The organism is Pseudomonas sp. CFII64 (genome assembly GCF_000416235.1).
Classification (GTDB): Bacteria; Pseudomonadota; Gammaproteobacteria; order Pseudomonadales; family Pseudomonadaceae; genus Aquipseudomonas.
Genome location: NZ_ATLO01000007.1, coordinates 1 through 113,580, shown reverse-complemented (window position 1 = coordinate 113,580; position 113,580 = coordinate 1). Strand labels below are relative to the sequence as shown.

Annotated in this window: 111 protein-coding genes, 4 tRNA genes and 2 pseudogenes (1 of these 117 only partly in view); 83 read left to right on the top strand and 34 right to left on the bottom strand. The window is 58.4% G+C overall.

Features of this window, described 5'->3' with window-relative positions; all coding sequences use genetic code 11:
• From pyrH to ispD, 21 genes are all read left to right on the top strand, one after another.
• Positions 1–727 carry the 3' portion of a UMP kinase gene (gene pyrH / locus CFII64_RS04005; protein ID WP_003172271.1) on the top strand. It extends 17 nt beyond the left edge of the window, so the window shows 727 of its 744 coding nt (coding positions 18–744); its start codon lies off the left edge, out of view; it ends in the stop codon at positions 725–727.
• Entirely contained in the window at positions 724–1,281 is a 558-nt protein-coding gene (gene frr / locus CFII64_RS04000; protein ID WP_020289480.1) for a ribosome recycling factor, read from the top strand. Before pyrH ends, frr begins: the two co-directional genes overlap by 4 nt.
• Positions 1,282–1,295: 14 nt before the next feature.
• A complete protein-coding gene (uppS, locus tag CFII64_RS03995) occupies positions 1,296–2,051 on the top strand; it encodes a polyprenyl diphosphate synthase (RefSeq protein ID WP_020289479.1) in 756 nt (251 codons plus the stop codon).
• Positions 2,051–2,866 (top strand): phosphatidate cytidylyltransferase, encoded by an 816-nt coding sequence (locus tag CFII64_RS03990; RefSeq protein WP_020289478.1) that lies wholly within the window; start codon positions 2,051–2,053, stop codon positions 2,864–2,866. Before uppS ends, CFII64_RS03990 begins: the two co-directional genes overlap by 1 nt.
• Positions 2,863–4,053, top strand: coding sequence for a 1-deoxy-D-xylulose-5-phosphate reductoisomerase (ispC, locus tag CFII64_RS03985; protein WP_020289477.1), 1,191 nt, complete (start codon positions 2,863–2,865; stop codon positions 4,051–4,053). Before CFII64_RS03990 ends, ispC begins: the two co-directional genes overlap by 4 nt.
• 76 nt (positions 4,054–4,129) lie before the next feature.
• The gene (gene rseP, locus CFII64_RS03980; RefSeq protein WP_020289476.1) at positions 4,130–5,482 is read left to right on the top strand and encodes a sigma E protease regulator RseP; all 1,353 of its coding nucleotides are present in this window, start codon (positions 4,130–4,132) and stop codon (positions 5,480–5,482) included.
• Between the two features lie 74 nt (positions 5,483–5,556).
• Entirely contained in the window at positions 5,557–7,935 is a 2,379-nt protein-coding gene (gene bamA / locus CFII64_RS03975) for an outer membrane protein assembly factor BamA (RefSeq protein WP_020289475.1), read from the top strand.
• Between the two features lie 45 nt (positions 7,936–7,980).
• Complete coding sequence (locus tag CFII64_RS03970; RefSeq protein ID WP_020289474.1) at positions 7,981–8,484, top strand: OmpH family outer membrane protein; 504 nt, start codon at positions 7,981–7,983, stop codon at positions 8,482–8,484.
• Between the two features lie 3 nt (positions 8,485–8,487).
• Complete coding sequence (gene lpxD / locus CFII64_RS03965) at positions 8,488–9,543, top strand: UDP-3-O-(3-hydroxymyristoyl)glucosamine N-acyltransferase (RefSeq protein WP_020289473.1); 1,056 nt, start codon at positions 8,488–8,490, stop codon at positions 9,541–9,543.
• A gap of 111 nt (positions 9,544–9,654) precedes the next feature.
• Positions 9,655–10,095, top strand: coding sequence for a 3-hydroxyacyl-ACP dehydratase FabZ (gene fabZ / locus CFII64_RS03960; protein WP_020289472.1), 441 nt, complete (start codon positions 9,655–9,657; stop codon positions 10,093–10,095).
• A complete protein-coding gene (gene lpxA / locus CFII64_RS03955; RefSeq protein WP_020289471.1) occupies positions 10,092–10,868 on the top strand; it encodes an acyl-ACP--UDP-N-acetylglucosamine O-acyltransferase in 777 nt (258 codons plus the stop codon). Before fabZ ends, lpxA begins: the two co-directional genes overlap by 4 nt.
• Before the next feature lie 2 nt (positions 10,869–10,870).
• Positions 10,871–12,010, top strand: coding sequence for a lipid-A-disaccharide synthase (gene lpxB / locus CFII64_RS03950; RefSeq protein WP_020289470.1), 1,140 nt, complete (start codon positions 10,871–10,873; stop codon positions 12,008–12,010).
• A gap of 11 nt (positions 12,011–12,021) precedes the next feature.
• Complete coding sequence (rnhB, locus tag CFII64_RS03945; RefSeq protein ID WP_044901147.1) at positions 12,022–12,672, top strand: ribonuclease HII; 651 nt, start codon at positions 12,022–12,024, stop codon at positions 12,670–12,672.
• A 75-nt stretch (positions 12,673–12,747) separates the two neighbouring features.
• On the top strand, positions 12,748–16,269 hold the full coding sequence (gene dnaE, locus CFII64_RS03940) for a DNA polymerase III subunit alpha (protein WP_020289468.1): 3,522 nt from the start codon (positions 12,748–12,750) through the stop codon (positions 16,267–16,269).
• Positions 16,270–16,378: 109 nt separating this feature from the next.
• Positions 16,379–17,326: an acetyl-CoA carboxylase carboxyltransferase subunit alpha gene (locus CFII64_RS03935; protein ID WP_020289467.1), complete on the top strand. Its 948-nt coding sequence runs from the start codon at positions 16,379–16,381 to the stop codon at positions 17,324–17,326.
• A 201-nt stretch (positions 17,327–17,527) separates the two neighbouring features.
• Positions 17,528–18,862 (top strand): tRNA lysidine(34) synthetase TilS, encoded by a 1,335-nt coding sequence (tilS, locus tag CFII64_RS03930; protein WP_020289466.1) that lies wholly within the window; start codon positions 17,528–17,530, stop codon positions 18,860–18,862.
• A 263-nt stretch (positions 18,863–19,125) separates the two neighbouring features.
• On the top strand, positions 19,126–20,757 hold the full coding sequence (locus tag CFII64_RS03925) for a CTP synthase (RefSeq protein ID WP_020289465.1): 1,632 nt from the start codon (positions 19,126–19,128) through the stop codon (positions 20,755–20,757).
• 17 nt (positions 20,758–20,774) lie between these two features.
• A complete protein-coding gene (gene kdsA / locus CFII64_RS03920; protein WP_020289464.1) occupies positions 20,775–21,620 on the top strand; it encodes a 3-deoxy-8-phosphooctulonate synthase in 846 nt (281 codons plus the stop codon).
• A 167-nt stretch (positions 21,621–21,787) separates the two neighbouring features.
• Positions 21,788–23,074: a phosphopyruvate hydratase gene (gene eno, locus CFII64_RS03915; RefSeq protein ID WP_020289463.1), complete on the top strand. Its 1,287-nt coding sequence runs from the start codon at positions 21,788–21,790 to the stop codon at positions 23,072–23,074.
• A gap of 190 nt (positions 23,075–23,264) precedes the next feature.
• Positions 23,265–23,543, top strand: a complete 279-nt coding sequence (ftsB, locus tag CFII64_RS03910; protein ID WP_020289462.1) for a cell division protein FtsB — start codon at positions 23,265–23,267, stop codon at positions 23,541–23,543.
• Positions 23,540–24,250 (top strand): 2-C-methyl-D-erythritol 4-phosphate cytidylyltransferase, encoded by a 711-nt coding sequence (ispD, locus tag CFII64_RS03905; protein ID WP_044901146.1) that lies wholly within the window; start codon positions 23,540–23,542, stop codon positions 24,248–24,250. Before ftsB ends, ispD begins: the two co-directional genes overlap by 4 nt.
• A 274-nt stretch (positions 24,251–24,524) precedes the next feature.
• Here the strand turns inward: ispD and CFII64_RS03900 are convergent, their stop codons facing one another.
• Positions 24,525–25,421, bottom strand: a complete 897-nt coding sequence (locus CFII64_RS03900) for a LysR substrate-binding domain-containing protein (protein ID WP_020289460.1) — start codon at positions 25,419–25,421, stop codon at positions 24,525–24,527.
• Positions 25,422–25,526: 105 nt separating this feature from the next.
• On the opposite strand from CFII64_RS03900, the gene CFII64_RS03895 reads away from it, so the two are divergent.
• The 8 genes from CFII64_RS03895 to rpoS all read left to right on the top strand — a co-directional run bounded on the left by CFII64_RS03895 (position 25,527) and on the right by rpoS (position 32,763).
• Positions 25,527–26,639 (top strand): S-(hydroxymethyl)glutathione dehydrogenase/class III alcohol dehydrogenase, encoded by a 1,113-nt coding sequence (locus CFII64_RS03895; protein ID WP_020289459.1) that lies wholly within the window; start codon positions 25,527–25,529, stop codon positions 26,637–26,639.
• A gap of 100 nt (positions 26,640–26,739) precedes the next feature.
• The gene (fghA, locus tag CFII64_RS03890; protein WP_044901158.1) at positions 26,740–27,585 is read left to right on the top strand and encodes an S-formylglutathione hydrolase; all 846 of its coding nucleotides are present in this window, start codon (positions 26,740–26,742) and stop codon (positions 27,583–27,585) included.
• 53 nt (positions 27,586–27,638) lie between these two features.
• Positions 27,639–28,112: a 2-C-methyl-D-erythritol 2,4-cyclodiphosphate synthase gene (gene ispF / locus CFII64_RS03885; RefSeq protein ID WP_020289457.1), complete on the top strand. Its 474-nt coding sequence runs from the start codon at positions 27,639–27,641 to the stop codon at positions 28,110–28,112.
• Positions 28,109–29,167: a tRNA pseudouridine(13) synthase TruD gene (gene truD / locus CFII64_RS03880; protein ID WP_020289456.1), complete on the top strand. Its 1,059-nt coding sequence runs from the start codon at positions 28,109–28,111 to the stop codon at positions 29,165–29,167. The genes ispF and truD overlap by 4 nt, the downstream gene beginning before the upstream one ends.
• The gene (gene surE / locus CFII64_RS03875; RefSeq protein WP_020289455.1) at positions 29,155–29,904 is read left to right on the top strand and encodes a 5'/3'-nucleotidase SurE; all 750 of its coding nucleotides are present in this window, start codon (positions 29,155–29,157) and stop codon (positions 29,902–29,904) included. Before truD ends, surE begins: the two co-directional genes overlap by 13 nt.
• 41 nt (positions 29,905–29,945) lie before the next feature.
• Positions 29,946–30,581, top strand: a complete 636-nt coding sequence (locus CFII64_RS03870) for a protein-L-isoaspartate(D-aspartate) O-methyltransferase (protein ID WP_170826365.1) — start codon at positions 29,946–29,948, stop codon at positions 30,579–30,581.
• Positions 30,582–30,777: 196 nt separating this feature from the next.
• Positions 30,778–31,647, top strand: coding sequence for a peptidoglycan DD-metalloendopeptidase family protein (locus CFII64_RS03865; protein WP_044901145.1), 870 nt, complete (start codon positions 30,778–30,780; stop codon positions 31,645–31,647).
• A gap of 102 nt (positions 31,648–31,749) precedes the next feature.
• Positions 31,750–32,763: an RNA polymerase sigma factor RpoS gene (rpoS, locus tag CFII64_RS03860; protein WP_020289451.1), complete on the top strand. Its 1,014-nt coding sequence runs from the start codon at positions 31,750–31,752 to the stop codon at positions 32,761–32,763.
• A gap of 565 nt (positions 32,764–33,328) precedes the next feature.
• Here rpoS and fdxA read toward each other — a convergent pair.
• Positions 33,329–33,652 carry a ferredoxin FdxA gene (fdxA, locus tag CFII64_RS03855; RefSeq protein ID WP_020289450.1) on the bottom strand — a complete coding sequence of 108 codons (324 nt, stop codon included), beginning with the start codon at positions 33,650–33,652 and terminating at the stop codon, positions 33,329–33,331.
• A 247-nt stretch (positions 33,653–33,899) separates the two neighbouring features.
• Complete coding sequence (gene mutS, locus CFII64_RS03850) at positions 33,900–36,467, bottom strand: DNA mismatch repair protein MutS (protein ID WP_177325394.1); 2,568 nt, start codon at positions 36,465–36,467, stop codon at positions 33,900–33,902.
• 476 nt (positions 36,468–36,943) lie between these two features.
• Between mutS and CFII64_RS03845 the strand changes: the two genes are divergently transcribed.
• The 3 genes and pseudogenes from CFII64_RS03845 to recX all read left to right on the top strand — a co-directional run bounded on the left by CFII64_RS03845 (position 36,944) and on the right by recX (position 39,059).
• Positions 36,944–37,468 (top strand): CinA family protein, encoded by a 525-nt coding sequence (locus tag CFII64_RS03845; protein ID WP_020289448.1) that lies wholly within the window; start codon positions 36,944–36,946, stop codon positions 37,466–37,468.
• Positions 37,469–37,536: 68 nt separating this feature from the next.
• Positions 37,537–38,604: a recombinase RecA gene (gene recA / locus CFII64_RS03840; RefSeq protein ID WP_020289447.1), complete on the top strand. Its 1,068-nt coding sequence runs from the start codon at positions 37,537–37,539 to the stop codon at positions 38,602–38,604.
• Between the two features lie 6 nt (positions 38,605–38,610).
• Positions 38,611–39,059 (top strand): annotated as a pseudogene (recX, locus tag CFII64_RS03835) (recombination regulator RecX).
• Here recX and CFII64_RS03830 read toward each other — a convergent pair.
• Both CFII64_RS03830 and CFII64_RS03825 read right to left on the bottom strand, forming a co-directional pair.
• Positions 39,060–40,175 (bottom strand): TIGR00730 family Rossman fold protein, encoded by a 1,116-nt coding sequence (locus CFII64_RS03830; RefSeq protein ID WP_020289445.1) that lies wholly within the window; start codon positions 40,173–40,175, stop codon positions 39,060–39,062.
• A gap of 240 nt (positions 40,176–40,415) precedes the next feature.
• Positions 40,416–40,826 (bottom strand): quorum-sensing-regulated virulence factor family protein, encoded by a 411-nt coding sequence (locus CFII64_RS03825; protein ID WP_020289444.1) that lies wholly within the window; start codon positions 40,824–40,826, stop codon positions 40,416–40,418.
• A 253-nt stretch (positions 40,827–41,079) separates the two neighbouring features.
• Between CFII64_RS03825 and CFII64_RS03820 the strand changes: the two genes are divergently transcribed.
• The 3 genes from CFII64_RS03820 to CFII64_RS03810 all read left to right on the top strand — a co-directional run bounded on the left by CFII64_RS03820 (position 41,080) and on the right by CFII64_RS03810 (position 43,131).
• A complete protein-coding gene (locus CFII64_RS03820) occupies positions 41,080–41,790 on the top strand; it encodes a tRNA-uridine aminocarboxypropyltransferase (RefSeq protein WP_020289443.1) in 711 nt (236 codons plus the stop codon).
• Positions 41,791–42,034: 244 nt separating this feature from the next.
• A complete protein-coding gene (gene erdR, locus CFII64_RS03815) occupies positions 42,035–42,682 on the top strand; it encodes a response regulator transcription factor ErdR (protein WP_020289442.1) in 648 nt (215 codons plus the stop codon).
• Between the two features lie 83 nt (positions 42,683–42,765).
• Positions 42,766–43,131, top strand: a complete 366-nt coding sequence (locus CFII64_RS03810) for a diacylglycerol kinase (protein WP_020289441.1) — start codon at positions 42,766–42,768, stop codon at positions 43,129–43,131.
• 27 nt (positions 43,132–43,158) lie between these two features.
• Here the strand turns inward: CFII64_RS03810 and CFII64_RS03805 are convergent, their stop codons facing one another.
• Positions 43,159–44,097, bottom strand: coding sequence for a LysR family transcriptional regulator (locus tag CFII64_RS03805; protein ID WP_020289440.1), 939 nt, complete (start codon positions 44,095–44,097; stop codon positions 43,159–43,161).
• Positions 44,098–44,219: 122 nt separating this feature from the next.
• On the opposite strand from CFII64_RS03805, the gene fpr reads away from it, so the two are divergent.
• Positions 44,220–44,999: a ferredoxin-NADP reductase gene (fpr, locus tag CFII64_RS03800; protein ID WP_002554680.1), complete on the top strand. Its 780-nt coding sequence runs from the start codon at positions 44,220–44,222 to the stop codon at positions 44,997–44,999.
• A gap of 130 nt (positions 45,000–45,129) precedes the next feature.
• Here fpr and tsaA read toward each other — a convergent pair whose 3' ends face one another.
• From tsaA to rimO, 5 genes are all read right to left on the bottom strand, one after another.
• Positions 45,130–45,834: a tRNA (N6-threonylcarbamoyladenosine(37)-N6)-methyltransferase TrmO gene (gene tsaA / locus CFII64_RS03795; protein WP_020289439.1), complete on the bottom strand. Its 705-nt coding sequence runs from the start codon at positions 45,832–45,834 to the stop codon at positions 45,130–45,132.
• A gap of 118 nt (positions 45,835–45,952) precedes the next feature.
• Positions 45,953–46,414 (bottom strand): DUF1456 family protein, encoded by a 462-nt coding sequence (locus CFII64_RS03790; protein WP_020289438.1) that lies wholly within the window; start codon positions 46,412–46,414, stop codon positions 45,953–45,955.
• Between the two features lie 78 nt (positions 46,415–46,492).
• Complete coding sequence (locus CFII64_RS03785) at positions 46,493–47,203, bottom strand: rRNA pseudouridine synthase (protein WP_020289437.1); 711 nt, start codon at positions 47,201–47,203, stop codon at positions 46,493–46,495.
• A gap of 239 nt (positions 47,204–47,442) precedes the next feature.
• Positions 47,443–47,907, bottom strand: a complete 465-nt coding sequence (locus CFII64_RS03780) for a GNAT family N-acetyltransferase (protein ID WP_020289436.1) — start codon at positions 47,905–47,907, stop codon at positions 47,443–47,445.
• A gap of 115 nt (positions 47,908–48,022) precedes the next feature.
• Positions 48,023–49,366, bottom strand: coding sequence for a 30S ribosomal protein S12 methylthiotransferase RimO (gene rimO / locus CFII64_RS03775; protein WP_020289435.1), 1,344 nt, complete (start codon positions 49,364–49,366; stop codon positions 48,023–48,025).
• Between the two features lie 335 nt (positions 49,367–49,701).
• On the opposite strand from rimO, the gene CFII64_RS03765 reads away from it, so the two are divergent.
• Positions 49,702–51,537: a potassium transporter Kup gene (locus tag CFII64_RS03765; protein WP_371106419.1), complete on the top strand. Its 1,836-nt coding sequence runs from the start codon at positions 49,702–49,704 to the stop codon at positions 51,535–51,537.
• 621 nt (positions 51,538–52,158) lie between these two features.
• Here the strand turns inward: CFII64_RS03765 and CFII64_RS03760 are convergent.
• The 4 genes from CFII64_RS03760 to CFII64_RS03745 all read right to left on the bottom strand — a co-directional run bounded on the left by CFII64_RS03760 (position 52,159) and on the right by CFII64_RS03745 (position 57,238).
• Entirely contained in the window at positions 52,159–53,490 is a 1,332-nt protein-coding gene (locus CFII64_RS03760) for a virulence factor family protein (RefSeq protein WP_020289433.1), read from the bottom strand.
• A complete protein-coding gene (gene mprF, locus CFII64_RS03755) occupies positions 53,490–56,132 on the bottom strand; it encodes a bifunctional lysylphosphatidylglycerol flippase/synthetase MprF (RefSeq protein ID WP_020289432.1) in 2,643 nt (880 codons plus the stop codon). The genes CFII64_RS03760 and mprF overlap by 1 nt, the downstream gene beginning before the upstream one ends.
• A gap of 337 nt (positions 56,133–56,469) precedes the next feature.
• Positions 56,470–56,546: transfer RNA gene (locus CFII64_RS03750), tRNA-Met, on the bottom strand.
• Positions 56,547–57,161: 615 nt separating this feature from the next.
• Positions 57,162–57,238: transfer RNA gene (locus tag CFII64_RS03745), tRNA-Met, on the bottom strand.
• 249 nt (positions 57,239–57,487) lie between these two features.
• Here CFII64_RS03745 and dinB point away from each other — a divergent pair.
• Positions 57,488–58,549 carry a DNA polymerase IV gene (dinB, locus tag CFII64_RS03740; protein ID WP_020289431.1) on the top strand — a complete coding sequence of 354 codons (1,062 nt, stop codon included), beginning with the start codon at positions 57,488–57,490 and terminating at the stop codon, positions 58,547–58,549.
• 15 nt (positions 58,550–58,564) lie between these two features.
• Here the strand turns inward: dinB and CFII64_RS03735 are convergent, their stop codons facing one another.
• The 3 genes from CFII64_RS03735 to CFII64_RS03725 all read right to left on the bottom strand — a co-directional run bounded on the left by CFII64_RS03735 (position 58,565) and on the right by CFII64_RS03725 (position 62,816).
• A complete protein-coding gene (locus tag CFII64_RS03735) occupies positions 58,565–59,521 on the bottom strand; it encodes a hypothetical protein (RefSeq protein ID WP_020289430.1) in 957 nt (318 codons plus the stop codon).
• A gap of 85 nt (positions 59,522–59,606) precedes the next feature.
• Positions 59,607–61,322 (bottom strand): proline--tRNA ligase, encoded by a 1,716-nt coding sequence (locus tag CFII64_RS03730; RefSeq protein ID WP_020289429.1) that lies wholly within the window; start codon positions 61,320–61,322, stop codon positions 59,607–59,609.
• Positions 61,323–61,493: 171 nt separating this feature from the next.
• Positions 61,494–62,816 (bottom strand): OprD family porin, encoded by a 1,323-nt coding sequence (locus tag CFII64_RS03725; protein ID WP_020289428.1) that lies wholly within the window; start codon positions 62,814–62,816, stop codon positions 61,494–61,496.
• Positions 62,817–63,830: 1,014 nt separating this feature from the next.
• Between CFII64_RS03725 and CFII64_RS03720 the strand changes: the two genes are divergently transcribed.
• A complete protein-coding gene (locus CFII64_RS03720) occupies positions 63,831–64,262 on the top strand; it encodes an HIT domain-containing protein (protein WP_020289427.1) in 432 nt (143 codons plus the stop codon).
• Positions 64,259–64,465 carry a SlyX family protein gene (locus CFII64_RS03715; protein ID WP_020289426.1) on the top strand — a complete coding sequence of 69 codons (207 nt, stop codon included), beginning with the start codon at positions 64,259–64,261 and terminating at the stop codon, positions 64,463–64,465. The genes CFII64_RS03720 and CFII64_RS03715 overlap by 4 nt, the downstream gene beginning before the upstream one ends.
• Before the next feature lie 66 nt (positions 64,466–64,531).
• Here the strand turns inward: CFII64_RS03715 and CFII64_RS30435 are convergent, their stop codons facing one another.
• Positions 64,532–65,137: a cold-shock protein gene (locus tag CFII64_RS30435; RefSeq protein WP_020289425.1), complete on the bottom strand. Its 606-nt coding sequence runs from the start codon at positions 65,135–65,137 to the stop codon at positions 64,532–64,534.
• 367 nt (positions 65,138–65,504) lie between these two features.
• Between CFII64_RS30435 and CFII64_RS03705 the strand changes: the two genes are divergently transcribed.
• The 17 genes from CFII64_RS03705 (at position 65,505) to CFII64_RS03625 (ending at position 79,268) form a co-directional block, all read left to right on the top strand.
• A complete protein-coding gene (locus tag CFII64_RS03705) occupies positions 65,505–65,978 on the top strand; it encodes a Dps family protein (RefSeq protein WP_020289424.1) in 474 nt (157 codons plus the stop codon).
• A 326-nt stretch (positions 65,979–66,304) separates the two neighbouring features.
• On the top strand, positions 66,305–66,652 hold the full coding sequence (locus tag CFII64_RS03700; RefSeq protein WP_044901144.1) for a ribbon-helix-helix domain-containing protein: 348 nt from the start codon (positions 66,305–66,307) through the stop codon (positions 66,650–66,652).
• Between the two features lie 315 nt (positions 66,653–66,967).
• Complete coding sequence (gene aspS / locus CFII64_RS03695; RefSeq protein WP_020289422.1) at positions 66,968–68,743, top strand: aspartate--tRNA ligase; 1,776 nt, start codon at positions 66,968–66,970, stop codon at positions 68,741–68,743.
• 126 nt (positions 68,744–68,869) lie between these two features.
• Entirely contained in the window at positions 68,870–69,616 is a 747-nt protein-coding gene (locus tag CFII64_RS03690; protein WP_020289421.1) for a YebC/PmpR family DNA-binding transcriptional regulator, read from the top strand.
• 128 nt (positions 69,617–69,744) lie between these two features.
• The gene (gene ruvC / locus CFII64_RS03685) at positions 69,745–70,269 is read left to right on the top strand and encodes a crossover junction endodeoxyribonuclease RuvC (RefSeq protein ID WP_020289420.1); all 525 of its coding nucleotides are present in this window, start codon (positions 69,745–69,747) and stop codon (positions 70,267–70,269) included.
• 119 nt (positions 70,270–70,388) lie between these two features.
• Positions 70,389–70,997 carry a Holliday junction branch migration protein RuvA gene (gene ruvA, locus CFII64_RS03680; RefSeq protein WP_020289419.1) on the top strand — a complete coding sequence of 203 codons (609 nt, stop codon included), beginning with the start codon at positions 70,389–70,391 and terminating at the stop codon, positions 70,995–70,997.
• The gene (gene ruvB, locus CFII64_RS03675) at positions 70,998–72,056 is read left to right on the top strand and encodes a Holliday junction branch migration DNA helicase RuvB (protein ID WP_020289418.1); all 1,059 of its coding nucleotides are present in this window, start codon (positions 70,998–71,000) and stop codon (positions 72,054–72,056) included.
• Between the two features lie 137 nt (positions 72,057–72,193).
• Positions 72,194–72,661 (top strand): tol-pal system-associated acyl-CoA thioesterase, encoded by a 468-nt coding sequence (gene ybgC, locus CFII64_RS03670; protein ID WP_020289417.1) that lies wholly within the window; start codon positions 72,194–72,196, stop codon positions 72,659–72,661.
• Positions 72,651–73,346 (top strand): protein TolQ, encoded by a 696-nt coding sequence (gene tolQ, locus CFII64_RS03665; protein WP_020289416.1) that lies wholly within the window; start codon positions 72,651–72,653, stop codon positions 73,344–73,346. Before ybgC ends, tolQ begins: the two co-directional genes overlap by 11 nt.
• Positions 73,347–73,360: 14 nt before the next feature.
• Positions 73,361–73,825 (top strand): protein TolR, encoded by a 465-nt coding sequence (gene tolR / locus CFII64_RS03660; protein ID WP_020289415.1) that lies wholly within the window; start codon positions 73,361–73,363, stop codon positions 73,823–73,825.
• A complete protein-coding gene (tolA, locus tag CFII64_RS03655) occupies positions 73,825–74,937 on the top strand; it encodes a cell envelope integrity protein TolA (protein ID WP_020289414.1) in 1,113 nt (370 codons plus the stop codon). Before tolR ends, tolA begins: the two co-directional genes overlap by 1 nt.
• A 50-nt stretch (positions 74,938–74,987) precedes the next feature.
• Positions 74,988–76,238: a Tol-Pal system beta propeller repeat protein TolB gene (gene tolB, locus CFII64_RS03650; protein ID WP_020289413.1), complete on the top strand. Its 1,251-nt coding sequence runs from the start codon at positions 74,988–74,990 to the stop codon at positions 76,236–76,238.
• Between the two features lie 52 nt (positions 76,239–76,290).
• Positions 76,291–76,791, top strand: a complete 501-nt coding sequence (gene pal / locus CFII64_RS03645) for a peptidoglycan-associated lipoprotein Pal (protein ID WP_020289412.1) — start codon at positions 76,291–76,293, stop codon at positions 76,789–76,791.
• Positions 76,792–76,797: 6 nt separating this feature from the next.
• The gene (ybgF, locus tag CFII64_RS03640; RefSeq protein ID WP_080290868.1) at positions 76,798–77,619 is read left to right on the top strand and encodes a tol-pal system protein YbgF; all 822 of its coding nucleotides are present in this window, start codon (positions 76,798–76,800) and stop codon (positions 77,617–77,619) included.
• 171 nt (positions 77,620–77,790) lie between these two features.
• A complete protein-coding gene (gene queE / locus CFII64_RS03635) occupies positions 77,791–78,438 on the top strand; it encodes a 7-carboxy-7-deazaguanine synthase QueE (RefSeq protein WP_020289410.1) in 648 nt (215 codons plus the stop codon).
• 16 nt (positions 78,439–78,454) lie between these two features.
• The gene (gene queC, locus CFII64_RS03630; protein WP_020289409.1) at positions 78,455–79,129 is read left to right on the top strand and encodes a 7-cyano-7-deazaguanine synthase QueC; all 675 of its coding nucleotides are present in this window, start codon (positions 78,455–78,457) and stop codon (positions 79,127–79,129) included.
• A 63-nt stretch (positions 79,130–79,192) separates the two neighbouring features.
• A tRNA-Lys gene (locus CFII64_RS03625) sits at positions 79,193–79,268 on the top strand.
• Between the two features lie 243 nt (positions 79,269–79,511).
• On the opposite strand, the gene mqo is transcribed toward CFII64_RS03625, so the two are convergent.
• Positions 79,512–81,161, bottom strand: coding sequence for a malate dehydrogenase (quinone) (gene mqo / locus CFII64_RS03620; RefSeq protein ID WP_020289408.1), 1,650 nt, complete (start codon positions 81,159–81,161; stop codon positions 79,512–79,514).
• Between the two features lie 716 nt (positions 81,162–81,877).
• Between mqo and nadA the strand changes: the two genes are divergently transcribed.
• Positions 81,878–82,936, top strand: coding sequence for a quinolinate synthase NadA (gene nadA / locus CFII64_RS03615; protein WP_020289407.1), 1,059 nt, complete (start codon positions 81,878–81,880; stop codon positions 82,934–82,936).
• Between the two features lie 101 nt (positions 82,937–83,037).
• Here nadA and CFII64_RS03610 read toward each other — a convergent pair whose 3' ends face one another.
• Complete coding sequence (locus tag CFII64_RS03610) at positions 83,038–84,471, bottom strand: M48 family metalloprotease (protein ID WP_020289406.1); 1,434 nt, start codon at positions 84,469–84,471, stop codon at positions 83,038–83,040.
• A gap of 148 nt (positions 84,472–84,619) precedes the next feature.
• Between CFII64_RS03610 and CFII64_RS03605 the strand changes: the two genes are divergently transcribed.
• Both CFII64_RS03605 and CFII64_RS03600 read left to right on the top strand, forming a co-directional pair.
• On the top strand, positions 84,620–84,871 hold the full coding sequence (locus CFII64_RS03605; RefSeq protein ID WP_020289405.1) for a sulfurtransferase TusA family protein: 252 nt from the start codon (positions 84,620–84,622) through the stop codon (positions 84,869–84,871).
• A gap of 35 nt (positions 84,872–84,906) precedes the next feature.
• Positions 84,907–85,977, top strand: coding sequence for an AI-2E family transporter (locus CFII64_RS03600; RefSeq protein ID WP_020289404.1), 1,071 nt, complete (start codon positions 84,907–84,909; stop codon positions 85,975–85,977).
• Between the two features lie 60 nt (positions 85,978–86,037).
• Here the strand turns inward: CFII64_RS03600 and CFII64_RS03595 are convergent, their stop codons facing one another.
• Positions 86,038–86,511 (bottom strand): peroxiredoxin, encoded by a 474-nt coding sequence (locus tag CFII64_RS03595; RefSeq protein ID WP_020289403.1) that lies wholly within the window; start codon positions 86,509–86,511, stop codon positions 86,038–86,040.
• Positions 86,512–86,520: 9 nt separating this feature from the next.
• A complete protein-coding gene (locus CFII64_RS03590) occupies positions 86,521–87,084 on the bottom strand; it encodes a glycine cleavage system protein R (RefSeq protein WP_020289402.1) in 564 nt (187 codons plus the stop codon).
• 324 nt (positions 87,085–87,408) lie between these two features.
• Here CFII64_RS03590 and dapA point away from each other — a divergent pair, with 324 nt between their 5' ends.
• The 5 genes from dapA to CFII64_RS03565 all read left to right on the top strand — a co-directional run bounded on the left by dapA (position 87,409) and on the right by CFII64_RS03565 (position 91,098).
• Entirely contained in the window at positions 87,409–88,287 is an 879-nt protein-coding gene (gene dapA / locus CFII64_RS03585; RefSeq protein ID WP_020289401.1) for a 4-hydroxy-tetrahydrodipicolinate synthase, read from the top strand.
• Positions 88,288–88,304: 17 nt separating this feature from the next.
• A complete protein-coding gene (bamC, locus tag CFII64_RS03580; RefSeq protein ID WP_020289400.1) occupies positions 88,305–89,420 on the top strand; it encodes an outer membrane protein assembly factor BamC in 1,116 nt (371 codons plus the stop codon).
• Entirely contained in the window at positions 89,421–90,179 is a 759-nt protein-coding gene (locus tag CFII64_RS03575) for an MBL fold metallo-hydrolase (protein WP_020289399.1), read from the top strand.
• A 28-nt stretch (positions 90,180–90,207) separates the two neighbouring features.
• Entirely contained in the window at positions 90,208–90,918 is a 711-nt protein-coding gene (purC, locus tag CFII64_RS03570; protein WP_020289398.1) for a phosphoribosylaminoimidazolesuccinocarboxamide synthase, read from the top strand.
• Between the two features lie 90 nt (positions 90,919–91,008).
• Positions 91,009–91,098 (top strand) — tRNA-Ser (locus CFII64_RS03565).
• 68 nt (positions 91,099–91,166) lie between these two features.
• Here the strand turns inward: CFII64_RS03565 and CFII64_RS03560 are convergent.
• The gene (locus CFII64_RS03560; protein ID WP_020289397.1) at positions 91,167–91,412 is read right to left on the bottom strand and encodes a helix-turn-helix domain-containing protein; all 246 of its coding nucleotides are present in this window, start codon (positions 91,410–91,412) and stop codon (positions 91,167–91,169) included.
• Positions 91,413–91,533: 121 nt separating this feature from the next.
• Between CFII64_RS03560 and CFII64_RS30195 the strand changes: the two genes are divergently transcribed.
• The 3 genes from CFII64_RS30195 (at position 91,534) to CFII64_RS03545 (ending at position 92,707) form a co-directional block, all read left to right on the top strand.
• Positions 91,534–91,872, top strand: a complete 339-nt coding sequence (locus CFII64_RS30195) for a hypothetical protein (protein WP_020289396.1) — start codon at positions 91,534–91,536, stop codon at positions 91,870–91,872.
• A 24-nt stretch (positions 91,873–91,896) separates the two neighbouring features.
• Entirely contained in the window at positions 91,897–92,316 is a 420-nt protein-coding gene (locus CFII64_RS03550) for a DUF86 domain-containing protein (protein WP_020289395.1), read from the top strand.
• A gap of 205 nt (positions 92,317–92,521) precedes the next feature.
• Positions 92,522–92,707: a hypothetical protein gene (locus CFII64_RS03545; RefSeq protein WP_020289394.1), complete on the top strand. Its 186-nt coding sequence runs from the start codon at positions 92,522–92,524 to the stop codon at positions 92,705–92,707.
• Between the two features lie 28 nt (positions 92,708–92,735).
• Here the strand turns inward: CFII64_RS03545 and CFII64_RS03540 are convergent, their stop codons facing one another.
• Genes CFII64_RS03540 through CFII64_RS03530 form a run of 3 tightly spaced genes read right to left on the bottom strand, consistent with a single transcriptional unit; the run spans position 92,736 to position 94,040 of the window.
• The gene (locus tag CFII64_RS03540; protein ID WP_020289393.1) at positions 92,736–93,386 is read right to left on the bottom strand and encodes an HAD-IA family hydrolase; all 651 of its coding nucleotides are present in this window, start codon (positions 93,384–93,386) and stop codon (positions 92,736–92,738) included.
• 37 nt (positions 93,387–93,423) lie between these two features.
• Complete coding sequence (locus CFII64_RS03535; RefSeq protein ID WP_020289392.1) at positions 93,424–93,705, bottom strand: addiction module antidote protein; 282 nt, start codon at positions 93,703–93,705, stop codon at positions 93,424–93,426.
• A 2-nt stretch (positions 93,706–93,707) separates the two neighbouring features.
• Positions 93,708–94,040, bottom strand: a complete 333-nt coding sequence (locus CFII64_RS03530) for a type II toxin-antitoxin system RelE/ParE family toxin (protein ID WP_020289391.1) — start codon at positions 94,038–94,040, stop codon at positions 93,708–93,710.
• Positions 94,041–94,372: 332 nt separating this feature from the next.
• On the opposite strand from CFII64_RS03530, the gene CFII64_RS03525 reads away from it, so the two are divergent.
• The 7 genes and pseudogenes from CFII64_RS03525 to CFII64_RS03495 all read left to right on the top strand — a co-directional run bounded on the left by CFII64_RS03525 (position 94,373) and on the right by CFII64_RS03495 (position 101,943).
• Positions 94,373–96,061, top strand: coding sequence for an NAD-dependent malic enzyme (locus CFII64_RS03525; protein WP_020289390.1), 1,689 nt, complete (start codon positions 94,373–94,375; stop codon positions 96,059–96,061).
• 252 nt (positions 96,062–96,313) lie between these two features.
• A pseudogene (locus CFII64_RS03520) lies at positions 96,314–96,865 on the top strand (methylated-DNA--[protein]-cysteine S-methyltransferase); the annotation flags it as partial.
• A gap of 187 nt (positions 96,866–97,052) precedes the next feature.
• Entirely contained in the window at positions 97,053–98,702 is a 1,650-nt protein-coding gene (locus tag CFII64_RS03515) for a phosphoethanolamine transferase (protein WP_020289388.1), read from the top strand.
• Positions 98,695–99,330 carry a class I SAM-dependent methyltransferase gene (locus tag CFII64_RS03510; RefSeq protein ID WP_020289387.1) on the top strand — a complete coding sequence of 212 codons (636 nt, stop codon included), beginning with the start codon at positions 98,695–98,697 and terminating at the stop codon, positions 99,328–99,330. The genes CFII64_RS03515 and CFII64_RS03510 overlap by 8 nt, the downstream gene beginning before the upstream one ends.
• A gap of 133 nt (positions 99,331–99,463) precedes the next feature.
• Positions 99,464–100,597, top strand: a complete 1,134-nt coding sequence (rnd, locus tag CFII64_RS03505) for a ribonuclease D (RefSeq protein ID WP_020289386.1) — start codon at positions 99,464–99,466, stop codon at positions 100,595–100,597.
• On the top strand, positions 100,594–100,887 hold the full coding sequence (locus CFII64_RS03500; RefSeq protein ID WP_020289385.1) for a YcgL domain-containing protein: 294 nt from the start codon (positions 100,594–100,596) through the stop codon (positions 100,885–100,887). Before rnd ends, CFII64_RS03500 begins: the two co-directional genes overlap by 4 nt.
• Positions 100,888–101,010: 123 nt before the next feature.
• Positions 101,011–101,943 carry a D-2-hydroxyacid dehydrogenase gene (locus CFII64_RS03495; protein ID WP_020289384.1) on the top strand — a complete coding sequence of 311 codons (933 nt, stop codon included), beginning with the start codon at positions 101,011–101,013 and terminating at the stop codon, positions 101,941–101,943.
• 81 nt (positions 101,944–102,024) lie between these two features.
• On the opposite strand, the gene CFII64_RS03490 is transcribed toward CFII64_RS03495, so the two are convergent.
• The gene (locus CFII64_RS03490; protein ID WP_020289383.1) at positions 102,025–102,618 is read right to left on the bottom strand and encodes a nitroreductase family protein; all 594 of its coding nucleotides are present in this window, start codon (positions 102,616–102,618) and stop codon (positions 102,025–102,027) included.
• A 210-nt stretch (positions 102,619–102,828) separates the two neighbouring features.
• On the opposite strand from CFII64_RS03490, the gene CFII64_RS03485 reads away from it, so the two are divergent.
• The gene (locus tag CFII64_RS03485; protein WP_020289382.1) at positions 102,829–103,278 is read left to right on the top strand and encodes a YcgN family cysteine cluster protein; all 450 of its coding nucleotides are present in this window, start codon (positions 102,829–102,831) and stop codon (positions 103,276–103,278) included.
• A gap of 350 nt (positions 103,279–103,628) precedes the next feature.
• Here CFII64_RS03485 and CFII64_RS03480 read toward each other — a convergent pair whose 3' ends face one another.
• The 4 genes from CFII64_RS03480 to CFII64_RS03465 all read right to left on the bottom strand — a co-directional run bounded on the left by CFII64_RS03480 (position 103,629) and on the right by CFII64_RS03465 (position 105,838).
• Positions 103,629–104,006, bottom strand: a complete 378-nt coding sequence (locus CFII64_RS03480; protein ID WP_020289381.1) for a DUF2892 domain-containing protein — start codon at positions 104,004–104,006, stop codon at positions 103,629–103,631.
• A 90-nt stretch (positions 104,007–104,096) separates the two neighbouring features.
• Positions 104,097–104,582, bottom strand: a complete 486-nt coding sequence (locus CFII64_RS03475; protein WP_020289380.1) for an RNA methyltransferase — start codon at positions 104,580–104,582, stop codon at positions 104,097–104,099.
• A gap of 123 nt (positions 104,583–104,705) precedes the next feature.
• Positions 104,706–105,083: a YajD family HNH nuclease gene (locus CFII64_RS03470; protein ID WP_020289379.1), complete on the bottom strand. Its 378-nt coding sequence runs from the start codon at positions 105,081–105,083 to the stop codon at positions 104,706–104,708.
• Positions 105,084–105,151: 68 nt separating this feature from the next.
• The gene (locus CFII64_RS03465) at positions 105,152–105,838 is read right to left on the bottom strand and encodes a spermidine synthase (RefSeq protein ID WP_020289378.1); all 687 of its coding nucleotides are present in this window, start codon (positions 105,836–105,838) and stop codon (positions 105,152–105,154) included.
• Between the two features lie 104 nt (positions 105,839–105,942).
• Here CFII64_RS03465 and CFII64_RS29190 point away from each other — a divergent pair, with 104 nt between their 5' ends.
• A complete protein-coding gene (locus CFII64_RS29190) occupies positions 105,943–106,227 on the top strand; it encodes a hypothetical protein (protein ID WP_047579329.1) in 285 nt (94 codons plus the stop codon).
• 14 nt (positions 106,228–106,241) lie between these two features.
• Here the strand turns inward: CFII64_RS29190 and CFII64_RS03460 are convergent, their stop codons facing one another.
• Entirely contained in the window at positions 106,242–106,709 is a 468-nt protein-coding gene (locus CFII64_RS03460; protein ID WP_020289377.1) for a cyclic nucleotide-binding domain-containing protein, read from the bottom strand.
• 86 nt (positions 106,710–106,795) lie between these two features.
• Positions 106,796–108,856 (bottom strand): S9 family peptidase, encoded by a 2,061-nt coding sequence (locus CFII64_RS03455; protein WP_020289376.1) that lies wholly within the window; start codon positions 108,854–108,856, stop codon positions 106,796–106,798.
• A gap of 144 nt (positions 108,857–109,000) precedes the next feature.
• On the opposite strand from CFII64_RS03455, the gene CFII64_RS03450 reads away from it, so the two are divergent.
• The 6 genes from CFII64_RS03450 to CFII64_RS03425 all read left to right on the top strand — a co-directional run bounded on the left by CFII64_RS03450 (position 109,001) and on the right by CFII64_RS03425 (position 113,524).
• Positions 109,001–109,480 carry a hypothetical protein gene (locus tag CFII64_RS03450; RefSeq protein ID WP_044901152.1) on the top strand — a complete coding sequence of 160 codons (480 nt, stop codon included), beginning with the start codon at positions 109,001–109,003 and terminating at the stop codon, positions 109,478–109,480.
• 50 nt (positions 109,481–109,530) lie between these two features.
• On the top strand, positions 109,531–110,304 hold the full coding sequence (locus CFII64_RS03445) for a class II glutamine amidotransferase (protein WP_020289374.1): 774 nt from the start codon (positions 109,531–109,533) through the stop codon (positions 110,302–110,304).
• 29 nt (positions 110,305–110,333) lie between these two features.
• Positions 110,334–110,855: a DUF2937 family protein gene (locus tag CFII64_RS03440; RefSeq protein WP_020289373.1), complete on the top strand. Its 522-nt coding sequence runs from the start codon at positions 110,334–110,336 to the stop codon at positions 110,853–110,855.
• A 298-nt stretch (positions 110,856–111,153) separates the two neighbouring features.
• Complete coding sequence (locus CFII64_RS03435; RefSeq protein WP_020289372.1) at positions 111,154–111,906, top strand: 5-oxoprolinase subunit PxpA; 753 nt, start codon at positions 111,154–111,156, stop codon at positions 111,904–111,906.
• A complete protein-coding gene (locus CFII64_RS03430) occupies positions 111,903–112,607 on the top strand; it encodes an allophanate hydrolase subunit 1 (protein WP_020289371.1) in 705 nt (234 codons plus the stop codon). Before CFII64_RS03435 ends, CFII64_RS03430 begins: the two co-directional genes overlap by 4 nt.
• A complete protein-coding gene (locus CFII64_RS03425; protein WP_020289370.1) occupies positions 112,604–113,524 on the top strand; it encodes a biotin-dependent carboxyltransferase family protein in 921 nt (306 codons plus the stop codon). The genes CFII64_RS03430 and CFII64_RS03425 overlap by 4 nt, the downstream gene beginning before the upstream one ends.
• Positions 113,525–113,580 lie beyond the last annotated feature (56 nt).

Here is a 113,580-nt window from a genome sequence, read left to right as displayed (position 1 = left end):
TGGTTATCAGGCTCGCTATAAACGCATTCTACTCAAGCTTAGCGGCGAGGCCCTCATGGGCTCGGAAGAGTTCGGCATCGATCCCAAGGTTCTGGATCGGATGGCGCTGGAAGTCGGCCAGCTGGTCGGTATCGGCGTCCAGGTCGGACTGGTGATTGGCGGTGGCAACCTGTTTCGCGGTGCGGCACTGAGTGCTGCCGGTATGGATCGTGTTACCGGTGATCACATGGGCATGCTGGCCACTGTGATGAATGCCCTGGCGATGCGCGATGCGCTGGAGCGCGCCAACATCTCGGCGATCGTGATGTCGGCGATTTCCATGGTGGGCGTGACTGACCATTACGACCGTCGCAAGGCCATGCGTCACTTGAACGCCAAGGAAGTCGTCATTTTTGCCGCCGGTACTGGCAATCCGTTTTTCACGACGGATTCGGCTGCCTGCTTGCGTGCGATTGAAATCGACGCCGACGTCGTGCTCAAGGCGACCAAGGTCGATGGTGTCTACACCGCAGACCCGTTCAAAGACCCCCATGCAGAGAAGTTCGATCATCTGACTTACGATGAAGTGCTGGATCGCAAGTTGGGCGTGATGGATCTGACGGCAATTTGCCTGTGCCGCGACCACAAGATGCCGCTGCGCGTCTTTAACATGAACAAGCCCGGCGCCTTGCTGAATATCGTCCATGGCGGCGCTGAAGGAACCCTGATCGAGGAAGGCCAACAATGATCAACGAAATCAAGAAAGACGCTCAAGAGCGCATGACCAAATCGCTGGAATCCCTGGCGCACGCGTTCAGCCGGATTCGTACCGGTCAGGCGCACCCAAGCATTCTGGGTGGCGTGATGGTGCCGTACTACGGCGCAGACACCCCGCTCAATCAGGTTGCCAACGTGACAGTCAAAGACTCCCGTACGCTGCAGGTCGTGGCTTTCGAGCGCAACATGCTCGCTGCCGTCGACAAGGCGATCCAGAGTTCCGGTCTGGGCTTCAACCCGACCAACCTGGGTGAGTTGCTGCTGATTTCCATGCCGGCCCTGACTGAAGAGACCCGCAAGGGCTTCACCAAGCAGGCTCGCGAAGCTGCGGAAGACGCACGCGTTGCCGTGCGCAACATCCGTCGTGATGCGCTGAGCCAGCTCAAGGATCTGGTCAAAGAGAAAGAAATCAGCGAAGACGAAGAGCGTCGTGGTGCTGATGACGTTCAGAAACTGACCGATAAATTCGTCGCTGAAATTGAAGTCGCCGTGAAGCAGAAAGAAGCTGACCTGATGGCTGTATAAGGTTCGGGGCTTTCATGGAAAAGACAAAACTGGCCGGGCCTTTGTCGGTGCCGCGTCATGTAGCGATCATCATGGACGGCAACAACCGCTGGGCCAGGAAACGCCTGCTGCCCGGTGTCGCCGGTCATAAAGCGGGCGTCGACGCTGTTCGGGCGGTGATTGAGGTATGTGCCGAGGCCAAGGTCGAAGTGCTCACCCTTTTTGCGTTCTCCAGCGAAAACTGGCAGCGTCCGGCGGAAGAAGTCGGCGCGCTGATGGAGTTGTTTTTCACGGCCCTGCGCCGTGAAACCCGGCGTCTGAACGACAACGCCATCAGCCTGCGGATCATCGGTGATCGGTCTCGATTCCACCCCGAGTTGCAGGCCGCCATGCGTGAAGCAGAGTTGAGCACGGCGGGCAATGACCGGTTTGTCCTGCAAATCGCTGCGAACTATGGCGGTCAGTGGGATATCGCCCAGGCCGCCCAGCGTCTGGCGCGTGAAGTTCAGGCCGGGCATCTGCAGCCTGAAGACATAACGCCGGAACTGCTGCAAACCTGTCTGGCAACCGGCGATCTGCCGCTGCCGGACTTGTGCATCCGTACCGGTGGCGAGCACCGCATCAGTAATTTTCTGCTTTGGCAGCTGGCGTACGCCGAGCTGTACTTCTCCGACCTGTTCTGGCCGGACTTCAAACACGATGCCATGCGCGCTGCGCTGGCCGATTTCGCTTCTCGCCAACGTCGCTTCGGTAAAACGAGCGAGCAGGTAGAAGCTGGAGCCCGGGCTTAATGCTGAAACAACGGATCATCACGGCACTGATTCTGCTGCCAATCGCACTGTGTGGCTTTTTCCTCCTTGAAGGCGCTGGTTTCGCGTTGTTCATCGGTCTGGTCGTGGTGCTGGGCGCCTGGGAATGGGCGCGTCTGGCGGGTTTTCCTGCCCAGTCCGCACGAATTGCCTATGCCGTGGCCGTAGCCGCCTTGTTGTTCGTGCTCTACCTGGTGCCCGGCCTTGCGCCATGGGTGCTGGTAGCGGCCGTGATCTGGTGGGCGGTGGCGACTTACCTGGTGCTGACCTATCCCGCGTCCAGCGCGCATTGGGCGAGTGCCGCCTGCAAGCTGACGATCGGCCTGTTGATCCTGCTGCCTGCGTGGCAGGGGCTGGTGCTGATCAAGCAGTGGCCACTGGGCAACTGGCTGATCCTGGCAGTGATGGTTCTGGTCTGGGGCGCTGACATTGGCGCGTACTTTTCCGGCAAGGCGTTCGGCAAGCGCAAACTCGCGCCGAAGGTCAGTCCCGGCAAAAGCTGGGAAGGCGTGTATGGCGGCTTGCTTACTTGCCTGGTGATAACCGCCATTGTTGGCGTGTTTCGCGGTTGGTCGGCGTCGCAGTTCGTACTGGGGCTGCTTGGCGCAGCCATCGTCGTGTTCATTTCCGTGGTGGGCGACTTGACCGAAAGCATGTTCAAGCGCCAGTCCGGCATCAAGGACAGCAGCAACCTGTTGCCCGGGCATGGCGGCGTGCTTGATCGCATCGACAGCCTGACCGCTGCCATTCCGGTTTTCGCGGCGTTGCTGTGGGCTGCTGAGTGGGGCGTTCTGTGAGTGGTCCACAACTGATTACCGTGCTTGGGGCGACCGGATCGGTCGGCCTGAGCACCCTTGACGTCATCGCGCGGCATCCTGATCGCTATCAGGTGTTCGCGCTGACCGGCTTCAGTCGCACCAGCGAGTTGCTGGCGTTGTGCTTGCGGCACACGCCGCGCTTTGCCGTGTTGCCGACGCAGGATATCGCTCGCAAGTTGCAGGACGATCTGGCGGCTGCGGGCCTGGACACGCGGGTGTTGGTCGGTGAGCGAGGTCTCTGCGAAGTGGCGGCGCATCCGCAGGTCGATACCGTGCTGGCGGCGATTGTCGGCGCGGCAGGGCTGCGGCCGACGCTGGCGGCAGTCGAGGCGGGCAAGAAAGTCCTGCTGGCCAACAAGGAAGCGCTGGTGATGTCCGGGGCGCTGTTCATGCAGGCCGTGCGCCACAGCGGCGCGGTGCTGCTGCCTATCGACAGCGAACACAATGCGATCTTCCAGTGTCTGCCGGTGGATTATGCTCGCGGCCTGGGGCCGGTGGGTGTGCGACGCATTCTGCTGACGGCTTCGGGCGGCCCGTTTCGCGAGACGCCACTGGCCGAGTTGCACGATGTTTCCCCGGAGCAGGCGTGCGCTCATCCGAATTGGTCGATGGGACGCAAAATTTCCGTAGACTCGGCAAGCATGATGAACAAGGGTCTGGAATTGATCGAGGCGTGCTGGCTGTTTGATGCGCGTCCTGAACAGATCGAAGTGGTCATTCATCCCCAGAGCGTGATTCATTCGATGGTGGATTACGTCGATGGCTCGGTGATCGCCCAGCTGGGTAATCCCGACATGCGCACGCCGATTGCCCACGCCCTGGCGTGGCCGGGAAGAATCGACTCAGGTGTCGCGCCGTTGGACTTGTTCAGTATCGCGCGTCTGGATTTCCAGGCGCCGGACGAAAATCGCTTCCCCTGCCTGCGTCTGGCACGACAGGCGGCGGAGGCGGGCGACAGCGCTCCGGCAATGCTTAACGCTGCCAACGAGGTTGCGGTGGCCGCATTTCTTGATCGGCGCATCCGCTATCCCGAGATCGCGAGTATGATCGATGAGGTTTTGAATCTTGAGCCGGTTATTGCGCTCGAAGATCTGGCCGCAGTATTTGAGGTTGACTCCAAAGCGCGCGTTCTGGCTGAGCAATGGCTCAGCCGCAACGGGCGATAACAGCACACGCAAGAAAGCACGGGCTCAGGCGACGGCAACCGAAAATGCCCGCTGAGTCTGTGACTGGAGAAGGTTGATGAGCGCGCTCTATATGATTGTTGGCACCCTGGTTGCGCTGGGCGTGCTGGTGACCTTTCACGAATTTGGCCACTTTTGGGTGGCCCGGCGTTGTGGCGTCAAGGTTTTGCGTTTTTCCGTCGGTTTCGGCATGCCGCTGGTCAAGTGGCATGATCGCAAGGGCACCGAATATGTAATTGCGGCGATTCCGCTGGGTGGTTACGTGAAGATGCTCGACGAGCGCGAAGGCGATGTTCCGCCTGAGCTTGCCGATCAATCCTTCAACCGCAAAACGGTTTATCAGCGTATCGCCATCGTCATCGCCGGTCCGGTGGCCAACTTTATGTTGGCCATTGTGTTTTTCTGGGCGCTGGCAATGTTGGGCAGCCAGCAAGTCCGGCCGGTTATCGGCGCAGTTGAGCCAGCCAGCATCGCGCAAAAAGCCGGGCTGACTGCCGGTCAGGAAATTGTTGAGGTGGACGGTGAGCCTGTTACCGGCTGGTCAGCGGTCAATCTGCAGTTGGTGCGACGTCTGGGTGAGAGCGGCACCATCGCCCTGAAAGTCCGTGAGCAAGGCTCGACAGTCGACTCGCCGCGCCAATTGGCGCTGGACAACTGGCTCAAAGGCGCCGACGAGCCTGATCCAATCAAATCCCTGGGGATTCGCCCATGGCGTCCGGCGCTGCCGCCGGTACTGGCCGAACTGGATCCCAAAGGCCCGGCGCAGGCCGCAGGCCTCAAGACCGGTGATCGGCTGCTGGCACTGGATGGTCAGCCGCTGACCGAGTGGCAACAGGTCGTTGATCGGGTCCGAGAACGCCCCGAAGCGAAGATTTCCCTGCGTGTCGAGCGTGACGGCGCGCAAATGGATGTGCCGCTGACCCTGGCGACACGTGGTGAAGGCAACGCCGCCGCCGGTTATCTGGGGGCTGGAGTGAAGGGTATCGACTGGCCGCCGGAGATGTTGCGCGAAGTCAGTTACGGTCCATTGGCCGCCGTGGGCGAGGGCGCGAAGCGTACCTGGACCATGAGTGTGCTGACCCTCGATTCGCTCAGGAAAATGTTGTTCGGCGAGCTATCTGTAAAAAACTTGAGTGGACCGATAACCATTGCTAAAGTGGCGGGCGCTTCGGCCCAGTCGGGCATCGGTGATTTCCTGAATTTCCTTGCTTATCTGAGCATAAGCCTGGGTGTTCTCAATTTACTGCCTATTCCCGTATTGGACGGGGGGCATTTGTTGTTTTATCTGATCGAGTGGGCGCGTGGTCGCCCCCTTTCGGAAAAGGTTCAGGGTTGGGGGGTTCAGATCGGTATCAGTCTGGTAGTGGGTGTCATGTTGCTCGCGCTGGTCAACGATCTGGGTCGACTGTAAAGCTTCATTGAGTTGCGAATCTGCCGCATTTTGCGGCAGTTTGTTTATTGCCAGTTGGAATAAGAAAGGACTTCATGAAACGTCTGCTGCTAACTGCGGTTCTTGCCGCACTGATGATCGCCGAAGTTCACGCTGAGTCCTTCACCATCTCCGATATCCGTGTCAATGGCCTGCAGCGGGTTTCCGCTGGCAGTGTATTTGGTGCGCTGCCGCTGAACGTTGGCGAGCAAGCGGATGATGGTCGTCTGGTCGATGCCACTCGCGCGCTGTTCAAGACTGGGTTCTTTCAGGACATCCAGGTGGGCCGTGACGGGAATGTGCTGGTTATCAGTGTTGTCGAGCGCCCGTCTGTGGCGAGCATCGAGATCGAAGGCAACAAGGCCATCTCCACCGAAGACCTGATGAAAGGTCTCAAGCAGTCCGGTCTGGCTGAAGGTGAGATCTTCCAGCGCGCCACCCTTGAGGGTGTGCGTAACGAGCTGCAACGTCAGTACGTTGCCCAAGGCCGTTACTCCGCTGAAGTGGCTACCGAAGTCGTTCCTCAGCCACGCAACCGCGTTGGCTTGAAGATCAACATCAATGAAGGCACCGTCGCTGCTATCCAGCACATCAACGTGGTGGGTAACACGGTGTTCCCTGATGAAGACCTGATTGGTCTTTTCGAGCTCAAGACCACCAACTGGCTTTCCTTCTTCAAGAACGACGACAAGTACGCCCGCGAGAAACTCTCCGGCGACCTCGAACGTCTGCGTTCCTACTACCTCGATCGCGGCTATATCAATATGGATATCGCTTCGACCCAGGTATCGATCACGCCTGACAAGAAGAACGTGTACATCACGGTCAACGTCAACGAAGGCCAGAAATACAGCGTCAAATCCGTCAAGCTGAGCGGCGACCTCAAGGTGCCGGAAGACCAGGTCAAATCCCTGCTGCTGGTCAAGCCGGGCCAGGTTTTCTCCCGCAAGGTCATGACCACCACTTCCGAACTGATCACCCGTCGTCTGGGTAACGAGGGTTACACCTTCGCCAACGTCAACGGCGTACCAACGCCCCACGACGAAGATCACACGGTTGATATCACCTTCGTGGTGGATCCGGGCAAGCGTGCCTACGTGAATCGCATCAACTTCCGTGGCAACACCAAGTCTGCGGACGAAGTGCTGCGTCGCGAAATGCGTCAGATGGAAGGCGGCTGGGCTTCGACCTACCTGATCGACCAGTCGAAAACCCGTCTTGACCGTCTGGGCTTCTTTAAAGAAGTGAACGTCGAAACCCCGCCTGTGCCGGGTACCGACGATCAGGTAGACGTCAACTACGCCGTTGAAGAGCAAGCCTCCGGTTCGATCACCGCCAGCGTCGGTTTCGCCCAGAGCGCCGGTCTGATCCTCGGTGGTTCGATCAGCCAGAACAACTTCCTCGGTACCGGTAACAAGGTCAGCATCGGCTTGACCCGCAGCGAATACCAGAGCCGTTACAACTTCAGCTATGTCGATCCGTACTGGACGGCTGATGGCGTGAGCCTGGGTTACAACGCGTTCTACCGCACGACCGACTACGATGACCTCGATGTCGACGTGGCAAGCTATGCGGTAGACAGCCTGGGTGCTGGCATCAGCATGGGCTACCCGATCAACGAAACATCGCGTCTGACCTTCGGCCTGACCGTTCAGCAGGATGAAATCAAGACCGGTACCTATACCGTTGACGAGATTTTCGACTTCGTTGACCAGGAAGGCGACAAGTACCTGAACTTCAAGGCGTCTGCCGGCTGGTCCGAGTCCACCTTGAACAAAGGCGTACTGGCGACTCGCGGTCATTCGCAAAGCCTGGTGCTGGAATCGACTCTGCCGGGCAGCGACCTGTCGTTCTTCAAGCTTGACTACCGCGCACAGTATTTCCACCCGATCACCGACAACTACACCCTGCGTCTGCACACCGAGCTGGGTTATGGCGACGGTTATGGTTCGACCTCCGGTCTGCCGTTCTACGAGAACTACTACGCCGGTGGCTTCAACTCGGTACGTGGCTTCAAGGACAGCACCCTCGGTCCGCGCAGTACACCGAGCCGAGGCGAGGGCAACCCAGGCGGCAAGCCAGGTACCCTGGCTGACCCGGATCAGGATCCGCTGCCGTTCGGTGGTAACGTATTGGTTCAGGGTGGTGTAGAGGTCATGTTCCCTCTGCCATTCATCAAGGATCAGCGTTCCCTGCGCACTTCGCTGTTCTGGGACGTGGGTAATGTCTTCGACAGCAATTGCGAGTCCAAGACCCGCACCGGCGTCGAGTGCAACAACGTCGACCTTTCCGGTCTGGCAAGCTCCGTCGGCGTAGGCGTCACCTGGATCACTGCGCTTGGCCCGTTGAGCTTCGCTTTGGCGATGCCGATCAAGAAGCCGGACGACAACACCGAAACTCAAGTATTCCAGTTCTCCCTTGGTCAGACCTTCTAAGGGTCTGGTCTTAGCTAATGACAACGAATTCCGTAGGAGTAGATCGTGCGTAAGTTGACTCAATTGGTACTGCTGGCAACCGTTCTTGTTGCAAGCCCGGCGTTTGCCGACATGAAAATCGCTGTTCTGAACTATCAGATGGCTTTGCTGGAATCTGATGCGGCCAAGAAGTACGCCGTTGATGCAGAGAAGAAGTTCGGTCCGCAACTGACCAAGCTCAAGTCTCTGGAAAGCAGCGCCAAAGGCATCCAGGATCGTCTGGTCAGCGGTGGCGACAAAATGGCCCAGCCTGAACGCGAGCGTCTTGAGCTTGAATTCAAGCAAAAAGCCCGTGACTTCCAGTTCCAGTCCAAAGAGCTGAACGAAGCCAAAGCCGTTGCTGACCGCGAAATGCTCAAGCAACTAAAGCCCAAGCTGGATCAGGCTGTAGAAGAAGTGATCAAGAAAGGCGCATTTGACCTGGTCTTCGAACGCGGTGCTGTGATTGACGTCAAGCCTCAGTACGACGTGACCCGCCAGGTCATCGAGCGCATGAATCAGCTGAAGTAAGTCATGACTGTATCCATCAAGCTCGGCCAATTGGCCGAGTTCCTGGGCGCTACCCTGCGTGGCGCCGAGGATAAAGAGATAACCGGGCTGGCCACTTTACAAGAGGCCGGCCCTGGTCATGTCAGCTTCCTGGCAAATCCCCAATACCGTAAATTTCTCGCCGATACCCATGCGTCCGCCGTGTTGCTCAAACCCGCGGATGCCGAGTTGTTCGTCGGGGATGCGTTGCTGGTTCCGGACCCTTATCTGGCCTATGCACGAATTTCTCACCTGTTCGATCCCAAGCCCAAGGCTGCAGCCGGTGTGCATCCAACGGCCATCGTTGCGGCGGATGCGTTTGTCGATGCCGCTGCCAGTGTCGGTGCGTTCGCCGTCATTGAAAGCGGCGCGCGGATTGCGGCTGGTGTGACCATTGGCGCCCACTGCTTCATCGGTGCCCGTTGTGAAATCGGTGCTGGCGGCTGGCTCGCCCCTCGGGTCACGCTTTATCACGATGTGCGCATTGGTGAGCGCGTGGTGATTCAGTCGGGCGCGGTGCTGGGTGGTGAAGGTTTCGGCTTTGCCAATGACAAAGGTATCTGGCAGAAGATCGCGCAGATTGGCGGTGTCCTGGTGGGCGACGACGTGGAAATTGGCGTGAATACCGCCATCGACCGCGGCGCTCTGGCCGACACGCGCATCGGTAATGGCGTGAAGCTGGACAACCAGATCCAGATTGCCCACAACGTGCAGATTGGCGATCACACCGCGATGGCCGCCTGCGTGGGGATATCCGGTAGCACAAAGATTGGCAAACATTGCACCCTTGCCGGCGGTGTCGGGCTGGTGGGGCATATTGAAATCTGCGACGGCGTTTTCATCACCGGCATGACCATGGTGACGCACTCGATTACCGAACCAGGGGCTTATTCCTCGGGTACGGCGATGCAGCCGGCCGCCGAGTGGCGTAAAAGTGCAGCACGCATTCGCAAGATCGATGACATGGCGCGCAGGCTGCAAAAGCTGGAAAAGATGGTCGAGGCCGTGACCTCAGGCGTTAATGCTTCATCTGATGGCTGATACCTTTTTCATATCAAGCGTGCACAGCCGATAAATTGCCTCCTTGATTTGCAGAGGAGTGCTGCGCACCCGTCGCGCACTCCCAATCTTTACTACAGGCTTCCCCTCGAAATGATGGACATCAACGAAATTCGCGAATACCTGCCTCACCGCTATCCGTTCCTGCTGGTGGACCGTGTAGTTGAGCTGGATGTTGAGAGCAAGAGCATTCGTGCCTACAAGAATGTCAGCATCAATGAACCGTTCTTCAATGGTCACTTTCCCGCGCATCCAATCATGCCCGGCGTGTTGATCATCGAAGCAATGGCCCAGGCAGCCGGTATCCTTGGTTTTAAAATGCTTGACGTAAAGCCTGCTGATGGCACGCTCTATTACTTCGTGGGCTCCGACAAGCTGCGTTTCCGCCAGCCAGTGCTGCCGGGCGATCAGTTGATTCTTGAAGCGAAGTTCATCAGCTGCAAGCGTCAGATCTGGAAGTTCGAATGCCAGGCCTCGGTCGACGGCAAGCCGGTATGCTCCGCAGAAATCATCTGTGCGGAACGTAAACTATGAGTTTGATTGACTCTCGCGCAATCATCGATCCGACAGCCATTCTGGCTGACGATGTAGAGGTCGGCCCGTGGTCGATCATCGGAGCCGGTGTGGAAATTGGCGAGGGTACAGTGATCGGGCCGCACGTGATCCTGCGTGGCCCGACACGGATCGGTAAACACAATCGCATCTACCAGTTTTCCTCGGTAGGCGAAGACACGCCCGATCTAAAATACAAAGGCGAAGAGACGCGCCTGGTGATCGGCGATCACAACGTGATTCGTGAAGGTGTGACGATCCATCGTGGCACCATTCAGGATCGCGCCGAGACCACGCTGGGCGATCACAACCTGATCATGGCTTACGCGCATATTGGCCATGACAGCGTCATCGGCAATAACTGCATTCTGGTCAACAACACTGCGTTGGCAGGCCATGTGCACGTTGACGACTGGGCGATCCTGTCCGGGTTCACGCTGGTGCATCAGTTTTGCCACATCGGCGCCCACAGCTTTTCAGGCATGGGCACCGCGATTGGCAAGGACGTCCCGGCATTCGTCACGGTCTTCGGCAACCCCGCCGAGGCCCGCAGCATGAACTTCGAAGGCATGCGTCGTCGCGGCTTTGCCGAAGACGCCATCCACGCCTTGCGCCGGGCTTACAAAGTGGTTTATCGCCAGGGCCTGACGGTGGATCAGGCGATTGCCGAACTCGCCGAGCCGGCCACAGCATTTCCTGAAGTGGCAGTGTTCCTTGAGTCCATTCAATCGTCGACTCGCGGCATCACTCGCTAACCATGACGGGCGTACTGCGTATCGCACTGGTGGCTGGCGAGGCTTCCGGCGACATTCTCGGTTCCGGGCTGATGCGTGCCATCAAGGCTCGTCATCCTGATGCGCAATTCATTGGCGTCGGCGGTCCGCTGATGGAAGCCGAAGGCATGGTTTCCTATTTCCCCATGGAGCGTCTGTCGGTCATGGGGCTGGTCGAGGTGCTGGGGCGTTTGCGCGAACTGCTCGCCAAACGCAAAGTGCTGATCCAGACCTTGATCAATGAAAAGCCGGACGTGTTCATCGGTATCGATGCGCCGGATTTCACCCTCAACATCGAACTGCAATTACGCCGTGCCGGGATCAAGACCGTGCATTACGTCAGCCCGTCGGTCTGGGCCTGGCGGCAAAAGCGTGTGCTGAAGATTCGCGAGGGCTGCGATCTGATGCTGACGTTGCTGCCTTTCGAAGCGCGTTTCTATGAAGAAAAGGGCGTGCCGGTCAAGTTCGTCGGACATCCTTTGGCCGACACTATCCCGCTTGAGGCTGATCGTGCAGCGGCACGCGCCGAACTGGGTTTGGGCGACGGCCCCGTTGTAGCCTTGATGCCAGGGAGCCGTGGCGGCGAAGTCGGTCGTCTGGGCAGTCTGTTTCTTGATGCTGCGCAGTTGCTGCTGGCCCAGCGTCCGGGGCTGCGCTTCGTGCTGCCGTGTGCCAGCCCGCAGCGTCGGGCGCAAATCGAACAACTGCTGCAAGGTCGTGAGCTGCCGCTGACGCTACTCGACGGCGGCTCGCATCTGGCGCTGGCCGCCTGCGACGCGGTCCTGATCGCCTCCGGCACCGCCACCCTCGAAGCCTTGCTGTACAAACGACCAATGGTCGTTGCCTATCGAATGGCACCGATTACCTTTTGGATACTCAAGCGTTTGGTGAAAAGCCCCTACGTCTCCCTGCCGAACCTGCTGGCCCAGCGCCTGTTGGTGCCGGAACTGCTGCAGGACGCCGCGACCGCCGAGACCTTGGCGCAGACGCTGCTGCCGCTGCTTGAAGGCGGCCAGGAACAGACTTCGGGCTTTGATGAAATCCACCGGACCTTGCGTCGCGATGCTTCCAATCAGGCCGCCGAAGCGGTATTGAGCCTGATCGGTCGCTCGCCTTCACTGTGAGTGCACGAACAATGCAAATGGGTCTGGATTTCAATCTGGTCGAAGAACTGGTTGCCGGCGTCGACGAGGTGGGCCGCGGCCCGCTGTGCGGCGCTGTCGTCACCGCCGCAGTAATCCTCGATCCGCGTCGGCCGATTCTGGGTCTGAATGACTCGAAGAAGCTCACCGAAGCCAGGCGCGAAAAACTCTACGACGAAATTTGCGAGAAAGCCTTGTGCTGGTACATCGCCAGGGCTGAGGTCGAGGAAATCGACGAGCTGAACATTCTGCACGCCACGATGCTGGCCATGAAGCGCGCCGTTGAAGGTCTGATCATCACGCCGAAACTGGCACTGATCGACGGCAACCGCTGCCCGCAACTGTCGGTGCCCAGCGCGCCGGTGATCCAGGGTGATGCACAGGTTCCGGCGATTGCTGCGGCGTCGATTCTGGCCAAGGTCAGTCGTGATCGGGAAATGGCCGCGTTTGAACTGATTTATCCGGGTTACGGCATGGGCGCGCACAAGGGCTATCCGACGCCCGTCCATCTGGAAGCCTTGGCGCGCCTGGGCCCGACGCCGATTCATCGGCGTTCCTTCGCGCCGGTACGGGCCGCGTATGAAGCCCGGGAGATGATGATGTTGAGCAACATGCCGTCATTATCGGCATTCCCGCTGGACTGACAGTGGGCTGATGTTTTGCCAAAGGCCCGGTACAATCCGGGCCTTCGTTTTTTGTTCTAGCGCTATAGGATCACCATGCCGGCTTCTTTCGTTCATCTACGCCTGCACACCGAATATTCGCTGGTCGACGGCCTGGTCCGGGTCAAGCCACTGGTCAAGACCCTGGCTGCCATGAACATGCCCGCCGTGGCGGTGACCGATCAGAACAACATGTGTTCGTTGGTCAAGTTCTATAAAGCCTCCATGGGCGCCGGTATCAAGCCGATCTGCGGTGCGGACCTGTGGCTGTCGAACAAGGACGAAGACGCCGCGCTGAGCCGCATCAGCCTGCTGGTCATGAACGCCAAGGGTTATCGCAACCTGACCGAACTCATTTCCCGGGGTTTCATCGAAGGCCAGCGTAACGGCCAGGTGATTATCGAGCGTGAATGGGTGGCCCAGGCCAGCGAAGGCTTGATTGCGCTGTCGGCCGCCAAAGAGGGCGAGATCGGCATGGCCTTGCTCGGCAACAATCCCGACGAAGCCGACAAATTGCTCAGCGAATGGATGGCGGTGTTTCCTGACCGTTTCTATGTCGAGGTGCAGCGCACCAACCGTCCCAACGACGAAGAACATTTGCACGCGGCGGTGGCCCTGGCCGATCGGCATGGCGCGCCGCTGGTGGCGACCAACGACGTGCGCTTCATCAAGCAGGAAGATTTCGAGGCCCACGAAACCCGTGTGTGCATCGGCGAAGGTCGCGCCCTGGACGACCCGCGCCGCTCGCACAATTACAGCGATCAGCAGTACCTGAAAAGCGCCGAGGAAATGGCCGAGCTGTTCAGTGACTTGCCCGAGGCGCTGGAAAACACGGTTGAAATCGCCAGGCGCTGCAACATTGACGTGAAGCTGGGGACTCACTTCCTGCCCAACTTCCCGATTCCCGATGGCATGACCATCGATGAATATTTCCGCAAGGTGTCGTTCGATGGGCTGGAAGAGCGCCTTTCGGTCTTGCTGCCCAAGGACACCACCGAAGACTATGACGCCAAGCGTCAGGTGTACGTTGACCGGCTGATTTTCGAGCTGGATATCATCATCCAGATGGGTTTCCCCGGTTACTTCCTGATCGTGATGGACTTCATCCAGTGGGCCAAGAGCAACGGTGTTCCGGTCGGCCCCGGCCGTGGGTCGGGTGCCGGTTCGCTGGTGGCGTACGTGCAGAAGATCACCGACCTCGATCCGCTGGAATATGACCTGCTGTTCGAACGCTTCCTTAACCCGGAACGGGTCTCCATGCCCGACTTCGACGTCGACTTCTGCATGGACGGCCGCGACCGCGTGATCGAGTACGTGGCCGAGAAATACGGCCGCAACGCGGTCAGCCAGATCATCACCTTCGGTTCCATGGCCGCCAAGGCTGTGGTCCGCGACGTGGCGCGGGTGCAGGGCAAGTCTTACGGCCTGGCGGATCGCCTGTCGAAGATGATCCCGTTCGAAGTCGGCATGACCCTGGAAAAAGCCTACGAGCAGGAAGAAATCCTGCGCGACTTCCTCAAGGTCGATGAAGAAGCGGCTGAAATCTGGGAAATGGCGCGCAAGCTCGAAGGCATCGTGCGTAACGTCGGCAAGCACGCCGGGGGCGTGGTGATCGCGCCGACCAAGCTGACCGACTTCTCGCCGATCTATTGCGATGAAGTGGGCGACGGTCTGGTTACCCAGTTCGACAAGGACGACGTCGAGGCCGCCGGGCTGGTGAAGTTCGACTTCCTCGGTCTGCGGACCCTGACCATCATCGACTGGGCGCTGAAGACGATCAACCGCGACCGCGCCAAGGTCGATCAGCCGCCGCTGGATATCGCGTTCATCCCGCTGGATGACGCGCCGACTTACCAGTTGCTGCAAAAAGCCGAAACCACGGCAGTGTTCCAGCTTGAATCCCGAGGCATGAAGGAGCTGATCAAAAAGCTCAAGCCCGACTGCCTGGAAGACTTGATCGCACTGGTGGCCCTGTTCCGTCCGGGCCCGCTGCAATCGGGCATGGTTGACGACTTCATCAACCGCAAGCACGGCCGTGCCGAGCTGTCGTACCCGCACGTCGATTACCAGTACGAAGGCCTCAAGCCAGTACTTGCCCCGACCTACGGCATCATCCTGTATCAGGAACAGGTGATGCAGATTGCTCAGGTCATGGCCGGTTACACCCTCGGCGGTGCGGACATGCTGCGCCGGGCCATGGGCAAGAAAAAGCCCGAAGAAATGGCCAAGCAGCGCGGCGGTTTCATTGAGGGCTGCACCAACAACAATATCGACCCTGACCTGGCCGGTAACATTTTCGACCTGGTGGAAAAATTCGCCGGTTATGGCTTCAACAAGTCGCACTCGGCCGCGTATGGCCTGGTGTCGTACCAGACCGCCTGGCTGAAGACTCACTACCCGGCGCCGTTCATGGCGGCGGTGCTTTCTGCGGATATGCACAACACCGACAAGGTCGTGACCTTGATCGAGGAAGTGCGAACCATGAAGCTGCGCCTCGACGCGCCGGACGTGAACACCTCGGAGTTCAAGTTCACGGTCAGCGACGACGGCCGGATTCTGTATGGCCTTGGCGCGATCAAAGGCGTTGGCGAAAGCCCGGTTGAAGCGATCACCGAAGCGCGCCAGGAAGGTCCGTTCACCGACCTGTTCGATTTTTGCGCCCGTGTCGATCTCAAACGCGTCAACAAACGCACGCTGGACGGCTTGATCCGCAGCGGCGCGCTGGATCGCCTGGGGCCGTATTTCGAAAGCGAACCCAAGGCCTATCAAGCCAATATCGACCGCAACCGCGCGGTGTTGCTCGCCGCGCTGGCCGAAGCGATTCAGGCCGCTGAGCAAACCGCACGCAGCCATGACAGCGGTCACGCGGACCTGTTCGGCGGATTGTTCGTCGAAGAAGACACCGACGTCTATGCTAACCACCGCAAGACCAAGGAAGGCACGCTCAAGGATCGCCTGCGCGGGGAAAAAGAAACCCTGGGGCTGTACCTGACCGGTCACCCCATCGATGAATACGAAGGCGAAATTCGCCGTTTTGCCCGGCAACGGATTATCGATCTCAAGCCGGCGCGGGACACGCAAACCGTCGCGGGCCTGATCATCGCGTTGCGGGTCATGAAGAACAAAAAGGGCGACAAGATGGGTTTCATTACCCTGGACGACCGTTCCGGGCGTATCGAAGCCTCGTTGTTTGCCGAAGCGTTTCACTCGGCGCAATCGCTGTTGCAGACCGACGCGATGGTGGTGGTCGAAGGCGAGGTCAGCAATGATGACTTCTCCGGCGGCCTGCGTCTGCGCGCCAAGCGCGTGATGAGTATCGAGGATGCGCGCACCAACCTTGCCGAAAGCCTGCGCCTGACCGTGCATGCCGAGGCGCTCAAGGGCGACCGGCTGCGCTGGCTTGGCGATTTGTGCAAAAAGCACCGTGGCGCATGTCCGATCACCCTGGATTACACCGGCCTGGATGCCAAGGCGTTGTTGCAGTTTGGCGAAGCATGGCGAATCGATCCCGCAGACAGCTTGATTCAAGCGCTGCGTGACCAGTTCGGACGTGAGAACGTCTTCCTGCAGTATCGCTGAACTCAGCCCTGAATTTTTAATCTCGACCTGAATGCGCCAGTTCCCGTAAGGTATGGCGCTCACGGATCAACCGGCCGGCCTCTTGGCCGTCGACCCAAGACGGATGCCTATGAACCCGAATTTTCTTGATTTCGAACAGCCGATCGCTGACCTGCAAGCCAAGATCGAAGAATTGCGCTTGGTGGGTAATGACAACTCGCTGAATATCGGCGACGAAATCTCGCGTCTGCAGGAAAAGAGCAACACGCTGACCGAAAGCATTTTCGGCAATCTGACCAGCTGGCAGATCGCGCGCATGGCGCGTCATCCGCGTCGTCCGTACACCCTGGATTACATCCAGCACATCTTCACCGAATTCGACGAGCTGCACGGCGACCGTCACTTCTCCGACGACGCCGCGATTGTCGGTGGCGTTGCGCGTCTGGAAGGCCAGCCAGTGATGGTTATTGGTCACCAGAAGGGTCGTGAAGTCCGCGAAAAGGTTCGCCGCAACTTCGGCATGCCGCGTCCAGAAGGCTATCGCAAAGCCTGTCGCCTGATGGAAATGGCCGAGCGCTTCAAGATGCCGATCCTGACCTTCATCGACACGCCGGGCGCTTACCCTGGCATCGACGCTGAAGAGCGCAACCAGAGCGAAGCGATTGCCTGGAACCTGCGGGTCATGGCGCGTCTGAAAACGCCGATCATCGCCACGGTTATCGGCGAAGGCGGTTCCGGTGGCGCATTGGCCATCGGCGTCTGCGACCAGCTGAACATGCTGCAGTACTCCACCTATGCGGTTATTTCCCCGGAAGGTTGCGCATCGATCCTGTGGAAAACCGCCGACAAGGCGCCGGACGCTGCCGAAGCCATGGGCATCACCGCTGATCGCCTCAAGGGTCTGGGTATCGTGGATAAAGTCATCGGCGAACCACTGGGCGGCGCCCATCGTGATCCTGCCGGTGCGGCCGAGTCGATTCGTCAGGAGCTGAGCGATCAGTTGCAGATGCTCAAGAAATTCGACAACGACGCGCTGCTGGCCCGCCGTTATGAGCGTTTGATGAGTTACGGCCTGTAATCTGGATGCCCCGTGGGAGCTGATTCGTTCGCGAGCCTTCGCGGATAAATCCGCTCCTACAGGGCGCGCGGTGTCTCTGTAGGAGCGGATTTATTCGCGAGAAGCTAGTTCAGGCGCCATAGAAGCAGCGTCGGAATCGGCCTCTTCCCCGGATGAAGTGGAACGCCACCCCGGCCGGTCCCACGGTTGAAGCGTCTTTCAATGACTACACACAAACACCCCCACGATCTCCCCACCAGGCTTACCCAAGCCCTGGCCCCCTGGCGTCACGCGCCTGCCTGGCATGTCGGTTTCTCCGGCGGCCTGGATTCCACGGTTTTGCTGCACTTGCTGGCTGAACTCGCCCGCCGCGAAACGCTGCCGCCCATCAACGCCATTCATGTTCATCACGGTCTTCAGGCTGCGGCCGATGCTTGGCCTGCGCATTGTCAGCAGGCCTGTGCGGCACTGGGCGTGTCGTTGCAGGTGATTGCCGTGCAGGTCAAGGCCCAGGCCAGTCTGGAGCAGGCGGCGCGGGAGGCCCGTTATGCGGCCTTCGCTGCGGCGTTGAAACCCGGCGAGGTGCTGCTGACGGCGCAACATCAGGACGATCAGGCTGAAACCCTGTTGTTCCGTTTGCTGCGCGGCGCGGGTCTGCGTGGGCTGGCGGCGATGCCTGTCAGTCGTGCGCTGGGCGAGGGCAGCCTGTTGCGTCCGCTGCTGGGGATCTCGCGTGCTGACCTCGAAGCTTACGCCCGAGTCCATCAGTTGGTCTGGGTTGAAGATCCCAGCAACGACAACACGCAGTTCTCCCGCAACTACCTGCGCACTCAGGTGCTGCCCGCGTTGACCTCACGCTGGCCGCAAGCGGCGGCAAACCTGGCGCGGACCGCCGCGCATCTGGATGAAGCGCAGCAGTTGCTGAACGAACTGGCGGAGCAGGATCTGGCCGCCGCACGCTCTGCCAGCCTGTTGCCGTGGGTTGCCATTCCTTCGCTGGATCTTGCGCCGTTGGTCGATTTATCGGCAGCGCGGCAACGTAACGCGCTACGCCATTGGCTCGCGCCTTTGACGCGTTTGCCGGACAGCGACCATTGGCGCGGCTGGGAAGATTTGCGCGACGCAGGGCAGGGTGCGCGGCCGGTCTGGCGTCTGGCCGACGGCGAACTGCATCGTGCTGAAGGCCGTATCTGGTGGCTGTGCGGCGATTTCCTGCAACCGCTCAAGGCGGTTTCCGCCTGGAGCAATCCTGCCCGGCCGTTGAGCCTTCCCGGCAATGGTCAGCTGCACATGGATGGAAAAATTCCGGCGGGATCCTTCGAGGTGCGTTATCGCCAGGGCGGGGAAATCCTGCATTTGCCGGGGCGCGGTCATCGGGATCTCAAGCGTTTGCTCAATGAGCGCGGCATTCCGCTGTTTATTCGCGGCCGATTGCCGCTGCTGTACCGCAACGGGCAGTTACTGGCGGTCGCCAACCTGCCGGAACTCAACGCCGATGCCCATGGCGACTGGCGTTTGCAATGGCGGGCGCCGACGAATGACCAAAGTTTGAGCTGAAAGGCCATTTCCGGTAGACTACGCTCCCTTCTTGATACAGCTTCTGTGGATTGTTTTTTAATCGACGGCAGCTGCCGGTTACCAACCCGTTTTTGCTGGGTAATTCTTAAATGTGGCGCGCAATCGACAGGCTTCAGGCCGGTCCGTTTCAACGCAGCAGTTCGGGAGTACACCGTGAATTTTGTCGGTAATCGGGGGCTTCGGCCTTCCTTCGCTTTCCCCGGCGGCTCTGACCGCTTTAACGCAGACTTCTAGGGTTTTTCATGACGCGCTACATCTTCGTCACGGGCGGTGTTGTTTCTTCATTGGGGAAAGGCATTGCCTCGGCTTCATTGGCGGCCATCCTGGAGGCGCGGGGACTTAAGGTCACCATGCTCAAGCTTGACCCCTATATCAACGTGGACCCGGGCACCATGAGCCCATTCCAGCACGGTGAAGTGTTCGTCACCCACGACGGCGCCGAAACCGACCTGGACCTGGGCCACTATGAGCGGTTCATCCGCACCACCATGACCCAGAACAACAACTTCACCACTGGCCGTGTGTACGAACACGTCCTGCGCAAAGAGCGCCGTGGTGATTATCTGGGCGCGACCATTCAGGTCATTCCGCACATCACCGACGAAATCAAACGCCGGATCATCAAGGGCGCCGGCGATGCCGACGTGGCGATGGTCGAGATTGGCGGGACCGTGGGTGACATCGAGTCGCAACCGTTTCTGGAAGCCATTCGTCAATTGCGTTTCGAAGTCGGCGCCAAGCGCGCGATGCTGATGCACTTGACGCTGGTGCCGTACATCGCCACGGCCGGCGAAACCAAAACCAAGCCAACCCAGCACTCGGTGAAGGAACTGCGTTCCATCGGCCTGCAACCGGACGTGCTGGTTTGCCGATCCGATCACCCGATCGACATTTCCTCGCGGCGCAAGATTGCCCAGTTCACCAACGTTGAAGAACGTGCGGTGATTGCCCTGGAAGACGCCGACACTATCTACAAGATCCCCGGCATCCTGCATTCTCAGGGTCTGGATGATTTTGTCGTCGAGCGTTTCGGTCTGCAGTGCGGCGGCGCCGATCTGTCCGAGTGGGAAAAAGTGGTCGACGCCAAGCTCAATCCTGAGCATGAAGTCACCATCGCCATGGTCGGCAAGTACATGGAACTGCTCGACGCCTACAAGTCGCTGATCGAAGCGATGAGTCACGCCGGCATCTCCAACCGCACCAAGGTCAACCTGCGCTACATCGACTCCGAAGACATCGAGAACCAGGGCACTGCGCTGCTCGAAGGTGTTGACGCGATTCTGGTGCCGGGTGGTTTTGGCCTGCGTGGCGTGGAAGGCAAGATTACCGCTGTGCAGTTCGCTCGTGAAAACAAGGTGCCATACCTGGGCATCTGCCTGGGCATGCAAGTGGCGGTCATCGAGTTCGCACGTAACGTGCTGGGCTGGAAAGACGCCAACTCCACTGAGTTTGATCGCAACAGCGCGCACTCCGTGGTCGGTCTGATCACCGAATGGGAAGACGCGACCGGCGCCGTCGAGACGCGTACCGAGACCTCCGATCTGGGCGGCACCATGCGCCTGGGTGCGCAGGATTGCCAGCTTGAGCCGGGTTCGCTGGTTCACGACTGCTATGCCAAGGACGTCATCGTCGAGCGCCATCGTCATCGCTACGAAGTGAACAACAAGCTGCTGCCGCAACTGATGGAAGCGGGCCTGAAGGTTTCGGGTCGTTCCGGTGATGGCGCGTTGGTAGAAGTGGTGGAAGCACCGGATCATCCGTGGTTCGTCGCTTGCCAGTTCCACCCTGAGTTCACCTCGACACCTCGCGACGGTCATCCGCTGTTCACTGGCTTCGTCAAGGCGGCGCTGGTTCAACATCAGAAAAACGCTTGATTCGGGAAACCCAGAACATGGCTCAGAAAACAATCCGTGTAGGTTCGATAGAGATCGCCAACGACAAGCCAATGGTTTTGTTTGGTGGCATGAACGTTCTCGAATCCCGGGACATGGCCATGCAGGTCTGCGAAGAATACGTGCGGGTGACCGAGAAACTCGGCATCCCATACGTGTTCAAGGCCAGCTTCGACAAGGCCAACCGTTCGTCCATGCACTCTTACCGTGGCCCCGGCCTGGAAGAGGGCATGCGGATTTTCGAAGAGATCAAGAAGACCTTCAATGTCCCGCTGATCACTGATGTTCACGAGCCTGAGCAGGCTGCGGTCGTGGCTGAAGTCTGCGACATCATCCAGCTGCCGGCGTTTTTGTCGCGGCAGACGGATCTGGTCGTGGCCATGGCTCGTACCGGCGCGGTCATCAACATCAAGAAAGCCCAGTTCCTCGCGCCTCAGGAAATGAAGCACATCCTGAACAAGTGCGAAGAAGCCGGTAATGATCAGTTGATCCTCTGCGAGCGCGGCTCCAGCTTCGGCTACAACAACCTTGTGGTGGACATGCTCGGCTTCGGCATCATGAAGCAGTTCGACTACCCGGTATTCTTCGACGTGACCCATTCCCTGCAGATGCCGGGCGGTCGCGCCGACTCCGCAGGTGGTCGTCGTGCCCAGGTATTGGAACTGGCCAAGGCCGGCATCAGTCAAAGCCTCGCCGGACTGTTTCTCGAAGCGCATCCGGACCCGGATAACGCCAAATGCGATGGCCCTTGTGCCTTGCGTCTGGACAAGCTGGAGCCGTTCCTGGCTCAGCTCAAGGCTCTGGATGAACTGGTGAAGAGCTTTCCACTCGTAGAAACCGCTTAAATCGCGCTTCTCCGGGCACACACCCTCCGGTAAAGTGCCGCTTGATCGTTTTCCCCCGATGGTTTCATCGGGTTTTTCGCCCTGAGGCCTGCCCTGCAATCAAAGCCTCAGCGCGCTGAATGTTTCCAGCTGCGTCGTTCTCGTCCAATCTTGGAGTGTTTACAACAATGGCAAAAATCGTCGACATCAAAGGTCGTGAAGTTCTCGACTCCCGTGGCAATCCCACCGTGGAAGCAGATGTGCTCCTCGACAACGGCATCATCGGTAGCGCTTGCGCACCGTCCGGTGCTTCAACCGGCTCGCGCGAGGCGCTTGAGCTGCGTGATGGCGACAAAAGCCGTTACCTGGGCAAAGGCGTACTCAAGGCCGTAGCCAATATCAATGGCCCGATCCGTGACCTGTTGCTGGGCAAGGATCCTGTTGATCAAAAAGCGCTGGACCGCGCCATGATTGCTCTGGACGGTACTGAGAACAAAGCCAGCCTAGGCGCCAACGCGATCCTCGCTGTTTCCCTGGCCGCTGCCAAAGCCGCTGCCCAGGATCAGGATCTGCCGCTGTACGCGCACATCGCCAACCTCAACGGCACGCCGGGTGTCTACTCGATGCCGGTGCCGATGATGAACATCATCAACGGTGGCGAGCACGCCGATAACAACATCGATATCCAGGAATTCATGATTCAGCCGGTCGGCGCCAAGACCTTCGCTGAGGGCCTGCGCTGGGGCACCGAGATTTTCCATCACCTCAAAGCCGTACTCAAAGCCCGTGGCCTGAACACTGCCGTTGGTGATGAAGGTGGTTTCGCCCCTGATCTGGCTTCCAACGAAGACGCGTTGAGCGCCATCGCCGAAGCGGTCGCCAATGCCGGTTACACCCTGGGCACCGACGTGACCCTGGCGCTGGACTGCGCGGCCAGCGAGTTCTACGAGAATGGCAAATACACCCTGGGCGAAGAGGGCGTTTACGATTCCGCCGCGTTCGCTGACTACCTGGCAGATCTGGTCAGCAAGCACCCGATCATCTCCATCGAAGACGGTCTGGACGAGTCCGACTGGGCTGGCTGGAAGATTCTGACCGACAAGATTGGCGAAAAGGTGCAACTGGTCGGTGACGACCTGTTCGTGACCAACACCAGGATCCTCAAGGAAGGCATCGATAAAAAGATCGCCAACTCGATCCTGATCAAGTTCAACCAGATCGGCACGCTGACCGAGACCCTGGAAGCCATCCAGATGGCCCACGCTGCCGGTTACACCGCAGTCATCTCGCACCGCTCCGGCGAAACCGAAGACTCCACCATTGCCGACCTGGCCGTGGGCACGTCTGCGGGCCAGATCAAGACCGGTTCCCTGAGCCGTTCCGACCGCATCGCCAAGTACAACCAACTGCTGCGTATCGAAGAGCAATTGGGTGCGAAGGCCCCGTATCGTGGTCGCGCCGAGTTTCGCGGCTGATTTTGAAATGGTAAAAAGACAGCCGGTGTTGTAAGAACATTCCGCTTTGCCGGATGATCATGCAGCACCGATGCGGACATCCCTGGCTTTTGTGGGGATGATTGAGCCTGGCGATGCCAGGCTCAATGCCCTCAGTCGCTTATTTCCGTTGTTGGCTCTGCTGTCTTTTTTTACTGGGTCCTGATATTCAATGCGCAGTCCTAACTGGTTGTTCCTCGTCTTGCTCCTGATGCTCGCGGGCCTGCAATATCGCCTGTGGGTTGGTACCGGGAGCCTGGCGCAAGTGGCCAGCCTGACTCAACAAATCGCCGATCAGCATGCCGAAAATGAAGGCTTGCTGGAGCGCAATCGCGTGATGGATGCGGAAGTGCTGGAGCTGAAAAAAGGTATGGAGACTGTCGAAGAGCGTGCCCGTCACGAACTCGGTATGGTCAAGGACGGCGAAACGCTTTATCAGTTGGCACAATGAATGACTCCCTTCCTGCCTTCTGGGCAGTAATTCCTGCTGCGGGCGTTGGTGCTCGTATGGCAGCGGACCGTCCCAAGCAATACCTGCAACTGGGCGGCCTCACAATTCTTGAACAAAGCCTGCTTTGTTTTCTCGATCACCCCCGGCTCAAGGGTCTGGTGATCAGTCTGGCTGTGGATGATCCTTACTGGCCGACGTTGCCTTGTGCGCTGGACTCGCGAATCGAGCGGGTCGACGGCGGCAATGAGCGTGCGGATTCAGTGCTCAATGCGTTGCTGCATCTGCATGCCCATGGCGCAGGTGATGACGATTGGGTGTTGGTCCACGACGCGGCGCGGCCGAACCTGGCGCGTTCGGATCTGGATAACCTGCTTCGCGAGCTGGCCGATGACCCGGTCGGCGGACTATTGGCAGTGCCGGCGCGCGACACCCTCAAGCGTGCCGACAGCAATGGCCGGGTGACCGAAACGGTTGATCGCAGCCTCATCTGGCAGGCGTACACGCCGCAGATGTTCCGCCTTGGCGCATTGCACCGGGCACTGGCCGATGGCCTGGTCTCGAACGTGAGCATCACCGACGAAGCCTCGGCCATCGAATGGGCAGGCCAGTCGCCAAGACTCATCGAAGGCCGCGCCGACAACATCAAGGTCACTCGCCCGGAAGATCTGGAGTGGCTGCGCCAGCGACGCACTGAATTCAAACGCTAAGCTTGGGAGCTTCAAGTGGTCGCAATGTCTGACAGTGCGGAGAAGGGCTTTTGTGGGAGAGGACTTGTCCTCGAAGGCGGTGGCTCAGGCTGCGACAATGTCCGGATATCTCCGTGACCATCCAACCGCATTCGAGGACAAGTCCTCTCCCACGCAGACTGTGAAAACCGCGGAGAAAAGTTAGCTGGCTAAAAAACGAACTAAAAAACGCGCTTCTACGTGAATTTCAGGTCGGGAGAAGGGCCTTTTTGGGAGAGGAAGACGTGCGGGCGGGTCACTGCCGATACTCATCCCGCAACGCCAATCCCTCTTTGAGGAAATCCACCAGCTTGCGCACTTTCGGCGAAAGATGGCGTTGTTGCGGGTACAGCGCCCAGACGGCGGTATTGGGCGGTTGATGGGTTTCGAGCAGGGAAATCAGCGCACCGCTGTGCAGATGCTCCAGCACGTAATAATCCGGCAACTGACACAGTCCGACTCCATGCAGCGCAGCATCCAACACCGCCTGGCCGCTGTTGCAGCGCCAATTGCCCTGCACCCGTTGCGAAAACTCCCGTCCGTTCTGCTGCAGCAGCCACGAGTCGCTGCTGCCAATCAAACAGTTATGCCGACTCAATTCCGACAAGCTGTGCGGACGACCATAACGTTCAAGGTAGGACGACGACGCGCACAGGTACATGCGGCGTGGCGCCAGGCGGGTGGCGACCAGACGAGAATCCTGCAGCCGCCCCAGGCGTATTGCCAGGTCCAGACCTTCATGAACCATGTCCAGGGTGCGATTGCTCAGTTCGATATCAACCCGCAGTTGCGGATACAGATCGATGAACCGGGTCACCAGCGGCGTGATGAAGCGCTCGCCATAAGCCACTGCGCAGGTCATGCGCAATAACCCTTTGGGTTCGCTGGTGAGGTCGCCGACCGCGCGCAAGGCTTCTTCCCGGCCGTCCTGCAAACGTTGGCAATGATGCAAGAAAGTCTGGCCCGCTTCGGTCAGTGCGACTTTGCGCGTGCTGCGATACAGCAAACGGGTTTGCAGGCGTTCTTCCAGGCGGACGATCTGGCGGCTGATGTGTGACGAGGAAACGCCCAAGCGTTCTGCGGCCGCAGTGAACTGCCCGCATTCGGCCACGGCGACGAATTCATCCAGACCTTCCCAGCGATTGGCGTACATCGATTATCCCTGCACAGCAATAATGTTTTGCTTTCGATCCGATTATTAACCAATCGGCAGTGGTTTACACTCGACGGCTTGTTTTTACTACGCTGGAGAAGATTGATGATCAAGTCACGCGCTGCTGTTGCCTTTGCTCCCAACGAACCGCTGCAAATTGTCGAAGTCGACGTCGAAGCGCCAAAGGCCGGTGAAGTGTTGATTCGCACGGTTGCCTCCGGCGTTTGCCATACCGATGCCTACACCTTGTCCGGCGCCGATTCCGAAGGCGTATTCCCCTGCATCCTGGGTCACGAGGGCGGCGGGATTGTCGAGGCGATTGGTGAAGGCGTTACGTCCCTGGCAGTGGGCGACCACGTGATTCCGCTTTACACCGCTGAATGCCGTGAATGCAAATTCTGTCTGTCGGGCAAGACCAACCTGTGCCAGAAGGTGCGCGCCACCCAAGGCAAGGGCCTGATGCCTGACGGCACTACCCGGTTCAGCTACAACGGCCAGCCGGTCTATCACTACATGGGCTGTTCGACATTCTCCGAGTACACCGTGGTGCCGGAAATTTCTCTGGCGAAGATTCCCAAAGAAGCCCCCCTGGAAAAAGTCTGTCTGCTGGGCTGCGGTGTCACCACCGGCATCGGTGCTGTGCTGAATACCGCCAAAGTGGAAGAGGGCGCCACTGTCGCCATCTTCGGTCTGGGTGGTATCGGTCTGGCGGCGATCATCGGCGCAAAAATGGCCAAGGCCTCGCGCATTATCGCGATCGACATCAACCCGTCGAAATTCGACGTGGCCCGTGAGCTGGGTGCTACCGACTTTATCAATCCAAAGGATCACGAAAAGCCAATCCAGGACGTGATCGTTGAACTGACCGATGGCGGCGTGGATTACAGCTTCGAATGCATCGGTAATGTGAACCTGATGCGTGCTGCGCTGGAGTGCTGCCACAAGGGCTGGGGCGAATCGGTGATCATTGGTGTGGCCCCGTCGGGTCAGGAAATCGCCACCCGTCCGTTCCAGCTGGTGACCGGTCGCGTCTGGCGCGGTTCGGCATTCGGTGGCGTACGTGGCCGTACCGAGCTGCCGAGCTATGTCGAAAAGGCTCAGAAAGGCGAAATCCCGCTGGATACCTTCATCACCCACACCATGGGCCTGGAAGATATCAACAAGGCGTTCGACCTGATGCACGAAGGCAAAAGCATTCGTACTGTCATCCATTTTTGAGAAGCAGCGGCAAGCTTCAAGCCTCAAGCTGCAAGAAGGTCCTGCGCCCTCTTGCTGCTTATAGCTTGCGGCTGGCCGCTGGGAGTCCACGACCATGACCATGCAGTTGGAAAACCTTTCCTGCCAGAAAAGCTTCGGCGGCTGGCATAAACGCTACAAACACCATTCCCAAGTGCTGGGCTGCGACATGGTCTTCGCCGTTTACCTGCCGCCGCAGGCTGAGCAGGGCGGCAAACTGCCGGTGGTGTATTGGCTGTCGGGCCTGACCTGTACCGATGAGAACTTCATGCACAAGGCCGGCGCGCTGCGCGTTGCCGCCGAACTGGGCCTGATCATCGTTGCGCCAGACACCAGCCCGCGTGGCGCAGACGTGCCGGGTGATCCGGACGGTGCCTGGGATTTCGGCCTCGGCGCCGGTTTCTATCTGAACGCCACGCAGCAGCCTTGGGCGCGGCATTATCAGATGCACGATTACGTGGTGAACGAACTGCCCGCGCTGGTCGAGGAGCATTTTCCGGCTTCGCAGGCGCGGGGCATCAGCGGCCACTCCATGGGCGGTCACGGTGCGCTGGTGTGCGCCTTGCGTAATCCGGGTCGCTACAAGTCGGTCTCGGCGTTTTCGCCAATCAGCAACCCGATGGATTGTCCTTGGGGGCAGAAGGCGTTTTCCCGTTATCTGGGGGAAGAGCGCGCCCGTTGGCGCGAGTGGGATGCCAGCGTGCTGATTGCTGAAGCTTCGGAGCAGTTGCCATTGCTTGTGGATCAAGGCGATCGTGATGATTTCCTGGCCAGTCAACTCAAGCCCGAAGCGCTGGTGCAGGCGGCGAAAACCGCCGGTCATCCGCTGACTCTGCGCATGCAACCGGGTTACGACCACAGCTATTTCTTCATTGCCAGCTTCATCGAAGACCACCTGCGGCATCATGGCGACGCCTTAAACAGCTAACCTTCGCCAAAGTAGGTAGAATCACGCCCTGACTTTTTTCAGGGCGTTTTTTTATGCGTATTGGCCATGGCTATGATGTGCACCGTTTCGCTGAAGGCGATTTCATTACCTTGGGCGGCGTGCGGATTGCGCACGGTTTCGGGCTGCTGGCCCATTCCGATGGCGATGTGCTGTTGCATGCCTTGAGCGATGCCCTGCTGGGTGCTGCTGCGCTCGGTGACATTGGCAAGCATTTTCCGGACACCGACCCACAGTTCAAGGGCGCCGATAGCCGCGCGTTGTTGCGCCATGTGCTGTCGCTGGTCCAGAGCAAGGGCTGGAAAGTCGGCAATGTCGACGCCACCATCGTTGCCCAGGCGCCGAAAATGGCCCCGCATATCGATTCGATGCGCGCGCTGATCGCCGCGGATCTTCAGGTTGAGTTGGATCAAGTGAACGTAAAGGCTACCACCACCGAAAAGCTCGGCTTCACGGGTCGGGAAGAGGGCATCGCGGTTCACGCGGTTGCCCTGTTGTTGTCCGCATGACGGAACTGGAACTGCTGGGCCCGCGCGCGTATGGCGAGTCGCTGGGCAGCGCCGTGCTCAAGGCAACGGCGGAAGATTTTCAGGTCGACGAAGTGCTGGACATCCCGCTTTCCGGCGACGGCGAACACCTCTGGCTGTGGGTCGAGAAACGCGGCCTCAATACCGAGGAAGCCGCTCGTCGACTGGCCAAGGCCGCTGGCGTGCCGCTGCGAACGGTCAGCTACGCAGGTCTCAAGGACCGCCAGGCCCTGACGCGTCAGTGGTTCAGCATCCAGCTGCCGGGCAAGGCCGATCCTGATCTGACAGCGGCACAAGACGACACGCTGAAGATCCTCAAAGCCACCCGTCACAAGCGCAAGTTGCAGCGCGGCGCGCATGCGGCGAACGGTTTTACCCTGCGTCTGACGCAACTCAATGGCGATAAAGACGCGCTACACAAGCGTCTTGAGCAGATAGCCAAGGCTGGGATTCCCAATTATTTCGGCAGCCAGCGCTTCGGTTATCAAGGCGGTAACCTGGGTGAAGCCCGTGATTACGCGGGTCGCCAGGCTTTGCCGGAGCAGCGCGCGGTTCGCTCGCGTCTGCTCTCCACGGCACGCAGTTACCTTTTCAATCAGGTATTGGCCGCGCGCGTGGCCGATGGCAGCTGGCAGCGGGCTCAGGTCGGCGACTTGCTGGCCTTTACTGACAGCCGCAGTTTTTTCCCGGCCGGCATCGACGAGTGCAGCGACCCGCGTCTGGCGATTCTCGACCTGCATCCGACTGGCCCGCAATGGGGCGAAGGCCCTTCGCCGGCGTCGGGCGCAACTGCTACGCTGGAGAACGACATCGCCAATCGCGAAGCGGCATTGCGCGATTGGTTGATTCGAGCCGGAATGGAACACGAACGGCGTATCCTGCGACTGCCCATTGGCGGGTTGACGTGGCATTATCCCGAGCCTGACATTCTGCAACTGGAATTCGTCCTCCCGGCTGGATGCTTCGCCACTGTATTGGTGCGCGAACTCGTCGATCTGGTACCGGTAGGGCAGACGGACAGCTCATGCGTATTCTGATTTCAAACGATGATGGGGTAACAGCGCCCGGTCTCGCGGCGCTGTATGCGGCGCTGGCCGATTACAGCGAGTGCGTGGTTATCGCTCCCGATCAAGACAAAAGCGGCGCCAGCAGCTCGCTGACGCTCGACCGTCCTTTGCATCCCCACACCTTGTCCAACGGCTTTATCAGCGTCAACGGCACGCCGACTGATTGCGTTCACCTGGGTCTCAACGGCCTGCTGGATACCCCGCCCGACATGGTGGTGTCCGGAATCAATCTGGGCGCCAATCTCGGTGACGATGTGCTGTATTCCGGCACTGTGGCGGCTGCGCTGGAAGGGCGGTTTCTGCAACGGCCGTCGTTTGCCTTTTCGTTTCTCTCCCGGCAGCCGGAGAACCTGGCCACGGCTGCGCATTACGCGCGCCTGCTGGTGGAGTCCCACGAGCAACTGGACCTGCCGCCGCGCACGGTCCTGAACGTGAATATCCCCAATCTGCCGCTGGCGCATGTCCGTGGCATCCAGCTGACGCGCCTGGGCCATCGCGCCCGTGCAGCGGCACCGATCAAGGTGGTTGATCCACGCGGTCGCGCGGGATACTGGATTGCAGCGGCCGGTGATGCCGAAGATGGCGGCGCGGGGACTGATTTTCATGCGGTGATGCAGGGGTATGTGTCGATTACCCCGTTGCAGCTCGATCGTACCTATCAGGACGGGTTCAGCAGCCTGAACAACTGGCTGGAGGGCCTTCTCTGATGTCGCGCGAACAAGATGATCTGTTACGCCGTGGAATCGGGATGACTTCCCAGCGGACTCGCGAACGGCTGATTCAGCGTCTGTATGACGAAGGTCTGTCCAACGTGCAGGTGCTGGACGTGATCCGCAAGACGCCACGGCATATGTTTGTCGATGAGGCTCTGGCCCATCGCGCTTATGAAGACACGGCATTGCCGATTGGCCATAACCAGACCATTTCCCAGCCGTATATGGTGGCGCGCATGAGCGAGCTGCTGCTCGCAGCGGGTCCGCTGGACAAGGTGATGGAGATCGGCACGGGATCGGGCTATCAGACCGCAGTTCTGGCGCAGCTGGTGGAACGCGTGTTTTCGGTAGAGCGCATCAAGGTGCTGCAAGACCGCGCCAAAGAGCGTCTGGTGGAGCTCAACCTGCGCAATGTGGTGTTTCGCTGGGGCGATGGCTGGGAAGGCTGGCCGGCGCTCGCGCCCTATAACGGCATCATCGTCACGGCAGTGGCGACGGACGTGCCCCAGGCGCTGCTCGATCAACTGGCTCCAGGCGGCCGGCTGGTCATTCCCGTCGGCTCTGGCGAGGTCCAGCAGTTGATGCTGATCATTCGTGAAGAAAACGGTTTTTCCCGGCATGTGCTGGGGGCGGTACGCTTCGTTCCATTGCTCAATGGGCCGTTGGCCTGAGAACCTTTGGCTCGGCCACTGAATTCTCATCATCGCCGTTGGTCTATCACCTGTCGCGGCCGCGCGGTCCGATGGCGGTTTCCGGCGAGCCGACGCGATGTGCAGCAAGGTCTTCAAAAAGTTTAAGCAGTAGCTGCCGCCGTTATTACGGCACAATAGGCAGCTTAAATTCAGTCACCAGTAAAGGGAGTGGCGGGTGAGTCGCACAGTCATTCGGCAGCGTATGTGTTCAAAAAGTTTTCAGCGACTGGTGACTGGCATCGTTCTCAGTGTCCTTTTGGTCGGCTGCTCCAGTACGCCGTCCGGCGGCGTTCGGGTCGTGGACCGGAACAATAACGCCGCGCCCCAGCGTCCAACGGTAACCACCGGGCAGTACGTGGTACGGCGCGGTGACACGCTTTTTTCCATTGCCTTCCGTTATGGCTGGGACTACAAGGCGCTGGCCGCCCGCAACCAGATCCCTGAGCCTTACACCATCCGGCCGGGTCAGACGATTCGCTTTGACGGGCGCTCCGGCTCCAGCGCTTCGACGGTGGCGACAGCAGGTCGGCCAGGCGTCGCGTCGAGCACTTCCTCAACGTCTACCAGCAGTTCCGGCTCGGTCAAGACGACGGTAATTTCCAAGCCAATCTCTGTGGTGCCGGTGGTTATTCCCCCGTCTGGAGACGTCAGAACAGGGCCTGCCGGACCCTCTCCGACAGGTTGGACGTGGCCCTCAAGTGGCATTTTGATCGGGAAATTTTCTTCAAACGGTAGTTTGAATAAAGGAATTGATATCGCTGGTGATTTGGGACAGCCTGTTTTGGCTGCGTCTGATGGTTCAGTTGTTTACGCCGGGAGTGGATTGCGGGGCTACGGCGAATTGATCATCATCAAACACAGCGATACCTACGTAAGCGCCTACGGTCACAACCGCAGGTTGATGGTTCGGGAGGGGCAGCAGGTCAAGGCAGGGCAGACAATTGCCGAAATGGGGTCAACGGGAACCGACCGAGTGAAACTGCATTTTGAGATTCGCCGCCAGGGAAAACCTGTAGATCCACTGCAATTCTTGCCACGTCGTTGATTGTTGCCAGCCTGTTCCTGACGTAGAGGGACAGGCTCAAGCGTTGCCACGGAAATAGGCGTCGCTAGAGCTTGAGGTCGAACTCACCAAAGGACTATAACAATGGCTCTCAGCAAAGAAGCGCCGGAGTTTGACATCGACGACGAGGTTCTCCTTATGGAAGCCGGCGTCGTCCTGGAATCCGAATCGGACGAAAAGCCGCACAAAGCTGCCAAAGCTTCGGTTCGAGCCAAGGCCAGAAACTCCACTTCGCTCAAGCAACACAAATACATTGATTACACCCGGGCGCTAGACGCGACCCAGCTGTACCTCAATGAAATCGGATTCTCTCCCCTGTTGTCCCCCGAAGAAGAAGTCCATTTTGCACGTCTGTCGCAAAGTGGTGATCCGGCGGGACGCAAACGCATGATCGAAAGCAACCTGCGCCTGGTGGTGAAAATCGCCCGACGTTACGTCAATCGTGGGCTGTCATTGCTCGACCTGATCGAGGAAGGCAACCTGGGCTTGATCCGGGCGGTTGAAAAATTCGATCCAGAGCGAGGCTTTCGTTTCTCGACTTACGCGACATGGTGGATTCGTCAGACCATCGAGCGCGCCATCATGAATCAGACCCGGACCATTCGGTTGCCGATTCATGTGGTCAAGGAGTTGAATGTCTACCTGCGGGCGGCTCGCGAGCTGACCCAGAAACTCGACCACGAGCCCTCACCTGAGGAAATTGCCAACCTGCTCGAGAAGCCGGTGGGCGAGGTCAAGCGCATGCTGGGGCTCAATGAGCGGGTTTCCTCGGTGGACGTGTCACTTGGGCCGGACTCTGACAAAACGCTGCTGGATACCCTCACTGATGATCGTCCGACAGATCCTTGCGAACTGTTGCAGGATGACGACCTCTCCCAGAGCATCGATCAGTGGCTTTCCGAGCTTACCGACAAACAACGTGAAGTGGTCATCCGCCGGTTCGGTTTGCGCGGTCATGAGAGCAGCACGCTGGAAGACGTGGGCCTGGAGATCGGACTGACGCGCGAACGTGTCCGGCAGATTCAGGTTGAAGGCCTGAAGCGTCTACGGGAAATTCTTGAAAAAAATGGTTTATCCAGCGAGTCATTGTTTCAATAAGAGGGTAATTTCCTTAGCTCGCTAATTAAACGCCAGACAGAAAAAACACCTCCACGTGAGGTGTTTTTTTATGTCATTTTTTATTGCTTAGTTCATGTAACTTTTTGTCGGTTTTTGATTCTCATTAGCAAACCGGTTTGCCGTGCAATGTGCTGTTTTTGTAGACTTTCCCTGTAAGCTTTCACGTACGCGATATGTAAGTGATTGTTGTCAGATAACGCGATAGATGCGCTTTATGCGCGGTGATTTATCGTAAGCTGTTGAAATTAAAGGTTTTGATTTTCTGACGAACGCGAGCGGTGGAATCTTTTGAAAGGTTTTGCAGGGTTGCCCTGCACGGAAAAAGCACTAATATCAGAACTGTGCCAACGGACAGGCACAGACAGTCAAGGAAGACAGTCTAAGGACATCGCAGGATGCGATTGATCAGGATGATAACTAAAGGATTGCAAGGAATAGTACAAAGGGGGGGCGGTTCATACCGCCCCTTTTTTTCGTCTGCCGGAAAGTGCACGACGCGACAACAAAAAAGGCCCAATGAAGGGCCTTCTGATACCTCGGTCAATCAGCGTTCCAGGTCTGCTAGCTTGCCTGTTTTGCCATCCCACTCGGCCGCATCGGCCAGGGCGTCTTTCTTCTCGGTGATATTCGGCCAGACCTCTGCCAGTTCAGCGTTCAGCTCGATGAAGTTCTCCATGCCGGCCGGAACCTCGTCTTCAGAGAAGATGGCGTTGGCAGGACATTCTGGCTCGCAGAGTGCGCAATCGATGCACTCATCCGGGTGAATCACCAGGAAATTCGGGCCTTCGTAGAAGCAGTCCACCGGACACACTTCTACGCAGTCGGTGTACTTGCACTTGATGCAGTTGTCGGTGACGACGAAGGTCATTTCTAATTCTCTCCTCAGGCGGCGGTAGCAGAGCCCTTCCAGACAGGGTTGCCAGGTTCGGGAAGTATCCCGGCCTTTGTGAAAACAATGCATTGGCCGAACGATTCACTGGCAGGCTGGCTGTGCGCGCTTCGTTCAACTTCAGGTCGCTACGTTTCCACGCGGCTCGGCCCATCTGCTCAAGCCAGGCTAAAAGCTGGCAGCATCCCAAACCGCGCGGGATTCTACCAGCTTGTAACCGTTCGCGTCAGATGCGTGTTTGCAGGGTATACAACAACTCTAGCGCCTGACGCGGCGTAAGATCGTCGATTTTGACCCTGGAAAGCTGATCCAGTACTGGGTGCGGCAGGGTGGCGAACAAGTCGCTTTGCATCGGCGCAGCAGACTTTCCGGGTTTGGCGCGGGGTTGTTCGTGGGGCAGGCTGGTCGTCTCCAGACGTTGCAAATGCTCTTTGGCGCGCACGATGACCTTGGCTGGAACCCCCGCCAGCTGGGCCACGGCCAAGCCGTAGCTCTGACTGGCCGGCCCCGGTAACACCCGATGCAGGAAGACAATTCGTTCGTTATGCTCGGTTGCATTGAGGTGTACGTTGGCCACCAGCGGTTCGCTTTCCGGCAGTACGGTCAGCTCGAAATAGTGCGTGGCGAACAAGGTGTAGGCGCGCAATTGGGCGAGGCATTCTGCCGCAGCCCAAGCCAGGGACAAACCGTCGAATGTGCTCGTGCCACGACCGACTTCGTCCATCAGCACCAGGCTGCGGTCGGTCGCGTTGTGCAGGATGTTGGCGGTTTCGCTCATTTCCACCATGAAGGTCGAGCGCCCGCCCGCGAGGTCATCGCTGGAGCCGATCCGGGTGAAAATCCGGTCGACCAGGGACAGCTCGCAACTGGCCGCAGGCACGAAGCTGCCAATGTGCGCCAGCAGCACGATCAAGGCCGTCTGGCGCATGTAAGTGGATTTACCGCCCATGTTCGGGCCGGTGATCACCAGCATGCGGGTGCTGTCATCCAGCGCCAGGTCATTGGCGACGAAAGGCGTGGACAAGACTTGCTCGACGACGGGATGGCGGCCCTGATCGATGCGCATGCACGGCTCTTCGACGAACCGTGGGCAGTTCAGGTCGAGGTTCAGCGCGCGTTCGGCCAGATTGCTCAACACATCAAGCTCGGCCAGCGCCGCTGCGGTGTCCTGAAGCGGCGCGAGATGGCCGATCAGGTCTTCCAGCAACGCCTCGTAAAGCATTTTTTCCCGGGCCAGCGCGCGACTTTTCGCCGACAGCGCCTTGTCCTCGAACTCCTTGAGTTCTGGCGTGATGAAGCGCTCGGCGCCCTTGAGGGTCTGGCGTCGAATGTAATCCGCGGGCGCCTGTTCCGCCTGCTTGCTCGGCAACTCGATGAAATAGCCGTGAATCCGGTTGTAGCCGACTTTCAGGTTGGCGAGGCCCGTACGTGCTTTCTCCCGGGCTTCCAGATCGATCAGGAACTGCCCGGCGTTTTCACTCAGCGACTGCAATTCATCCAGTTCAGCATCGTAGCCAGTCTTCAACACGCCGCCGTCCCGAATGACCGCTGGCGGATTGTCGATGACCGCCCGCTGCAGCAGTTGCGCCAGCTCCGGGTAAGTGCCGGCGGTTTGCGCCAGCTGTTGCAGGTGCGGCGCTTCCAGATCGGTCATCGCCACTTGCAACTCAGGCAGCGCGCTCAGCGCATCACGCAGGCGCGCCAGATCGCGTGGCCGGGCGTTGCGCAGGCCGATACGAGCGAGAATCCGCTCGATATCGCCAATTTCCTTGAGTTGCGGCTGCAGGCTCTCGAAGCGGTAGCGCTCCAGCAGGCAGGTGATCGAGCTTTGCCGCGCCTGAAGAATCTTCAGGTCACGCAGCGGCCGGTTCAGCCAGCGAGTCAGCAGGCGCGTGCCCATGGCGGTCTGGCAGCGATCCATGACCGATTGCAGGGTGTTTTCACGACCGCCGGCAAGATTGGTGTCCAGCTCAAGATTGCGCCGACTGGCACCGTCAAGCACCACCGTATCGTCAAGCCGCTCATGGCGCAGGCTACGCAGGTGCGGCAATGCCGTGCGCTGGGTTTCCTTGGCATAGCCCAGCAGGCAGCCGGCAGCGCCGATGGCCAGGGTCAGGTTTTCGCAGCCAAAGCCTTTCAGGTCCTGGGTCGAGAACTGCTGGCACAGGCTTTTCAGCGCCGAGTCGCGTTCGAAGTCCCACGGGGCACGCCGCCGCGCGCCTTTGCGTTTTTCCGCAGGTAACCCTTGCGGCCAGTCGTCAGGAATCAACAGCTCTACCGGATTGATCCGCTCGAGCTCGGCCAGCAGGTTTTCCCAGCCCTTGATTTCCAGCACGCTGAAATTGCCACTGGTGATGTCCAGCACGGCCAGGCCGAACAAACGCTCATCGCCCAGTACCGCAGCAATCAGGTTGTCGCGACGCTCATCCAGCAGCGCTTCGTCGCTGACTGTGCCCGGCGTGATAATGCGGACTACTTGTCGGTCTACCGGCCCTTTGCTGGTGGCCGGGTCGCCGATCTGCTCGCAGATCACCACCGACTCGCCCAACTTCACCAGCTTGGCCAGATAACCTTCGGCGGCGTGGTACGGGATCCCGCACATGGGGATGCCCTGGCCAGCCGATTGCCCGCGTGCGGTGAGGGTAATATCCAGCAACTTGGAGGCTTTTTTGGCGTCCTCGTAGAAGATCTCGTAGAAGTCGCCCATGCGATAGAACATCAGCTGGTCGGGATGCTGATTCTTCAGCCGCCAGTATTGCTGCATCATGGGCGTGTGTGCGGACAGGTCAGAAATTGCTTTATTCATCAGATAGTTAGGCAAGTTCGTTAGAAAAGATGGGGCAAATCAGAGGGCATGACCTGCAGCCCCGTCGGAATCAGGGGCCGGTCAGTCCGGGTATTTGCGATGGGCGCAAGGTTACCACGGGCGCTCTGGCCACGCAGGCCCGCTGCGTAGCGGCTTATTCGTGACTTGGCGTTTCGGGACGATCACAGAAGCGAAATCGCTGTATAGACTTCGTAGCGTCGTCGGCCGATGTGGTGCCGGCTCTTATAGAAAAGGAATTTTATATGGCTAACAAACGTGCGAGAGATTCAGGCAGCGGGCGTTTCATTCCCGTGGAGGAAGCCAGGCGTCGGCCGAAGGAAACCACAGTTGAAACCATCAAAAAGCCAACTTGCCCGCCAAAAAAACAATCTTGATGGATGATGAGGGAACGGTTGCCTGCGCAGCCGTTCCCATCCTGAGCGTGAGCATCAAAGGAGAATGTGTTGGACGAGACCAGTCAGCTTGCCGCGAACCTCGGCAAACATCTCAAAGCGCTGGATGCACAGGTGACCACCGCTGAATCCTGCACCGGTGGCGGTATCGCCGAGGCCATTACGCGGATTTCCGGGAGCTCGGCCTGGTTCGAAGCCGGTTACGTGACTTATTCCAATCGGCAGAAGCTCTTGCAGCTCGGAGTGGCAGACGAGCTATTCACGACCGTCGGCGCCGTCAGCCGGGAAGTTGTCGAAGCCATGGTGCGTGGCGCGCAGGTCCACAGCGGCGCGCAGTTTGCCGTGGCGGTCAGCGGCGTCGCGGGGCCTGATGGCGGTTCGATCGACAAGCCGGTGGGTACGGTCTGGCTGGCCTGGGGCAATGGTGGAACGGTGATTTCCGAGCGTCGCCAGTTCGATGGCAATCGCGACGACGTACGCCGACAAACGGTAAAGGCCGCGCTAGAGGGGCTGATAGCGCTTGCTCAACAGAAATACCAAGACAGGGGTAGGCGCGCGCGCAACCCTGTGGAATAATACTGTCTACTTATACAGGTGTTGTGGCCGTCAGGCCCCTAATTGAATTTGATTACGTGAGGACTTCAATGGACGAGAACAAGAAGAAAGCCTTGGCTGCGGCCTTGGGTCAGATCGAGCGTCAATTCGGTAAAGGTGCCGTAATGCGCATGGGTGACCATGACCGCCAGGCGATTCCTTCTATCTCTACCGGTTCGCTCGGTCTGGATATTGCACTCGGTATTGGTGGCTTGCCTAAAGGCCGGATCGTTGAAATCTACGGTCCGGAATCTTCCGGTAAGACCACGCTGACCCTTTCGGTTATCGCTCAGGCCCAGAAAATGGGCGCTACCTGCGCGTTCGTCGATGCGGAGCACGCACTCGATCCTGAATACGCCGGCAAGCTGGGCGTAAACGTCGATGACCTGCTGGTTTCGCAGCCGGACACCGGCGAGCAGGCCCTGGAAATCACCGACATGCTGGTGCGTTCCAATGCGATCGACGTGATCGTGGTCGACTCCGTGGCAGCACTGGTGCCAAAGGCCGAAATCGAAGGCGAGATGGGCGACATGCACGTGGGTCTGCAGGCTCGTCTGATGTCTCAGGCGCTGCGCAAGATCACCGGTAACATCAAGAACGCCAACTGCCTGGTTATCTTTATTAACCAGATCCGTATGAAAATCGGTGTGATGTTCGGTAGCCCGGAAACCACCACCGGTGGTAACGCGCTGAAGTTCTACGCTTCGGTACGTTTGGATATCCGTCGCACAGGCGCAGTGAAGGAAGGCGACGAAGTCGTTGGTAGCGAAACCCGCGTCAAGGTTGTGAAGAACAAGGTCGCTCCGCCGTTCCGTCAGGCCGAGTTCCAGATTCTTTACGGCAAGGGTATCTACCTGAACGGCGAGATCATCGATCTGGCTGTGTTGCATGGCTTCGTTGAGAAGTCCGGCGCCTGGTACAGCTATCAGGGCAGCAAGATCGGTCAGGGTAAAGCCAACTCGGCCAAGTACCTGGCGGATAACCCGGAAGTCGGTGCAGCGCTCGAGAAGATGATTCGCGACAAACTGCTGACTCCAGGCGTTGACACCAAGGCCGAAGGTTCACGTCCTGCTGTCGCTCCGGCTGCTGACATGGCTGAAGCTGACGTCGATATCTGATAGTTCATGTCCGCGATACTGGATACACCCGTCGCCATCCGGCGAACTGCAATGGACACGGTCGTGTCGAGCTGACGCGTAAACTGCGTCAGCGCGGCGCACCTCCCGAATTGATCGACCCGGCTCTGGACCGTCTGACGGAAGAAGGGCTGCTCTCCGAATCCCGTTACCTTGAAAGCTTTGTTTCCTATCGTGCACGCTCGGGCTACGGGCCTTTGCGCATTCGTGAAGAGCTCAGTCAGCGCGGCTTGCAGCGTGGGGACATCGAGCAGGCGTTGCGTGAGTGTGGCTTCGATTGGCAGGAGATGCTTCAGGAAACCTGGCAACGTAAATTTGCCGGGCATTTGCCCATCGATGCTCGTGAGCGCGCCAAACAAGGCAGATTTCTGAGTTATCGGGGCTATCCGCTGGATTTGATCGGCCGCTTGCTCAGCGGCCGGGGCGGGGATGACTGACTAGCCAACGTTTACCGACGCACGCTGCTGACGTGGGTGACTGTCGGTATCGATCCAGTTTTGCGGCTGGTTGATATAGTCAACCAACTCCCGCAAGCGGCCGTAGTTGCGTCCGGTGAAGGTAAAGGCGAGCCGGGTCAGATGGCTGAACTGAGCCTCGTCATGTTCTTCTCCTGCATAGCTGTGTTGGTGGAAACCTTCCGCCAGGCGCAGGTCGGCGAACGCTGCCTGCATATGCTCCATCGCCGGTTCGCTGAGGGAGTGATGCATGCGGATGACAAACTTGTTCTTCAACCAGCGACTTGAATGGAAGTTGTTGTAGAACTGGTTGATTTCTTCGACCGCCTCTTCAGCGCTGTAGACCAGACGCAGCAGCTTCATATCGTTGGGCAGGATGTAATGATTGGCTTCCAGCTGAGCCTTGATGAAATCCAGGGCGCCCTGCCAGAATCCTCCGCCAGGTGCGTCGAGCAGTACGATAGGCACGAGTGGGCTCTTGCCGGTCTGGATCAGCGTCAGGACTTCCAGTGCTTCATCCAGCGTACCGAAGCCGCCAGGGCAAAGTACCAGTGCATCGGCTTCCTTGACGAAAAACAGTTTGCGGGTGAAGAAGAAGTGGAAAGGCAGCAGGTTGCTGGTGCCTTCTATCGTCGGGTTGGCATGTTGCTCGAAGGGCAGGGTGATATTGAAACCCAGGCTGTGCTCGCGACCGGCACCTTCATGGGCTGCTGCCATGATGCCGCCACCGCCGCCGGTGATTACCATCAGGTCGGCTTGCGCCAGTACCTGGCCAAGTTCCCTGGCCAGGTTGTACATCGGGTGCTCGGCAGGCGTTCGCGCGGAGCCGAAGACCGTCACTTTGCGCCGGCCCTTGAATTGATCGAGGGTGCGAAATGCATTGTCCAGTTCGCGAAGGGTCTGCAGGGTGATTTTTGCGTTCCAGCGGCTGCGATCATCCTGAGCCATGCGCAGAACGGTCAACATCATGTCTCGGTACAGCGCAAGATTCGGGCTATCGGGGGCTACGACTTTGATCTGTTCTTCAATTTGCCGGGCGAGGTCGACACCGTTGCCCGAAAAGTGTGTTGATAGAAGGTCATTCGGTACGTAAGGCATTCAAAGCTTCTCCATGCGCAGAATCATCATCCTGATCAAAACTGATCGTTCGAACAGGAAGCCTGGCTCTTTTCGATGATGTGCTTATAGCATTGAAGCTGGCAACGATTGTCTGTATCGCAATATGATTTATGTGGAGGTATTGCGCGCAGGACCAGAAGGTCTGCAGGGGGAGAACTCTGTCAGGTGACGCGCCGCTGAGCAAGCATTGCGCGTCACCTGTTACCAGCTACGAGTCGGTTACTTCTTCACGGCGCAGTCGGTTGCTTTGAACATCTGGGTAGTCACCGGACGGTTGGTCTTGTACTCGGTGAACTGATACTTGAGCACCGCTCCTTTGGTCATCAACTGACGATAGCCATTGTTGTGACAAACGCTGTTACCCAGTTGATTACGCACAGCATCCGGGTTGGCGCGCATCTGTTGTGCCTGCCCTTCGCGCACACTCAGGTGGTTGATCAGCTCGTTGCCTTCAACCGTGTAGCCCTGATCGAGAATGTCTTCGTTGATCGCCCGCGGTGTACCGACGCTGCTTTCCTTAGCGACTTTTTCAAGCATTTTGCTCAGTTCGAATTCCTGCTTGGACGCCGCATTGGCGCACAGCGGAGCAACGAGCAACAGCGTAAGGGTGGGAACGATAAGGCGCAGCATTAAACTCTCCTGATTCAGTGACTGGCCGTTGGACCGGAAACTTAAAAGTACGTTCACTAAGCGGGCTGCCGGATGCAGATGCTTCAGCGGGGGCGAAGTATAGAGGACTAGCCGATACCGCTCCTAGGCCGAAAACAGATTCCTGGCCGCACAGCGCCGCGTTTGAGCGCGCGGCTCTGGTAAACTTCGGCAACTTATTACCTTCTCGGGGCAACCCAGTGTCAACGCATTCTGTTTATCGGTGCACTGCGCCATGAGTCATGCTGTTTCCCGCCTGCGCGACCAACGGCTGGCGCAAAGTACCAAGCCGTTCATTGCCCGTGGCTCACGCGCGCCACGTTGCTCCGGCTGTCGGGTGATTGCCGATTATTGCCTGTGCGCCTGGAAGCCGACGGTGTCGGCAACGTCGGGCATGTGCCTGTTGATGTACGACACCGAGCCGTTGAAACCTACCAATACCGGCTGGCTGATTGCCGACGTGATCAAAGACACCTACGCATTTGGCTGGTCGCGCGTCGAGATCAATCCGCAGTTGTTGGCCTTACTGGACGATCCGCAATGGCAGCCGTACATCGTGTTTCCCGGTGAGTTTGTCGCTGAGGAGCGGGTGGTCAGCGAAGTCAGGCTCGAACAAGGCAAGCGACCGCTGTTTATTTTGCTGGATGCGACCTGGCCCGAGGCGCGCAAGATGTTTCGCAAGAGCCCCTATCTGGCGCGTTTTCCCGTGCTGACCCTGGAATCGGATCTGCTGTCTCGCTACCGACTGCGGCGTTCCAAGCGCGACGACCATTTCTGCACTGCTGAAGTGGCGGCGCTGTGTCTGGAACTGGCGGGCGATACCCATGCCAGTGGCGTTATGGATGCTTATCTGGACGTGTTTACTGCGCATTATCTGGGGGCCAAGTTCCTGAACCCTATCGATGCGCAGGACGCCGCCCACACTCATCTGAAAGCTTTTATATAGATAGCTGATCTGCGTCGCCCGCCTGTTGAAGATAAGTGCACAATGCGTAATAACCTTTCACAAGGATCGCGCTTGACCACCCCGGCTTCGCTGGGCATGCTTGGCGCCGCATAAAGGGTTGGACGCTGGTTTTTGTGGGTTTGCGTCGAATGTGATGTGTCGCCCAACGAGCACTTGCTGGCATTTGCGAATGCCTTGCTGAGCAGCGATCGGATCGCTGCTCCTATAAAAACAGGATCACCCAATGACCTACGAAATCCTGATTGCCGATGACCATCCGCTATTTCGCAGCGCGCTGCATCAGGCATTGAGCATGGGCCTTGGCCCGGATGTCCGGTTGGTTGAAGCCGACAGCATTGCTCAGCTCGAAACTCACTTGGGTGAAAAGACCGACTGGGATCTGGTTTTGCTGGATCTGAATATGCCGGGTGCCTACGGTTTTTCCGGTCTGGTGCTGTTGCGCGGGCAGTATCCGCAGATTCCCGTGGTGATGGTTTCCGCTCAGGAAGAAGCGTCGATTGTCGTCCGCTCCAAGGAGTTCGGTGCCAGCGGTTTCATCCCCAAATCCAGTTCGCTGGAAACCATTCAGCAGGCCGTGCGCACGGTTCTCGAAGGGGATGTCTGGTGGCCAGCGCAGGTCAACGAGCCGGTCAGTGTTTCAGCGGAAGCCAAAGCGGCCAGTGCCGGCCTCGCGAGTCTGACTCCACAGCAGTTCCGGGTGCTGACCATGGTCTGTGAAGGCTTGTTGAACAAGCAGATTGCGTATGAACTGAGCGTTTCCGAAGCGACCATCAAGGCTCATGTGACCGCGATTTTCCGCAAGCTGGGCGTGCGCACTCGCACTCAGGCCGCGCTGCTTCTGCAACAACTGGAATCGATTTCGCCAAACTGATTGCGTGTGCCGCGCCATGGGTTCACGCTTTTTTGACTTGTCCTGAATTAACTTCGCCTTTTCTATCAAGCAGCAGCCTATCTATGTCTCCTTTCAAAGGCCAAACCGGCCTCAAACGTATCTTCAATGCTACCGGCTATTCCTTTGATGGTCTGACCGCCGCTTTCAAAGGCGAGGCTGCTTTTCGGCAGCTGGTATTGCTGAACGTGATCCTGATTCCCGTGTCTTTCCTGTTTCACGTCAGCAAGGCCGAGCATGCCTTGTTGATCGCTGTTTGCCTTCTGGCGCTGATTGTCGAATTGCTCAATTCGGCTGTCGAGGCGGCGATCGACCGGATTTCCCTGGAATTGCATCCGCTTTCCAAGAATGCCAAGGACATGGGCAGCGCCGCGCAGCTGATAGCAATGAGTATGATCGCTGTGGTCTGGGGCTTGATCCTGCTGGGTTAAAATGCGGGCCAGTCCTGTCCGGGAAGATCAGGCATCAGCCTGATAGATGCTCGGCAGGACGATTTCATCGCTGCGGCGGATGCCCGTGGTGAATGAGCGGCACAGATCGAGAAATTCGCGCATGGCGGAGGTTTGATACTTCTGCTTGTGCCAGATGAAGTAGAACTGCCTGATCAGGTCCAGCTCCGGCGTTTCGACGGCCACCAGGCTGCCGCGCCGGAAAGCGTCGCGCAGGGCGAGTCGGGAAATACAGCCAATGCCCAATCCTGATTCCACCGCGCGCTTGATCGCCTCCGTGTGTTCCAGCTCCAGACGCACATTAAGGGCGTTTCGGTGATGGCGCATGGCTTGATCGAAGGTCAGGCGAGTGCCGGAACCCTGCTCACGCAAGATCCAGGCTTCTTCGGTCAGCTGATCGAGACTGGCATGGCCACGTTTGGCCAGCGGATGCTGCGGTGCGCAGAACACCACCAGTTCGTCTTCGACCCAGCGCTGCACCTCGATGTCCGGGTGCGTGCAATCGCCTTCAATCAGACCTAGATCAATTTCGTAGTGAGCGACTTGCTGCACGATATGCTCAGTGTTCTGTACGTGCAGCTTGACCTGACTTTCCGGGTGACGCTGCATGAAACTGCCGATCAGCAGGGTTGCCAGGTAGTTGCCGATGGTCAATGTCGCGCCGACCGCCAGTGAGCCGAAACCGGACTTGCCGTTGAGCAGGTCCTCGATCTCCTTGGCCTGATCCAGCAGCGCCACAGCTTGAGGCAGCAACTGACGGCCGGTGGCGTTGAGGGCCAGGCGTTTGCCAGCGCGATCGAACAGCTGGCAGCTGGATTGGCGTTCCAGTTCGGTTATGGAGGTGCTGGCCGCTGATTGCGACAGAGACAGCAGGATGGCCGCACGGGAAACACTTTCCTGTTGTGCGACGGCGACGAAGACCTGGAGTTGACGCAGAGTAAATCGCATATCTATATAACCGATAACCTATATCTTGATAATCCAGTTAACAGATATTGTGTCTGCCACTAGAATATCGCGCAATAGCGCTCTTACCCGGCGCGGGTGAAATTTCAGGAGTTCCTACGTACATGAGCAACATGAACCACGAACGTGTCCTTAGCGTCCATCACTGGAACGACACGCTCTTCAGTTTCAAGTGCACCCGCGACCCAGGTCTGCGTTTCGAGAACGGTCAGTTCGTCATGATCGGTCTGCAGCAGCCAAATGGCCGCCCGCTCATGCGCGCTTATTCGATTGCCAGCCCGAACTGGGAAGAGCATCTCGAGTTTTTCAGCATCAAGGTGCCAGACGGTCCTCTCACGTCGCAGCTGCAGCATTTGAAAGAAGGCGACGAGATCATCATCAGCAAGAAACCTACGGGTACGCTGGTGCTGGACGACCTCAAGCCGGGCAAGCATCTTTATCTGCTGAGCACCGGTACTGGCCTGGCGCCGTTCATGAGCGTCATTCAGGACCCGGAAACCTACGAGCGTTTCGAAAAGGTCATCCTGTGCCATGGCGTTCGTTACGTGAACGAAGTGGCCTATCGCGAATTCATCACCGAGCATTTGCCGCAGAACGAGTTTTTCGGTGAAGCCTTGCGTGACAAGTTGATCTACTACCCGACCGTTACCCGCGAGCCTTTCGAAAACGAAGGCCGTCTGACCGATCTGATGCGCAGCGGCAAGCTGTTCAGCGATATTGGTCTGCCACCGATCAATCCTCAGGATGATCGCGCGATGTTGTGCGGCAGCCCGAGCATGCTCGACGAAACCAGCGAAGTGCTCAACAGCTTCGGCCTGACGGTTTCGCCGCGTATGCGTGAGCCGGGTGATTACCTGATCGAGCGTGCGTTCGTCGAGAAGTAAGCGACGTGCGCAGCTGAATTACAACGCGGGATGTGCTGCAAGGCACATCGCGCTTGTGACGAAAAAACCGCCTGGGGGTCACGGACCAGGCGGTTTTTTTGTGGGCGACGTTTGGTGGCTCGACTGCGACTCAGCTGGTGCCGGCAACGACCTCAAGCACGCGAATCAGCCCGGCTTGCGGATAATGCCAGCGCACATCCACATCCCAGAGTTGCGCACCGTAGCGACGCTCCGGCGTCGGCACTTGATAAGCCGGCCGCGGGTCTTGTGCCAGGCATTGCTCGATCAGCTCGACCAATGGCTCGCCCAGGCGCAGCGCATGCTCATGGGCCTGACGCAGCGCGTCATCCGCCCACTGAACCGGGATCAGCGCAGGCGCGGCGCTGGCGATGGTGTTGCTCGCGGTCGGGACGCTGTCGGCGTAAGGCACGTAGGGTTTGATGTCCAGCACCGGCGTGCCGTCCAGCAAGTCGATGCCGGACAACCACAGGCGCCCGGCTTCAACCTTGTCCAGCTTGACCACTGACTGGCCGATGCCATTCGGGCGATGGGTCGCGCGCGTGGCGAACACGCCCATGGATTGATTGCCGCCCAGGCGCGGCGGACGCACTTTCAGGCGCGGCTTGTCTTCCAGCGCCAGATGAAACAGGAACAACAGCCAGACGTGGCTGACCTGCTCCAGACCTTGCACGGCGTCGCCCTGATCAAACGGCGCCACCAGTTCCAGCACACCGCGAGCCGCCGGAGCGAGCTGCGGCTGACGCGGGATGGCGAATTTCTCCTTGAAGCAGGAGCGCATGTAGCCGATGGGGGAGACGTTGTAGGACTGAGACATGAGGGTTCCGGCCAGTCATCGCAATTGAATGTCAATCCGTAGGACCGGATTAAGCCGGGAGAATGCCCTCCCGGCTGAAGCCGGTCCTACGAGTCTGGGATCAAGGATGCCGTCTGGATCAGCCGCGAACCCGCAAGGTCAGGCCTTTGAGAAAGTTGCGCAGCAACTGGTCGCCACAGGTGCGGTAGTTGCTGTGGCCGAATTTGCGGAACAGGGCGCTCAGCTCGGGCTTGGACACCGGGAACTCGGCGGCCTTGAGGACTGCGTGCATGTCTTCTTCCTTGAGTTCGAAGGCCACGCGCAGTTTTTTCAGGACGGTGTTGTTGGTGATCGGCAGTTCAACCGCCTGGGGCGCACGGCTGTCGTCCTTGCCGCGCTTGAAGATCACCAGGCCGTCGAGGAAGTGCGCCATGATTTCATCGCTGCAATCCAGATAACCTTCTTCGTCTTCTTTCTTCATGAAGGCGATCACGTCGGCCTTGGAAATGTCGAAGCCTGCGAGCTTGACGATATCGACGATCTTGCCGTCGCTGATATCAAGCATGTAGCGCACGCTGCGCAGTACGTCATTGTTCATCATGGTGTGTTCGAATCCTGGTGAGGCGGGTGTCACGCCGCAGAAGCTTGCCGCTGCAGCACTGAATAGGGTGTGTTTCGCTTAGAATTTTTCTTTGCCGGTCATGTAGCGCCACTGACCTTCGGGCAATTTGCCCATCGACACGCCACCGATACGGATGCGGCGCACCGAAACGATCTTCACGCCAACGGCTTCGCAAAGCTGGGCAATGATGCCGGGCTGCGGGTTTTTCATGGCGAAGCGCAGGCGGTTTTCGTTCTGCCAGCTGGCTTTGACCGCAGGCAATTCCTTGCCTTTATACGTCAGGCCGTGATTCAGGCGGTTCAAGCCGTGAGCCACCATATCGCCGCTAATCTCGACGATGTATTCCTGCTCGATCTTGCTGCGGTCATCCGTGAGCTTGCGCAGGATTTTCCAGTCCTGGCTGAACACCATCAAACCGCTGGCGTTGGCCTGCAAGGTCGAGATGGGTTCAAGGCGCAGGAAATGCCCTTTGAGCGGGCGTTTGCCGAAGCTGTGCTCTTCGGACAAGGTGCCCGGCGTGATCAGCGCCAATGCATCGGCGTCGCTCATGGCGGCCGGCTTGTGCAGGATGATCGTCACCGGTTCCGGCGCGTCAGCCTTGGCGGCCGGGTTGAGTTCAACGGTTTGCGTGTCGACCTTGAACTGCGGTTCTTCGATGACTTCGCCATCCACGGTGACCCAGCCGCCTTCGATATACAGCTCAGCCTCCCGACGGGAGCAGCCGATCAGCTCGATAAGACGTTTGGAGAGGCGGATGGGTTCTGACATGACAAAGAGCCGTTACTTGAGAGAAAGGCGCTTATTGTACCCGTGCAAGCCCGGTTAATCGCGGCAACATTGCAAATGGGCTGGAATCAGTGCGTTGGAGCCAACTTGTGTGGGAGCGAATTTGCTCGCGATGTCGGCCAGCACACAGGATCCGTAGGACCGGCTTTAGCCGGGAGGGCGGAAGGTCTGACGCCGCAACTACTGAGGATGTACCGGCCTGTTCCCGGCTAAAGCCGGTCCTACGGTTTGACCCCGTCGCGCAAGCGCATGCGCAACATCGGATACGGCTGGCCCAGGCCGTCAATCTCGGTACGGCTGACCACTTCGAACCCATGCTTGAGGTAGAAGCCCAGCGCCTGCGGGTTCTGCTCGTTAACGTCGAGTTCCTGGATGCCGAAGTGTTCGATGGCATGGGCCAGCAGCAGCTTCCCCAGGCCTTCGCCGCGATGTGCGGGATCGATGAACAGCATCTCCAGCTTGGTTCGGCTTACGCCGGCAAAGCCTGTGATGTTCATGTGCGCATCGCGACTGCAGAACAGCGTGACGCTGTCCAGATAACGCGAGAGCAGCAGGTTCTTGAGGATCGCTATATACGAGTCGGGAAGAAAGTCGTGGGTGGCACGGACCGAGTCTTCCCAGACTTGCGTGAGTGTTGGGTATTCACTCTTGTCGGGGAGCGAAATCTCGTGATGCGGGTAGTGCATGAGCCTGGCTCCGTCTGGCCGCTGTGCAAAGGAAAGTCGCCAGCCTGTTCGACCCACAAAAAGCCCCGCCGTTTGAAGGGCAGGGCTGATTTTACTTCAGGCTACGAACCGGCGATCAGAGCAAGTCCGCCCACAGATCGTATTCATCGGCGTCGGTCACGCGACACATGATCTTGTCGCCGGGTTTGACCTGGCTGCCGGCTTCGAGGGCAATGTAGACGTTGCCGTCGATTTCCGGGGCATCGAAGAAGCAGCGGCCGACAGCGCCTTGCTCGTCGACTTCATCGATCAGCACTTCGATTTCCTTGCCGATCTTCATTTGCAGGCGCGCTGCGCTGATGGCCTGTTGATGGGCCATGAAGCGATCCCAGCGATCCTGTTTGATCTCGTCCGGAACAATCGGTGCGTCCAGCAGATTGGCCGGAGCGCCTTCGACTGGCGAGTACTGGAAGCAGCCGACGCGGTCGAGTTGGGCTTCGGTCAGCCATTCAAGCAGGTACTGGAAGTCTTCTTCGGTTTCACCGGGGAAGCCAACGATGAATGTCGAGCGGATGATCAGGTCCGGACACTGTTCGCGCCAGTTCTTGATGCGCGCCAGGGTCTTGTCCTCAAAGGCCGGACGTTTCATCAGCTTGAGGATTTTCGGGCTGGCGTGCTGGAACGGGATGTCCAGGTACGGCAGGATTTTCCCGGCAGCCATCAGCGGAATCAGCTCGTCGACGTGGGGATACGGATACACATAGTGCAGGCGAACCCAGACGCCCAGAGAACTCAGCGCCTGGCACAGTTCGGTCATGCGCGTCTTGACCGGCGCGCCGTTCCAGAAACCGGTGCGGTATTTGACGTCGACGCCATAGGCGCTGGTGTCCTGGGAAATCACCAGCAACTCTTTGACCCCGGCCTTGACCAGACGCTGCGCCTCATCCAGCACATCACCCACCGGACGGCTGACCAGCTTGCCACGCATCGACGGGATGATGCAGAAGCTGCAACTGTGGTTGCAGCCTTCGGAAATCTTCAGATACGCGTAATGACGCGGGGTCAGCTTGACGCCTTGCGGCGGCACCAGGTCGATCAGCGGGTTGTGATTCAGATTCGGCGGCGCGGCGTCGTGGACGGCATTGACCACTTGCTCGTACTGCTGCGGACCGGTTACGGCCAGCACGCTGGGATGCACGTTGCGAATGACGCTTTCATCGACGCCCATGCAGCCGGTCACAATCACCTTGCCGTTTTCGGCAAGGGCTTCGCCGATCACTTCCAGGGATTCAGCCTTGGCGGTGTCGATGAACCCACAGGTGTTGACGACAACGACGTCGGCATCCTGATAGGTCGCAACCACTTCGTAGCCTTCCATGCGCAGTTGAGTAAGGATGCGCTCGGAATCCACAAGGGCCTTTGGGCAACCCAGGGAAACAAAGCCAACCTTCGGGGCGGAAGGCGTGATAACGGTGGACATGGCGAACCTCGGCGTAAGTGGTGCTTCGGCACCGGCTGGGCGTTGGTATCCGGACGGGATACGTGCGCCTCTGGTCAAAAAGTGCGCAATTCTAGCGGCCAGCCCTGCGATTGACCAGCTTTATGCAGAGAATTACGACGAGTGCTGCGCTATGCTTCGCGGCGTTACAGGATATGTCGAATTCGCTGGCTTCGATGGCACCTGACAAGTGTCGACAGCTCAAAGCATCATCTTGTGTCGAGTGGCGCGAGCCCTGGTTTCTGGAGTGGTAGATGAGTCAAGCAAGCAGTCAGGCTGTAACCGGGCAAAGCGCAGCCAAACCCTTGAGTTTGCTGATGGCCGCAGTGGGCGTGGTATATGGCGATATCGGCACCAGCCCGCTGTATACCCTCAAGGAGGTGTTTCAGGGTGGTTATGGCGTCGCGGTCACGCACGACGCGGTGCTGGGCATTCTGTCATTGATCTTCTGGTCGCTGATCTGGGTGGTCTCGTTCAAGTACATGGTGTTCATCCTGCGCGCCGACAACCAGGGCGAAGGCGGCATCATGGCGCTCACTGCCCTGGCTCGACGGGCTTCGGCGAGCAAGCCGAAGCTGCAGGCGGTCATGGTGGTCTTCGGCCTGTTCGGTGCGGCGCTGTTTTATGGCGACAGCATGATCACCCCGGCGATTTCCGTGCTGTCGGCCATGGAGGGCATGGAACTGGCGTTCGATGGCCTTGAGCGCTGGGTAGTGCCCATGGCGCTGGTGGTGCTGGTCGGGCTGTTCCTGATTCAGCGGCATGGAACGGCGCGCATCGGCGTGTTGTTCGGACCGGTCATGGTCACCTGGTTCGTGGTGCTCGGCTTGCTGGGCATTCATGGCATTTTGCGTCAGCCGGAAGTGCTGCACGCGATGAACCCGGTGTGGGCCGTGCGCTTCTTTATCATCCATCCGGGCATTGGCGTGGCGATTCTTGGTGCAGTGGTGCTGGCGCTGACCGGTGCTGAAGCGCTGTATGCCGACATGGGGCACTTCGGCCGCAAGCCGATTGCCCGCGCCTGGTTCATCCTGGTGCTGCCCGCGCTGGTGCTCAACTATTTCGGCCAGGGCGCTTTGGTGCTCGAAGACCCGGAAGCGGCGCGCAACCCGTTCTATCTGCTGGCACCGAGCTGGGCGCTGTTGCCGCTGGTGGGGCTGTCAACGCTGGCGACGGTGATTGCGTCGCAGGCGGTGATTTCCGGTGCGTTTTCCATGACGCTGCAGGCGATCCAGTTGGGTTACATCCCGCGCATGCAGATCCAGCACACCTCCAGCGATGCCCAGGGGCAGATCTACATCGGTGCGGTCAACTGGTCGTTGATGGTTGGCGTGATTCTGCTGGTGCTGGGCTTCGAGTCTTCCGGCGCGCTGGCTTCCGCGTATGGCGTAGCGGTTACCGGGACAATGTTCTGCACCACGATTCTGGTGTCGTCGGTCATGCTGTTGTTGTGGAAGTGGCCGGCATTCCTGGCCGTGCCGCTGTTGCTGTGCCTGCTGTTCGTCGACAGCCTGTTCTTCGCTGCCAACGTGCCGAAGGTGATTCAAGGCGGGGCGTTCCCGGTAATCGCCGGCGTGGTGCTGTTCATCTTGATGACCACCTGGAAGCGCGGCAAACAGTTGCTGGTGGATCGTATCGATGAAGGCGGGCTGCCGCTGCCGATCTTCATCAGCAGTATCAAGGTCCAGCCGCCACATCGGGTGCAGGGCACGGCGGTATTTCTCACGGCCCGCGCCGACGCTGTCCCACACGCCTTGCTGCATAACCTGCTGCATAACCAGGTGCTGCACGAGCAAGTGGTGCTGCTGACCGTGGTCTACGAAGACACGCCGCGTGTACCGGCCCAGCGTCGCTTTGAAGTCGAGGCCCATGGCGAAGGCTTTTATCGGGTGATTCTGCATTTCGGCTTTATCGATGAGCCGGACGTACCGGCTGCGCTGAGCCTGTGTCATTTGAAAGAGCTGGACTTCAGCCCGATGCGGACCACGTACTTCCTGAGCCGCGAGACTGTGATCCCGTCGAAAATGGTTGGCATGGCGCGCTGGCGCGAGGCGCTGTTCGCTTTCATGCTCAAGAACGCCAACGGCAACCTGCGCTTCTTCAAGCTGCCGTTTAACCGGGTGATCGAGTTGGGTACGCAGGTGGAGATGTAATCGCTCCTACCTGAATATCTAACGACCGGCAGGAGGGGACTTGTCCCCGAATACGATGGTCCTGGCAACGAAAATCCAGATGGTTGACGTTGTCTGACGCTACCGCCTTTCGGGGACAAGTCCCCTCCTGCAAGCGAGGCAATCTTTCCGGTGGAGCGTGGCAAAGCGTAGGGCAACAACAAAATTTGCAGCGCTGCGTAGTGAGGTTCCGTCCTGACGGCCGGGTCCATTTTGTTACGGCAAAATAGACGAAAACCATGTGCGCTGACGTCCGGCCCGACTTCGTCGGGTTCCCTCGCTCCGGTGCCGTGGTGTGGGTACGCGCCGACGCGCCATCCCTGGCGCAGCGGCGCTCGGCCGGCATCCATGCCGGTCGCCCCACACCACGACACCTGCGCTCGGCCTCCCGACGCGCGTTTGGCGGTGTCTGCCAGATCGCGGCACGGAAAAGCGAACATCAAAAGCAAGCGGTGTAATCACTATCGGAGCCAACTGTGGGAGCTTGCTCGCGAAGCTTCTCAAACGAGGCCTCGCCAATAAGTTGGCTCCTTCAACAGGTATAAAAAAATCCCCGCACCTCAAATAGGGCTGCGGGGATTTTTTATGCCTTGGGCAAGCGTGTTACTTGCTCTGGGCCTTGCCCTGACGCTTGTCGATGGCGGCGATCAGGCGTTTGGCCAGTGCCGGGTAGTTCTCATCGAAGTGGTGACCGCCAGGAAGCTGCAGCTTTTCGCCCACGGCGGTGGTTGTGGTACAGCCGCTTTCATCCTTCTCTTCGATGCCATAAACGCACAGCACCTTCTCGGCAGGCAGCTTGGCCATTTCCTCGCCGGTAGTGGCTTCCTTGCCAGCAGTGCCGAGCCAGCCGTCCACATGGATCTCGAAGCTGCCGGTGCGGGCGAAGGCGAGCAGGATAATGCCGTCGATGCGGTTCTGTTCGTCAGGAGCCAGGCGGTTGTAGACCGCTGGCATCACGTCGGCCCCGAAGGAGTAGCCAGCAAGGATGAAGCGCTTGGTGCCCCATTTCTGCCGGTAGTGCTGCATCAGCTCGGTGAGGTCGGCGGCAGTCTGCTCCGGCGTCTTGTGTTCCCAGTAATAGCGCAACACGTCGATGCCCACCACCGGATAACCCAGGCTGGCCATATCGCCGGCCACGACCTTGTCCAGGTCACGCCAGCCGCCGTCACCGGACATGAACAGCGTCACCGTATCGGAGGGCTGTGCGGACGGGACCTCCACCACCGGCACGCCGACGCCGCCGCCCTTGTCGTCTTCGCCGATAAGTTTACGGCGTAGTTCGCTGTTCAAAACCTGAGGCAGCTTGATGTCGTAGTCGCTGATGCTCGTATCCGCGTTGGCCTGGTCACGCACAAACGCCGCAGGCGCGTCGTCGGGCGCATCGTTCCATGCCACCATCCAGTGACCGTGAGGCGCGGTTTTTGGCAGCGCCACGTCACAAATCACCGGCGCGGGTTCATCGGCCTCGACAACCGGTGCCGGCTGGGACGGGACTTCCAGGTAAAAGCCGACCGAAATCGCTTCTGCATCGTCGTTGTCCTGACCTGCCAGCCAGCGCCAGGCCAATGTCGCACCCGGGCCGATACCGCCGACGATGGTCGGTGCGTCGTCCAGCTGTTGCAGGGCGTCGTTGAAGGTCTTTTGTTGCAGGACGCAATTGTCCTTGGGCAACACCACCTGGATGATCCGCGCGGCGGCATCCTGGCTCAAGGCCTGCAATTGCTTGTCGGTGAGCAAGTCGTCAGCAGTGACCGCCAAGGCAACCCGCACTTTGGTCCGGCTGCCCGGCGTTACATCGGTAAGCGCCGAGCCGTCAGCCAGGGTGGAATGGACGAGGGTGGCCGGCGGAGCAGGGCGGTTCCACACCCAGACCCCTAGCGCCACCACGAGAATAACCAGGGCTGCGAGCAAAAAGCGCCAGTAGCGTTGAATCATCAGCGTTTCACCAATCCAGTCAGGCCGCCTGCAATCAGGGCGGCAGTGTCAGCCAGTGCCACCAGCGGATCGAGTCCGGCGGGCACGGCCATATAGCGAGGTTCCCAGTCAGGCTGGAATTTGTCCTTGAAGCGCCGCAAGCCCTGGAAGTTGTAGAGTTGCTCGCCACGGCGGAACACCATCGAGCCCAAACGCTGGGTCAAAGGCGCGCCACGCCGCGGCTGCAAGCCTGACAACGGCACCATGCCCAGGCTGAAGCGTTCGTAGCCGTGCTGTTTGTAATACAAAATCAGCCCGACCATCATGAATTCCATGGTCAGTTTCGGCGCATCCGGATGCGCGCGCATCAGGTCAAGGCTGGCCAGATCGTGGCGCGAGGTCTCCAGCAGGTTGGCGAATGCCACTGGCTTGCCTTCAAAGTGAATGATGGCGATGCGGAAATGCGTGAGGTATTCCGGGCTGAAGCGACCCAGGGAAAAGCCCTTTTCCCGGACGTTCTTGCCGGTCAGCCAGGCGTCCGAGATAACTTTGAGCTCATCCAGTGGTGCCTGACCTGCTTCGTAGATCTCCAGCGACAGACCATCGCGTCCGCCCCGGTTCCAGGTGTAGCGCAGGTCTTTCATTTCCTTGCCCTTGGCTTCGATGTCGAAGCGGAGCAAGTTGACCCGGGCTTCTTCGCCCAGCTTGATCGCGGTCAGCCCGATGTCCATATAGAACGGCAGGTTCTCGGCCCGGACCTGATAAAACACCGGGCGCGCGTGGTGGACATCGCACAGGTCGCGGAACTGCCAGATGAGTTCGGCGCGCTGCTGCGTAGGTCCAATCGGGTCATACAAGGCCACGAGGCTGCGGCCACGGTGCGAGTACATCAAAAAGGCATCACCGCTGGGGTGCAGCAGGATCGCCTTGTCGCCGGTCAACACCAGCCCGCCATCCGGTTGTGATGAAGCGTTGACGATTTCAGCGGCCTTGGCCAGTTCGGTCGCATCGGGAAGCTTGATGACCGGCCGCGCCGTGCGCAGCAGCCAGGTCAGCGACACCACAACCAGCAGCACTGCGCTGCCCAATGCCGAACGCAGGGCGCGCGGTGCATCGGCATCCAGAGTGAACTGCCACCAGAGTTGATGGCTGTACGGGACGTCCTGATAGGCAAACAGCAGCAGCCAGATCGAAGCGCCCAGCACACAGATGCTCGCCACCAGATACAGCGGCGAGAACGGCAACTCCAGCAGGCGGCTAGGTCGGTAGAACGAGCGCCGGAAAACGCCCAGCAGGCAAGCCGTGAGAATCAGCAGGACCGCTTCTTCCCAGTCGAAACCCTTGAGCATCGACAGCACTGAGCCTGTCACCAGCAAAATGGTGGTCAGCATCCATGCGGCCGAAAGGCGTCGGCGCAGGCCTTGCGCCAGCAACAGGCACAGCACACCAATCAGGCTGGCGCCGAAGTGCGAAGCATCGATCAGGCGATGAGGGATCAGGAAACCGACATATTCCAGGCGAGTGTCGATTTCCGGAGTCGCCCCGGAAAACAGCAGCACCACCCCGGAAAGAAATACCAGCAGCGCCAGAATCGGTGCCGCAAGGCCCGAGGCGACGCGCATTGCCTGTTTGGTGGGCAACAGGCGCTGACTTTCGGTGAACAGCAGCGTCAGGCACGCCAGCAGCAGCGGCAGCACGACGTAGATCAGTCGATACAGCAGCAACGCGGCAGCCAGCGGCGCGGCGCCCAGTTCATTGGCGAACGCCGCGAGCAGAATGGCCTCGAAAACACCCACGCCACCCGGAACATGACTGAGCACGCCCGCCGCCAATGCCAGCAGATAAACCAGCAGGAACGCACCAAATGGCGGGGATTGCGGCAGTAGCAAATACAGGACGGTCGCTGCTGCGGCAACGTCCAGCGCGGTGATCACCAGTTGCATCAGCGTCAGGCGCAGGCCTGGCAAACGAAGTGTTCTTCTGCCAGCGCGCACCAACAGCGTGTGCGGGATCGTCTGTTCCGGCAGCCGACGGCGATACACCGCCATGGTCAGCAGCGCGGTCAGAATCAGCACCCCGATTGCAATCGCCGCGAGCATCGCCACCGGCAAGTGCAGGGCCAGGGAAGCGCCGGACAAATTGCTCAAGGTCGCGAGTGCTGCCAGCGGCGGCAGCGCGCAACCCAGTGACAGGCTGGCGAACAGCGTCATGCGCGCGACTTCTATCGCACCCACACCTTTGCGCGAATACAGCCGATAACGCACCGAGCCGCCGGACAACATTGAAAGCCCGACTGCGTTGCCGATGGCGAACGCGGTAAAGCCGCCCATTGCCAAGGTCTTGTTGGGCAGATCAACTCCGGCGTATCGACTGGCGGACCATTCGTAGCCCAGCAGGATGATAAAGCCGACAATCATTGCCAGCACGGCACCTGCCAGCGACGGCACCGGTACGCTCAGCAGCGAATCATGCAGCGCATAAAGATCCAGCTCGCTCAGCATGTGGCGGCAAGCGATCAGCGCGATGGCGAAGAGCAGCAGCGTAACGGCCAGGCCGATGGGTTGGCGATACTTGCTCAGCAGCTCCAGCCATTGCAGGCGGGCAGGTTGAATAGGTTGATTCGCCGTGACTGCTTCTTTGGGTTCTGACGGGTTGGCGCGCATCAATCACTCCTTGGATCGTGCGCGACAGGATGGAGGTATGCAGCCAAGTTACCAATCCCTACGCAAAAAATATTTCGAGATGTTAGCGCGTCAACGTCTAACGAGCGAATGGAGCGGATTTTGTTCGTGTCTCTTAAGCGACTATTGAGTCACAAAAGGCTATCGGCCGACCATGGGAAAACTGTCGCTTGCAGCAATATTACGTTACAGGCGTGAAAATGAGATGAAACCTGCAGTGCAAAATAGCCTTTTCTGACAAGCGCTTAGCTTCATTGGCGCGGTACTTTTCGTGCGGACACAAAAAAGGCCACTCTTTCGAGTAGCCTTGTTTGATGTTTGGTTGCGGGAGCCGGATTTGAACCGACGACCTTCGGGTTATGAGCCCGACGAGCTACCAGACTGCTCCATCCCGCGTCTGTGTGGCGGCATTCTACAGCCGAACGACGAGGTGTCAACCTTTAATGCGAAATGAGGGCAAATGAGTGCGGTCAGACATGAACCACAGCGGGGGCGTTAACGTTGTGACTGTCGTGTGACTGGATAGTTGAAACAATTGCGTAGGACTGGCTTTAGCCGGGAGGGCGTTCTCCCGGCTAAAGCCGGTCCTGCAAAATGTTGCGCACGGTGTATTGCAATCAAGGGTGAAAAACTGACAGACACAAAAAAGGCCACTCTTTCGAGTAGCCTTGTTTGATGTTTGGTTGCGGGAGCCGGATTTGAACCGAACCAGCGCAGGTAGGAGGAGGTGAGCGCCAACAGCATCAGCAGCGTGCCCAACACCGCCATACACACAATAAAACTCATCCGTCTCCGACTCTCGCAACATGGCCCCCGAGCGGGGGCGTTAACGTTGTGACTGTCGTGTGACTGGATAGTTGAAACAATTGCGTAGGACTGGCTTTAGCCGGGAGGGCGTTCTCCCGGCTAAAGCCGGTCCTGCAAAATGTTGCGCACGGTGTATTGCAATCAAGGGTGAAAAACTGACAGACACAAAAAAGGCCACTCTTTCGAGTAGCCTTTTTTGATGTTTGGTTGCGGGAGCCGGATTTGAACCGACGACCTTCGGGTTATGAGCCCGACGAGCTACCAGACTGCTCCATCCCGCGTCTGTGTGTCGGCATTCTACGCCGGATCGCTGTGCTGTCAACCGTTAGTTTGAAAAAACTGCTTTTCCTTCAATCGCTTAGCGGCGCCTATTGAGCTCTGATGGGGCTGTGACGCCTTGCGGTGCGGGGTTACAGGCCGAGTTTGGGCGCTTTTGGGTTAAGGTTTGATGACCATTCGCACATCACGCAGTGCCACATCCTGATGCCAGTGAGATACTGCGCGACCTTATCCCTCGCAAATCGCCCTACATGACGCAGCGAAAAATCATTCATGTCGACTGTGACTGCTTCTATGCCGCCATTGAAATGCGCGATGACCCGCGCCTGGCGAGTAAACCACTGGCAGTGGGCGGCTCGGCCGATCGACGCGGCGTGATCGCGACCTGCAACTATGAAGCGCGCGCCTATGGAGTGCGCTCGGCGATGTCATCGCGGCATGCCTTGAAGCTGTGCCCGGACCTCACCATCGTCAAACCGCGCATGGACGCCTATAAAGAAGCCTCGAAGGAAATCCAGACGATCTTTCGCGACTACACCGATCTGATTGAGCCGTTATCGCTGGATGAGGCGTTTCTGGACGTGTCCGATGCGAGCCACTTTGGCGGCAGTGCCACGCGTATCGCTCAGGACATACGCCGCCGTGTGTCCAATCAACTGCATATCACGGTCTCGGCGGGCGTTGCACCAAACAAGTTCCTCGCCAAGATCGCCAGTGACTGGAAAAAACCCAATGGGCTGTTTGTGATCACGCCGGATCAGGTCGAGGATTTTGTCGCGCTGCTGCCGGTCAACAAACTGCACGGCGTTGGCAAGGTGACGGCCGACAAGCTCGGCAGGCTGGGCATTGTCACCTGCACCGATCTGCGTGGCTGGAGCAAACTGTCGCTGGTTCGGGAATTCGGCTCTTTCGGCGAGCGCTTGTGGGGGCTGGCGCACGGCATCGATGAGAGGCCGGTGCAGAACGACAGCCGACGGCAATCGGTGAGTGTGGAAAACACCTACGACACGGACTTGCCGGATCTGGCCAGCTGCCTGGAAAAGTTACCGGAGCTGATGGAAACCCTGTCCGGGCGCATGGCGCGCATCGCCGACAACTATCGGCCTGGCAAACCCTTCGTGAAGGTCAAATTCCACGATTTCACGCAGACGACCCTTGAACAGTCCGGGGCGGGGCGGGATCTGACCAGTTTCCAGCAGTTGTTAACCCAGGCATTTGCCCGTGGCGACAAACCGGTACGGTTATTGGGGATCGGTGTGCGTTTGCAGGATCTGCGCAGCGGTCACGAACAGCTGGAGCTGTTCGCGCCCTGAGCGCAGCAGGTGAGGTCAGGGTTTGGCGCCGGGATCGGCGACTAGACGACCGGCATCCTTGGCCAGGGATTTTACAAACTCATGCTGCAACTGGGGATCATTGCGTGTCAGTTCGATCAGGCTCTGCTCCAGTTCGCTGGCTTCATCTTCAAGGCCCAGTTCCGAAAGACGCTTGACGCGATAGACCCACTGGCTGACTTCATCATCTTCCAGGTCATCGTAGATCAGGCCGTGGGCCTCAATTAACTTGCCACGCAACAGTTTGCTGATGGGCAGATCCGCGTTGGCGTGAACCTTGTCCTGATCATCTTCGACGCTGATGTAGATCCGTGTGACGTGGCTCAGGTCCTGCTCGGCGAATGGACTGTCCAGCAGGCTCAGGCGCAACACGCCATTGCGATCGGTGGTCAGCTCGTGGGTTTGCGTCCCTGACTTGACCAGCACCGGGCGTTCGTTCCAGGGCAAGGTCGAGTTCTCGATTTTCTTGTCCTTCTGGACTTCGTCGATATGCGCCAGGTTTTGTTGCGCGCGGCCATTGGACGGCGCGTTCATGAACGGGTTGAGCCCGGCCACGCCATAGTTGATCCAGTCCTTGGTCACGCTGTCCGGCAGCTGGCCGAAGGCCAATACGTTGACCACGTTGGCGCCAACACCGGCCACTACCGCGACAGCGCCCAGCGGAATCTCATAGATTTCCCGCCACGGCTGGTAAGCGGTGTAACGATCGTAGCGGCGGGTGACTTCGAATTCGGTGACTTCAAAGGTTTTTTGTTCGTGGATGCGCACACGGCGCTGGGGCAGCTCAAGGGTCTTGGGCTCGCCCATATCAATTTGCAGGGTATGTTCGAGCAATTTGCGTTCGACACGCTCTTCATGCTCGCTGCGCTGTGACAAGTGGTTGGCACAGCCGCTGACAAGCAGGCTGGCGCACAAGGCTGTACAGCCGAGGCTTAAGGATCTTCGCTTGAACATGGGATCTCTTGATGCGGATAAGGCGCGGTGCCTGAACCGGGCGCGCTCGGCACTCGTTTTGGCGAGTGGCGAGCGCGCCCATGACTCAGCGGCGGATACGGGCCTGAATAAACGACAACACATCAGCAACCGGCAGGGCCTGGGCCTCAGGCTCAATGCGGCTCTTGTACTCAAGATTGCCTTCGGCCAGGCCGCGGTCGCTGACCACGATGCGATGGGGGATGCCAATCAGTTCCATGTCGGCAAACTTGTTGCCAGGACTGGTTTTCTTGTCGCGGTCATCCAGCAGCACTTCGAAACCAGCGGCTTTCAGTTCGGCATACAGTTTGTCAGTGGCTTCACGCACCGCTTCGGTTTCATAGCGCAACGGAACCAGGGCGATCTGGAAGGGCGCCAGGGTGTCATTCCAGATAATGCCGTTGGCATCGCTGTTCTGCTCGATGGCTGCGGCGACAACCCGGGAAACGCCGATGCCGTAGCAACCCATGGACAGGTTGACCGGCTTGCCGTTTTCGCCCAAGACCTGGCATTTCATGGCTTCGCTGTACTTGGTGCCCAGCTGGAAAATGTGACCGACTTCAATGCCGCGCTTGATCTCAAGCGTGCCTTTGCCGTCCGGGCTTGGATCGCCTGACACGACGTTGCGCAGGTCGGCAACGGTCGGAACAGGCAGATCGCGTTCCCAATTGACGCCAAAGTAGTGCTTGTCGTCGATGTTGGCACCGATGCCGAAGTCGCTCATCAGTTCTACCGAACGATCGATGATGCAAGGCAGCGGCAGATTCAGCGGACCCAGGGAACCGGCACCGGCGCCAATGGCGTCGCGCAACTCGGCTTCGGATGCCATGACCAGAGGGCTGGCGACCAGTTCCTGCTGGGCAGCCTTGATTTCGTTCAGCTCATGATCTCCACGGATGATCAGTGCGATCAGCTTGCCTTCTTCAGCAGCATGCACGACCAAGGTCTTGATGGTCTTTTCGATAGGCAGATTGAAGCCTTCGACCAGTTGCGCAATGGTCTTGGCGTTCGGCGTATCGATCAGGCGCAGCTCTTCGGTCGGCGCGGCGCGAGAAGTTTCCCGTGGAATCGCTTCGGCCTTCTCGATGTTGGCGGCGTAATCGGAGCCATTGCTGAATACGATATCGTCTTCGCCGGACTCGGCCAGCACGTGGAACTCATGGGAGCCCGCGCCGCCGATGGAGCCGTTGTCTGCTTCCACCGGGCGGAACTTCAGCCCAAGGCGGGTAAACACGTTGCAATACGCCAGATGCATGCGGTCGTAGGTTTCCTGCAGGGAAGCCTGATCGGCATGGAACGAGTAGGCGTCCTTCATGACGAACTCGCGGCCGCGCATCAAGCCGAAGCGCGGACGGATCTCGTCGCGGAATTTGGTCTGGATCTGGTACAGATTGATCGGCAGCTGTTTATAGCTGTTGAGCTCGTTGCGGGCCAGATCGGTGATCACTTCTTCGTGGGTCGGGCCCAGGCAGAATTCGCGATTGTGCCGGTCGGTCAGGCGCATCAACTCAGGACCGTACTGTTCCCAGCGGCCGGATTCCTGCCACAGCTCGGCGGGCTGGATGCCCGGCATCAATACTTCGAGCGCGCCAGCAGCGTCCATTTCTTCACGAACGATGGCTTCGACCTTGCGCAATACACGCAGGCCCATGGGGAGCCAGGTGTAGAGGCCGGAAGCAAGTTTGCGAATCATGCCGGCACGCAGCATCAGCTGGTGGCTGACGACGACCGCATCGGAAGGGGTTTCTTTCTGTGTGGCGAGCAAAAATTGACTGGTGCGCATGGGAGGCCGTTGTCGGTTGCTGAGACTAGAAATGACTGGGCATTGTACGGGGCCGAGTTACCCCCGTACAGCGCAAGGCCTCCGAGGGAGGCGATGCTGATTACTTTATTGCCTGAATGAAAAAGCCCGGCATCAGCCGGGCTTTTTCCGAAACGAGTAGCTGACGTGCGATTACAGGATCGAGATCGGGTAGTCGACAATCAGACGGAACTCGTTGATATCGCCTTCGCCCTGGTCAGCATTGGCGCGGTGCCATGCTTGACGGATGCGGAACGACAGGTCTTTGGCTGGACCGGTTTGAAGCACGTATTTGGCTTCAAGGTTGGTCTCGTGGTGCTTGCCGTCTTCACCGTACAGGCCAGCATAAGTGCTGTTAGTAGGGGTGTTGGTGCCGTCGATGTCATAACCTTTGATGTAGCGGGTCATGAAGCTCAGGCCAGGAACGCCGTATGGAGCCATGTTCAGGTCGTAGCGAGCCTGCCAGGATTTCTCGCCAGGACCGTTGAAGTCGGAGTACTGGATGGAGTTGGCCAGGAAGATCGAGTCGCCGCCGCGGTTGTTGTCGCCGATACCGATGTAGTCGAATGGCGTATCACCGTTAACCTTCTGGAATGCCAGGGTCAGGGTGTGTGCGGCCAGGAACGAGTAGGCAACGGAGCCGGAGAACGCGGTGTTGCTGATGTCGCCTGCTTTGGCGCTGCCTTCATCGACGGTGCGATACAGGTTGGCGTCAAATGCCAGGGACTGGGTATCAGTCAGCGGCAGGGCGTAGTTCACGTTCGCGTAGTACTGGTCCCACACGTCTTCAAGCTTGGCACCATAAAGGGCAACGCCAAGGTTGTCGGTGATCGCGTATTTGCCGCCAACGAAGTCTGCGCTCTTGGCTGTAACGCCGGCATAGGTAGCCCAGATGTTACCGCTGTGGCTGGTGTCGTCCTGGCTGGTGCCGGAGTAGAAGTGACCGCCTTCCAGATCCAGACCTTTGATCTCGCTGCTCTGCAGGCTGATACCGCTGGCAGTTTGTGGCAACAGACGGGAACCGCCTACTGCGAACACTGGGCTGGTAGGCTGCATGTCACCGAGTTTCAACTCGGTTTTCGAGAGACGGAACTTAACAGCGCCACCGGCTTTGCCGAAGCTGTCTTCGTTTTCGCCCTGGCTGTTGGTGACCAGGTTGCCCGAACCGGAATATTTGTCCTGACCGTCAAGCTTCAGGCCGAAATAACCGAAAGCTTCAACGCCCACACCGATGGTGCCTTGAGTGTAGCCAGAGCTGAACGTTCCCCAGAAACCTTGCGTCCAGTCTTTGTCATCAACGGCGCCATCTTTCTTGTCGCGATTGAAGTAGTAGTTGCGAGCCTTGAGGTCAAGCTTGCTGCCCTCAACGAAACCTGTTGCTTCTGCCTGATCGCTGACGAACGCTGCTGCCGTTGCCAGTTGGGTGCTGGCTGCAGTAACTGCCAGTGCGATTGCGCTCCACTTCATCACTCTCATCGTGACTTGCTCCTTTGGTTTTTAAGAAGAGTTGCTGCCGACCCACCTGTTTTTTTATCTGGGACGGCTCTTTCTTTTTTGTGTCGGCGAAACTTATATCACGCTGACAATGGTGGCGATAGTTACAGACCTATCCTTTCGAAATCTTTACGGCGGTGTCGCAAACTGCTCTGTCCATGTCGCAAAAATGCACTGTTTCCATATCGACTCTACAACTACCGCATTACCTTTTTACGACCTAAGCATAGGGTGAAACAGTCTAAGCCCGGTTTCCAAGTAATGCCTGGGTAAGCCTTCGCATTCTCACGATAGCCGGATCCTGTTTTCCGCCAGGGTCCGTGCCAACCTTGTGAGTGATATAGCAACAACCGTGCACAAAGCTCATCGCGATGAGAAAAATTTGTGAAAAATGCAGTATTTACCTCGCTTTCAAGATGTAACGTGTTGAATTATATAGTTTTTAAAATTATTAAATTTCTTTTGAATTCGCGCTGTTGGCGCTTTTTCAGGCTTGCACGGCTGTGCGGAACGTTACTTTCTGCCCACCGGCATGGGTAAATTCTGGATAGGCAGGCTTTATGGCCAGTCGGAGTGGGTTGTTTTGGTGCGCGTCGGGCTCTCAGTGCCTGAAGCTGGCACATCCAGGCAATCTGTAAGCTTTTTGGACCCAACGGGCGTTTCATCAGGCTCTCAGCAAAACCGCCTGGAGGAATTTGACGCCCGCCAATCGCGTTTATAGGTAGCGATTTGTAACAACCGTATCAGCGCTGAAAACCTTTAATCTGCGGCCCAAATGAGTGCATTTTGTCAGTTGGCGGTCATTCCTGGTGCAGGCCAGTCTTCGTCGGTGCAGGATTCGGGGGTCGTCGTCCTTTGCGCCAGCCCGCGCCAGACGTCATGTAACTGAACCGGGCAGTGAACTCGAACTTATTCCCGAGTATCCTGCTGGGTAATGCGCCATACACTTAAACGAGGGTGCGCAAGAAACCTAACCTGACGATCAGGAGTTATACCGTGTTCGTTCTCGACTCACGTTTACAGGCGGATACAGTGCCCATTGGCGATTTTTCGTTATGTAGGCTGCTGTTATCCAACGATTCAAACTATCCCTGGTTTGTCCTGGTGCCCAAGCGGCCGGATATTAGTGAAATATTTGAGTTGGCACTTGAAGATCAGTTGCAGTTGTGGCAGGAAACAACTGCGTTGTCAGTGATTCTCAATAAGATATTCGCTGCTGACAAAATCAATGTTGCAGCGCTGGGTAATGTAGTGAGTCAGCTACACATGCATGTTATCGCTCGACGACACAGCGATCCGGCATGGCCGGCGCCGGTGTGGGGCAAGCACCCGGCGCAGCCTTATACGGCGCAGCAGGTATCGACCATCGTGCAGCAGCTGCGCAGCGAGCTGACCATTGGCTTTACCTTCGTGGAGGAATTGTCATGACCGTTGAAGCAAGAGTGACCGAGCTCGAAAGCCGACTGGCTTTCCAGGACGACACAATTCAAGCGCTGAATGACGTACTGGTGACCCAGCAGCGCGCACTTGACCGACTGCAACAGCAAATGGCTGCGATGCTCAAGCGCCAGGAGGAGATGGGAAGTCAGTTCGACACCTTTGAGGAAGATGCGCCGCCGCCCCACTATTAATAGCCGCGGGTGCAAAAAAACGCGATCTCCGGAAGGAGGTCGCGGTTTTTTTATCAGGCGAGGCAATCAGCGGCGGGGAAGTGCCGCGATGACGTCTTCTGCTTGCAGGCCTTTGTCTCGGTTCATGACCGAGAACTCGACACGCTGCCCTTCTACGAGGACACGATGGCCTTCGCCGCGAATGGCGCGGAAGTGAACGAAGATGTCATCGCCCGAATCCCGGGAAATGAAACCAAAACCCTTGGAAGTATTGAACCACTTCACGGTCCCTGTATCGCGGTTGGTCATGTCATGACTTTGCGCGGCGGGGGACGGCGACGATCGATAGAAGCTGATCCCGATGTGCAGGGCGACCGCAAGTGTGGCGGCGATCAGGCCCAGCATGATTGCGGGTTGACCGGCGACGATCTCCAGCGGGACAAGCAAGGTGAGGATTTGAAGAACAACGGCAAGAATGAGCAACGCACTGACAAGGTTTTGCAATTGATGACGTGGACCCCGGTTCCAATAGGGGATCACTGGTGCAAGCAATAGATTGAGCAGGCCGAAGAACGCCAGATAGAGCGCATCGGGTTGCAGGAGATATGAAGACAAGGCTTCACTGCGCAGGCTGGGGATGAAGGAAAGCAGCAGGGCTGCGGCTCCCGTTAGCAGGTGAACGATTTTCAACATGTTGATAACTCACATTAAGATGGATCACGAGGAAATAGCTGATGACACCCGGTACGCTTCTGGAAAAGTGGAGGCGTGCTGCACGAGCGAAGGTCAGCCTATGCGTTGCAGGAAAAGTCAGCAACGACACGCGGTGTATTTAACAGCAAAGCATGGGGCATCTCAAATCAGCAGCCTGCGGGTCCGTCGGCATTGCTGGAAATGCGTCAAGCAAAGCGACGAGCGGTGGGCGGCGGCAGTGTCCTGGTGCGGATTTTTTCCTCGACGTGCCAGCGTACTGATGGCTGAAGCTGCTGCGTCAAGGCCATTCTCTTGGTAGAGTGCCCGCTGTACCTGCTGAATAATCCATCTCTATAAGGGGAAAAACATGGCAATCGATATTGGTATCAGCGAAGAAGATCGTAAGTCGATCGTTGACGGTCTTTCTCACTTGCTCGCAGATACTTACGTGTTGTATCTCAAAACCCACAACTTTCACTGGAATGTCAGCGGCCCGATGTTTCGTACGCTGCATTTGATGTTCGAAGAGCAATACAACGAACTCGCCCTCGCGGTGGATTCGATTGCCGAACGCATTCGCGCATTGGGTTTCCCTGCGCCGGGTACCTATACAACTTACGCTCGCCTGTCGTCTATCAAGGAAGAAGAAGGCGTGCCAAGTGCTGAAGCCATGATCAGAAGTCTGGTTCAGGGTCAAGAAGCAGTTGTCCGCACAGCTCGTAGTATTTTTCCTTTGTTGGATAAAGTCAGCGATGAGCCGACTGCTGACTTGTTGACCCAGCGGATGCAAGTGCACGAAAAAACAGCCTGGATGCTGCGCTCGATGCTTGAGACCCATTAAGCTCCTGCCGAGCGACGCATCCGCTGCGTCGCTCAGTTCATGACTTCCTGACCGCGCCTTCGGCCCCTGTAGCTTCCCTCCCTGATCGGGCCGGCGTTCGCCGATATTTTCCGTAACTACATAAATATTAAACACCCACCAAGCATTCAGGTCGGTTATCGCCAGGCGGAAAGTCTGTTTCGCCTATCAATTGTAGTGATCTCCTACACAGTAAGAGTAATGGCTCTACTGGCTATAACGTCGAGATTCGGGCTTTATAAGCAGGCACATTTATTTATATTTAAATGTTTCTTCATGAAGTCTGAATTGATCTGTGTAGAGGAAATATCACCATGGTTCGAGGGGTTGAACGCGACGTACAAGACTTAAACCGTCACGGGAAAATACGTAATGATCCTTTTGTCGAAGATTTCAACATGAACCTGGCGCAACCGCACTCCAAGTCGGTGCGCCTCAATGGGTTGGCAACTTGCCTGCGGCTGGAAAACGTTTACTGGAACATTCTAGGAACCATTGCCCGATCAAATAATTGCTCGGTCAATGCGGTGCTGTCCTACATCGACAGGGAAGTTCACTTACGCTATGGCGGTGTGAAAAATTTCAGCGGTCTCATCAGGGTGGTCTGTGTGGCTCATGTCCTGAAAGGCGATAACCTGGATCTGGTCCAGGCGTAGGTTGGATACGCTCCCATTTTCTGCGGGCTCGCCAGCATGGCGGGCCCGCGCTGCATGCTTCCTGATGCTTGCGCTTCGCGACGCATGGGCGGCTGCGACGAACTTATCCTGCCCAGAGGGGTTCGTGCGGCTGCACGGCTTCGATTAACCCTATATAATCCCCCGCCTTGCCAAAACGGGCATGCTTCTGCGCAAACAGAGCGCCCAGCGATGAGCTGACAGCTTGAACTGCATGCCTGGGCTCTTGCACTATTGAGCGCAAGCCAAGAGCGAAAGCTCCACCGAATTTCGAATTACGGAAGTGAAACCACCATCATGATGCGCAGCCATTATTGCGGCCAACTGAACGAGAGCCTGGAAGGTCAGGAAATTACCCTTTGCGGATGGGTTCACCGCCGTCGTGACCACGGAGGGGTGATTTTCCTCGACATCCGTGATCGCGAAGGTCTGGCCCAGGTGGTCTTCGACCCGGATCGCGCCGACACCTTCGCTGCCGCCGACCGCGTGCGCAGCGAGTATGTCGTCAAGATCACCGGCAAGGTGCGTGCTCGTCCTGCGGGCGCAGTGAATGCCAATATGGCCTCGGGTGCCATCGAAGTACTCGGTTACGAGCTCGAAGTGCTGAACGAGTCGGAAACCCCGCCGTTCCCGCTGAACGAGTACTCGGACGTCGGCGAAGAAACCCGCCTGCGTTATCGCTTTATCGACCTGCGTCGTCCGGAAATGGCCGAGAAGCTGCGTCTGCGTTCGCGCATCACCACCAGCATCCGTCGTTACCTTGATGACAACGGCTTCCTCGACGTCGAGACGCCAATCCTGACCCGTGCGACGCCAGAAGGCGCCCGTGACTATCTGGTGCCGAGCCGCACACATCCGGGCAGCTTCTTCGCCTTGCCGCAATCGCCGCAGCTGTTCAAGCAGCTGCTGATGGTTGCCGGCTTCGATCGTTACTACCAGATCGCCAAGTGCTTCCGCGACGAAGACCTGCGTGCCGACCGTCAGCCTGAATTCACCCAGATCGACATCGAAACCAGCTTCCTTAATGAAGAAGACATCATCGGCCTGACCGAGAAGATGATTCGTCAGCTGTTCAAGGAAGTTCTCGACCTGGAATTCGACGCTTTCCCGCACATGACCTTCGAAGAGGCCATGCGTCGTTACGGTTCGGACAAGCCGGACCTGCGTAACCCGCTGGAACTGGTCGACGTTGCCGATCAGCTCAAGGACGTCGACTTCAAGGTGTTCAGCGGCCCGGCCAACGACCCGAAATGTCGTATTGCCGCTCTGCGTGTTCCAGGCGGGGCAAGCATTCCGCGCAAGCAGATCGACGATTACACCAAATTCGTCGGCATCTATGGTGCCAAGGGCCTGGCGTACATCAAGGTCAATGAGCGGGCCAAAGGCGTTGAAGGCCTGCAGTCGCCAATCGTCAAGAACATCCCGGAAGCCAACCTCAACGTGATCCTCGATCGTGTTGGCGCGGTGGATGGCGATATCGTGTTCTTCGGTGCGGACAAAGCCAAGATCGTCAGCGAGGCCCTGGGCGCGCTGCGGATCAAGGTCGGTAACGATTTCAAGCTGCACACCTGCGAGTGGGCCCCTATGTGGGTCGTGGACTTCCCGATGTTCGAAGAGAACGATGACGGCAGTTTCACGGCGCTGCACCACCCGTTCACCGCACCCAAGTGCAGCCCGGAAGAACTGGAAGCCAATCCGGCAACCGCTCTGTCCCGCGCTTACGACATGGTGCTCAACGGCACCGAGCTGGGTGGCGGTTCGATCCGTATCCATCGCAAGGAAATGCAACAGGCGGTCTTCCGCTTGCTGGGCATTGCCGAAGACGAGCAGCAGGAGAAGTTCGGCTTCCTGCTCGACGCCCTGAAATATGGCGCGCCACCCCACGGTGGTCTGGCATTCGGTCTGGATCGTCTGGTCATGCTGATGACCGGCGCCCAGTCGATTCGTGAAGTCATTGCCTTCCCGAAAACCCAGAGTGCTGCCGACGTGATGACCCAGGCGCCTGGCGTGGTAGACGCCAAGGCGTTGCGTGAATTGCACATCCGTTTGCGCGAACAGCCTAAAGCCGAGTAATACCGGGCGGGGCGTATCGCGTTGTTTGTTGACGTCGATGCGCCCCGTTTGCGTTTTGGCCGGGCAAGCTTGTGTCGGTTGTGCTGCGACACACATGAACGTGTTGAAAAGAATCTGGAGCGAGATATGGCAGGTCATTCTAAGTGGGCGAACATCAAGCACCGCAAAGAGCGTCAGGATGCCAAGAAAGGCAAGATTTTCACCAAGTGGATTCGTGAACTGACCGTCGCTGCCCGCCAGGGCGGTGGTGATCCGGGCACCAACCCGCGCTTGCGTCTGGCGCTGGACAAGGCGCTGGGTGCGAACATGACTCGCGACACCATCGATCGTGCGGTTGCGCGTGGCGCCGGTGCAGCCGAAGGTGACGATGTAGAAGAACTGGGTTACGAGGGTTACGGGCCGGGCGGCGTGGCGGTGATGGTCGAAACCATGACCGACAATCGCAATCGCACGGCGGCAGCGGTTCGTCATGCATTCGTCAAATGTGGTGGCAACCTGGGGACCGATGGTTCGGTTGCCTATCTGTTCGACCGCAAGGGGCAGATTTCCTTTGCTGCGGGGGTTGATGAAGACGCGTTGATCGAAGCCGCGATGGAGGCCGATGCCGACGACGTGGTGACCAACGAAGATGGCTCCATCGACGTATTTACGTCCTTCGCCGGTTTTTATGCCGTCCGCAACGCCCTTGAGGCCGCAGGTTTCAAGGCTGCGGACGCCGAAATCGTCATGCTGCCGACCACCAGCGCCGTGCTGGATCTGGAAACTGCTGAAAAAGTCCTCAAGCTGATCGACATGCTCGAAGACCTGGATGACGTGCAGAACGTCTACTCCAATGCGGAAATTCCGGACGAAGTCATGGAACAGCTTGGCTGACAGCGTGTTGTCAGCGCTACACAGAAGCCGGAGATCCGACGCGGTGTTGATTACATCGCTATCGGCCTCCGGCTTCTGCCTTTATGCTGCGCTCTTTGGTATGCGTCACTTCTCAAGCTGCAGGCGTTATGACTCTTATTCTTGGTATCGACCCCGGTTCGCGAATTACCGGCTATGGCGTGGTGCGTGACACCGGGCGTGGGTGTGTCTATGTGGCATCGGGTTGCATCAGAACCGGAAGCGGCGAGCTGCACGAGCGCTTGCAGATTGTCTATCGCGGCGTACGTGAGGTCATTCAAACCTACGGCCCGGTGACCATGGGTATCGAAAAGGTCTTCATGGCGCGCAATGCCGACTCGGCCCTCAAGCTGGGGCAGGCGCGGGGTGCGGCGATTGTTGCCGGCGCCGAGGAAAGCCTGGAAATCGCCGAATACACCGCGACCCAGGTCAAGCAGGCGGTGGCGGGGACCGGCGGCGCGAATAAAGAGCAGGTCATGATGATGGTCATGCATTTGCTCAAACTGACTCAAAAACCGCAGATCGATGCTTCGGATGCCCTGGCGATTGCCTTATGCCATGCGCACACCCGTTCCAGCCTGATTCCCCATGGCCTGGGCACCGCGCGAAGCCGCGGTGGCCGGTTGCGGTTATAGCGCAAGGGTCTGGCTGTGAAGTATTTTTTGCTTGCAGGGCGTGTCACTCCTGCAATGATTGCGAGCATTGATTTGCCGTTGGCCCTGACCGGGGTCGGCGCTATGAAAGGATCCGATACGTGATTGGACGCTTACGCGGCTTTTTGGCCGAGAAACAGCCGCCGCATCTGGTGTTGGACGTCAACGGCGTCGGTTATGAGCTGGAAGTCCCCATGACTACACTCTATCGATTGCCACATGTTGGCGAGCCGGTGACGCTGCACACCCATTTGGTGGTACGTGAAGACGCGCACCTGCTCTACGGGTTCTACGAAAAGCGTGAGCGCGAGCTGTTTCGCGAACTGATCAGGCTCAATGGCGTCGGCCCGAAACTGGCGCTGGCCTTGATGTCAGGTCTGGAAGTCGACGAATTGGTGCGTTGCGTGCAAGCTCAGGACACTTCGGCCTTGACCCGGATTCCGGGTGTGGGCAAGAAAACCGCCGAGCGCCTGCTGGTCGAACTCAAGGACCGGTTCAAGGCCTGGGAAACATTACCTGGCACTTTTACCCTGGTTTCCAATGGCCCGAATGCGCCGGAACCGGTAGCGTCAGCAGAGTCCGACGCGGTCAGCGCGCTGATTTCCCTGGGCTACAAACCTCAGGAGGCGAGTAAAGCCGTTTCCGCGATCAAGGAAAAAGACTTGAGCAGTGCTGATTTGATTCGACGTGCCTTGAAGGGAATGGGTTAAGTGATTGATGCTGACCGCCTGATAACCGCCACTGGCGGCCGTGATCGTGACGAACAACTGGATCGCGCGATTCGCCCACTCAGCCTTGCCGACTACATTGGCCAGCCCACCGTGCGCGAGCAAATGGAGTTGTTCATCAAGGCCGCGCGCGGTCGTAAGGAAGCCCTTGATCACACGCTGATCTTCGGCCCGCCTGGCCTCGGCAAGACCACACTGGCGAATATCATTGCCCAGGAAATGTCGGTTTCGATCAAAAGCACCTCCGGGCCGGTGCTGGAGCGGCCGGGTGACCTGGCGGCGATCCTGACCAATCTGGAACCCAATGACGTGTTGTTCATTGATGAAATCCACCGGTTGTCGCCGATTGTCGAGGAAGTGCTGTACCCGGCAATGGAAGATTTCCAGCTGGATATCATGATCGGCGAAGGTCCGGCCGCACGTTCGATCAAGCTTGATCTACCGCCGTTCACCCTGGTGGGCGCGACCACTCGCGCGGGCATGCTGACCAACCCGTTGCGCGACCGCTTCGGGATTGTCCAGCGCCTGGAGTTCTACAGCATCCCCGACCTGACCACGATCGTGACTCGCTCTGCAGGGATTCTCGGCCTGCCCATCGAGCCGGAGGGCGCGTTTGAAATCGCCCGTCGCGCGCGGGGCACGCCGCGCATCGCCAACCGATTGTTGCGTCGCGTCCGGGATTTCGCTGAAGTGCGCGGCAATGGGCAGATCACCAAATCCATTGCCGACCTGGCGTTGAACCTGCTGGACGTCGATGAGCACGGTTTCGATCACCAGGACCGGCGTCTGCTGTTGACCATGATCGAAAAGTTCGACGGCGGTCCGGTAGGTGTCGATAGCCTGGCGGCGGCAATCAGTGAAGAGCGTCACACCATTGAAGATGTGCTCGAACCCTATTTGATCCAGCAAGGCTATATGATGCGCACACCTCGTGGCCGTGTGGTGACCCGGCATGCGTACCTGCACTTTGGTTTGAATCTGCCTTCGCGGATGGGGGAAATGCCGGTCGCGGAAGATTTTGTCGAGAATAATGACAATTAAAAAGCTGCCGACCACCGATTTATTCGGGGTTTGCGTGGTCAGACTGGCAGTTGCGCCAATCTGTCAGGGAATATCCTGCAAAACCTTGAAAAACAGTTGCCTGGCGGATTGGCAAGCTGAGGAGTAAGCACTAGAGTATGCGCGCGCAAAACGGGGTTCAGTCGTTCGCACATCGTTGTCGGGTTTATTACGAAGACACCGATGCTGGCGGCATCGTCTATTACGTCAATTATCTGAAATTCATGGAGCGGGCTCGTACCGAGCGGCTGCGGGAATTGGGGTTCGCCCAATCCGCGCTGGCGGGGGAGAACCTGTTGTTCGTCGTGCATTCCAGCGAGGCGCGTTATCACAAGCCGGCGCGGTTGGATGACGAATTGCTGGTCAGCGCCGAAGTAATCGAATTGAACCGTGCCAGCCTGCGCTTCAAGCAACAGGTCAGGCGGGCCGCGGATGCAACGCTGCTCTGTGAAGGGCAGTTTTTGGTGGCGTGCGTACGCGCCGATAGTTTGAAACCCCGGGCCATTCCCGAAGCTTTGCGTGCGGCCTTTGCCGACCAGAGCGGCGCGGGTACACATTCAGAGCAGGAGATAAAGCGTGGAAGCTAACGTCGTCGACCATTCCTCCATGTGGAGTTTGGTCAGTAATGCCAGCGTCGTGGTTCAGTTGGTGATGCTGATCCTGGTGGCTGCTTCAGTCACTTCGTGGGTCATGATTTTTCAGCGCAGCAATATGCTGCGCGCCGGGCGGCGTGCGCTGGAAAGCTTCGAGGAGCGTTTCTGGTCCGGTATCGATTTGTCCAAGCTGTATCGTCAGGCTGGCAGCAACCCGGACCCGGATTCCGGTGTAGAGCAGATCTTCCGCGCTGGCTTCAAGGAATTCTCCCGTCTGCGCCAACAGGCCGGTGTCGATCCTGATGCGGTCATGGAAGGCGTGGCACGTGCCATGCGCGTGGCTATTTCCCGTGAAGAAGAAAAACTGGAAGCCGGCCTGTCGTTTCTTGCCACTGTCGGTTCCACCAGCCCCTACATCGGCCTGTTCGGCACCGTCTGGGGCATCATGAACTCCTTCCGTGGCCTGGCTACCGCGCAACAGGCGACACTCGCCACTGTTGCACCGGGTATTGCCGAAGCCTTGATCGCAACAGCCATTGGCCTGTTCGCGGCGATTCCTGCAGTAATCGCTTACAACCGTTTCGCCGCTCGCAGCGAGACCTTGATCAGCCGTTACTACACCTTCGCCGACGAATTCCAGGCCATCCTGCACCGTAAAGTGCACACCAGCGAAGAGTGAGCAGGTAATTCCCAATGGCTTTAATCGCTCGAGATCGACGCAAAAAGCGCAAGCCGACCGCTGAAATGAACGTGGTGCCGTACATCGACGTGATGTTGGTGCTGCTGGTCATTTTCATGGTCACCGCACCCATGATCAATCAGGGCGTGAAAGTTGATTTGCCCAAAGTCTCCAGCGAGGCTTTGCCGCAGGACAACAACAACCAGGTCCTGACCATTTCGATCAAGGCTGACAAGACCTACTACTGGAACCTTGGCAGCGAAGTCGATACCGACAAGCAGATGGACAAGGCAATGACCCTGCCGCAGCTGACCTCGGCGGTGACCAAGATCGTCGCCTCCGGTCGTGAAGCGGGCAAGCAGACGCAGGTCTTCATTCGTGGTGACAAAACCGTTGATTACGGCTCGGTGATGGGCACGATGGGCGGGTTGCAGAAAGCCGGGGTCGGCAATGTTGGTTTGATTACTGAGGCACCCTGATGCAGCCAATTCGAGAGCCTTCCGCCTCGGAAAGCTACTTCTGGCCTGGTATCTGGGCCGTGGCCCTGCACATCCTGATTTTTGGCCTGCTCTTCGTCAGCTTCGCCATGACTCCGGATCTGCCGGAATCCAAGCCTATCGTTCAGGCAACGCTTTACCAGCTCAAATCCAAGAGCCAGGCGACGACCCAGACCAATCAGAAGATTGCCGGCGAGGCGAAGAAGTCCGCTGCGCGCCAGACTGAAGCCGAGCAGCTGGAACAGAAATTAGTCGAGCAGAAAAAGCAGGAAGCTGTAAAAGCTGCGGAACAAAAGAAAGAAGAGGCCGCTCAAAAAGCCGAGGAACAAAAGGCTGAAGACGCGGCAGAGAAGGCTGAGCAGAAAGCAGAGGAAGCCAAAAAGGCCGATGACGCCAAGAAAGCCGACGATGCAAAGAAAGCTGACGAAGCCAAGAAAGTGAATGACGCTAAAAAGGCTGAAGAGAAACAACTGGCCGATATAGCCAAGAAAAAAGCCGAAGAAGACGCCAAGAAAAAGGCCGAAGAAGACGCGAAGAAAGCCGCCGCAGAGGAAGCCAAGAAACAGGCTGCCGATGATGCGAAGAAAAAAGCGGCAGAAGACGCGAAGAAGAAAGCCGCTGACGACGCCAAGAAAAAAGCGACCGAAGACGCCAAGAAGAAGTCCACCGCCGATGCGGCCAAGAAGGCGCAGGAAGCGGCACGTAAATCAGCCGAAGAGAAAAAGGCTCAGGCCCTGGCTGACTTGCTCTCTGATAAACCGGAGCGGCAACAGGCGTTGGCGGACGAGCAAGGCGATGAAACGGCAGGTAGTTTCGATGATCTGATTCGTGTGCGAGCTTCAGAAGGTTGGAGTCGACCACCGTCAGCGCGCAACAATATGTCGGTAATACTGCAGATCGGGATGCTGCCGGACGGTACGATATCGTCTGTGTCGGTGGCCAAATCCAGCGGCGACGGTCCGTTTGACAGTTCCGCGGTAGCAGCGGTCAAGAATATTGGGCGTTTAACAGAAATGCAGGGCCTGAAGCCGGCTGACTTCGCTCCCTATCGTTCATTCAAGATGACATTCACACCTGGAGATCTAGCCTTGTGATCAAGCTTTTTCGAGGATTGCTAGTAGTCGTTCTCTGTTGTGCAGCCACATTGGTCGCCGCAGATGAAAAGAACATTCTGGTCACGAGCGGCAGTGACCGTGCCACCCCGATTGCTGTCGTGCCGTTTGGCTGGCAGGGCGGGGCGGTGTTGCCTGAAGACATGGCGGAAATCGTCAGCAATGACCTGCGTAACTCGGGTTATTACTCGCCGATTCCAAAGCAGAACATGATCAGCTTGCCGACCCAGGCCAGCGAAGTCATTTTCCGTGACTGGAAAGCGCTGAATGCGCAGTACGTGATGGTAGGCAATATTGTTCCTGCAGGCGGTCGCCTGCAGATTCAATACGCTTTGTTCAACGTCGCGACTGAACAGCAAGTGCTGACCGGTAATGTTTCGGGCACCAACGATCAACTGCGCGACATGGCGCACTACATCGCTGACCAGTCTTTCGAAAAGCTGACCGGCATCAAGGGCGCGTTCTCAACCCGTATGCTGTACGTGACCGCTGAACGTTTCTCGGAAAACAACACGCGCTTCACCCTGCAACGTTCGGATTACGACGGTGCCCGTGCAGTGACGCTGTTGCAGTCCCGTGAGCCGATCCTGTCGCCGCGTTTCGCGCCGGATGGCAAGCGCATCGCTTATGTATCGTTCGAACAGAAGCGTCCGCGTATCTTCGTTCAACACATTGATACCGGTCGCCGCGAGCAGATCACCAACTTCGAAGGCCTGAACGGCGCGCCTGCATGGTCGCCGGATGGCAGCAAGCTGGCGTTCGTACTATCCAAAGACGGTAACCCGGAAATCTACGTGATGAACCTGGCCTCCCGTGCCTTGAATCGCGTGACCAATGATTCTTCGATCGATACCGAACCGTTTTTCGGCAAAGATGGCTCGACGATTTACTTCACATCGGATCGTGGCGGCAAGCCACAGATCTATAAAACCAACATCAGTGGTGGCGGTGCCGAGCGAGTGACCTTTATTGGTAACTACAACGCTAACCCGAAATTATCGGCCGATGAAAAGACGCTGGTAATGATTCACCGGCAGGACGGCTTCACTAATTTCAAGGTTGCAGTGCAAGATCTGGCTCGGGGAAGTGTAAAAATCCTCACAGATAGCAACCTAGATGAGTCGCCTACTGTCGCACCCAACGGCACCATGGTAATCTACGCCACCCGCCAGCAGGGCCGGGGAGTCTTGATGCTCGTGTCCATTAATGGACGCGTAAGGCTCCCGCTTCCTACCGCTCAAGGCGAAGTCAGAGAACCTTCCTGGTCCCCTTACCTGAACTGACGCGGCGCTACACGTTTTGCTTAACACACTGGGGTTCATTAGGAGTTTCAAGATGGAAATGCTGAAGTTTGGTAAGTTTGCTGCGCTGGCTCTGGCCATGGCTGTAGCTGTAGGTTGCTCGTCCAAAGGCGGCGACAATGCCGGTGCAGGCGCTGCTGTTGATCCAAACGCTGGTTACGGCGCAAACACTGGTGCTGTTGACGGTTCCCTGAGCGAAGAAGCTGCTCTGCGCGCCATCACCACTTTCTACTTCGAATACGACAGCTCGGACCTGAAGCCAGAAGCCATGCGCGCTCTGGATGTTCACGCCAAAGACCTGAAAGGCAATGGCGCTCGCGTCGTTCTGGAAGGCAACACCGACGAACGTGGTACTCGTGAGTACAACATGGCACTGGGCGAGCGTCGTGCGAAAGCCGTTCAACGCTACCTGGTACTGCAAGGTGTTTCCCCAGCTCAGCTGGAACTGGTTTCCTACGGCGAAGAGCGTCCAGTTGCTACCGGCAACGACGAGCAGTCCTGGGCTCAAAACCGTCGCGTCGAACTGCGTAAGTAATTTGACATGCGAACGTGCCGACGTGCTCTAACCGTTTTGGCCCTCACCCTTCCACTTGTTGCGTGGGGTGCGGCTCCTGTGGTCGATAACAATTCTGGCTCTGGTAGCAGCAACAGTTATCCGCCAGCGGGTTATGGCACGTCCGGCGCCTATGCCGGGGGAGGGGTTTCGGCTCCCCCCTCGGCACAAGGTCAGCTGTTCATGCAGTTGCAACAGATGCAAGACGAAATCGCGCGTTTGCGCGGTATGGTCGAGGTCCAGCAAAACGATATCCAGCGCATGAAGCAAGAAGCGCTTGAACGGTATCAGGATCTGGATTCACGCATAGGAGCAGGCGGCGCAGCCGCAGCGGCTACCAATAATTCTCAACCCGGTGGCGGTGAAATCAACGCCAGCGGAGCTCCTGTCGCACCGGCGTCTCAAGCGCCGGCCGCAGGTACTGAAGCCCCTGATCCAGCGAAGGAGAAGCTTTATTACGAAGCTGCCTTCGACCTGATCAAGGCCAAGGATTTCGATAAGGCCAGTCAGGCTTTTACCGCTTTCCTGCGCAAGTATCCAAACAGCTTGTACGCGGGCAATGCCCAGTATTGGCTGGGTGAAGTGAATCTGGCCAAAGGCGACCTGCAAGGCGCCGGTCAGGCCTTCGCCAAGGTCAGCCAGCTTTATCCCAAGCACGCCAAGGTGCCGGACTCGTTGTACAAGCTCGCTGATGTCGAGCGCCGCCTCGGTCATACCGACAAGGTGAAAGGCATTTTGCAGCAGGTTGTCGCTCAGTATCCGGGCACATCGGCTGCGCAGCTGGCGCAACGCGATCTGCAGCGTCTCTGACGTTCTGACCCGAAACTCAAGAAAGCCGCGCTTGTCGCGGCTTTTTTCGTTAGAATTCGGCACCCGAAATTCCGGTATTTATTACGCTTCTCTGGATTCTGCGTGTGCAGGGTGCCTTGAAGTGCCTGACGGAGGCGGACGGCCTGTTTAGCTGTTACGCCCGTGGCCCCTATGCAAGACACATTACGTATCACCGAAATCTTTTACTCGTTGCAGGGTGAAACACGTACAGCTGGGCTGCCCACTGTATTTGTCCGCCTTACCGGCTGCCCGTTGCGCTGCCAGTATTGCGACAGTGCCTACGCCTTCAGTGGCGGTACGATTCAAACGCTGGACGCCATCGTCGAGCAGGTCGCCAGCTACCGGCCCCGCTATGTCTGTGTGACCGGTGGCGAGCCGTTGGCCCAGCCCAACGCCATTCCACTGCTCAAGCGGCTCTGTGATGCCGGTTACGAGGTCTCGCTGGAAACCAGCGGTGCCCTTGATATCTCAGCAGTGGACACCCGCGTCAGTCGCATCCTCGATCTCAAGACGCCTGGCTCATTGGAGGTCGCACGCAATCGTTATGAAAATATCGACCTGCTGACCCCGAACGATCAGGTCAAATTCGTGCTGTGTTCACGCGAGGACTACGACTGGGCGGTTTCCAAGCTGATTCAGTATGGTCTGGAGCGTCGCGCGGGCGAGGTGCTGTTTTCGCCGAGCCACCATGAACTGAACGCACGGGATCTGGCCGACTGGATCGTTGCCGACAACCTGCCTGTACGCCTGCAAATGCAGTTGCATAAATTTCTCTGGAACGATGAGCCGGGGCGCTGAGATGAGTGAATCAACCATGACTGAAAAACGTGCGGTAATCCTGTTGTCTGGCGGCCTGGATTCGGCCACCGTCGTGGCTATGGCCCGCGCCGAGGGTTATGCCTGTTACACCATGAGCTTTGATTATGGCCAGCGCCACCGCTCGGAGCTTGATGCAGCTGCGCGCGTCGCCCGCGACCTTGGCGCTGTCGAGCACAAGGTGATCGGCCTGAACCTGAATGGCATGGGCGGCTCGGCGCTGACCGACAGTTCCATCGCTGTCCCGGAAACCCCCGGCGAAGGCATTCCGGTGACGTACGTTCCGGCACGCAATACGGTTTTCCTGTCACTGGCCCTGGGCTGGGCAGAAGTGCTCGGCGCACGGGATATCTTTATCGGTGTCAATGCGGTGGATTATTCGGGTTACCCGGATTGCCGGCCGGAATTCATCGAGTCGTTTCAGCGCATGGCTAATCTGGCCACCAAGGCTGGCGTTGAAGGTAACGGCTTCACGATTCAGGCGCCGCTGCAGAATCTGAGCAAAGCCGAAATCGTTCAGGCTGGAGTGCGTCTGGGCGTCGATTACGGCCTGACGGTTTCCTGCTATCAAGCGGACGATCAGGGCCGTGCCTGCGGCAAATGCGACAGCTGCCGCCTGCGCGCAGAGGGCTTCGCAAACGCCGGAATTACTGACCCAACCCGTTATTTTTAAATTAATTACAGTTAGGTGTTGAATTACTCATAGAAATCAGTAATATACGCGCCACGCAACAGAGGGTCGTTAGCTCAGTTGGTAGAGCAGTTGGCTTTTAACCAATTGGTCGTAGGTTCGAATCCCACACGACCCACCATTTTTAGATGTAGTAGTTGTAAAGCTGTAAGGCCCGTGAAAATGTGGCCTTACAGCTTTTTTTTGCGTCCGTTTTTTCATCAGGCGATTTCGAGTCGGATCGATTCCGTTGGCGGGGTCAGGCACACCGCGTTATCGTTCTTCGCGAGCAAGCTCGCTCCCACGGGGCAGCCGTGGATCCGACAAGCAGGCAGCAAAAAGCCCCGTCAGACGCTGTCTGACGGGGCTTTGTTTTACCGGTGTCTTACAGCGCCATGTCGGCCGCTGGATTGCTTGGCTTCGGTGCTGCAGCCTTGTCAGAGGCCGCAGCAGGCGCCACGACCTGATTGTTCACAGGTGGCGGCGGAGTCAGTTGCAGGACTTCGGCGGTGTAGGCCCATTCCTTGGCAACGGCTTCCGGGCTGGTGTTCAGCTTGGTGCCGTAGCTCGGAACGATCTGGTGCAGTTTTTCTTGCCAGGCCGGTGTCGCGACTTTGTCCTTGAAGACCTTCTCAAGCACGCTCAGCATGATTGGCGCAGCAGTCGACGCACCAGGCGAAGCGCCGAGCAGACCGGCAATGCTGCCATCCTGGGACGCAACGATCTCGGTGCCCAGCTTCAGGACGCCGCCTTTCTCTTCGTCGCGCTTGATGATCTGCACGCGTTGACCGGCTTGCCACAGGCGCCAGTCTTCTTTCTTGGCGTTCGGGAAGTATTCTTTCAGGGCGTTATAGCGATCATCGTCGGACAGCATCAACTGGCCAGCCAGGTATTCAACCAGCGGATACTGTTCGATACCCACTTTGGTCATCGGCCAGATGTTGTGCAGGGTCGTGCTGGTCAGCAGATCCAGGTACGAGCCTTCTTTCAGGAACTTGGTGGAGAAGGTCGCGAATGGGCCAAACAGAACGACGCGCTTGCCATCCAGCACGCGGGTGTCCAGGTGCGGAACCGACATGGGCGGTGCGCCGGTCGACGCGATGCCGTAGGCCTTGGCCATGTGCTGCATGGCGATGTCCTGGTTCTCGGTGACCAGGAACGAACCGCCAACCGGGAAGGCCGCGTAGTCCTTGGCTTCCGGGATACCCGACTTCTGCAGCAGATGCAGGGCACCGCCGCCCGCGCCGATGAACACGAACTTGGCGTCGGTCGTGGTTTCGGTGCCGTCTTTCAGGTTCTTGTACTCGACGCGCCACGAACCGTCTTTATTGCGGGTGATGTCCTGCACTTCGCTGGACAGCTTCAGCGTGAAGTTCGGTTGCGCTTTCAGGTGGCCGACAAACTGACGAGTGATCTCGCCAAAGTTGACGTCGGTGCCGATCGGGCTCCAGGTGACCGCAAGTTTCTGCGCTGGATCACGACCTTCCATCATCAACGGAACCCACTTCTTGATCTGCTCTGGGTCCTCGGAGAACTGCATGCCGCTGAACAGCGGGCTCGCCTGCAATGCGTCGTAACGTTTTTTCAGGAACTTGATGTTGTTGTCGCCCCACACGAAGCTCATGTGCGGCGTGGAGTTGATGAACGAGCGCGGGTTCTTCAGCACGTCGTTCTTGACCTGCCAGGACCAGAACTGACGCGAGATCTGAAAGGCTTCGTTGATTTCGATGGCCTTGGAGATATCGACTTTGCCGTTCTTGTCTTCTGGCGTGTAGTTCAGCTCGGCCAGGGCAGAGTGACCGGTGCCGGCGTTGTTCCAGCCGTTGGAGCTTTCTTCGGCGACGCCGTCAAGACGCTCGACCATTTCCATCGACCAGCCCGGTTCCAGCTCGTTGAGCCAGACCGCGAGGGTCGAACTCATGATGCCGCCGCCGATCAGTACCACATCGACTTTTTTGGTCTCGGCTGCATGAGTAGGCATGATGCCCATCGACATGGCCAGGCCCAGCAGGGCCGTGTTCACTTTCTTCAACATGCTGTAAATCCATATGGTAGGACGCCATGCGCCTGCCTTGCTGATCAGGGATCCTGCGGCTCACGGTAAGCCGGAAGATGTCCGTCACCAGTTTCGGAAGGTGATGGGCACACAAGGCTTAATAAAGCTTAGCCTCACTTTTATGTCCCGCCTGTGCTGACTTTTTATTAGTCATTGGCTTCAGCTACTTGGGGCGACACTGATTTTGGTAACTCATTGGCTGATAAGTCCGAGATATCCGGCCCATCTGCAAACCTGCTCGCCGCGCCCGGCAAGCGTTCGCGCTGCGACGTTGTGCCCCATGCTGCCGAAACGACGCTGGTGCATAATTCGCTGATTTGTCGCGAGCACGGTTTGTTGGGGCGGCATGATATCGGATCGCAGCGTCAATGTCGTAGCCTCGAAACAATATCGGCTGCGCGAGTCTGACTCTGGAAAGGATGAATAAGTGGCGCAATGCCGCTAATGGTGGTATTCGATGCCGCGCAAATCATTGGTAAATCCATAGCGGGCTGGCTAGAATCCGCTCCGCCTTCAGCGGCTTGATCGACCGGTTTGCCGCCGTCCAGATCAGATCCGAACCCTACGACCCAAGGTCGACATACTTATAAAGCTGGAAGGCCCGTGAGAAACGAGGAATTCCGGCTTTTTTGCTGTCTGCCTTTCGGGTGTAAACTCGCCTTACGCGCTATAGAGCGCTTTCAGGTTCAGTGAACATGACGCAGATTTCCGAACGCCTTCTGGTCCAGGCCCATCTCGATGCCAAGCAGCCCAAAGAGCTGAGCCTCGACGAACAGGCCCATTACCGCGCTGCGATTGCTGCCGAACTCAAGGCGCAGAACGCCGTGCTGGTGGCTCACTATTATTGCGACCCGGTTATCCAGGCCCTGGCCGAGGAAACGGGTGGCTGTGTGTCCGATTCCCTGGAAATGGCCCGCTTCAGCAACAGCCATTCGGCGCAAACCGTGCTGGTCGCCGGGGTCCGTTTCATGGGCGAAACGGCGAAGATCCTCAATCCCGAAAAACGCATCTTGATGCCGACCCTGGAGGCCACCTGTTCGCTGGATCTGGGTTGCCCGGTGGATGAGTTTTCTGCCTTTTGCGATCAGCATCCTGAGCGCACCGTGGTGGTTTACGCCAATACCTCGGCGGCGGTCAAAGCCCGGGCCGACTGGGTGGTGACTTCCAGTTGCGCACTGGAAATCGTTGAAAGCCTGATGGACAACGGCGAGAAGATCCTCTGGGCACCGGACAAACACCTGGGTCGTTACATCCAAAAGGAAACCGGTGCCGACATGCTGCTGTGGGACGGCGCCTGCATCGTCCACGAAGAATTCAAGTCCAAGCAGTTGGAAGACATGAAAGCGCTGTATCCGGACGCGGCGATTCTGGTCCACCCGGAGTCGCCGGAATCAGTGATCGATCTGGCGGACGCAGTGGGCTCCACCAGCCAGTTGATTGCCGCTGCGCAGACGCTGCCAAACAAGATGTTCATTGTTGCGACTGATCGGGGCATTTTCTACAAAATGCAGCAGCTGTGCCCGGACAAGATCTTCATCGAAGCGCCTACCGCCGGCAACGGCGCGGCCTGCCGCAGTTGCGCACATTGCCCATGGATGGCGATGAATACCCTGGAGCGCACGCTGCAATGCCTGCGGGAAGGGACTAACGAGATATTCGTCGACCCGGCGGTGATCCCCAATGCCGTACGTCCGTTGCAGCGCATGCTGGACTTCACCCGCGCCGCGCGGATGAAGCTGGCGGGGAATGCTTGAGGTCGATGCCGCAATGTAGGAGCGAACTTGTGCGCGAGACGATGTTTGCGAGCAACCAGGAATATCGCCTCGCCAACAAGTTGGCTCCTACCGGACCGGCCTTAATTCATCAAGTCCTTGACCATCCGCTCCTGATCCAGCAACTCCTTCTGGCGGGCATCGATGCGTGAAGCCAGCTGGAAGTTGTTGTTGGAGCGGCGCTTGGCGAAGTCCAGTTGCTGGATCGCCTGACGGAAATCACCCACCAGCGCGAAGTATTCGGCACGAGCCTGATGCAGACCGACGGTATTGCCATTCAGGCCACGGGTTTCGGCCACCAGGTACCAGATGTCCGGATCATCAGGGCGATTTTTCAGCAGGCCGTTGAGCGACTTTTCAGCTTCGGCATTGCGATTCAGCTTGAGTAAAACGTCGACCCGCACCTGATTCAGCGGGTAGTTGTCCGGAAACATGCCGAGCATTCGATCAACCCGCTGCTGCGCGTCAGCCAGGCGGTTGTTGGTGATGTCCAGATCGATCTGCGTCAGGTTGTAAGTGATGTCGTTCGGCGCCTTGTCGATCAGCGGCTTGAGGGTTTCGCGAGCCTCATTGAGCTGTCCGGCCTTGATTTGCGCGAGCGCCAGACCGTAACGGGCCGGATCGGATTTTGGATTTTCAGTGAGCTGGGCGCGGAAGCGTTTCGCGGCGATGCCCGGCGTTTCTTCATAGATGAGCGCGACTCGCGCCCGCATCAGCTGATAGCGCAGGCTGTCTTCCTTGCCGCCCGGTTTCGACTGCTCGGCGCGGTTGCGGGTGTCGGCGATGCGCGATTCGGTAACCGGGTGAGTCAGGAGGAATTCCGGCGGCTTGGCGTCAAAGCGGTACTGACGGGCCAGCCGCTCGAACATGGTCGGCATGTTGCGCGGGTCATACCCGGCTTTTTCCAGGTTGAGAATGCCGATGCGGTCAGCTTCCTGCTCGTTCTGGCGGGAAAAGCGTCGTTGCTCTTGAATGGCCGCGGCCTGGGAGCCGGCGATGGCGGCGATGCCTGCGTCGCCAGCACCTGCGGCGGCCATGACGATACCGGCGAGCATGGCGGCCATTACCGGCACCTGCATGCGTTGCTGGGCTTCCACGCCGCGCGCGAAGTGGCGTTGCGACAAGTGAGCCAGTTCGTGAGCAAGCACCGAGGCATATTCGCCTTCAGTCTGGGCATTGAGGAACAGCCCGCCGTTGACCCCGACGATCCCGCCTGGAGCAGCGAAGGCGTTGAGTTCCGGGCTGTTGATCAGGATGAACTCAAGGCGTCGATCCTGAACCTGGCTGGTTTCGGCCAGTTTATAGACCGATGTCTCGACGAAGTCCTTGAGTTGCGGGTCCGACAGCTGGGCTACCTGGCTGCGCAACAGGCCGAGCCAGGCGCGTCCCAGTTGGTGCTCCTGTTCGGGAGAAACGATGGAAGAACTGGCGTCGCCCAGAGAGGGCAGGTCGTCGGCATGGCTCGGTACAGCGAGCAGGCAGGCCAGCGTCAGCAGGGTGGGTCGCAGAAAATTCATCCATGGAGCTCTGAGTTGGAGACCCCGTACTGTAGCTGGCTCAATGGCTTGCTGACCAGAGTGCGGTATTCTTTGTGTCCTGTCTGAAAGGTCCGACCGGTTATTTGTCGCTGCTTTGCAATTTGATGTGCCTGCCTGGAGAGAAACGATGTCTGACGCTGTAACGCGCCCGCAAACCTGCGACGCCCAAGTGGATGCAACCGGGCTCAACTGCCCGTTGCCGCTACTCAAGGCCAAGCTTGAGCTGAACCGCCTGACCAGTGGCGCTGTGCTTAAAGTGATTGCCACCGATGCCGGTTCCCAACGTGACTTCCGTACCTTCGCCAAGCTGGCGGGGCATACGCTGGTGCATGAAGAAGCCGAAGACGGCGTTTATCAGTATTGGCTGCGCAAGGCTTAGCTGCGGCCGCTTTCCATTTCCCAAAAGGATTTTTGATGTTCAAGGTGCTTCGCGACTGGGTGCAACGCTACTTCTCGGATGAAGAGGCGGTGGTGCTCGCAGTATTGCTGTTTCTGGCGTTCACGATCGTTCTGACGCTGGGCGGCATGTTGGCTCCGGTGCTGGCCGGGATGGTGCTGGCGTTTCTGATGCAGGGCCTGGTGAATCTGCTGGAGCGACTGCGCGTGCCCGAGGGCGGCGCGGTGGCGCTGGTGTTCACCTTGTTCATGGGCGCGCTGCTGGTGTTTCTGCTGGTGCTGGTGCCGTTGCTCTGGCACCAACTGATCACGTTGTTCAACGAGTTGCCAGGCATGCTCGCCAAGTGGCAGTCGTTGCTGTTGCTGCTACCTGAGCGCTATCCGCATCTGGTCTCGGACGAGCAGGTGCTGCGCGCCATCGAGGCTGCACGGGGCGAAATCGGCAAGTTTGGCCAATGGGCGCTGACGTTCTCGCTGTCGAGCCTGCCACTGCTGGTCAATATCATGATTTATCTGGTGCTGGTGCCGATCCTGGTGTTCTTTTTCCTCAAGGATCGGGAAGTCATCGGTCGTTGGGCGCGTGGCTATCTGCCTCGCGAGCGCGCACTGATCACCCGGGTCGCCGAGGAAATGAACCGGCAGATCGCCAATTACATTCGCGGCAAGGTCATCGAGATTGTCGTCTGCGGCGGGGTGACCTACATCGCGTTCGTGGCGCTGGGGCTCAATTACGCAGCCTTGCTGGCGATGCTGGTGGGTGTGTCGGTGGTGGTGCCTTACATCGGCGCGGTGGTGGTTACCGTGCCAGTGGCGTTGATCGCCTTGTTCCAGTGGGGCTGGAGTGACCAGTTCATCTATCTGATGGCGGTCTACGGGGTGATTCAGGCGCTGGACGGCAATGTTCTGGTGCCGCTGCTGTTTTCAGAAGCGGTCAATCTGCATCCGGTGGCGATCATCTGTGCGGTGTTGCTGTTTGGCGGGCTGCTGGGCTTCTGGGGCGTGTTCTTCGCGATTCCCCTCGCTACCCTGTTCAAGGCCGTGCTCGACGCCTGGCCGCGCAATGAGCCCACTGTGGCGCCCTTGCTGTAGCAAGACGCAACACGATTCGCTGCGGGCCTGTTGCAGGCGCGCAGCGAAACCTGTTGCTGATCAGGCGTTATTCAGCGCCTGAGCCTTCTCAAGCACCGCAGCCACATGGCCGGGCACCTTCACGCCGCGCCATTCGTGACGCAGCACGCCATCCTTGTCGATGAGAAAGGTGCTGCGATCGACGCCCAGGTATTCTTTGCCGTACAGCTTCTTCAGCTTGATCACATCAAACAGCTGGCAAAGGGCTTCGTCCTTGTCCGAAATCAGTTCGAACGGGAACGATTGCTTGGCCTTGAAGTTCTCGTGAGTCTTCAGGCTGTCCCGGGAGACGCCGAAGATGACCGTGTTGGCCGCCTCGAAGGGCGCGACATGATCGCGGAAGTCCTGGCCCTGGGTGGTGCAACCCGGCGTGTTGTCCTTGGGGTAGAAATAAACAACGACCTGCCGGCCCTTGAGCGCGGACAAGCTGACCGCTTGCCCGCTGGTGGCCTGGGCCTGAAAGTCGGCGACGGGTTGATCTACTGCTACGGCCATGAAACTTCCTTACATTGGGGCTTGTGGGCGCCACGGTTCGATCAGCGCATCGAGGTTCAACGCATCGGCGAAATCAAGGAATTGATCGCGCAGCCAGCTGATCTGAATGCCCGCAGGCAGGGTCACCGTAAACGTCGCATTGAGCATGGTGCCGCCCGTTTGCGGCGCCAGATAGGTGTCGCAGATCAGGTTTTCCAGCTCGACGTTGTGGTCCATGAAAAACTGGCACAGCTCATTGATGATGTCCGGACGATACGCAGAACTGACGTAAGCGACATAAGGCAGCGCCTCAGGACGGCTTTCGAGCGTGGCGCTGCGCACGACACTGGTCGTGAAGGCGTGCTTCTTCGACAGGCCGGGCAGGCCGGTCTCCATGCGAGCCAAGGCATCCCAGCTACCGGAAATCTGCAGCACCAGCGCACTGTATTCGCCGTGACGGGTCAGACGTGAGCTGACCACCGAGCAACGGTTTTCATGACTGGCGCGGCACAGAACGTTGGTCAGCTCCATGGGGTTTGCGCCAAGGGCACTGATGACAAGGAATTGTTCGCGAACTGTGGGGGTGGACGACATGCAGCATTCCTAGACGATGAGCGGTCGGTACATTTTTGGCTTGCCGGCCCCTTTCATTGATCGACAGCGCCGGACATCCACCATAACCCCGGCGGGGTGCGTCTGCATAATGAAGACGTTGCAGGCCGCAACAGCGCTGGAGCAGGGGTTCTGACGATAAAATCGAGCAAAAGAGCGAGGCGAGCAGGTGACCAGTACCGATCAAAGAACGAAGGGTAGCGAAAACCATCGCTCAGGGGAATGCTCACAGTACGGTACTTCGCTTGTGCAAGGCTGATAGCGCCAGTACCATTACCGCTCTCTTTTTCCGGCAGGAGCGGTTGCATGATTGCGGGCAGTATGGTGGCACTGGTCACACCCATGGATGCACAGGGACGTCTGGACTGGGACAGCCTGAGCAAACTGGTGGACTTCCACCTGCAAGAGGGCACCAACGCCATTGTTGCCGTTGGCACCACAGGTGAGTCGGCCACGCTCGATGTAAATGAACACATCGAAGTGATCCGTCGCGTGGTTGCCCAGGTTGCAGGGCGTATTCCTGTCATTGCTGGCACAGGCGCCAATTCGACGCGCGAAGCGATCGAACTGACGACCAATGCCAAGAACGCCGGCGCTGATGCCTGCCTTCTGGTGACCCCTTACTACAACAAGCCGACTCAGGAAGGCCTGTATCAGCATTTCCGGACGATCGCCGAAGCCGTCGATATTCCGCAGATCCTGTACAACGTGCCTGGCCGAACGGCTTGCGACATGCTGGCCGAGACGGTTATTCGTCTGTCCACCGTGCCGAACATCATCGCCATCAAGGAAGCCACCGGCGACCTGCAACGCGCCAAGGACATCCTGGCTGGCGTGAGCAGCGACTTCCTGGTGTATTCCGGCGATGACGCGACTGCGGTCGAGCTGATGCTGCTGGGTGGCAAGGGCAATATTTCCGTGACGGCCAACGTGGCGCCACGGGCCATGAGCGACCTGTGTGCCGCAGCGATGCGTGGCGATGCCGTCACGGCTCGTGCGATTCATGAAAAACTCATGCCGCTCAACAAGACCCTGTTTATCGAATCCAACCCTATCCCCGTGAAATGGGCCTTGCATGAAATGGGTTTGATGCCGGACGGTATCCGTCTGCCGCTCACCTGGCTCAGCCAAGCCTGTCACGAACCGCTGCGTCAGGCCCTGCGCCAGTCCGGCGTCCTGGTTTAATGAGGAAGCACTACGCAATGAAGCGATTGGCCGGACTGTCCGCACTAGCCTTGATTATCTCCAGCACCAGTGGCTGCGGTTGGATATGGGGTGAAGATGGTTACTTCCGCGATCGCGGCAGTGATTACCTGCAAGCCACCCAGACAGCACCGATGACGCTGCCTGCCGGCGTCACCGAGAAACGTCTGGACCCGCTGCTGCCGATTCCGCGCAACGTCACTGATGACGCGCAGAAAACCGGCGAATACGTGGTTCCTCGTCCGCAGCCGCTCTCGGTTGGCGCCGACGCCAGCGACTTCAGCCTGCAAAAAAGCGGTGACGCTCGCTGGGTGCTTGCCCAACGTGCGCCTGCCGAAGTCTGGCCAGTGGCGCATCAGTATTTCGAAGATAACGGCTTCCGTATTGCCGAAGACCGTCCGCAGACCGGCGAATTCAGCACCACCTGGCAGCGTCTGGACGAGCTTTCCGCATCCGTCGCCAAGCGTCTGAGTGCCACCGGCACGGCTGCTGATGCAGAAACCCGCGTGCGGGTTCGTATCGAGCCGGGTGTGCAGCGCAACACCAGTGAAATCTACGTCGTGAGCATCCAGCGTCCCGCTGGCAGCACCGCAGAAGTCGATTTCCCGGCACGCACCACCAATCTGGGCCTCGATTCGGCGCTGACCGATGACATGCTTGCGTCCCTGAGCCGCAGCGCAGAGCAAGGCGGTTCGGTATCGCTGGTCGCAGCACGCGACTACGACACTCCAAGCCGTGTCGCCCTGACGGAAGACGGCAGCGGCAACCCGGTTCTGAACGTAGGTTCGGATCTGGATCGCGCGTGGTCCAGCGTCGGTCGTGCCTTGAATCAAGGTGAATGGCGCGTTGAAGACATCAACCGCAGCCTGGGTCTGTACTACATCAACCTTGCCGAGAAAGCCAAGACACCTGAAAACGAGCCCGGCTTCTTCGGTCGAGTTTTCGGCAGCAAGGAAAGCAAGGAAGAGATCGATGCCCGCGCCGAGCGCTATCAGGTTCGCCTGAGCAAAGTGGGTGACAGCGTGCAGGTAACCGTCGAGAAGAACATCAACACCGTCGCGCCGGCAGACATTGCCCGTCGTGTACTGGGTGTCATTCAAGACAACCTGGGTTAAGTGCGTTTCGCAGTATTAGGCAGCGGTAGCCGAGGGAACGGCACGCTGGTCGCCAGCAATGACACGTATGTGCTGGTCGATTGTGGTTTCTCCTTGCGGGAAACCGAGCGGCGTCTGGCTCGACTCGGAATCAGTGCCCATCAGTTGAGCGCGATTCTGGTGACCCACGAACATGCCGATCATGTGCATGGCGTGGGTTTGCTGTCTCGGCGCTACAATCTGCCGGTCTACCTGAGCAGCGGCACCTCGCGCGGGATGCGCAAACCGGTTGAGGTTGCGGGCTTTCTCGTGGGTGGTCAGGCTTTGCAGGTGGGGAGCTTGAATATCGATGTGGTGTCCGTGGCCCACGATGCGCTGGAACCGACGCAGTTCGTCTTCAATGACGGCCAGCGTCGGTTCGGTTTGTTGACTGATCTTGGCTCGTACTGCCCGTCGGTGCTGCAAAGCTATCACGGGCTGGACGCGCTGATGATCGAGGCGAACCACTGCCGGGACATGCTTGCCCGAGGTCACTATCCGTACTTCCTGAAGCAGCGGGTGGGTGGCGACGAAGGACATTTGAACAACCATCAGGCCGCAAACCTGGTGAATGAACTGGGATGGCAGGACCTGCAACATCTGGTTCTGGCCCATCTGAGCAGCAAGAACAATCTGCCGCATCTGGCCCGGCAATGTTTCGTCGACACCCTCGGGTGCGATCCGGACTGGCTACAATTGGCCGATCAAGATTCAGGGCTCGACTGGCGACATATCGCCTAGCCCAACTACTTAGCAAGCGGAGCCCATCATGGAAAAACGTGAAGAACTCTACCGCGGCAAAGCCAAGTCGGTGTACACCACCGACGACGCTGACCGCTTGATCCTGCTGTTTCGCAACGACACTTCGGCGTTCGACGGCAAGCGCATCGAACAGCTGGACCGTAAAGGCATGGTGAACAACAAGTTCAACGCCTTCATCATGCAGAAGCTTGAAGAAGCGGGCGTTCCGACCCAGTTCGACAAGCTGCTGGGCGACAACGAATGCCTGGTCAAGAAACTCGACATGATCCCGGTCGAATGCGTCGTGCGTAACTACGCCGCCGGCAGCCTGGTCAAGCGTCTGGGTATCGAAGAGGGCACCAAGCTCAATCCGTACACCTTCGAGCTGTTCCTGAAGAACGACGCCATGGGCGACCCGTTCATCAACGAATCCCACGTCGTGGCTTTCGGCTGGGGCACCGCCGAGCAACTGGTTCGCATGAAAGAACTGTCGCTCAAGGTCAACGAAGTGCTCAACAAGCTGTTCGACGACGCTGGCCTGCTGCTGGTGGACTTCAAGCTCGAATTCGGCGTATTCCACGGCGAGATCGTCCTGGGCGATGAATTCAGCCCTGACGGCTGCCGCCTGTGGGACAAGGAAACCCGCAAAAAGATGGATAAGGACCGCTTCCGCCAGGGCCTCGGTGACGTTATCGAAGCCTACGAAGAAGTCGCCAACCGTCTGGGCGTTCCGCTTTAACCCGAAAAAACGTGCAAGCGCTTGATAGCACAAAATAAATTAGCAAAAAGGTTCGCCTTCTGCGTTTGAGCTGTTATGATGCGCGCCGTTGGAGAGATGCCAGAGTGGCCGAATGGGACGGATTCGAAATCCGTTGTACTGGCGACAGTACCTAGGGTTCAAATCCCTATCTCTCCGCCATACAAATGAAAGCCCCAGAAGTTTTGCTTCTGGGGCTTTTTTGCGTGCACGGGATAACTGGCTGGCCACTATCGCTCGGCCTGCATCCCCTCCAGCCGGATCAGCAACTCATGCGGATCCGCATCCAGGCCTCGACACAGGTCAATAAACTCAATCACATCCAGCCGTCGTTCCGCATTTTCGGTTTTCGAAACGAAGGACTGCGGTCGCCCCAATTTCGTGGCTAGTTCTTTCTGAGTCAGGCCTGCTTTGGCCCGCGCCTCCAGAAGAAGGGTCAGGAGGGATTGATAGCGGGTGTTGTGGATGGTTTTCACTTAGGGAAGCCGTTCAATGATCCGGCCACCTGAATAAACCTGAATTGGGATTATCCCAAAATGGGTTTCTGTTTTATCATGGCTGCACCACGGAAGCATTTACTCTTGTCAGGAGTCGCCCATGAGAAACAAACATTCGCTACGTTCCCAACAAAAATACGCAAAATCGGTCTTCTTCCGTCGCTGCTCTCGATGCCAGCAGGCACAGCGCGATTTCCCCGCTCGGGCTACTAAGCCCACTCAGCTGCAAATCGTCAGCTCCATGTACGCCTACCTCATGACCAGCTGGGAAGAGCTACCCGACGAGAACAAGCGCGCTTTGGGTTTCGACTTCGTTGTGGGCAGTGAAGGGGAAGAGAAAGCGCTTAACCATCTGGCGCGGCTTTTTATGGATTATGCGGATTTGTCATTTAGTCGAGCATTGATGGCTCGGCGTAGGCGGTTGGGGATTGATGAGTGACCGAGGGATCAGGAGGCGGATTTCATGGATGATGGGTTGCTGACGATCAAAGCCGAAATTATTGAGCACTGCGTCGAGCGTGCACGCCATGAGTATCAGAGAGACCCAGCTTCCTTTGCTGTGGATATGTCTCGTCAGGATGCTGCGACTTTCAATATTGTGCGGGCATGTAATGCAGCCTTAGTTATGGGACAGCATCTGATTCGTCGCGAGCGTTTGGGCGTTCCGCAAAGCGATCATGATGTTTTTGTGCTGCTTTGTCGCGGTGGATGGATTGATACGCCTCTGGTGGCAAGGCTTCAGGGGGCAGTCGATTTCAGAACGACAGCTGTTCACGACTTTCAGATGCTGAAAGTGGCCGATATCGTTATGGCCATCGGTTGTCAGCTGGATGCTTGTTTGACCTTTGGGCTGATCGCGCTGGAGAAGGATGGTCTGCATTGATGCTGGGTTGAACGGCGCAGCCATTTTTTGCCAGGAGTGCATTGGTGCCGTTTTTGTGTGCGAATTTATTTGTGAAGCGCTTCGGCCTGATGTTTGATCGGTGGCAAACATAGCGCTTCGCGAACAAGTTCGCTCCAGGTGCTTTATTCGCTGCCCGCCGGCGTTGTGTAGGGATTTTTCATGAAAACCGAGAACTGAAATCACCATGTCCCCCGACGAACTGGAAAGGATGCGCATGGAGATAGCCAAGCTCACTGCTGAAAACACCAGGCTGAAAACCGAAGCTCGAAAGATGACCCGTGAGATCTTCTGGTACCCCGTGCCAATCGCCAGCGGCATGATTGCTGCGACGGTCGCCGTAACCACACTGGTCATCAAATTACTTAACTGAGCGCCCGGTAATCCACAGCTTTCCCGTTTCAGCCCCGCATCAATCCTAGACCCTGCGCGTTAACCACTGCCTTGAGCCCTTCATAACTGACCAGCGTCGCATGTGCCGTCGTAATCGCATGCTCGTGCGTCGCGGTAATCACCATCACACTGGCGCCTGCCGCTTCCGCTGCAGCTATTCCGGCTGGCGCGTCTTCGAAGACCAGACAATCCTTGATATCTACGCCCAGCCGTTTGGCGGCGAGGAGGAAGCAATCTGGCGCGGGTTTGCCTTGGCTGACGTCTTCGGCGGTGATCAGATTGACGGGCAATTCCAGGCCAGCGGCTTTCAAGCGAGCTTCAGCCAGCGCGCGCGGGGCGGAGGTGACGATGGCCCAGCGTTCCGGTGGGAGCGAGGCGAGCAGGCGGGCTGCTCCTTCGATGGAGACAACACCTTCGACATCCTCGATCTCTGCCCGGGATATGCCTTCAGCCTCAAGAACCGGGTCGAGCCCCGGCAGGTTCAGGCGACGGATAGTGTCGACGCTGCGTACGCCATGAATAGTCGGCAAGAATGCCGCGACGTCCAGATCGTGCCGCTGCGCCCAAATCGTCCAGACCCGCTCGGCGGCGATGATCGAGTTGAGGAGAGTGCCGTCCATGTCGAACAGGAAAGCTGAAAAGCGTTTTTGGTCGAGCATGTACTACCTCAAGGTGATAGTGGTTGTGCGGGGACGTCTAAGGCCGTTGAGCGACCAATTTGATTCCCAACGCGTTGAGCACTTTTAACACTGTGTCATAGCGGGGTTTGGCACCTGGAGCCAAAGCTTTGTACAAGCTCTCCCGACCCAGGCCAGTTTCGCGCGCCAATCGGCTCATACCATGCGCTTTAGCCGCCTCGGTCAAGGCCCGCAGGAATACATCGGGGTTTTCATCCTCAAGCGCCGCAGTCAGAAACTCGTGAATGGTTTCTTCATCATTCAGGTAGCTAGACGCCTGGAATGGGGTCAGTTGGCTCATTGCTATAGCTCTCGCTCGATTGTGTTCAAAATCTGCCTGGCGTGTTTTATATCCCGCCATTGCGAGGATTTGTCCCCGCCGCACAGCAGCAGATAAACCGTTGCGTCCCGCCGCGAGTAATACACTCGATAGCCCGGCCCGGTATGGATCCTCATCTCACTGACGCGATCACCGACCATCTGCGTATCACCAAAATTCCCCATTTCGGCAGCAACCAGTCGCGCCGCGATCCTCGCTTTGGCTTTAGGGTCCTTCAGATTGCTCATCCATGAGTTGAACTCTGCTGTGACAAGGAGTGAATATCGGGTCTGAGAAGTGTATTCCTTCGGATACATAATCGACAATGTCTTCTGGTCTGAAAGGTCCTGATCATTTCAGCCTCAAACAGCGAGCCTCGCCAATTTCGCGTATTTGCAAATTAATTCAGGGCTGCTGCTGGCGCTCGTGATGCGCTCGGCGAAGATACTTCGCATTTCTTTTGCCATCCTTTAGCCATGTAGTAGCGGCGAAATGTCGCAACACGATTTGGCGCGAGTAAGATATGCACCTTGATTTCACTGCCCCGATTTTTCGTGGTTGGTCCTGATGCGCTCTTGAAGAGATTCCAGCGGCCAGCCGCGATGGTACGAACCGAACACGAGTAGACGAGAAAAGGCGATAACTGAAAATGACCAAGACTTCGCGACCTTTATATATTTCCTATGCTGGCCCTTCGCTGCTGGAAATGCCCCTGCTGAACAAGGGCAGTGCTTTCACCCCGCAAGAGCGGGTCGAATTCAATCTGATCGGGCTGTTGCCGCAGAACGTCGAGACCATTGAAGAACAAGTCGCACGGGTCTTCAGCCAGTACAACCAGTGCGCAAGCGATCTGGACAAGCACATCTACCTGCGTTCGATCCAGGACAACAACGAAACGTTGTTCTTCCGCCTGCTGGATTCGCACCTGGATGAAATGCTGCCGATCATCTACACGCCGACAGTTGGCCAGGCGTGTCAGGAATTTTCGAAGATTTACCGCACGCACCGGGGTCTGTTCATTTCCTACCCGGAACGCGACCGTATCGACGACATCCTGCGCAGCGCCACCAAAGACCGCATCAAGATCATCGTGGTCACCGACAGCGAGCGCATTCTGGGTCTGGGCGACCAGGGTATTGGCGGCATGGGCATTCCAATCGGCAAATTGTCCCTGTACACCGCATGCGGCGGGATCAGCCCGGCGTACACCTTGCCGATCGTGCTGGATGTCGGCACCAATAATCAGGAACTGCTCGACGACCCGATGTACATGGGTTGGCGCCACAAGCGGGTGACGGGCAAGGAATACGAAGACTTCGTTGCGCTGTTCATCGAAGCGGTGCAGCGTCGTTGGCCGGACGTGTTGCTGCAGTTCGAAGACTTCGCCCAGACCAACGCCATGCCGCTGCTGGAAAAGTACCGCGACGAGCTGTGCTGCTTCAACGACGACATCCAGGGCACCGCATCGGTTGCCGTGGGTACGCTGCTTGCCGCCTGCAAAGCCAAGAATGAAACCCTGGGCCAGCAACGCGTGGTGTTCCTCGGTGCCGGCTCTGCCGGTTGCGGGATTGCCGAGCACATCATTGCGGCGATGGTGATCGAAGGCTTGAGCGAAGCCGAGGCGCGCAAACGCGTGATGATGGTCGACCGTTTCGGCTTGTTGACCGACAGCATGGATAACCTGCTGGACTTCCAGAAGAACCTGGCCCAAAAGGCGGGCGACATCGCTGGCTGGGCAAGTGGCGACGGCTATCCGGAACTGCTGGACGTGGTCAGCAATGGCAAACCGACCGTGTTGATCGGTGTATCCGGCCAGCGTGGCCTGTTCACCGAGCAAGTCATTCGCGAAATGCACAAGCACTGCGCCAAGCCTCTGGTCATGCCGCTGTCCAATCCGACGTCGAAAGTGGAAGTCACCCCGCAGGAAGTCCTGACCTGGACCAACGGCGATGCATTGGTTGCAACCGGTAGTCCGTTTGCTCCGGTGACCGTAGGCGATCGCACGTTCCATATCGCACAGTGCAACAACTCCTACATCTTTCCCGGCATTGGCCTCGGTGTCATTGCCTGCAAAGCCACGCGGATCACCGACAAGATGCTGATGGCGGCGTCCAACGCGCTGGCTGAATGCTCGCCGATGGTCACTGGCAAGGGCGATGCGGTATTGCCGCCGCTCAAAGAGATTCAGGAAGTCAGCCGCAAGATCGCCCTGGCGGTGGCCAAGCAGGCCCAGGCCGATGGCGTGGCGCTGGAGACCACTGAAGAGATGTTGGTCGAGGCGATTCAGCGTAACTTCTGGATGCCGAACTATCGGTCGTACCGTCGCAGCGCTGTTTAACGCTCGACGCAGGACCTGAGGCCGCCGCAAGGATACTTGCGGCGGCCTTTTTTATGTGGCCTGTCTCCCGTTCCCACCAAGGCAACGCTGGAGCGCGGCCTGCAAGCGGCATAAACTCAGCCCATGAACCTACCCATCGAACCCGCGCCGTTGTCCTACGCCGATAAGCTCAAAGCCATGCTGGATGGCGACACGCGCTATGACGGCGAGCTTTTCAGTTCGGCGCCAACGAGTGGCCGCAAGATTGCTGCCCAGGCCAAACCCCGCGAACCGTTGCACTTCATGCGCCTGTCCACGCCGCTGGGGACCATGCTTGCCATGGCAGAACAACGCGGGCTGGTGATGCTGGAGTTTATTGACCGGCCGATCCTGATGCGCGAACTCGAAGAGTTGCGTGCTCGATTCGGCTACGCCATGACGCCGGGGAATAACCCGCATCTGCAGCAGATCGAGGACGAGCTGGCGCGTTATTTCGCTGGCACCTTGACCCGTTTCGAGGTCGCGCTGCATACGCCAGGCAGTGTTTTCCAGAATCAGGTCTGGAGCGCATTGCGCCAGGTGCCGTACGGCACGACCTGCACTTACGGCCAGATCGCGGTTCTATTGGGCAAACCGGGCGCCAGTCGTGCGGTAGGGTTGGCGAATGGCAGTAATCGCATGTCTATCGTCCTGCCTTGTCATCGGGTGATCGGTGCCGATGGTTCGCTGACTGGTTATGGCGGCGGTAAACCGCGCAAGGAGTTCCTCCTGCGTCTGGAACGTGTGGCAATCCAGATGGCGGATCAACAACAACTGGCGTTCTAAGCGGGCTTGTTGCGCTAAGGTTTTGAGTTTTGTGGAATTTTCCTACCTGAAAAGAAGCTGAACAAGACTATTTGTTCTCATCCTTTTCACAAAAAATTGATGGCTGCCTGACTAAAGTTTGCTACGTCGAAGGAGTTGCCTGAATGGCGCCGCTCTGACGTATTTCAACTCATAAAAGCAGACTGTCATGCTGAAAGTTAAAGCCATGCGCCCCGAGCTTGCCACCTTGCTCGCCAGCGGTTTCTTGTTGTTCGCGTTTAACCTGACGCTATGGAAGCACTTGTTTGCAATTACCGCTTCCGACTGGAAGGGCGTTGCCATGCGCGTCGCGTTCGGCGTGATGATCTTTTGTGTGTTTAATATATTTCTGACCCTGTTTGCGTTTAAACGAATATTGAAGCCTGTTCTGATCCTGTTGTTCTTTGTCAGTGCTGGTGTTGCTTACTTTATGAGTGAGTACGGCGTGATGATTGATGCCGGGATGTTTCGTAACTTCGCGGAAACCAACGCCACTGAAGTGCAGGGTTTGTTATCGATAAAGTTAGGTCTCTATATTCTTTTTCTCGGCCTGCTGCCTTCGTTGCTGTTGTTGAAGACGCCGATCAATTATCGGCGCTGGCATCGTGAACTGATCAGCAAGGTGCTCGTGACTGTCGCGTGCGTGGCCGCCATTGGTGGTGTGGCGCTGGCCAATTATCAAGGTCTTTCTTCGCTGTTTCGTAACCACCATGAGCTGCGGTTGATGGTAGTGCCGAGTAATTATATTGGTGCATCGTTCGGCTATTTGAGTGAGCAGGTGATTTCTGCCCAGCGCCCGTTCGTGGCCATTGGTGAAGACGCAAAGCTCTCCCCACAGTGGGCAGCGCGCAAGCGCAAATCACTGACCGTGTTGGTGGTGGGGGAAAGCGCCCGTGCCGAGAACTTCGGCATCCTCGGCTACGGCCGTGACACCACGCCGAACCTGAGCAAGGAACAAGGCCTGATCGCTTTTACCGACGTGCACTCTTGCGGAACCGAGACTGCGGTGTCCGTGCCATGCATGTTTTCCAACATGGGCCGCAAGGATTACAGCGCGACCAAGGCGAAAAACGAGGAGGGCCTGCTGGACGTGATCAAGCATGCGGGTCTGAATGTGGTCTGGCGTGACAACCAGTCCGGTTGCAAGGGCACCTGTGATCGGGTGACCTTGCAGGATGTCAGTAACCTCAAAGATCCGATCTTGTGCGCCAATAACGAATGCCGGGACGATATCCTGCTTCAGGGCTTGCAGAGTTTCATTGATAACCTCGATCAGGACACCGTCCTGGTGTTGCACCAGATGGGCAGTCATGGTCCTGAATACTTCAAACGCTATCCCAAGGCGTTCGAGAAATTCACCCCCGTGTGTGAAAGTAACGCGCTGAACAACTGCAGTCGCGAAAGTATCGTCAATGGTTACGACAATACCTTGCTGTATACCGACCACGTGCTGTCGAGCCTTATTGATATCTTGCGCAGTAATCAGGCCAAGGTGGATACCGCGATGCTGTATCTGTCGGACCATGGCGAATCGCTGGGCGAATATAATCTGTTCCTGCATGGCACACCTTATATGTTGGCGCCGGATCAACAGAAGCATGTTCCGATGCTTGCCTGGTTTTCCGATGCCTATAAAGCGTCTTTCTCGGTCGATACAGGTTGCTTGCAAAAAGAGCGTAATGCACCGCTGAGCCAGGACAATCTGTTTCACTCCATGCTCGGTCTGCTGGAGGTCAATACCAAGGTCTACAACCCGAGCCTGGATATGTTTGCCGGCTGCCGTGGCTTGGCCAGCAATAGCGTGCTGGCAAATGAATAACGTGGGCGAGAAGCCGCGACCGGGGTTCGTCCGGCGATTCAGCCTGTGGCGTGACGAGCAATTGGCGCGCCATGCGTTGAAGGCGGCGGGGGAGCCGGGCCTGGTCCTCGATCTGCCGAGTGGTGCCGGGAAGTTCTGGTCGGTGCTGGCCGAACACGCCAATCGCGTCATCCTCGCCGGGGATCAATCCGCAGACAAGCTGGCCCTGGCCGAGAATCACTGCCCAACGGCGGTGCTAAAGCGCATCAAGACATTTCAGACCTCGGCGTTTTCCATCGACCTCAACGACAACGCGGTGGATTGTATTTTCTGCATGCGGCTGTTCCACCATATTGCCGACAGCGACGAACGCTCGGATATCTTGCGCGAGTTCCACCGCGTCAGCCGCGACACCGTGATTGTTGCGCTGTGGGTCGATGGCAATATCCGGTCATGGCGTCGCAAGCGCATGCAGACCCACCGCGACAGTTGCGGACTGCCCGCCGCCAGACGCAGCCGGTTCGTGGTCGGCAGGACCGCGATCAAGGGCGAATTCGAAGCGTCCGGCTTCAGGATTCTGCGCCATTACGACTTTCTTCCCGGGTACGCCATGTGGCGGGTTTACGTGCTGCGCAAGATCAGCCGGTAATCCGGTCAGCGGTCGGTTTCGTGCGGAATTTCGCCAAAAACCCAAGATGAAGATGTTCAACAGGTGTAGGACAGATGCGCGGTAAGCACCCATGGCGATATATACTGCGCGCCATTCTTCATGGGAGAGCCGTGTGGCCATCGATATTCACTGGATTCGCGACGACGCCAGCCTCGCCCGACATTGCGCGCAATGGCAGGCCTTGCCTTTTGTCGCCCTCGACACCGAATTCATGCGGGTCGACACTTTTTATCCCATCGCTGCGCTGCTGCAGATCGGTGACGGTTCCTGCGCCTGGCTGATTGATCCGCTGCTGATCAATGATTGGCGCCCGCTGTCTGCGTTGCTGGAAAACCCGGATGTCATCAAAGTGGTCCATGCGTGCAGCGAGGATCTCGAAGTCCTGCTGCGCCTGACCGGCAGTCTGCCAGCGCCCTTGTTTGACACCCAACTGGCGGCGGCCTATCTGAACCTGGGTTTTTCCATGGGTTATTCGCGACTGGTGCAGGAGGTGTTGAACATCGACCTGCCCAAGGGCGAAACCCGGTCTGACTGGTTGCAGCGTCCGCTGTCGGAAACCCAGATCAGCTATGCCGCAGAAGACGCGGTGCACCTGGCCGAGGTTTACAACATCCTGCGGCCGCGCCTTTCGGACGAGAAGTACGCCTGGGTGCTGGACGATGGCGCCGAGCTGGTCGCCAACCTGCGTCGTGAAGTCGACCCTTACGAGGTGTACCGCGACGCCAAGCTGGCCTGGAAGCTGTCCCGCGCGCAACTGGCGGTGTTGCGTGAGCTGTGTGCGTGGCGTGAACGCGAAGCCCGCGCCCGGAACCTGCCGCGTAACCGCATCGTGCGGGAACACTCGCTGTGGCCGCTGGCCAAGACGCAGCCGGACAATCTCGGCGCGCTGGCAAAAATCGACGACATGCACCCGAAAACCGTGCGCCAGGACGGCGAGTTTCTCCTCGACCTGATCAAACGCACCGGCAGCGTGCCGCCTGAGCAATGGCCCCAGGCGTTGCCTGAACCGCTGCCAATCGACGCCGCGACCCTGCTCAAAAGCCTGCGCGCCCTGGGTCAACGCTACGCCGAGCAACTGGACATGGCGCCAGAACTGATGCTGCGCAAGAAAACCCTCGAAGCACTGCTCAAGAGCGGTTATCCCGACGGGCCTTATCAATTGCCAGAGTCGTTGCGCGGCTGGCGTCGCGACCTGATGGGCCAGGCGCTGCTCGATCACCTGGCCGGTACCGGAGAACAGTCTTGAAGCGTATTTGTTCGATCTATCGCAGCACCAAGAAAAACGAAATGTACCTGTACGTGCTGAAGAGCGACGTGCTCAAGCGTGTTCCGGTTGAACTGATGGTCGCCTTTGGTACGCCGCATCACGCGTTCGACCTGGTGCTGAGTCCGGAACGGCAGCTTTCCCGGGAGGACATCCACAAGGTGCTGGAGAACCTCGATAAACAGGGTTATCACCTGCAGATGCCGCCGGCCGAAGACGAATACATCGAGCACTTGCCGGAAGAACTGCTGCGTCGCAACGATCCGATGTGAGCAACCAATGCCCCTGCGCCTGCGGGCCAGGGTGTTAAATCTGCTTTTTGCATACGTGACCCGGATTTGATCAGGCCCGATCTGTCTTCGAGTCGCCTGTTTTGTTTTTAAAGGTTTTGAGCCATGCGCGTTCTGATTGCTGAACACGATTACCCTGTTTACACCCAATTGCTGCGCCAGGCCGCTCCGGAACTTGAAGTCATGAGTACCGGCGACTCGGCTGAATTGTCGCGATTGGCGGCCGATTGTCCGGTCTGGCTGGGTCAGCCGGATTTGCTGGCCAACCTGCTACGCCAAGGCCACACCCCGCAGTGGCTGCAGTCGACCTGGGCGGGCGTCACGCCGTTGTTGGTCGACAGCTTGAGCCGGGATTACCGTTTGACCCGTGCCGTGGGCATTTTCGGTCAGGTGATGGCTGAATTCGTCCTGACCTACATGCTCGGTCATGAACGCGAAGTGCTGGCGCGCCTGATGAGTCAGGTCGAGCGCAAGTGGGACAATCGCGCCAGTCACAGCCTGGCGGGGCGCAAGGTGTTGATCGTTGGCGCTGGCGACATCGGCGTGAGCGTTGCGCAATTCCTTGCCCCGTTTGGCGTGCAGGTCTATGGCATTGCGTCCCGGGCACGCACCCAGGCGCCATTTGTTGAAGTGGCGGCGATGGCGGATCTGGAGCGTCTGGTGGGCGAGGTGGATTACGTGATCAACCTTCTGCCCAACACGCCGGAGACCCATGATCTGTTCGATGCGAAGCTGTTCGCCAAATTCAAGCCAACGGGTTTATTCATCAATGTCGGGCGCGGCGTTGCCGTGGTTGACGCGGATCTGGTCGAGGCACTGAAAGAAGGGCATCTGGCGGGCGCGGTCATCGACGTCTGCCGCCAGGAACCGCTGCCGCAGCGCCATCCGTTCTGGACCGCCTGGGGTTTGCTGCTGACCGGGCACAGCGCCGCGCCGACTTCTCCTACAGCCATGGTCGAGTTATTCCTCGCCAACCTGAAAGCTTTCGAAGCGGGTGAAGCGTTGCGTGGGGAAGTGGATTTCTCGCGGGGGTATTAATGCAGGAACCAACTTGTTAGCGAGGCGGATAAATGGTGTAGCAATACCGGCGCCTCGCGAACAAGTTGGCTCCCACAAGATTTAGAGCGTGAAATCGCCTTCTGCCACCAGCTCTTGCACCGGACGGCGCGGGCTTGGGATTTCTCTACCTTGCAGGAATTCAGGCAGTGTCGATTTATCACCCAGTTTGCCGATCGCGATAGCCGCGTGGATCTCATAGCCTTCTGGAATATTCAGCTCCTGACGGGTTCGCTCCTTGTCGAAACCGGCCATGCCGTGGGTGTACCAGCCGCTCAGGCTCGCTTGCAAGGCCAGATGGCCCCAGGCCGAACCGGTGTCGAAGGTGTGCCACAACGCGGGTGACTCTTCAGTGGCGCCGGGGGCGATGAAGGTGGTCTTGGAAATCACGATGACCAGCGCCGAAGCATGTTGCGCCCAGGACTGGTTGAACTCGACCAGCAGGCTCAGATAACGCGCCCAATTCGGCGTATCGCGACGGGCGTACAGGAAACGCCAAGGCTGCGAGTTGTACGCCGACGGCGCCCAGCGCGCCGCTTCGAAGAAGCTCAACAGGGTTTCCTGGGGGATGCTTTCGCCGGTAAAGGCGCGGGGCGACCAGCGTTCGGTGAATTGCGGGTCGATAGGGTGATCGGCGATGCGTGGATTTGTGCTCATGAGAATCCTGAAGAAAGAGAATTGCAGACGCTCAAGCAGATGGGCCGTGGACGGCAGGCATCGCGGAAGTCCGGAAGGTAGCGGCCTAAAACTACTGCGCTGCTGGCAATCTGACAAGTCCTGGCTACCGGCAGTCGTAAGCGCTTGGCCCGCGCCCCTTGTGCCACTAGACTGGCGACCTTTTCACTGTTGATGCTGATTGCCCGAACCATGGCCGCTAAAGTCGAACCCTTCTGGATACGCAAGACCCTCGATCAGCTCGATGCAACCGAGTGGGAATCGCTGTGCGACGGCTGCGGTCTGTGCTGTCTGCAAAAGCTTGAGGACGAGGACGACAACAGCGTTTATTACACGCGTATCGCCTGCAAGTTGCTGGATCTGAAAACCTGTCAATGCACCGATTACAGCAATCGCCGGGCTTCGGTGCCCGATTGCATTCAGCTCACGCCGGGTCAGGCGGACGAATTCAAATGGTTGCCGCCGACTTGTGGATATCGGCTGGTCAGCGAAGGGAAGGACTTGCCGCTGTGGCATCACCTGGTCTGCGGTGATCGCGATGCAGTGCATCGGGAGCGCATCTCTCAGTCCGGACGCATGCTCAGTGAAAACAGCGTGGCCGAGGATGATTGGGAAGACTATCTGATCTTTCGCGCGGGGTAGGATTGGTAGTCTGTAGGTACCGTCTCGTCTGGGCCCTCATCACACCTTGGACGTCAATCTCGCAGGACCGGCTTTAGCCGGGAGGCGGCCGGTACATTCGCACCCGTTGCGGCGTCAGATTTTGCTCGCTCCCGGCTAAAGCCGGTCCTACGGCTCGAACTTCCTCCCCCGCCCCGCCTCATAACTAACAAGCCCATCGCATTGGTCATCCCATTGTGCTGAACCTTCGCGCAATTGCATTGTAGGAGCGGCTTTAGCCGCGAGAATGTCCTCCCGGCTAAAGCCGGTCCTACGGATTTGCGTGGTAACTGACGCACCCGTTCGCCAACCAGTTGGCTCCTATGCGAGCATCAAACCTCAGCTTTAGGCTTGGTCAGTGCATCAACGCCATCGGCAACGGCGTTCTCGGCAGTCACTTCCGCTTTGGTTTTCAGCAAGCTCAGTTCATCGCCAGCGCGCTTGATGCGGGCTTTGGCGGTGTCCAGGTCGCTGCGGCTTTTCTCGATCAGGCTCTTGGCCGAGCAATGGCCGGTGATGCCGCGTGCCAATACAGCGCCGCCAATGGCCAGCTGGATCAAACCGAAGATGCCACCACGACGCAGGCCTTTGCCCATCATCAATACGCCGCCCGCCAGAGAGCCGACACGCTCCCAGCCATGAACGTTTTGTGGGGTGTGGATTTCTTGCGCTGCGTTGTCAATGCGTTCAATGATCGGGGTGTCGCTCATGATCGTTCTCCATGATGAGATGAATTCGGTTCAGTAAAACTGACTGCCGCCGTTCGGAACTGTTCAATGCATTTGTCAGCAATCGTGCCGCTAGTCGGCTTTTTCTCTGCCGAACTGCGGCCCTGAGCGCGTATTGATGCCTTTGGCCATGCGATCGTAAAGCACGACATTGACGGTCGCGGCAAGGTTCATGCAACCGGTGGTGGGGATGTAGACGACGTCTTCACACCAGTCGCGGATGTCCTGGTCCAGCGAGCCGTCCTCCGGGCCGAAGATATACAGGGCGCGATCGGGATGGGTGTATTCGGGCAGCGGGCGTGCGCCTTCAACCAGTTCCACGGCCACTGGAATACAACCCAGCGGCAGGATGTTTTTCAGGTCATCGATGCCGATCAGGGGAATGTCCTGATGGATTTTCTTGGTGTCGGTGACGAAATCCCGGGCGCGCTCGTAGCGTTTGCCGGTGTAGAACACCGACGCCACGCCATAACAACCCGCCGCACGCATCACGGAGCCGACGTTTTCCGGAGACTTGGGGTTGTACAAGCCAATGCAGGCGTAACGTTTGTTGGCCACGGGGGGAATGCTCGCTGGGAAAAGCGGGCGATTATACGTGCGTCATGTTGGTAGGAGCGGATTTATCCGCGAGCCGAAGGGCGAAGCGGGAACCCGGCTCCCGGCTCCCGGCTGAAGCCGGTCCTACGGCTCGTCTTTCTTCATCAACCCTGCCAGCGCCGCAAACGGGTTGTGGGTTGCCTTGGCGATTTTCGGGCTGCTGGTGGAGCTTTCCGAGAAATACTGCTGATCGGTATAGCGCGAGTGCTCGTTATCGTGACAGTACAGGCACAGCAGCTCCCAGTTGGAGCCGTCCTGCGGGTTGTTGTCGTGATTGTGGTCGCGGTGGTGAACGGTCAGTTCGCTCAGGCGTTTGCCAGCGAACTCACGGGCGCAGCGGCCGCACACATGCGGATACATGCGTAGAGCCTTGTCGCGATAACCCATTTCGCGGTCGCGCTGGGCGTCGGCCAGGATGCGATCCAGCTTGGCGGTGTGGGAAGGGGGGTTGGCCGTGCTCATGGGGTCACCTGTGTCATGTTCATTCGTTGAAAACGGTAATGGGCCAAGTCTAGCGCTTCGCGAAGCGTTCAGCCCTTGAGTTTTTCCGCAATCCAGATGGTGTGGCGCGTGCCCTTGTTGCCGTGGGCGAAGACTTGCACCTCTTCGGCCTTGAAGCCGGCCTTGCGCAGCTTGTCGGAAAACTTCTGATCGGCGCTGGCGGACCATACCGCCAGAATACCTTTGGGACGCAAGGCCTGGGCGCAGGCGGCGAGTCCGCCGGACGAATACAGCCAGCTGTTGGACTTCTGCGTCAGGCCTTCGGGGCCGTTGTCGACGTCGAGCATGATCGCGTCGAAACCGTGGGGTTCACTCTTCAACACTTGGGCGACGTCGCCGATCACCACCTTGGCGCGGGGGTCGAGCAGCGGGTTGCCGGATTTCTCGCCCAGCGGGCCGCGATTCCATTCCACAACGCCCGGCACCAGTTCGGCGACCACCACTTCGGCGTTCTTGCCAAGATGTTTCAAGGCCGAAGCGAGGGTGAAGCCCATGCCCAGGCCGCCGATCAAGACCCGCGGTTGCAGGCGCGGTGCGACCTTCTTGCAAGGGATTTCCGCCAGCGCGTCTTCGGAGCCGTGCATGCGGGTGTTCATCAGCTGGCCGCCATCGCCGCCCTGGATCTTGATCACGAAATCTTCGCCGTATTCGAACAGGCACAAGGCACCGCCGTTATCGGGAATGGCGGTGGTGTCGAGCAGGACGAAACGTTTCATTGGGCACTCATCGGCAGAAGGCGGTGGCAAAAAGTCGAACACGGTCTCAAGGCAAGGAGTAGCCTGAGCCGCACAATATGACGGGCTGGCATATGAGGCCATTGATGAAAGGTTCTATTCTAACGGCGATTGTCCTGACGACGCTCTCGTTAAGTGTCGTGCAGGCGGACAATCTACAGCCGATTTCCCCGGCGCCAGAACCCGGTTCACCGGGCACCGCGACACCTACGCCGTACCCGCAGGTCGTACCGCCAAGTATCCCCAAGGCTGGCGGAACACAGGGGAACTCGCCTTTACTGCCGAAAATTGAAATGCCCCGGCCGCCCAAGGATCAACCATTGCCGACAGTCGAAAGCGGCCCGGCAGACAAGGACAACATCCCTAAATAACCTCGCGGCGCCGGTCAGCTCAGCAATTGGCCATCAACCATGCGCAAGCGTTTGGACAACGAGGTGGCCAGGGCGCGGATGATCTTGGCGGCGATCTTTGGCGTCTCGTCGAGCATCTTGTCCAGAGAATCCCGGCCCAGATTCAACAGCTGACAGTTCGACGCGGCGACACAACTGGCCGAACGCCGCTCACCGTCCAGCACCGCCATCTCGCCGAAAGCCCGGCCGCGACGTAGCGTAGCGATTTCCACCGGTTGGCCGTCGGCATTGAGTTTCTGCACCGACACCGAGCCCAAATGGATGATGCACATGAACGTGCCGGCATCGCCTTCACTGAAGATTGCATCGCCCTGGCTGATCGACGTCATGTTGAAATAGCCCGCCGCCGCCTGGAATTCGGCAGGCAGCAGGGCGTCGAACAGGCCGCAGTCCATGAGCATGTCGCGGATTTCATTGTTCAGGTACGAAGGTTGTTCTGACATGGCTCGGTCTTGTTATGAATGAGTGCTGGCCGGACGCTAGCAAGCGTCCGGCCAGATGTTAGTAAGACAAACATTTCAGGCCGAGTTCAAACGGCCAGCTGCAATACCTTGAAGATAAATCCGTACTCCAGCGCCACGTCGCGCAGGCCCTGATAACGCCCGCTCATGCCGCCATGACCTGCGCCCAGTTCGGTCTTGAGCAGCAGCAAATTGTCGTCCGTTTTGTGGGCGCGCAATTTTGCCACCCATTTGGCCGCTTCCCAATACTGCACGCGACTGTCGTTATAACCGGCAATCACCAGCATCGCCGGATAGGCCTGGGCGCGGACGTTTTCATACGGCGCATAGGCCTTGATCCGCGCGTACGCCTCAGGCTGCTGCGGGTTGCCCCATTCGTCGTATTCGGTGACGGTCAGCGGCAGATCAGGATCGAGCATGGTGTTGAGCACATCCACGAACGGCACTTCGGCAATCGCCGCCTTGAACAACTCAGGACGCTGATTGAGCACCGCGCCGATCAACAGCCCGCCCGCGCTGCCGCCACTGATCACCAGTTGCTCGGCGCGGGTGTGGTTGTCAGCGATCAGGTGCTCGGCACAGGCGATGAAATCGTCAAAGGTGTTCTGCTTGTTTTCCTGCTTGCCGTTGCGATACCAGGCTTCACCCAATTCGCCGCCGCCGCGAACGTGGGCAATGGCAAATGCCACGCCGCGATCCAGCAGGCTCAGACGCGCGTGGGAAAACCATGGGTCGAGGCTCTCGCCGTAGGCGCCATAGCCATACAGATACAGCGGCGTCGGTTGGCCGAGCAGCTCACGCTTGACCACCAGGCTGATGGGGATCTGCGTGCCGTCCTTGGCGGTTGCCCAGATGCGCTGGCTGACATACGCGTCGGCATCGAACGGGCCGAGCACCGGGGTTTCCTTGAGCACTAGCTGATCGCCGGTTGCCAGCGTCAATTGACGGACTTGCGCCGGGCGATTGAGTGACTGATAGCGCAGGCGAATTTTCTCGCTGTCGAATTCCAGGGAATCCTGCACGTAAAGGCTGTAAGCGGCGTCCGGCAATTGCACGCGATACGTTGGCAGACCTTGCGGGCGAACCTCGATGATCGGCAGGCCGCCTTCACGCAGGCTCAGGGTCAGGCCTTTGGCGTTCAGGCTAAAGCCATCGAGCATCACGGTTTCGCTGTGCGGGACCAGCACTTGCCAGGCGTCGCGGGTGGGCACGCCGCCGGGTTTTTCGGCGGCCTGATACAGCGCAAAGTTGATGCCGTCCTGATTGCTGCGAATCAGCCAGCTCCAGATTCCATCCACTTGACCGTGATCCACGGAGTACTCATGACCTTGCGCCCGGGGCGCCATGCACACGAAAGCGTGCTCTGGCCGCTCGGCGTCCAGCACCCAGGTTTCGCCGGTGGTTTTGCTGTCCAGGCCGAGGATCAACTGCCGCTCGGAACTGCTGCGATAACAGTGCAGGAAAAATCGCCCGTCCGGCTCGTTGAACACCAGATCCGCCGAGTCATTGCCCAGACGATGGCGATACAGCTTGTGTGGGCGATGCGTGTCGTCCAGTTCGCCGAAGAACAGCGTCTGGCTGTCGTTGGCCCAGGTCATGCTGCCGTCGCAGTCTTCGAAGGGCAGGGCGCTGACCTGGCCGCTGCTCAGCTCCTTGACGTAAAGCTGATAAACCTCTTCGCCACTGGTGTCCAGGCTGTAGGCCAGCCGCTGGTGGTCCGGGCTGATGCTGAACGTGCCCAGAGAAAAGAAGCCGTCGCCGGCCAATTCGTTAGGGTCCAGCAGCAGTTCTTCGCGGCTTTCGTCCACCGTCTGCGAGTCGTCGGCCGGGCGCGGGCAGCGATAGTGCCGGGCATATTCGTCGCCTTCGGTGGTGCGGGTGTAATACAGGTACGGCCCCCAGGGCGAAGGCAGCGAGAGGTCGGTCTCCAGGATGCGGCCTTTGATCTCCTCAAACAGCGTCTCGCGCAACGCTTCCTGATCGGCCAATTGCGCGTGCTGATACGCATTTTCCGCCTTCAGATAATCGAGGACTGCGTCGCTGTCGCGGTTTTGCAGCCAGGCATAAGGATCGGCGCCATCGGCTTTTTCGGCGATGGGGGCGCTGGGAATCGGATGTAATTGAGACATGCTGGGCGCTCATTAGTGGCCGCGCGCTATCGAATGTGGACTGCCAATTGATGGCATATGGCACTGATAACTGACGCCGGGGAAGCCGGGTTGGCGAAAAGCCGTTATCATAAGCGCCTAATTACCTGCCTTACCACGGACGTCATGACCGAGAACGACTATACGATCGCCTGGGGCCTCTACGCATTTGCTGCGTTGGGTTGTCTGTTGGTGTGGTTCCTGATGACACGCTGGATGTGGCGCTACCTGCGTGAACCGCTGCTGGTGATCGTTGCCGTCCTGCTGTTCACCCCGACCATCATTGACCCGGTGAAGGAAAAATTCGCCCCGGCGGTTGCCATCACAGCCCTGGATTTATTGTTCAAGGTCGGCAGCAATGTCTGGCGTGCGGTGTCGGATCTGGCCATGTACGGCATGATTGCCTTCGGCCTGTACCTGCTGTTTGTGCTGATTCGCTGGCCCCTCGAGAAAAGCTGGAGGGCGCGTCATCCGCAAGTCGCCGCCGAGCCGACCGCCGTCGCGCAGGAGCCGCAGGACGAGCCGTTCGACGATGACGACCGCTTTGATCGCAAGCCTGCCGCGTCCGGCGTCGGCAACCGTTCTCGGGTCGAGCCACGTCTGTAGGCGCTGGTCGCCAGACGCGCCGCTGAACGCCCTCAAACGAGAACCTGAGCATGTGTGAATTACTGGGCATGAGCGCCAATGTCCCGACCGATATCGTTTTCAGCTTCACCGGGCTGATGCAGCGGGGCGGGCGTACCGGCCCCCATCGCGACGGCTGGGGCATTGCCTTTTACGAGGGTCGCGGCTTGCGTTTGTTCCAGGACCCTGCCGCGAGCAGCGAGTCAGAAGTCGCGCAGCTGGTGCAGCGGTATCCCATCAAGAGCGAAGTGGTGATCGGGCACATCCGCCAGGCCAATGTCGGCCGCGTGTGCCTGTCCAACACTCACCCTTTCGTGCGTGAGCTGTGGGGGCGTAACTGGTGTTTCGCCCACAACGGCCAACTGGCGGATTTTGCGCCAAAGGCCACTTTCTACCGACCCGTGGGCGACACCGACAGCGAGGCTGCGTTCTGCGACCTGCTCAATCAGGTGCGCGAAGCGTTTCCTGAGCCGGTGGAAATCGAACAGCTGCTGCCGTCGCTGGTCCAGGCCTGCAGCGAATATCGCAGCAAAGGCGTGTTCAATGCCTTGCTCAGCGATGGGGACTGGCTGTTCTGCTTCTGTTCGACCAAGCTGGTGCAGATTACCCGACGCGCGCCATTTGGTCCGGCCCGTTTGAAGGACGTGGATGTCATCGTCGATTTCCAGGCGGAAACCACCCCCAATGACGTGGTGACCGTGATTGCCACCGAACCCTTGACCGAAGACGAGATCTGGAATCGCTACGAGCCGGGCCAATGGGCGCTGTGGCGGCGTGGCGAATGCGTTGCCCAGGGCAACGCTTGAGAACATCGACCCAACTGAGAGGGATCTAAATGCTGCGAAGTTATCTGCGATTGGTCTTGTTCACCGTCGGGCTGTTGTTCGGGGTACAGATTCCTGGTTTTGTCAGTGATTACGGCAAGCGCGTCGAAGCGCACCTGATCGAGGCCCAGCAAAGCATCAAGGGCTATAACGCAACCGCCGCGCAGTTCTTCAAGGGCGACGTGCAGGCGTTGATCCAGCATTACCGTGAAAGCGAAGACCCGGTGTTCCGCAGTGATGCCGACAGCATCAACGCGTTGCTGACCCGCACGCAGATCCTCGAACGCGAATGGCTGTCCATGCAAGGTCCGTGGTACGCCAGGGCGCTGCATGTGGCCATTGCCGCCGACGCTGATATCCGTCGTGAAACCTGGAATGGCTACACCTGGCAGGTGCTGCTGGCGCCGGAAGTGATTGCCTGGGGCATTGTCTGCGCGCTGGTGCTGGCGCTGCTGATCGAGACGTTCTTCCTGATGCTCGGCTGGGTCGCCACGGGCGGGCGCCGCAAGCACAGGCTTGAGCGGGATTATTGACGCAAAAAATGGACCCGTAGGACCGGCTTCAGCCGGGAGGACAGTCGTTCTGACGACAGAGCTGCTGTGAATGCGCCAGTTGCTCCCGGCTAAAGCCGGTCCTACGGATCGATCAACATCCCTCATCACTTTTTCTTATCCCTCCCACCCGCTTTTATTAGTTGGACGCCACGTCCGCTACCCTCCAAAAATGCGCTGTACCTGACAGGCTCGTCGCAACGCTGCCCTTGAACACAAACGGCGCGTTAGACTCTGGCCTCGTTGTCCGAAATTTCTTACGCACACAGGAGATACGCCCATGGGCCGCCTGTTACTCAATTGCGATATCGGTGAAAGTTACGGCGCCTGGACCATGGGCATGGACGCCGAAGTCATGCCGTTCATTGATTGCGCCAACGTCGCCTGCGGCTTCCACGCCGGGGATCCGAGCGTGATGCGCAAGACCGTCAGCCTGGCGCTTGCCAATGACGTAACAATTGGCGCGCATCCGGCCTATCCGGATCTGGTCGGCTTCGGTCGCCGCTCCATGGCGTGCAGCCCGCAGGAAATTCACGATCTGCTGCATTATCAGATCGGCGCGCTGGACGGCATCTGCCGCGCCCAGGGCGGGCGAGTGCACTACGTCAAACCCCATGGCGCGATGTACAACGACATGATGGCCAATCCCGTTCAACTGCGTGCGGTCATCGAAGGCATCGCCCGCTATGACGCGAAACTGCCACTGATGCTGCTGGCGATGCGCGACAACAGCGCCGCCCAGGCGATTGCCGACGAGTTTGGCGTGCAACTCTGGTTCGAGGCGTTCGCGGATCGGGGTTACGACGCGCAAGGGCGCTTGATGCCGCGCCAGCAGCCCAACGCCGTTCACCATGATCCGGAAATCATCATCGCCCAGGCCATGACGCTGGCGCGTGGCGAACCGCTGATTGCCAGCGACGGCACAGCGCTGCACCTCACGCCGCATACGCTCTGTGTGCATGGCGACAACGCCAGTTCGATTGCCGCCGTGCAACGCATCCGCCAGGCATTGGACGAGCAGTTCGCCTTATGAAGCTGCGTATTGAAGTGGTGGCGATCGACTGCCTGATGGTGCGGCTGTTCGACGCCATCGACGAAACCAACATGCCCTGGATGCTGGCCGCTACGGCCCGCTTGCGGGAGAGCTTCGGCGTGCATCTGGTGGATCTGGTGCCGTCCTACACCACCTTGATGGTGCATTACGATGTGCTCGCCCTGAATCCTGATCAGGCCCGGGAGCTGATCCATCAGGCGCTGCGCGATCTGGCCCCGAACCCGGCTGCCCGCGGTCAGCACCATGTGTTGCCGGTCTGGTACGACCTCAGCGTCGGCCCTGAATTGAAGTTACTGGCGCGGCGCAGCGGCCTGGAAATCAGCGAAGTGATCCGGCGTCACTGCGAGCGCGAGTATCAGGTATTCGCCTTGGGTTTCGCGCCGGGTTTCGCGTTCATGGGCCTGGTGGAAGAAATTCTCGCTGCGCCACGCCTGAACACCCCACGCAAACGCGTCGCCGCCGGCAGCGTTGGCATTGCTGAGCGGCAGACCGCCGCTTATCCGGTGGTTTCCCCCGGCGGCTGGAACCTGATCGGGCGTACGCCAAGCAAACTGTTTGATCGGCAACGGGATGGCTACAGCCTGATGCAGCCCGGCGACAGCGTGACGTTCGCTGCCGTCGATCACGCGGAGTTCGTGCGTCTGGGCGGCGATGACACACCGCTGGAGGTGCAGCCATGAGCGCGCTGTTGATCGAAAGCAGCACACCGCTGTGCCTGTTGCAGGACGCCGGCCGTTTCGGCGTACGGCATCTGGGCGTGACCCAGGGCGGGGCGCTGGATTGGGTGTCCATGTCCTGGGCCAATCGCCTGCTGAACAACGCGCTGGATGCCACCGTCATCGAAATTACCCTGGGTAGTCTGACGCTGCTGGCCGAAGACGATTGCTGCCTGGCGCTGGCGGGCGCTGACCTGGGCGCGATGCTCGACGACCGGCCGATTCAGCCATGGCGCAGTTTCTTCGTCGGCAAGGGCCAGCGCTTGCGATTCAGCCAGCCACAACTCGGCGCTCGGGCTTACCTGGCCGCACCTGGCGGTTTCGACGCGCCCAAGGTGCTGGGCAGCTGCGCGAGTGTTGGTCGCGAAGAACTGGGCGGTCTCGATGGCTTGGGCAAAGCGTTGGCCAAAGGTGACCGGCTTAGTTATTCAGGGTCGGCGTTCGTGCTGCGCGCGCTGACTGAACAGCAGATCCCGGACTTCCATGACGCTACGCCACTGGACGTGGTCCTGGGTGCGCAAATCGGCGAGTTCAGCGGCCTGAGCCTGTTCGACGTGTTCAACAACGACTGGACCCTGGACAGCCGCGCCGACCGTATGGGCATTCGCCTGCTGGGGCCGGAATTGATATATCAAGGCGCACCGATGATCTCCGAAGGTATCCCGCTGGGCGCGATCCAGGTGCCCCCCGACGGTCAGCCCATCGTCCTGCTTAACGACCGCCAAACCATCGGCGGCTATCCCCGACTCGGCGCGCTGACGCCACTCTCCCTGGCCAGACTCGCCCAGCGCCTGCCGGGAAGTACCTTGCGGTTAAGGCCGATTGTGCAAAGCGTCGCGCATCAGCGGCATGTTGAGTATCTACACAAGTTAGCGAGTTAAATAACAAGCCGGCTCATTCGCCGGCTTTTTGTTGTAGCCGATTTCGTACAAATCGC

Coding starts and splice junctions, on each gene's coding strand:
- frr (WP_020289480.1), top strand. CDS start 724: ATGATCAACGAAATCAAGAAAGACGCTCAAGAGCGCATGACCAAATCG.
- uppS (WP_020289479.1), top strand. CDS start 1,296: ATGGAAAAGACAAAACTGGCCGGGCCTTTGTCGGTGCCGCGTCATGTA.
- CFII64_RS03990 (WP_020289478.1), top strand. CDS start 2,051: ATGCTGAAACAACGGATCATCACGGCACTGATTCTGCTGCCAATCGCA.
- rseP (WP_020289476.1), top strand. CDS start 4,130: ATGAGCGCGCTCTATATGATTGTTGGCACCCTGGTTGCGCTGGGCGTG.
- bamA (WP_020289475.1), top strand. CDS start 5,557: ATGAAACGTCTGCTGCTAACTGCGGTTCTTGCCGCACTGATGATCGCC.
- lpxD (WP_020289473.1), top strand. CDS start 8,488: ATGACTGTATCCATCAAGCTCGGCCAATTGGCCGAGTTCCTGGGCGCT.
- fabZ (WP_020289472.1), top strand. CDS start 9,655: ATGATGGACATCAACGAAATTCGCGAATACCTGCCTCACCGCTATCCG.
- lpxA (WP_020289471.1), top strand. CDS start 10,092: ATGAGTTTGATTGACTCTCGCGCAATCATCGATCCGACAGCCATTCTG.
- lpxB (WP_020289470.1), top strand. CDS start 10,871: ATGACGGGCGTACTGCGTATCGCACTGGTGGCTGGCGAGGCTTCCGGC.
- rnhB (WP_044901147.1), top strand. CDS start 12,022: ATGCAAATGGGTCTGGATTTCAATCTGGTCGAAGAACTGGTTGCCGGC.
- dnaE (WP_020289468.1), top strand. CDS start 12,748: ATGCCGGCTTCTTTCGTTCATCTACGCCTGCACACCGAATATTCGCTG.
- CFII64_RS03935 (WP_020289467.1), top strand. CDS start 16,379: ATGAACCCGAATTTTCTTGATTTCGAACAGCCGATCGCTGACCTGCAA.
- tilS (WP_020289466.1), top strand. CDS start 17,528: ATGACTACACACAAACACCCCCACGATCTCCCCACCAGGCTTACCCAA.
- CFII64_RS03925 (WP_020289465.1), top strand. CDS start 19,126: ATGACGCGCTACATCTTCGTCACGGGCGGTGTTGTTTCTTCATTGGGG.
- kdsA (WP_020289464.1), top strand. CDS start 20,775: ATGGCTCAGAAAACAATCCGTGTAGGTTCGATAGAGATCGCCAACGAC.
- eno (WP_020289463.1), top strand. CDS start 21,788: ATGGCAAAAATCGTCGACATCAAAGGTCGTGAAGTTCTCGACTCCCGT.
- ftsB (WP_020289462.1), top strand. CDS start 23,265: ATGCGCAGTCCTAACTGGTTGTTCCTCGTCTTGCTCCTGATGCTCGCG.
- ispD (WP_044901146.1), top strand. CDS start 23,540: ATGAATGACTCCCTTCCTGCCTTCTGGGCAGTAATTCCTGCTGCGGGC.
- CFII64_RS03900 (WP_020289460.1), bottom strand. CDS start 25,421: ATGTACGCCAATCGCTGGGAAGGTCTGGATGAATTCGTCGCCGTGGCC.
- CFII64_RS03895 (WP_020289459.1), top strand. CDS start 25,527: ATGATCAAGTCACGCGCTGCTGTTGCCTTTGCTCCCAACGAACCGCTG.
- fghA (WP_044901158.1), top strand. CDS start 26,740: ATGCAGTTGGAAAACCTTTCCTGCCAGAAAAGCTTCGGCGGCTGGCAT.
- ispF (WP_020289457.1), top strand. CDS start 27,639: ATGCGTATTGGCCATGGCTATGATGTGCACCGTTTCGCTGAAGGCGAT.
- truD (WP_020289456.1), top strand. CDS start 28,109: ATGACGGAACTGGAACTGCTGGGCCCGCGCGCGTATGGCGAGTCGCTG.
- surE (WP_020289455.1), top strand. CDS start 29,155: ATGCGTATTCTGATTTCAAACGATGATGGGGTAACAGCGCCCGGTCTC.
- CFII64_RS03870 (WP_170826365.1), top strand. CDS start 29,946: ATGACTTCCCAGCGGACTCGCGAACGGCTGATTCAGCGTCTGTATGAC.
- rpoS (WP_020289451.1), top strand. CDS start 31,750: ATGGCTCTCAGCAAAGAAGCGCCGGAGTTTGACATCGACGACGAGGTT.
- fdxA (WP_020289450.1), bottom strand. CDS start 33,652: ATGACCTTCGTCGTCACCGACAACTGCATCAAGTGCAAGTACACCGAC.
- recA (WP_020289447.1), top strand. CDS start 37,537: ATGGACGAGAACAAGAAGAAAGCCTTGGCTGCGGCCTTGGGTCAGATC.
- CFII64_RS03830 (WP_020289445.1), bottom strand. CDS start 40,175: ATGCCTTACGTACCGAATGACCTTCTATCAACACACTTTTCGGGCAAC.
- CFII64_RS03825 (WP_020289444.1), bottom strand. CDS start 40,826: ATGCTGCGCCTTATCGTTCCCACCCTTACGCTGTTGCTCGTTGCTCCG.
- CFII64_RS03820 (WP_020289443.1), top strand. CDS start 41,080: ATGAGTCATGCTGTTTCCCGCCTGCGCGACCAACGGCTGGCGCAAAGT.
- erdR (WP_020289442.1), top strand. CDS start 42,035: ATGACCTACGAAATCCTGATTGCCGATGACCATCCGCTATTTCGCAGC.
- CFII64_RS03810 (WP_020289441.1), top strand. CDS start 42,766: ATGTCTCCTTTCAAAGGCCAAACCGGCCTCAAACGTATCTTCAATGCT.
- CFII64_RS03805 (WP_020289440.1), bottom strand. CDS start 44,097: ATGCGATTTACTCTGCGTCAACTCCAGGTCTTCGTCGCCGTCGCACAA.
- fpr (WP_002554680.1), top strand. CDS start 44,220: ATGAGCAACATGAACCACGAACGTGTCCTTAGCGTCCATCACTGGAAC.
- tsaA (WP_020289439.1), bottom strand. CDS start 45,834: ATGTCTCAGTCCTACAACGTCTCCCCCATCGGCTACATGCGCTCCTGC.
- CFII64_RS03790 (WP_020289438.1), bottom strand. CDS start 46,414: ATGATGAACAATGACGTACTGCGCAGCGTGCGCTACATGCTTGATATC.
- CFII64_RS03785 (WP_020289437.1), bottom strand. CDS start 47,203: ATGTCAGAACCCATCCGCCTCTCCAAACGTCTTATCGAGCTGATCGGC.
- CFII64_RS03780 (WP_020289436.1), bottom strand. CDS start 47,907: ATGCACTACCCGCATCACGAGATTTCGCTCCCCGACAAGAGTGAATAC.
- rimO (WP_020289435.1), bottom strand. CDS start 49,366: ATGTCCACCGTTATCACGCCTTCCGCCCCGAAGGTTGGCTTTGTTTCC.
- CFII64_RS03765 (WP_371106419.1), top strand. CDS start 49,702: ATGGCCGCAGTGGGCGTGGTATATGGCGATATCGGCACCAGCCCGCTG.
- CFII64_RS03760 (WP_020289433.1), bottom strand. CDS start 53,490: ATGATTCAACGCTACTGGCGCTTTTTGCTCGCAGCCCTGGTTATTCTC.
- mprF (WP_020289432.1), bottom strand. CDS start 56,132: ATGCGCGCCAACCCGTCAGAACCCAAAGAAGCAGTCACGGCGAATCAA.
- dinB (WP_020289431.1), top strand. CDS start 57,488: ATGACGCAGCGAAAAATCATTCATGTCGACTGTGACTGCTTCTATGCC.
- CFII64_RS03735 (WP_020289430.1), bottom strand. CDS start 59,521: ATGTTCAAGCGAAGATCCTTAAGCCTCGGCTGTACAGCCTTGTGCGCC.
- CFII64_RS03730 (WP_020289429.1), bottom strand. CDS start 61,322: ATGCGCACCAGTCAATTTTTGCTCGCCACACAGAAAGAAACCCCTTCC.
- CFII64_RS03725 (WP_020289428.1), bottom strand. CDS start 62,816: ATGAGAGTGATGAAGTGGAGCGCAATCGCACTGGCAGTTACTGCAGCC.
- CFII64_RS03715 (WP_020289426.1), top strand. CDS start 64,259: ATGACCGTTGAAGCAAGAGTGACCGAGCTCGAAAGCCGACTGGCTTTC.
- CFII64_RS30435 (WP_020289425.1), bottom strand. CDS start 65,137: ATGTTGAAAATCGTTCACCTGCTAACGGGAGCCGCAGCCCTGCTGCTT.
- CFII64_RS03705 (WP_020289424.1), top strand. CDS start 65,505: ATGGCAATCGATATTGGTATCAGCGAAGAAGATCGTAAGTCGATCGTT.
- aspS (WP_020289422.1), top strand. CDS start 66,968: ATGATGCGCAGCCATTATTGCGGCCAACTGAACGAGAGCCTGGAAGGT.
- CFII64_RS03690 (WP_020289421.1), top strand. CDS start 68,870: ATGGCAGGTCATTCTAAGTGGGCGAACATCAAGCACCGCAAAGAGCGT.
- ruvC (WP_020289420.1), top strand. CDS start 69,745: ATGACTCTTATTCTTGGTATCGACCCCGGTTCGCGAATTACCGGCTAT.
- ybgC (WP_020289417.1), top strand. CDS start 72,194: ATGCGCGCGCAAAACGGGGTTCAGTCGTTCGCACATCGTTGTCGGGTT.
- tolR (WP_020289415.1), top strand. CDS start 73,361: ATGGCTTTAATCGCTCGAGATCGACGCAAAAAGCGCAAGCCGACCGCT.
- tolA (WP_020289414.1), top strand. CDS start 73,825: ATGCAGCCAATTCGAGAGCCTTCCGCCTCGGAAAGCTACTTCTGGCCT.
- pal (WP_020289412.1), top strand. CDS start 76,291: ATGGAAATGCTGAAGTTTGGTAAGTTTGCTGCGCTGGCTCTGGCCATG.
- ybgF (WP_080290868.1), top strand. CDS start 76,798: ATGCGAACGTGCCGACGTGCTCTAACCGTTTTGGCCCTCACCCTTCCA.
- queE (WP_020289410.1), top strand. CDS start 77,791: ATGCAAGACACATTACGTATCACCGAAATCTTTTACTCGTTGCAGGGT.
- queC (WP_020289409.1), top strand. CDS start 78,455: ATGACTGAAAAACGTGCGGTAATCCTGTTGTCTGGCGGCCTGGATTCG.
- mqo (WP_020289408.1), bottom strand. CDS start 81,161: ATGTTGAAGAAAGTGAACACGGCCCTGCTGGGCCTGGCCATGTCGATG.
- nadA (WP_020289407.1), top strand. CDS start 81,878: ATGACGCAGATTTCCGAACGCCTTCTGGTCCAGGCCCATCTCGATGCC.
- CFII64_RS03610 (WP_020289406.1), bottom strand. CDS start 84,471: ATGAATTTTCTGCGACCCACCCTGCTGACGCTGGCCTGCCTGCTCGCT.
- CFII64_RS03605 (WP_020289405.1), top strand. CDS start 84,620: ATGTCTGACGCTGTAACGCGCCCGCAAACCTGCGACGCCCAAGTGGAT.
- CFII64_RS03600 (WP_020289404.1), top strand. CDS start 84,907: ATGTTCAAGGTGCTTCGCGACTGGGTGCAACGCTACTTCTCGGATGAA.
- CFII64_RS03595 (WP_020289403.1), bottom strand. CDS start 86,511: ATGGCCGTAGCAGTAGATCAACCCGTCGCCGACTTTCAGGCCCAGGCC.
- CFII64_RS03590 (WP_020289402.1), bottom strand. CDS start 87,084: ATGTCGTCCACCCCCACAGTTCGCGAACAATTCCTTGTCATCAGTGCC.
- dapA (WP_020289401.1), top strand. CDS start 87,409: ATGATTGCGGGCAGTATGGTGGCACTGGTCACACCCATGGATGCACAG.
- bamC (WP_020289400.1), top strand. CDS start 88,305: ATGAAGCGATTGGCCGGACTGTCCGCACTAGCCTTGATTATCTCCAGC.
- purC (WP_020289398.1), top strand. CDS start 90,208: ATGGAAAAACGTGAAGAACTCTACCGCGGCAAAGCCAAGTCGGTGTAC.
- CFII64_RS30195 (WP_020289396.1), top strand. CDS start 91,534: ATGAGAAACAAACATTCGCTACGTTCCCAACAAAAATACGCAAAATCG.
- CFII64_RS03550 (WP_020289395.1), top strand. CDS start 91,897: ATGGATGATGGGTTGCTGACGATCAAAGCCGAAATTATTGAGCACTGC.
- CFII64_RS03545 (WP_020289394.1), top strand. CDS start 92,522: ATGTCCCCCGACGAACTGGAAAGGATGCGCATGGAGATAGCCAAGCTC.
- CFII64_RS03540 (WP_020289393.1), bottom strand. CDS start 93,386: ATGCTCGACCAAAAACGCTTTTCAGCTTTCCTGTTCGACATGGACGGC.
- CFII64_RS03535 (WP_020289392.1), bottom strand. CDS start 93,705: ATGAGCCAACTGACCCCATTCCAGGCGTCTAGCTACCTGAATGATGAA.
- CFII64_RS03530 (WP_020289391.1), bottom strand. CDS start 94,040: ATGTATCCGAAGGAATACACTTCTCAGACCCGATATTCACTCCTTGTC.
- CFII64_RS03525 (WP_020289390.1), top strand. CDS start 94,373: ATGACCAAGACTTCGCGACCTTTATATATTTCCTATGCTGGCCCTTCG.
- CFII64_RS03515 (WP_020289388.1), top strand. CDS start 97,053: ATGCTGAAAGTTAAAGCCATGCGCCCCGAGCTTGCCACCTTGCTCGCC.
- CFII64_RS03510 (WP_020289387.1), top strand. CDS start 98,695: ATGAATAACGTGGGCGAGAAGCCGCGACCGGGGTTCGTCCGGCGATTC.
- CFII64_RS03495 (WP_020289384.1), top strand. CDS start 101,011: ATGCGCGTTCTGATTGCTGAACACGATTACCCTGTTTACACCCAATTG.
- CFII64_RS03490 (WP_020289383.1), bottom strand. CDS start 102,618: ATGAGCACAAATCCACGCATCGCCGATCACCCTATCGACCCGCAATTC.
- CFII64_RS03485 (WP_020289382.1), top strand. CDS start 102,829: ATGGCCGCTAAAGTCGAACCCTTCTGGATACGCAAGACCCTCGATCAG.
- CFII64_RS03480 (WP_020289381.1), bottom strand. CDS start 104,006: ATGAGCGACACCCCGATCATTGAACGCATTGACAACGCAGCGCAAGAA.
- CFII64_RS03470 (WP_020289379.1), bottom strand. CDS start 105,083: ATGAGCACGGCCAACCCCCCTTCCCACACCGCCAAGCTGGATCGCATC.
- CFII64_RS03465 (WP_020289378.1), bottom strand. CDS start 105,838: ATGAAACGTTTCGTCCTGCTCGACACCACCGCCATTCCCGATAACGGC.
- CFII64_RS29190 (WP_047579329.1), top strand. CDS start 105,943: ATGAAAGGTTCTATTCTAACGGCGATTGTCCTGACGACGCTCTCGTTA.
- CFII64_RS03460 (WP_020289377.1), bottom strand. CDS start 106,709: ATGTCAGAACAACCTTCGTACCTGAACAATGAAATCCGCGACATGCTC.
- CFII64_RS03455 (WP_020289376.1), bottom strand. CDS start 108,856: ATGTCTCAATTACATCCGATTCCCAGCGCCCCCATCGCCGAAAAAGCC.
- CFII64_RS03450 (WP_044901152.1), top strand. CDS start 109,001: ATGACCGAGAACGACTATACGATCGCCTGGGGCCTCTACGCATTTGCT.
- CFII64_RS03445 (WP_020289374.1), top strand. CDS start 109,531: ATGTGTGAATTACTGGGCATGAGCGCCAATGTCCCGACCGATATCGTT.
- CFII64_RS03440 (WP_020289373.1), top strand. CDS start 110,334: ATGCTGCGAAGTTATCTGCGATTGGTCTTGTTCACCGTCGGGCTGTTG.
- CFII64_RS03435 (WP_020289372.1), top strand. CDS start 111,154: ATGGGCCGCCTGTTACTCAATTGCGATATCGGTGAAAGTTACGGCGCC.
- CFII64_RS03430 (WP_020289371.1), top strand. CDS start 111,903: ATGAAGCTGCGTATTGAAGTGGTGGCGATCGACTGCCTGATGGTGCGG.
- CFII64_RS03425 (WP_020289370.1), top strand. CDS start 112,604: ATGAGCGCGCTGTTGATCGAAAGCAGCACACCGCTGTGCCTGTTGCAG.